The sequence below is a fragment of the Phascolarctobacterium faecium DSM 14760 genome (genome assembly GCF_003269275.1).
GTDB lineage: Bacteria > Bacillota > Negativicutes > Acidaminococcales > Acidaminococcaceae > Phascolarctobacterium > Phascolarctobacterium faecium.
Genome location: NZ_QLTS01000002.1, coordinates 147689 through 263031, shown reverse-complemented (window position 1 = coordinate 263031; position 115343 = coordinate 147689). Strand labels below are relative to the sequence as shown.

General features: G+C 47.6%; 104 protein-coding genes, 1 tRNA gene, 1 other RNA gene and 3 riboswitches (2 of these 109 running past the window's edge). Of the genes, 74 read left to right on the top strand and 32 right to left on the bottom strand.

Annotated features, from left to right (window positions below):
• From C8D73_RS05080 to C8D73_RS05045, 8 genes are all read right to left on the bottom strand, one after another.
• Window positions 1-648, bottom strand: partial view of an ABC transporter permease gene (locus tag C8D73_RS05080; protein WP_113077512.1) — the 5' portion only. It extends 177 nt beyond the left edge of the window; only the first 648 of its 825 coding nucleotides appear in the window; it begins with the start codon at window positions 646-648; its stop codon lies beyond the left edge, outside the window.
• Entirely contained in the window at window positions 645-1586 is a 942-nt protein-coding gene (locus C8D73_RS05075; RefSeq protein ID WP_113077511.1) for an ABC transporter permease, read from the bottom strand. The genes C8D73_RS05080 and C8D73_RS05075 overlap by 4 nt, the downstream gene beginning before the upstream one ends.
• Window positions 1586-3145 carry an ABC transporter substrate-binding protein gene (locus tag C8D73_RS05070; RefSeq protein ID WP_113077510.1) on the bottom strand — a complete coding sequence of 520 codons (1560 nt, stop codon included), beginning with the start codon at window positions 3143-3145 and terminating at the stop codon, window positions 1586-1588. The genes C8D73_RS05075 and C8D73_RS05070 overlap by 1 nt, the downstream gene beginning before the upstream one ends.
• Complete coding sequence (locus tag C8D73_RS05065; protein WP_113077509.1) at window positions 3142-3990, bottom strand: class I SAM-dependent methyltransferase; 849 nt, start codon at window positions 3988-3990, stop codon at window positions 3142-3144. Before C8D73_RS05065 ends, C8D73_RS05070 begins: the two co-directional genes overlap by 4 nt.
• A gap of 72 nt (window positions 3991-4062) precedes the next feature.
• A complete protein-coding gene (locus C8D73_RS05060; protein WP_170123170.1) occupies window positions 4063-6222 on the bottom strand; it encodes a TonB-dependent receptor in 2160 nt (719 codons plus the stop codon).
• 94 nt (window positions 6223-6316) lie between these two features.
• Window positions 6317-8233, bottom strand: a complete 1917-nt coding sequence (locus C8D73_RS05055; protein WP_113077507.1) for a TonB-dependent siderophore receptor — start codon at window positions 8231-8233, stop codon at window positions 6317-6319.
• Window positions 8230-8475 (bottom strand): hypothetical protein, encoded by a 246-nt coding sequence (locus C8D73_RS05050; protein ID WP_113077506.1) that lies wholly within the window; start codon window positions 8473-8475, stop codon window positions 8230-8232. The genes C8D73_RS05055 and C8D73_RS05050 overlap by 4 nt, the downstream gene beginning before the upstream one ends.
• Window positions 8476-8644: 169 nt before the next feature.
• A riboswitch (cobalamin riboswitch) is annotated at window positions 8645-8815 on the bottom strand.
• Window positions 8816-9063: 248 nt separating this feature from the next.
• A complete protein-coding gene (locus C8D73_RS05045; RefSeq protein WP_113077505.1) occupies window positions 9064-9714 on the bottom strand; it encodes an HAD hydrolase-like protein in 651 nt (216 codons plus the stop codon).
• 379 nt (window positions 9715-10093) lie between these two features.
• On the opposite strand from C8D73_RS05045, the gene C8D73_RS05040 reads away from it, so the two are divergent.
• Both C8D73_RS05040 and C8D73_RS05035 read left to right on the top strand, forming a co-directional pair.
• Window positions 10094-11290 (top strand): alanyl-tRNA editing protein, encoded by a 1197-nt coding sequence (locus tag C8D73_RS05040; RefSeq protein WP_113077504.1) that lies wholly within the window; start codon window positions 10094-10096, stop codon window positions 11288-11290.
• A 144-nt stretch (window positions 11291-11434) separates the two neighbouring features.
• Window positions 11435-13564: a diguanylate cyclase gene (locus tag C8D73_RS05035; protein WP_021719077.1), complete on the top strand. Its 2130-nt coding sequence runs from the start codon at window positions 11435-11437 to the stop codon at window positions 13562-13564.
• A 53-nt stretch (window positions 13565-13617) separates the two neighbouring features.
• Here the strand turns inward: C8D73_RS05035 and C8D73_RS05030 are convergent, their stop codons facing one another.
• Both C8D73_RS05030 and C8D73_RS05025 read right to left on the bottom strand, forming a co-directional pair.
• On the bottom strand, window positions 13618-14652 hold the full coding sequence (locus C8D73_RS05030; protein ID WP_113077502.1) for a threonine aldolase family protein: 1035 nt from the start codon (window positions 14650-14652) through the stop codon (window positions 13618-13620).
• 15 nt (window positions 14653-14667) lie between these two features.
• Window positions 14668-15324: a DedA family protein gene (locus C8D73_RS05025; RefSeq protein WP_021719075.1), complete on the bottom strand. Its 657-nt coding sequence runs from the start codon at window positions 15322-15324 to the stop codon at window positions 14668-14670.
• Window positions 15325-15583: 259 nt separating this feature from the next.
• Between C8D73_RS05025 and C8D73_RS05020 the strand changes: the two genes are divergently transcribed.
• Window positions 15584-16444 carry a methionyl aminopeptidase gene (locus C8D73_RS05020; protein WP_046430300.1) on the top strand — a complete coding sequence of 287 codons (861 nt, stop codon included), beginning with the start codon at window positions 15584-15586 and terminating at the stop codon, window positions 16442-16444.
• 56 nt (window positions 16445-16500) lie between these two features.
• Here C8D73_RS05020 and C8D73_RS05015 read toward each other — a convergent pair whose 3' ends face one another.
• Entirely contained in the window at window positions 16501-19326 is a 2826-nt protein-coding gene (locus C8D73_RS05015) for an ATP-binding protein (RefSeq protein ID WP_113077501.1), read from the bottom strand.
• Window positions 19327-19622: 296 nt separating this feature from the next.
• Between C8D73_RS05015 and C8D73_RS05010 the strand changes: the two genes are divergently transcribed.
• The 4 genes from C8D73_RS05010 to C8D73_RS04995 are packed head-to-tail and all read left to right on the top strand — an operon-like array spanning window position 19623 to window position 20899.
• A complete protein-coding gene (locus C8D73_RS05010) occupies window positions 19623-20252 on the top strand; it encodes a peptidoglycan recognition protein family protein (RefSeq protein WP_113077500.1) in 630 nt (209 codons plus the stop codon).
• A 5-nt stretch (window positions 20253-20257) separates the two neighbouring features.
• Window positions 20258-20479, top strand: a complete 222-nt coding sequence (locus tag C8D73_RS05005) for a DUF1659 domain-containing protein (RefSeq protein WP_113077499.1) — start codon at window positions 20258-20260, stop codon at window positions 20477-20479.
• Between the two features lie 50 nt (window positions 20480-20529).
• Window positions 20530-20742, top strand: a complete 213-nt coding sequence (locus tag C8D73_RS05000) for a DUF2922 domain-containing protein (RefSeq protein ID WP_021719070.1) — start codon at window positions 20530-20532, stop codon at window positions 20740-20742.
• Window position 20743: 1 nt separating this feature from the next.
• Window positions 20744-20899 carry a YvrJ family protein gene (locus tag C8D73_RS04995; RefSeq protein ID WP_197714962.1) on the top strand — a complete coding sequence of 52 codons (156 nt, stop codon included), beginning with the start codon at window positions 20744-20746 and terminating at the stop codon, window positions 20897-20899.
• 45 nt (window positions 20900-20944) lie between these two features.
• On the opposite strand, the gene C8D73_RS04990 is transcribed toward C8D73_RS04995, so the two are convergent.
• The 3 genes from C8D73_RS04990 to C8D73_RS04980 all read right to left on the bottom strand — a co-directional run bounded on the left by C8D73_RS04990 (window position 20945) and on the right by C8D73_RS04980 (window position 22611).
• Window positions 20945-21316: a DUF805 domain-containing protein gene (locus C8D73_RS04990; RefSeq protein WP_113077498.1), complete on the bottom strand. Its 372-nt coding sequence runs from the start codon at window positions 21314-21316 to the stop codon at window positions 20945-20947.
• Between the two features lie 93 nt (window positions 21317-21409).
• Window positions 21410-22201: a tRNA lysidine(34) synthetase gene (locus C8D73_RS04985; RefSeq protein WP_113077497.1), complete on the bottom strand. Its 792-nt coding sequence runs from the start codon at window positions 22199-22201 to the stop codon at window positions 21410-21412.
• Between the two features lie 197 nt (window positions 22202-22398).
• A complete protein-coding gene (locus C8D73_RS04980; RefSeq protein ID WP_021719065.1) occupies window positions 22399-22611 on the bottom strand; it encodes a cold-shock protein in 213 nt (70 codons plus the stop codon).
• A gap of 436 nt (window positions 22612-23047) precedes the next feature.
• Here C8D73_RS04980 and C8D73_RS04975 point away from each other — a divergent pair, with 436 nt between their 5' ends.
• From C8D73_RS04975 to ligA, 5 genes are all read left to right on the top strand, one after another.
• Window positions 23048-25537 carry a helix-turn-helix transcriptional regulator gene (locus C8D73_RS04975; protein ID WP_113077496.1) on the top strand — a complete coding sequence of 830 codons (2490 nt, stop codon included), beginning with the start codon at window positions 23048-23050 and terminating at the stop codon, window positions 25535-25537.
• Between the two features lie 147 nt (window positions 25538-25684).
• Window positions 25685-27640, top strand: a complete 1956-nt coding sequence (locus C8D73_RS04970; protein ID WP_113077495.1) for a DUF2075 domain-containing protein — start codon at window positions 25685-25687, stop codon at window positions 27638-27640.
• The gene (mutT, locus tag C8D73_RS04965) at window positions 27637-28023 is read left to right on the top strand and encodes an 8-oxo-dGTP diphosphatase MutT (protein ID WP_113077494.1); all 387 of its coding nucleotides are present in this window, start codon (window positions 27637-27639) and stop codon (window positions 28021-28023) included. The genes C8D73_RS04970 and mutT overlap by 4 nt, the downstream gene beginning before the upstream one ends.
• 154 nt (window positions 28024-28177) lie before the next feature.
• A complete protein-coding gene (pcrA, locus tag C8D73_RS04960; protein WP_113077493.1) occupies window positions 28178-30436 on the top strand; it encodes a DNA helicase PcrA in 2259 nt (752 codons plus the stop codon).
• 140 nt (window positions 30437-30576) lie between these two features.
• Complete coding sequence (gene ligA, locus C8D73_RS04955) at window positions 30577-32637, top strand: NAD-dependent DNA ligase LigA (RefSeq protein ID WP_113077492.1); 2061 nt, start codon at window positions 30577-30579, stop codon at window positions 32635-32637.
• Between the two features lie 73 nt (window positions 32638-32710).
• On the opposite strand, the gene C8D73_RS04950 is transcribed toward ligA, so the two are convergent.
• Window positions 32711-33214 (bottom strand): flavin reductase family protein, encoded by a 504-nt coding sequence (locus C8D73_RS04950; RefSeq protein WP_113077491.1) that lies wholly within the window; start codon window positions 33212-33214, stop codon window positions 32711-32713.
• Between the two features lie 174 nt (window positions 33215-33388).
• Between C8D73_RS04950 and C8D73_RS04945 the strand changes: the two genes are divergently transcribed.
• The 11 genes from C8D73_RS04945 (at window position 33389) to queC (ending at window position 47913) form a co-directional block, all read left to right on the top strand.
• Entirely contained in the window at window positions 33389-33964 is a 576-nt protein-coding gene (locus tag C8D73_RS04945; RefSeq protein WP_113077490.1) for a hypothetical protein, read from the top strand.
• Between the two features lie 164 nt (window positions 33965-34128).
• Window positions 34129-34416, top strand: a complete 288-nt coding sequence (gene gatC / locus C8D73_RS04940; RefSeq protein ID WP_021719058.1) for an Asp-tRNA(Asn)/Glu-tRNA(Gln) amidotransferase subunit GatC — start codon at window positions 34129-34131, stop codon at window positions 34414-34416.
• A 17-nt stretch (window positions 34417-34433) separates the two neighbouring features.
• On the top strand, window positions 34434-35900 hold the full coding sequence (gene gatA, locus C8D73_RS04935; RefSeq protein WP_113077489.1) for an Asp-tRNA(Asn)/Glu-tRNA(Gln) amidotransferase subunit GatA: 1467 nt from the start codon (window positions 34434-34436) through the stop codon (window positions 35898-35900).
• Window positions 35900-37342 carry an Asp-tRNA(Asn)/Glu-tRNA(Gln) amidotransferase subunit GatB gene (gene gatB / locus C8D73_RS04930; protein WP_021719056.1) on the top strand — a complete coding sequence of 481 codons (1443 nt, stop codon included), beginning with the start codon at window positions 35900-35902 and terminating at the stop codon, window positions 37340-37342. Before gatA ends, gatB begins: the two co-directional genes overlap by 1 nt.
• Before the next feature lie 40 nt (window positions 37343-37382).
• Entirely contained in the window at window positions 37383-37691 is a 309-nt protein-coding gene (locus tag C8D73_RS04925; protein WP_021719053.1) for a DUF898 family protein, read from the top strand.
• Between the two features lie 175 nt (window positions 37692-37866).
• Window positions 37867-37950: riboswitch (cyclic di-GMP riboswitch) on the top strand.
• Between the two features lie 425 nt (window positions 37951-38375).
• Window positions 38376-43733 carry an autotransporter domain-containing protein gene (locus tag C8D73_RS04920; protein WP_113077488.1) on the top strand — a complete coding sequence of 1786 codons (5358 nt, stop codon included), beginning with the start codon at window positions 38376-38378 and terminating at the stop codon, window positions 43731-43733.
• 256 nt (window positions 43734-43989) lie between these two features.
• On the top strand, window positions 43990-44646 hold the full coding sequence (locus tag C8D73_RS04915; protein WP_021719051.1) for a YczE/YyaS/YitT family protein: 657 nt from the start codon (window positions 43990-43992) through the stop codon (window positions 44644-44646).
• A 219-nt stretch (window positions 44647-44865) separates the two neighbouring features.
• Window positions 44866-45027, top strand: coding sequence for a FeoB-associated Cys-rich membrane protein (locus tag C8D73_RS04910; protein WP_113077487.1), 162 nt, complete (start codon window positions 44866-44868; stop codon window positions 45025-45027).
• A gap of 164 nt (window positions 45028-45191) precedes the next feature.
• Complete coding sequence (alr, locus tag C8D73_RS04905; RefSeq protein WP_021719049.1) at window positions 45192-46316, top strand: alanine racemase; 1125 nt, start codon at window positions 45192-45194, stop codon at window positions 46314-46316.
• A 174-nt stretch (window positions 46317-46490) separates the two neighbouring features.
• The gene (locus C8D73_RS04900; RefSeq protein ID WP_113077486.1) at window positions 46491-47222 is read left to right on the top strand and encodes a hypothetical protein; all 732 of its coding nucleotides are present in this window, start codon (window positions 46491-46493) and stop codon (window positions 47220-47222) included.
• 13 nt (window positions 47223-47235) lie between these two features.
• Window positions 47236-47913 (top strand): 7-cyano-7-deazaguanine synthase QueC, encoded by a 678-nt coding sequence (gene queC, locus C8D73_RS04895; RefSeq protein ID WP_021719047.1) that lies wholly within the window; start codon window positions 47236-47238, stop codon window positions 47911-47913.
• Window positions 47914-47950: 37 nt separating this feature from the next.
• On the opposite strand, the gene C8D73_RS04890 is transcribed toward queC, so the two are convergent.
• Together C8D73_RS04890 and C8D73_RS04885 are read right to left on the bottom strand one after the other, a co-directional pair.
• Window positions 47951-48406 (bottom strand): GNAT family N-acetyltransferase, encoded by a 456-nt coding sequence (locus C8D73_RS04890; RefSeq protein ID WP_211305781.1) that lies wholly within the window; start codon window positions 48404-48406, stop codon window positions 47951-47953.
• Entirely contained in the window at window positions 48330-48929 is a 600-nt protein-coding gene (locus tag C8D73_RS04885) for a MarR family winged helix-turn-helix transcriptional regulator (RefSeq protein ID WP_146739220.1), read from the bottom strand. Before C8D73_RS04885 ends, C8D73_RS04890 begins: the two co-directional genes overlap by 77 nt.
• A gap of 189 nt (window positions 48930-49118) precedes the next feature.
• Between C8D73_RS04885 and C8D73_RS04880 the strand changes: the two genes are divergently transcribed.
• From C8D73_RS04880 to C8D73_RS04860, 5 genes are all read left to right on the top strand, one after another.
• Window positions 49119-50351 (top strand): OmpP1/FadL family transporter, encoded by a 1233-nt coding sequence (locus tag C8D73_RS04880; protein WP_170123169.1) that lies wholly within the window; start codon window positions 49119-49121, stop codon window positions 50349-50351.
• 138 nt (window positions 50352-50489) lie between these two features.
• Window positions 50490-51008, top strand: coding sequence for a hypothetical protein (locus C8D73_RS04875; RefSeq protein ID WP_113077483.1), 519 nt, complete (start codon window positions 50490-50492; stop codon window positions 51006-51008).
• A 218-nt stretch (window positions 51009-51226) separates the two neighbouring features.
• Window positions 51227-52021 carry an EFR1 family ferrodoxin gene (locus C8D73_RS04870; protein WP_113077482.1) on the top strand — a complete coding sequence of 265 codons (795 nt, stop codon included), beginning with the start codon at window positions 51227-51229 and terminating at the stop codon, window positions 52019-52021.
• Window positions 52018-53418: an FAD-binding oxidoreductase gene (locus C8D73_RS04865; protein ID WP_113077481.1), complete on the top strand. Its 1401-nt coding sequence runs from the start codon at window positions 52018-52020 to the stop codon at window positions 53416-53418. The genes C8D73_RS04870 and C8D73_RS04865 overlap by 4 nt, the downstream gene beginning before the upstream one ends.
• 78 nt (window positions 53419-53496) lie before the next feature.
• Window positions 53497-54894 carry an FAD-binding oxidoreductase gene (locus tag C8D73_RS04860; RefSeq protein WP_113077480.1) on the top strand — a complete coding sequence of 466 codons (1398 nt, stop codon included), beginning with the start codon at window positions 53497-53499 and terminating at the stop codon, window positions 54892-54894.
• 74 nt (window positions 54895-54968) lie between these two features.
• Here C8D73_RS04860 and C8D73_RS04855 read toward each other — a convergent pair whose 3' ends face one another.
• Window positions 54969-55997, bottom strand: a complete 1029-nt coding sequence (locus tag C8D73_RS04855) for a magnesium transporter CorA family protein (RefSeq protein ID WP_021719038.1) — start codon at window positions 55995-55997, stop codon at window positions 54969-54971.
• A 190-nt stretch (window positions 55998-56187) separates the two neighbouring features.
• On the opposite strand from C8D73_RS04855, the gene C8D73_RS04850 reads away from it, so the two are divergent.
• The 15 genes from C8D73_RS04850 (at window position 56188) to C8D73_RS04775 (ending at window position 69225) form a co-directional block, all read left to right on the top strand.
• Complete coding sequence (locus C8D73_RS04850; protein ID WP_113077479.1) at window positions 56188-57048, top strand: universal stress protein; 861 nt, start codon at window positions 56188-56190, stop codon at window positions 57046-57048.
• Window positions 57049-57200: 152 nt separating this feature from the next.
• Window positions 57201-57290 (top strand) — tRNA-Ser (locus C8D73_RS04845).
• Between the two features lie 55 nt (window positions 57291-57345).
• Window positions 57346-57445: signal recognition particle sRNA small type (gene ffs, locus C8D73_RS04840), an RNA gene on the top strand.
• A gap of 355 nt (window positions 57446-57800) precedes the next feature.
• Window positions 57801-59534, top strand: a complete 1734-nt coding sequence (gene dnaX, locus C8D73_RS04835) for a DNA polymerase III subunit gamma/tau (protein WP_113077478.1) — start codon at window positions 57801-57803, stop codon at window positions 59532-59534.
• A 43-nt stretch (window positions 59535-59577) separates the two neighbouring features.
• Complete coding sequence (locus C8D73_RS04830) at window positions 59578-59904, top strand: YbaB/EbfC family nucleoid-associated protein (RefSeq protein WP_021719035.1); 327 nt, start codon at window positions 59578-59580, stop codon at window positions 59902-59904.
• A gap of 2 nt (window positions 59905-59906) precedes the next feature.
• Window positions 59907-60506, top strand: coding sequence for a recombination mediator RecR (recR, locus tag C8D73_RS04825; protein WP_021719034.1), 600 nt, complete (start codon window positions 59907-59909; stop codon window positions 60504-60506).
• 18 nt (window positions 60507-60524) lie between these two features.
• Window positions 60525-60860 carry a pro-sigmaK processing inhibitor BofA family protein gene (locus C8D73_RS04820; RefSeq protein ID WP_021719033.1) on the top strand — a complete coding sequence of 112 codons (336 nt, stop codon included), beginning with the start codon at window positions 60525-60527 and terminating at the stop codon, window positions 60858-60860.
• Window positions 60861-60882: 22 nt separating this feature from the next.
• The gene (thiD, locus tag C8D73_RS04815) at window positions 60883-61701 is read left to right on the top strand and encodes a bifunctional hydroxymethylpyrimidine kinase/phosphomethylpyrimidine kinase (protein WP_113077477.1); all 819 of its coding nucleotides are present in this window, start codon (window positions 60883-60885) and stop codon (window positions 61699-61701) included.
• 192 nt (window positions 61702-61893) lie between these two features.
• Window positions 61894-63105: a dicarboxylate/amino acid:cation symporter gene (locus C8D73_RS04810; protein WP_021719031.1), complete on the top strand. Its 1212-nt coding sequence runs from the start codon at window positions 61894-61896 to the stop codon at window positions 63103-63105.
• A gap of 129 nt (window positions 63106-63234) precedes the next feature.
• Window positions 63235-63888 (top strand): NUDIX hydrolase, encoded by a 654-nt coding sequence (locus C8D73_RS04805; RefSeq protein ID WP_113077476.1) that lies wholly within the window; start codon window positions 63235-63237, stop codon window positions 63886-63888.
• Window positions 63889-63914: 26 nt separating this feature from the next.
• On the top strand, window positions 63915-65363 hold the full coding sequence (locus C8D73_RS04800; RefSeq protein ID WP_021719029.1) for an LCP family protein: 1449 nt from the start codon (window positions 63915-63917) through the stop codon (window positions 65361-65363).
• Window positions 65364-65771: 408 nt separating this feature from the next.
• Window positions 65772-66629 carry a DegV family protein gene (locus C8D73_RS04790; RefSeq protein WP_170123168.1) on the top strand — a complete coding sequence of 286 codons (858 nt, stop codon included), beginning with the start codon at window positions 65772-65774 and terminating at the stop codon, window positions 66627-66629.
• Between the two features lie 19 nt (window positions 66630-66648).
• On the top strand, window positions 66649-68259 hold the full coding sequence (locus tag C8D73_RS04785) for a DAK2 domain-containing protein (RefSeq protein WP_113077473.1): 1611 nt from the start codon (window positions 66649-66651) through the stop codon (window positions 68257-68259).
• A gap of 67 nt (window positions 68260-68326) precedes the next feature.
• Window positions 68327-68623, top strand: coding sequence for a LysO family transporter (locus C8D73_RS04780; protein ID WP_021719026.1), 297 nt, complete (start codon window positions 68327-68329; stop codon window positions 68621-68623).
• Window positions 68623-69225 carry a LysO family transporter gene (locus C8D73_RS04775; protein ID WP_021719025.1) on the top strand — a complete coding sequence of 201 codons (603 nt, stop codon included), beginning with the start codon at window positions 68623-68625 and terminating at the stop codon, window positions 69223-69225. The genes C8D73_RS04780 and C8D73_RS04775 overlap by 1 nt, the downstream gene beginning before the upstream one ends.
• A gap of 46 nt (window positions 69226-69271) precedes the next feature.
• Here the strand turns inward: C8D73_RS04775 and C8D73_RS04770 are convergent, their stop codons facing one another.
• The 3 genes from C8D73_RS04770 to C8D73_RS04760 all read right to left on the bottom strand — a co-directional run bounded on the left by C8D73_RS04770 (window position 69272) and on the right by C8D73_RS04760 (window position 74582).
• On the bottom strand, window positions 69272-70057 hold the full coding sequence (locus C8D73_RS04770) for a 4Fe-4S binding protein (RefSeq protein ID WP_113077472.1): 786 nt from the start codon (window positions 70055-70057) through the stop codon (window positions 69272-69274).
• Between the two features lie 73 nt (window positions 70058-70130).
• Window positions 70131-72266 (bottom strand): sensor domain-containing phosphodiesterase, encoded by a 2136-nt coding sequence (locus C8D73_RS04765; protein WP_113077471.1) that lies wholly within the window; start codon window positions 72264-72266, stop codon window positions 70131-70133.
• A 153-nt stretch (window positions 72267-72419) separates the two neighbouring features.
• Complete coding sequence (locus tag C8D73_RS04760; RefSeq protein WP_113077470.1) at window positions 72420-74582, bottom strand: Tex family protein; 2163 nt, start codon at window positions 74580-74582, stop codon at window positions 72420-72422.
• Between the two features lie 227 nt (window positions 74583-74809).
• Between C8D73_RS04760 and perR the strand changes: the two genes are divergently transcribed.
• From perR to C8D73_RS04730, 6 genes are all read left to right on the top strand, one after another.
• Entirely contained in the window at window positions 74810-75235 is a 426-nt protein-coding gene (perR, locus tag C8D73_RS04755) for a transcriptional regulator PerR (protein WP_021719021.1), read from the top strand.
• A gap of 240 nt (window positions 75236-75475) precedes the next feature.
• Window positions 75476-76126, top strand: coding sequence for a deoxyribose-phosphate aldolase (gene deoC, locus C8D73_RS04750; RefSeq protein WP_113077469.1), 651 nt, complete (start codon window positions 75476-75478; stop codon window positions 76124-76126).
• Window positions 76123-76902: an MBL fold metallo-hydrolase gene (locus C8D73_RS04745; RefSeq protein ID WP_046431258.1), complete on the top strand. Its 780-nt coding sequence runs from the start codon at window positions 76123-76125 to the stop codon at window positions 76900-76902. Before deoC ends, C8D73_RS04745 begins: the two co-directional genes overlap by 4 nt.
• Window positions 76903-76928: 26 nt before the next feature.
• Complete coding sequence (locus tag C8D73_RS04740) at window positions 76929-78017, top strand: S1C family serine protease (protein WP_227202698.1); 1089 nt, start codon at window positions 76929-76931, stop codon at window positions 78015-78017.
• Entirely contained in the window at window positions 78018-78497 is a 480-nt protein-coding gene (gene rlmH / locus C8D73_RS04735; protein WP_021719017.1) for a 23S rRNA (pseudouridine(1915)-N(3))-methyltransferase RlmH, read from the top strand. It abuts the gene before it with no gap.
• Window positions 78498-78625: 128 nt separating this feature from the next.
• Window positions 78626-79276 (top strand): flavodoxin, encoded by a 651-nt coding sequence (locus C8D73_RS04730; protein WP_113077468.1) that lies wholly within the window; start codon window positions 78626-78628, stop codon window positions 79274-79276.
• A 71-nt stretch (window positions 79277-79347) separates the two neighbouring features.
• Here the strand turns inward: C8D73_RS04730 and C8D73_RS04725 are convergent, their stop codons facing one another.
• The gene (locus C8D73_RS04725) at window positions 79348-80202 is read right to left on the bottom strand and encodes a carboxymuconolactone decarboxylase family protein (RefSeq protein WP_113077467.1); all 855 of its coding nucleotides are present in this window, start codon (window positions 80200-80202) and stop codon (window positions 79348-79350) included.
• Window positions 80199-80600, bottom strand: a complete 402-nt coding sequence (locus tag C8D73_RS04720; RefSeq protein ID WP_021719014.1) for a MerR family transcriptional regulator — start codon at window positions 80598-80600, stop codon at window positions 80199-80201. The genes C8D73_RS04725 and C8D73_RS04720 overlap by 4 nt, the downstream gene beginning before the upstream one ends.
• Window positions 80601-80762: 162 nt before the next feature.
• Between C8D73_RS04720 and C8D73_RS04715 the strand changes: the two genes are divergently transcribed.
• From C8D73_RS04715 to C8D73_RS04705, 3 genes are all read left to right on the top strand, one after another.
• Window positions 80763-81692, top strand: a complete 930-nt coding sequence (locus tag C8D73_RS04715; RefSeq protein ID WP_113077466.1) for a DUF1848 domain-containing protein — start codon at window positions 80763-80765, stop codon at window positions 81690-81692.
• A 240-nt stretch (window positions 81693-81932) separates the two neighbouring features.
• Window positions 81933-82334: a cupin domain-containing protein gene (locus C8D73_RS04710; RefSeq protein ID WP_113077465.1), complete on the top strand. Its 402-nt coding sequence runs from the start codon at window positions 81933-81935 to the stop codon at window positions 82332-82334.
• Between the two features lie 13 nt (window positions 82335-82347).
• Window positions 82348-83520 (top strand): iron-containing alcohol dehydrogenase, encoded by a 1173-nt coding sequence (locus C8D73_RS04705; RefSeq protein WP_021719011.1) that lies wholly within the window; start codon window positions 82348-82350, stop codon window positions 83518-83520.
• A gap of 35 nt (window positions 83521-83555) precedes the next feature.
• Here the strand turns inward: C8D73_RS04705 and C8D73_RS04700 are convergent, their stop codons facing one another.
• Complete coding sequence (locus tag C8D73_RS04700; protein ID WP_170123167.1) at window positions 83556-84050, bottom strand: cyclophilin-like fold protein; 495 nt, start codon at window positions 84048-84050, stop codon at window positions 83556-83558.
• Between the two features lie 196 nt (window positions 84051-84246).
• Between C8D73_RS04700 and C8D73_RS04695 the strand changes: the two genes are divergently transcribed.
• Window positions 84247-84951 carry a 4Fe-4S binding protein gene (locus C8D73_RS04695; RefSeq protein WP_113077464.1) on the top strand — a complete coding sequence of 235 codons (705 nt, stop codon included), beginning with the start codon at window positions 84247-84249 and terminating at the stop codon, window positions 84949-84951.
• Between the two features lie 47 nt (window positions 84952-84998).
• Here the strand turns inward: C8D73_RS04695 and C8D73_RS04690 are convergent, their stop codons facing one another.
• The 3 genes from C8D73_RS04690 to C8D73_RS04680 form a co-directional block, all read right to left on the bottom strand.
• Window positions 84999-85577, bottom strand: coding sequence for a chromate transporter (locus tag C8D73_RS04690; RefSeq protein WP_113077463.1), 579 nt, complete (start codon window positions 85575-85577; stop codon window positions 84999-85001).
• Window positions 85574-86137 carry a chromate transporter gene (locus C8D73_RS04685; protein WP_046431248.1) on the bottom strand — a complete coding sequence of 188 codons (564 nt, stop codon included), beginning with the start codon at window positions 86135-86137 and terminating at the stop codon, window positions 85574-85576. The genes C8D73_RS04690 and C8D73_RS04685 overlap by 4 nt, the downstream gene beginning before the upstream one ends.
• Window positions 86138-86388: 251 nt before the next feature.
• A complete protein-coding gene (locus C8D73_RS04680; protein ID WP_113077462.1) occupies window positions 86389-87612 on the bottom strand; it encodes an L-lactate MFS transporter in 1224 nt (407 codons plus the stop codon).
• A 79-nt stretch (window positions 87613-87691) separates the two neighbouring features.
• Window positions 87692-87777: riboswitch (ZMP/ZTP riboswitch) on the bottom strand.
• A 177-nt stretch (window positions 87778-87954) separates the two neighbouring features.
• Between C8D73_RS04680 and C8D73_RS04675 the strand changes: the two genes are divergently transcribed.
• From C8D73_RS04675 to C8D73_RS04630, 10 genes are all read left to right on the top strand, one after another.
• Complete coding sequence (locus C8D73_RS04675) at window positions 87955-89439, top strand: helicase HerA-like domain-containing protein (RefSeq protein ID WP_113077461.1); 1485 nt, start codon at window positions 87955-87957, stop codon at window positions 89437-89439.
• Between the two features lie 11 nt (window positions 89440-89450).
• Window positions 89451-89966, top strand: coding sequence for a ribonuclease domain-containing protein (locus tag C8D73_RS04670; RefSeq protein ID WP_113077460.1), 516 nt, complete (start codon window positions 89451-89453; stop codon window positions 89964-89966).
• An 11-nt stretch (window positions 89967-89977) separates the two neighbouring features.
• Window positions 89978-90247 (top strand): barstar family protein, encoded by a 270-nt coding sequence (locus C8D73_RS04665; protein ID WP_021719003.1) that lies wholly within the window; start codon window positions 89978-89980, stop codon window positions 90245-90247.
• Between the two features lie 62 nt (window positions 90248-90309).
• Window positions 90310-92217 carry an ABC-F family ATP-binding cassette domain-containing protein gene (locus C8D73_RS04660; RefSeq protein WP_113077459.1) on the top strand — a complete coding sequence of 636 codons (1908 nt, stop codon included), beginning with the start codon at window positions 90310-90312 and terminating at the stop codon, window positions 92215-92217.
• 27 nt (window positions 92218-92244) lie between these two features.
• Window positions 92245-93600 (top strand): MATE family efflux transporter, encoded by a 1356-nt coding sequence (locus C8D73_RS04655; protein ID WP_113077458.1) that lies wholly within the window; start codon window positions 92245-92247, stop codon window positions 93598-93600.
• A gap of 145 nt (window positions 93601-93745) precedes the next feature.
• Entirely contained in the window at window positions 93746-95044 is a 1299-nt protein-coding gene (locus C8D73_RS04650; RefSeq protein ID WP_113077457.1) for an HD domain-containing protein, read from the top strand.
• A 35-nt stretch (window positions 95045-95079) separates the two neighbouring features.
• On the top strand, window positions 95080-95595 hold the full coding sequence (locus C8D73_RS04645) for a Panacea domain-containing protein (protein ID WP_113077456.1): 516 nt from the start codon (window positions 95080-95082) through the stop codon (window positions 95593-95595).
• 449 nt (window positions 95596-96044) lie between these two features.
• On the top strand, window positions 96045-97406 hold the full coding sequence (locus tag C8D73_RS04640) for an autotransporter strand-loop-strand O-heptosyltransferase (RefSeq protein ID WP_211305780.1): 1362 nt from the start codon (window positions 96045-96047) through the stop codon (window positions 97404-97406).
• The gene (locus C8D73_RS04635) at window positions 97403-98077 is read left to right on the top strand and encodes a class I SAM-dependent methyltransferase (RefSeq protein ID WP_113077455.1); all 675 of its coding nucleotides are present in this window, start codon (window positions 97403-97405) and stop codon (window positions 98075-98077) included. The genes C8D73_RS04640 and C8D73_RS04635 overlap by 4 nt, the downstream gene beginning before the upstream one ends.
• Entirely contained in the window at window positions 98074-100596 is a 2523-nt protein-coding gene (locus C8D73_RS04630; protein WP_113077454.1) for an autotransporter outer membrane beta-barrel domain-containing protein, read from the top strand. Before C8D73_RS04635 ends, C8D73_RS04630 begins: the two co-directional genes overlap by 4 nt.
• A gap of 111 nt (window positions 100597-100707) precedes the next feature.
• On the opposite strand, the gene C8D73_RS04625 is transcribed toward C8D73_RS04630, so the two are convergent.
• Window positions 100708-101052, bottom strand: coding sequence for a cupin domain-containing protein (locus C8D73_RS04625; RefSeq protein WP_113077453.1), 345 nt, complete (start codon window positions 101050-101052; stop codon window positions 100708-100710).
• 172 nt (window positions 101053-101224) lie between these two features.
• On the opposite strand from C8D73_RS04625, the gene C8D73_RS04620 reads away from it, so the two are divergent.
• From C8D73_RS04620 to C8D73_RS04590, 6 genes are all read left to right on the top strand, one after another.
• Window positions 101225-101992: an amino acid ABC transporter substrate-binding protein gene (locus C8D73_RS04620; protein ID WP_113077452.1), complete on the top strand. Its 768-nt coding sequence runs from the start codon at window positions 101225-101227 to the stop codon at window positions 101990-101992.
• A gap of 75 nt (window positions 101993-102067) precedes the next feature.
• Complete coding sequence (locus C8D73_RS04615) at window positions 102068-102718, top strand: amino acid ABC transporter permease (RefSeq protein WP_021717882.1); 651 nt, start codon at window positions 102068-102070, stop codon at window positions 102716-102718.
• A gap of 12 nt (window positions 102719-102730) precedes the next feature.
• Entirely contained in the window at window positions 102731-103492 is a 762-nt protein-coding gene (locus C8D73_RS04610; protein ID WP_113077451.1) for an amino acid ABC transporter ATP-binding protein, read from the top strand.
• A gap of 72 nt (window positions 103493-103564) precedes the next feature.
• Window positions 103565-104122 carry a hypothetical protein gene (locus C8D73_RS11205; protein WP_021717884.1) on the top strand — a complete coding sequence of 186 codons (558 nt, stop codon included), beginning with the start codon at window positions 103565-103567 and terminating at the stop codon, window positions 104120-104122.
• Between the two features lie 137 nt (window positions 104123-104259).
• Window positions 104260-105471, top strand: a complete 1212-nt coding sequence (locus tag C8D73_RS04595) for an MFS transporter (protein WP_021717885.1) — start codon at window positions 104260-104262, stop codon at window positions 105469-105471.
• 178 nt (window positions 105472-105649) lie between these two features.
• Window positions 105650-106285, top strand: coding sequence for a flavodoxin family protein (locus C8D73_RS04590; protein ID WP_113077449.1), 636 nt, complete (start codon window positions 105650-105652; stop codon window positions 106283-106285).
• 75 nt (window positions 106286-106360) lie between these two features.
• Here C8D73_RS04590 and C8D73_RS04585 read toward each other — a convergent pair whose 3' ends face one another.
• Window positions 106361-106753, bottom strand: a complete 393-nt coding sequence (locus C8D73_RS04585; protein WP_046431216.1) for a thioesterase family protein — start codon at window positions 106751-106753, stop codon at window positions 106361-106363.
• Between the two features lie 183 nt (window positions 106754-106936).
• Here C8D73_RS04585 and C8D73_RS04580 point away from each other — a divergent pair, with 183 nt between their 5' ends.
• Both C8D73_RS04580 and larE read left to right on the top strand, forming a co-directional pair.
• Window positions 106937-108418, top strand: a complete 1482-nt coding sequence (locus C8D73_RS04580; RefSeq protein WP_113077448.1) for a class I adenylate-forming enzyme family protein — start codon at window positions 106937-106939, stop codon at window positions 108416-108418.
• A gap of 15 nt (window positions 108419-108433) precedes the next feature.
• Window positions 108434-109252, top strand: coding sequence for an ATP-dependent sacrificial sulfur transferase LarE (gene larE / locus C8D73_RS04575; protein ID WP_113077447.1), 819 nt, complete (start codon window positions 108434-108436; stop codon window positions 109250-109252).
• A 96-nt stretch (window positions 109253-109348) separates the two neighbouring features.
• On the opposite strand, the gene C8D73_RS04570 is transcribed toward larE, so the two are convergent.
• Together C8D73_RS04570 and codA are read right to left on the bottom strand one after the other, a co-directional pair.
• The gene (locus C8D73_RS04570; RefSeq protein ID WP_021717890.1) at window positions 109349-109789 is read right to left on the bottom strand and encodes a universal stress protein; all 441 of its coding nucleotides are present in this window, start codon (window positions 109787-109789) and stop codon (window positions 109349-109351) included.
• 311 nt (window positions 109790-110100) lie between these two features.
• Window positions 110101-111363 carry a cytosine deaminase gene (gene codA / locus C8D73_RS04565; RefSeq protein ID WP_113077446.1) on the bottom strand — a complete coding sequence of 421 codons (1263 nt, stop codon included), beginning with the start codon at window positions 111361-111363 and terminating at the stop codon, window positions 110101-110103.
• Window positions 111364-111770: 407 nt separating this feature from the next.
• Here codA and C8D73_RS04560 point away from each other — a divergent pair, with 407 nt between their 5' ends.
• On the top strand, window positions 111771-112520 hold the full coding sequence (locus tag C8D73_RS04560; protein WP_021717892.1) for a creatininase: 750 nt from the start codon (window positions 111771-111773) through the stop codon (window positions 112518-112520).
• Between the two features lie 58 nt (window positions 112521-112578).
• Entirely contained in the window at window positions 112579-113511 is a 933-nt protein-coding gene (locus C8D73_RS04555) for a DMT family transporter (RefSeq protein ID WP_021717893.1), read from the top strand.
• A gap of 83 nt (window positions 113512-113594) precedes the next feature.
• Here C8D73_RS04555 and C8D73_RS04550 read toward each other — a convergent pair whose 3' ends face one another.
• A complete protein-coding gene (locus C8D73_RS04550; protein ID WP_113077445.1) occupies window positions 113595-114791 on the bottom strand; it encodes a PucR family transcriptional regulator in 1197 nt (398 codons plus the stop codon).
• 215 nt (window positions 114792-115006) lie between these two features.
• Here C8D73_RS04550 and C8D73_RS04545 point away from each other — a divergent pair, with 215 nt between their 5' ends.
• Window positions 115007-115343: the 5' portion of a DUF190 domain-containing protein gene (locus C8D73_RS04545; RefSeq protein ID WP_021718142.1), read on the top strand. Its footprint extends 50 nt past the window's final position; only the first 337 of its 387 coding nucleotides appear in the window; the start codon lies at window positions 115007-115009; the stop codon falls past the right edge of the window.

Genomic DNA, 115343 nt, shown 5'->3' with positions numbered 1-115343 from the left:
CGGCTGAACGCCAAGGCCGAGGAAGCTGAGTCCGGCAATGGACAGAATCCCGCGTCCCACACGGATAGTGAACAGAATAAGCAGCTTGTTGACAATATTGGGAATGATGTGATGCAGCAGCAGCCGACTGTCACTGCATCCCAGACAGCGCAGACCTTCGATGAAAGGTTCTTCTTTAAGCTGCATGACTTCAGCGCGCACGATACGGGAAAATCCGGCCCAGGAGGTAATGACCAGCGCCAGTACCAGACTTTTGATGCTGGGACCGAAAATGCCGGCAATGGCGATCATAAAGCAGCTGCCCGGAATGCCTTGGAAAATGTTGCTGGCGACAGTGCACAGCATATCCAATTTGCCGCCGTAAAAGCCGCAGAAGAGACCGATTACCAGGCCGACACCAAGCGACAGAATTGCCGAAGCCAGTGAAAGCAGGATCGAAGCACGGCCACCGTAAAGAATGCGGCTGAACATATCGCGTCCCAGAGCGTCAGTACCAAAAAAATGCTGCCAGGAGGGCGGCTGCAGACGGTTTGCCATATCGGGTTCAAAGGGATTGTGTGTAACCAGGAGCGGTGCCAGGATACTGGCGCCGATAATGAGCAGCAGCACACTGGCCGCACAGTAAAATTGCAGGTTTGATTTTTTCATGACCGCTCACCCAGCTTTACCTTGGGATTGAGATAAGCGATCAGCAGATCGACCGTTACCATCACCAGGATCAGCGTACAGCCGCTGACCAGAACATAAGCCTGCAGTACCGGATAGTCACGGTAGCGGATGGCTTCCAGTGCCATGCTGCTGATACCGGGGATAGCAAAAATGCTTTCGGCTATTACAGAACCGCCCAGAACGCTGGCAAAATAATTGCCCAGCAGAGCGATGACGGGGATAATGGCATTAGGCAGGGCATAGCGTGTGAGCAGGTTGAATTTATTGATTCCACGTACTTTGGCGACCAGAAAATACTGACGGCCAAATTCTGTCAGCAGTGCGCCGCGCATAAAGCGGCAGACAGTGGCCATGGTGGCAAAAGCCAGAACGAAAGCCGGCAGCAGGAAATATTTCAGGCTGCCCGTACCGCTGGTGGGAAGCCAGCGCAGCTGTTCGCTGAAAATAAGGATCAGGATCAAAGCCAGCCAGAAACCGGGAATCGAGAGCATGATATTAGTAAGGTTTTTGACGAAGTTATCAAAAAAGCTGCCGCGGTAAACTGCACAGATGCTGCCAAAAAAGATACCGCCCACACCTGCCATCAGCAGCGCGAGTACAGCCAGCTCCAGCGTCACAGGCAGGCGCTGCGCGATCTCGGCGGCAATGTCGCGGCCGGTGATATAGCTGCTGCCAAGATCGCCCTGCAGAACTCCCATCAGCCACAGACCGTAGCGCAGCCACAGTGGTTTATTCAAACCAAGTTCTTCGCGCATCGCTTCGAGCTGTTCTTCGCTGGGGGCATATAATCCGTCCTGATTCAGGACAAATTCAGCCGGATCGCCGGGCGATAAGACGCCCAGTATAAAAGCCAGCAGGCTGATGCCCAGCAATACGGGCACAGCAGTCAGGATTCTTTTACAGCAATAACTAATCATCAGTCTATCAACTCAATTTCTGCTAAATTAACGCCGTAAACCAGCGCATCATAATTTTTTAAACGTTTGCTGTAAGCAACGATGCTGCGGTCGTTGAATAACGGTACTACAGGCTGGTCTTCGATGGAAATAAGCTGCAACCGATCATAAATGGCACGGCGTTTATTTTCATCTGTGCAATGCTTGGCCTCCTGCAGTAAAGCTGCGACCTCATGATTTTGGTAAGCCAGGCAGCTGATCTTATTGCGGCTGCCGTCCGGCATCATAAAAGTATAAAAAATACTGTAGGGGTCGCCGTTAGGCAAGCCCTGCTGTACGCGGGCAATGTCATAGTCGCCTCGGCGCATCTGCCGGGCCATGGTGGCATATTCCAGCGATTGGATCGTCACATCGAGGCCAATGATTTGCAGCCAGTATGAGATCAGTTCTGCTTCGCCTTTCTGCAGCGGTTCGCCGCCATTGATGCAGTAGACCACTTCGCAGCGTTGTCCGCCTAACACTTCACGGGCCAGTTTTCGCGCCTTTTCGGGGTCATATTCTACCGGATAGTCTTTATAATAAGGGCTGGTGTAGTTCAAAAGATTGGCAGTTGGTTCGGCATAGTTTAAATATAATGCCTGGACCAGATCTTTTCTGTCGATCGCCAGGCTGACGGCCTGACGCATACGTACATCGTTAAAAGGAAATCTGCTGCCGTTCAGGGCCAAAAAGCGGATCATCGTCGATTTATTGGTCGATATTGCAAAACGGTCATCCTGTTTGATTTCCTCAGCCAAAAAGGGCGGAATGGCGTTGATGTCCAGAACTCCTAAAATTTCGCCGGCCTTTAAGGCCGCATAACGGACGTCGGGATTGGGAATATTCCTGACTACGATTTCGGGCACCTTTGCTTTAGTGCCGTAATAAGTATCGCTGCGGGTAAGGCGGACATATTTGTTCAGTACGTTTTCAGTGATCTTATAAGGCCCTGTACCTATAGCGAAGCCCTGAAAATTGCCGTCGGGAGCAAAGCATTCCGGGGCATAGACAGGGCTGCCGAAGTCGATCATTTTATACAGCTGGTTGACGTTGGGCTCGGCAAAAAGGAATTTTAAGGTGTAATCGTCGATTTTTTCGTAACGAATCAGCGACGGATAAAAGGTTTTGATATCCAGACCATAAAAAGAGGAACGTTTGACGCCTAATTTCATCCGCTCAAAGTTTTTGATAACGGCATCGGCATTAAAAGGGCTGCCGTTGTGGAACTGTACGCCCTGGCGCAGATGGAAGATCCATTCTTTGCCGCCGTCCTTCATCTCCCAGCCTGTGGCCAGGCAGGGTTTGGGCAGGCCGTTTTCATCTTTGGTGATCAGTGGTTCCCAAACGCCTAAAATCTTGCTGCAATAGTAACCGTCTTTTTCGCCTGGGGCCAAATTTCTGCCGGCAGCTAAAACAACGGCGTTGTTTTCAGCTGTGATATTTTTTTCCTGTTCTGAGGCAGTTTGCTGCACGCCGCAGCCGCCAAGCAAAAGCACGGCTGTCGTAAGCAGCAGTAACAGGGGCTTATAAAAATGTTTCATATTTTCATCCCAGATTTATTTTTTACAGAAATAATAACAGTAGTGCGCGGCTGGCTGATCGTATATCGTCCGTCTGTAAAAGCTGCCTGTCCGGTAAAAGCCTGCAAAAGCTTTGCCTGCTGCTCATGAAAGATTTGCGCAGTCAAATCAGCCTGCATTTCCTGACTTACATCAGCCAGGTCGAGGAAATACTTCTTTTTGGGGTAAGTTAGAAATTCTACGTTGGCCTGCAGACCAAGCCGCCATAAAAGCAGCGGCAGCAGCTGATAATCAAGACATTCAGGACAGGACACGCCGTTTTTCTGATAAAGGCTGTAAAAGAACGGCCGCTGGATAGTTCTGACGATGATAAAGCCCTGGGTACTGTAAGCGTGCATTTTCAATAAAGCGCTTTTTATGTCGCGGATACGGTAGAGTGAATTGACACTGACGATGTAGTCGAATACAGCGTCAGTTGTAAAATCTTCCCATTTGCCTGCCTGCGTGCGAATATTGCCGATACCTTCGGCAAGCCGCCTCTCTTCAAGCACAGCCAGCATGGCAGGTGAAAAATCAAGACCGAGGATCTGCTGAGAATATTGTGCCATCAGCAAAGTGAAATTACCGCTGCCGCAGCCTATTTCCAAGATGGTTTTATTCCTGCCCAGAAGGCCGGCCAGTTTATCGGCAATCAGGCCGGTATCGTGATTGAGATTATATTCCTGTGTATATCGCGGCGCCAGCCGGACCCAAAAATCATTTTCTGCCTGGTCATTGAATTTGCGGTTGTCGGTATCGCCGGCAGCGTTCCAGCCAAAGGTTTCCTGCCAGACTGCGTTGAAGTCGATATCGGTGAATTTAAGCATAGCGGTAACTGCCTCCTGCTATTACAAAATCAAAGAGGGCATACATACCCTCTTTGATAATGGAAGTGAAAATTAAATGTCGAAGGTTGCGGACAGCATCAGGGTACGCGGGCTGGATAAGATCAGATTATTACCATAGGCAGTCCAGTAGTTTTTATCAGTAAGGTTGTAGCACATTGCAGTCAAGGTAACAGGAGTTTTGTTGAAAGCAGTTTTATAATTGACACCCAAGTCGTAAGTCATATAAGAAGGGGTCTGCAGCTGTTCATTATAAATATCGGCTTTACCGGTGTACATTGCCCGTCCGACAATACTGAATTTTTCATCCGGATTATATTCCAGTACGGCCACAGCATTCCATTTGGCCGCACCATTGACAGTTTTACCGTCGTTAGTGCCGTTTTGGGTTTTGTTTTGAGTGGCATCCAAATACATCAGACCGCCCATGAAATTCCACTTATCGGCGAGTTTACCATTCACAGACAATTCTATCCCCTGGTATTCCTGTTCGCCGTCCTGCTGCAAATACGTGCTGCCTTTGTAGACTTCGATGTTGTTGGCTTGCTTGATGTTAAAAATACCTAAGCTGGTAAGGAAGCCGGCATTGGCATATTTAAAGCCGATTTCATTTTGTTTGGTTTTGGCAGGATTTAAGACTTCACCGGCATTAGCATATTTGCTGGCAACAATAGTGCCCTTATCAAAATTTTCAGAATGACTGGCATACAAAGAAGTATGCTCATCGGGCTGATAAACAAAACCATAAGTGGGGCATAAAGCATCGCTGCCAACGGTTTGAGTTACTCGTCCGGTAATTTTATTATAGCTGTCGACCGAAGCATTATGCTTGTGCACACCAAGTAAAAGCTGGGCTTTTTTATATTTTACAGTGTCAGCTAAAGAGATACCCCAATACTGATCTTTACTGCTCAAACCGGTTTCTATTGAGGGATACCAGACATTGTTGCCTTGCAGGCCGCTGTAAATATTGCCGCTGACACTGCCCATACTGCCATTGTTATACATGTTTTTGGCGCCTTCGATACTGTGCCAGGCTTTGTCCAGGGCTAAGGTTACATCGTGATTTACTGCGCCGGTTTTAATATTGCCGTTGATACCGAGCTGGGCATAATAATTTTTGGTAACAGTTTGTGTGGACATTAAATTATTACTGACATCGCCTTTGTCATTGATGATAACGAAATTACTGCTGGCGCCGATGATGTTTCTTTGCAGTTTGTTGCTGTTCATGCCGGCGTTCAGAAACCATTTCCAGTCGGCATTCATTTTTTGTTCATGATTTAAAGCAATGATGTATCCTTCTGATTCTTTGGCCAATCCATCAAAACCGTAATTTTTGCTTGCTTCAGGAGCGCTTGGCACTTTGGTGATCTCTTTGCCGATCGCTGCTGCTTTTAATGAGAACCAGCGTGCGCCGCCTTCGATATTTAAATGCCGGTAGCCAACAAGTAAATTGGTGTTGCTTTTTTTATCACGGTGGTCGATGTTGGCAAAAATACCCTGGGCTTCCATATCATTGCTGTTGATTGCCGTATTGCCATTCAGTAATTCTGTGTTGATACGTACGCCCCATTCTTTGTCTTTGCCGAAACGACGGCTGACATCCAGGTATTCACCAAAAGACCCTTTGCCTGAAAAAGTTTGGCGGTAACGTGTAAGCGGTGCCTCTGTTGCTTTTTTGGAAACAAAATTAACTATACCGCCGGCTGCCGTGGTTTCATAAGTGCTGGGAATACCGGTAATGCCGCTGTTAGGGCCGGAAATAAATTGAATGTCGCCGATCATAAAGGTAGGGGCGGCAAATTGAGTCATTAGACCGGGGATACCGTTTAGGTAGGAACTGGTACCGTTGCCTTTGATGCCGCGAATAGAGAAATCGTTGTGCAAAGTCGTGCCTTGAATCCGCACAGCCGGGTTATTTGCTAAAATACTTTGTAAAGGCTGATTGGGGCCGCCGAAAGTCTCAATGGTTTTTTGCGTGATGTTCATATTGCTGAAAGGCACGTCCAGGACGCTTTTTTCGCCTAAAATACCAATGCTGCCTTTGGTTTTTACATAGCCGCCGGGCAGGGCGTCTTTATCGGCTTCGACAACGACTTCGTCTAGGTCGTGTGTCATGGTTTCCTCAGCACTGGCCGTCAGAACAAAACCAGTGCTGGCAATGGCGCAGAAAACAGCCGCTGTTAAAAATTTCTTGTGCTTATTTATCATTGGTAAACACCTCATAATTTTATTAATAAATTTTCCAGGTATGCACGCTGATGGTATACCTGGACTTAATTCCTAAAAGCAGTGTGGCTGTCTGCTAAATATCGAACTGCGCTGACAGCATCATTGTACGCGGCGCGCCGAGAGCTACGGAGGTACCGCGGGAGATCCAGTAATCTTTGCCTAAAACGTTATAACACATAGCAGTCAAAGTAACAGGTGTGGAATTGATTTTGGTTTTATGTTTATAACCTAAATCAAAGGTCATATAATCGGGGGCCATAACACCATTATCGTTAACGTGGGACTTGCCGACGTAGTTCATACGGAAAATAGCGGAATTATTCTGGTCCGCTTCATATTCCGTTGCCAAAACGGCGTTCCATTTAGGAGTACCGGTAGCATAACGGCCTTCGAGATGCTCACTGCCTTTAGCAAGCTTTTCACGTTTACCGTCAAGGTACATCAGGCCTCCCATAACATTCCATTTAGGAGCAACTTTACCGGTCAGAGAGTATTCGACGCCTTTGAATTTATTTTCGCCGTTTTGCGTGTAGATTTCTCCTATTTTACCGCCGGGATTATCTTCTTTGATATAGCTGCCCTGATTTAATTCGAAGAAGGCCAAACTGTGTAAAATTTCGCCGCCGCGGTATTTGATGCCGACCTCAGTTTGTTTGTTTTTGATAGGTTTAAAAATTTCACCGGCATTATCGTAAGACTTACTTACCTCTACCGGTTTGGTATAGGATTGGGCGTAGCTGGCATATACTGATAAATTTTCGACAGGCTTATAAGCGATAGCAAAGGTAGGATTAAGGGAATCTTTGCTGACTTTGGCGCCGGAAGCACTTTCAGTTTCGGTATCGCGGTATTGCAGTGCTGCATATAACGAAGCTTTGCCAAATTCAAAACGGTCGGCCAGGGTTGCTGCATAAGCATATTCTTTGCTGTAGCCAACAGAATCGATGTCAGCAGCAGCGATTGGAGTGCCGATAATATGAACGCCATTCCACAGATCACCGCCGATAGTGGCCTGCCCTGCAGCACTGCCGGAATTGACGGCTTTACTTTTATACATGAAATAATCAACGGCAAAAGACAAGTCATTTTTTACATTACCGATGGCGGCCTTGTTAGAAACGCCGACCTGCCAGTAACTGCTTTTACTGTCGGAGACATAGTCGCGGAATTTACCGGAGAGCTTGCCGTTGTCACCGAGAGTCAGTGAACCACTGTTGGGATCGTTTTTATGCTCGGAATAATGCCCGTAGCCACCGTTGATGAAGCCGCTCCATTTATCGCTGAATTTTTGGATATGGTTTAAGGTAAACAGCATGCCGTGATTATATTTGGTCTGACCGTCAAAACTGAGGTCTGTTTTACCGTTCGGGGCTTCTGCCAGATTGCCTTTGGTAACACCGCTGGCGCTGAGCCAGCGCTGGCCTCCATTTACCTTCCAGTCATAATAACCGCCGAAAATATTAGTCATACTTTTAGCGTCCTGATGATCTAAGTTGATATAAATGCTTTTATCACGTACATCGGCACCTTTTATGGAAAGGCCGCCGTCTTCATTATGGGCGTTGACTCTGATGCCCCATTCATTGTTTTTACCAAAGCGGCGTCCTAGATCAAGGTCTTCGGTCCAGGTACTGCGTCCGGAAAAACGCTGTGTATAGCGGGTGACAGGGTCTGCAGCAGCGCGTTTAGTTGTACCGTTCAGCAGTCCTGCCGGCGCATCGGTGCCATTAGTGCCGTTGTTGGAAAAGGTAGCGCCGTTAAGCACGGTGTTAGGGCCGGAGACTATATCGACGCTGCTGAGGATATATGCCGGGATGCTGCGGGTCTGGTTGAACATATTGGGAATACCGTTGATGTAGTAATGAGAAGCATTCATATTGACGCCACGCATACTGAAATCTGTATACATGGGAGAAGTACTGCCGATACGAATAGAAGGGGTATTAGCCAAAGTACCGTTTAAAGGCTGATTGGGGTCATAAAAGGTCATAATAGTTTTTTCAGTATATTTTTTTGTGTAAAAGGAACATCGATTGCTTTGATATTGCCCAAAATGCCAACTCTGTCGTTGTTGGCTACAAATCCCCCCGGCAGAGTGTTTCTGTCGGCTTCGACGATGACTTCGTCCAAATCATGCGTCATGGTTTCTTCGGCGCCAGCGGGTACTACAAAACCAACGCTGGCAACAGCGCATAAGACGGCCGTTGCCCAGATTTTTTTCTTCCCATCCATCTTTTAAACACCTCGTCAAATAATTTTTATATCTTTAGTTTTTCTGACCGAGCTGACCGGGTTTCGCGTGTCAGAAAAATAAAAGCAAAATAAAAAACGCTTTTCTGCGCATAAAGACAGAAAAGCGTAAAAAGCTCTTGCAACGCTCCATCCTGTCTTTCGCAGGATCGTAATGGGCTATAATCAGGCAGTTCTTCTGGCTCTGCTTCATCGCGTACCTCGTCTTCCCAGTTTCCCAGTGACGTTTTGAGGTTTGCTCGGCATTACAGCGGCGGGACCGCATCGGCATTGCACCGATTTCTCTGTTAGGCAATAATGCACCTGATTATCATAAAGTATTCAATTTTGAAATCAGATAGAATTATAACATTTAACTTTTTATATTACAAGTAATAATTTGTGCTAAAATTAATTTGTTAAAAAACATAGCTGTTCTCAATAAGTTGATGATATATAATAGTCTGAAAAATCAATTTTATCTATGCAGTGTGAAGCGTTATATGTCAATGGTTCTGCGAAAAGTTCAAGGCGCAGAGGAAAATAAAAAAGCAGCCACATCATGATCGATGTAACTGCTTTAAAAATAAATCATAATAAAAAGTCTGCAAAATCCTGTGGAGCAGAAACGATTTGTCTGACACCGGCGGCACTCAGTTCGCCCGGGGAACTGTAACCGTAGCCTGCGCCGATGATGGCGATTTTATTTTGCTGTGCGCCGATAGCGTCGTGCTCGCGGTCGCCCAGCATAACGGCGGCGTTCTTATCAGCAGCGGTAAGGTGCAGCCGCTGCAGCACTTCGCTGATCACGTCGGCTTTGGTTGGCAGCTCGCCGTTGAACCCGGGGCCTGCTATTGTTGAGAAGTGAGCGGCGAGGCCAAAGTGTTCCAGGATTTTTTCTGCGTAAAGCTGCGGCTTGCTGGTGGCTACGGCAAGGGTCTTGCCTGCCTGCCGCAGGTTTTGCAGTAATTCGGGAATACCGTCGTAGACGGAGTTTTCGTACATACCTACGCGTGCGAAGCGCTCGCGGTAATATTCAAGGGCCGTATTTGCTTCTGCGGCAGTCATGCCGCAGACTTTCTGGAAGGATTCTGTCAGCGGCGGGCCGATAAATGGCAGCAGCTCGCGGTCGGGGCAGGTGCCTTTGCCGCATTTTTCCAGGGCATACTGCACGCAGCGGATGATGCCGGGTGCTGAGTCGGTAAGGGTGCCGTCAAGGTCGAAAAGGATATATTTATACATTGCCTGCTCCTTTGAGTGTATTATGATAGTTTGATTTTGTGTTCACATTATACCGCAAGGGCATGTATGATTGCTAAATTCGAAAAAACCTCATTAAGCAATCAAACGATACCGCAAGGGCATATGTTCTCACTAGGCTCGAAAATATATTTGCCGACTTCGTCGGAAAAGGAAACCCACGACGCTCATTATACAATCGCGTCTTTTGGCTAAGTTCGCAATTTCGTTTATTCATTTCGTGACTAAACGGTGCTCACTTAACTGTTCACATTATAACATAAATTAAATGATGAAGAAAACTGCGGCTGATATTGCTTAACCGTTGCCGGTGGCAGTGTTATAATAAAAATATAAATTTTATTGACGAGGGGTTTTTAAGATGACAGAAAAATTATATGAACAGGATTCGATGCTGAAAAGTTGCCTGGCAACGGTGCTGAGCTGTGCAGAAGATAAACGCGGGTATGCCGTGGTTCTGGACAGGACGGTATTTTTTCCGGAGGGCGGCGGTCAGCTGAGTGACCGCGGAACGCTGGGCGGAGTGAAGATGACTTATGCTGCGCAGCGCGGCAGCGAAGTAGTGCATTATTGTGAGCGGCCTTTGCCGGTTGGGGCGCAGGTCGAAGCGGTGCTGGACTGGCAGGCCCGGCTGGACCATATGCAGCAGCATGCCGGCGAGCATATTCTTTCGCATGCGGTCTGGAAGCTGTTCGGAGCTAATAATATTGGTTTTCATATGGGCGAACGTTTGGTGACTATTGACCTGGATAAAGAATTGACAGCGGCTGAGCTGGAGCAGGCCGAGGATTATGCCAACAGCCAGATCTGGGAGGATAAGCCGATCATTGTCAGTTATTTGCCGCATACGGAGCTGTCAGCGCTAGTGATGCGTAAGAAAAATGAAAAGCTGACAGGCACGCTGAGGATCGTGACGGTGGCAGACGGGGATATTTGTACCTGCTGCGGTACGCATCCGTTACGTACAGGTATGATCGGTCTGATCCGGATCAATCGTTTTGATAAACATAAGGATGGGATTAGAGTAGAGTTTTTATGCGGGCGCTGGGCACTGGAAGACGCACGCCGCAAAAATGAATACGTCTGGCAGGCCGGGCGCCTGCTTTCCATGAAGCCGGAGGGCGTGCCGCAGGGACTGAGGAAGCTGCAGGAAGAAGTAACGGAACTGAATGAACGGTTAAAAGCACAGACCGCTAAATTATATGAATTTTTAGCGCCGCAGCTTTTAGCGCAGGCTGCTGTCGATGAGGGCGGCATTAAATATGTCGCGACGGCACAGGAGGATTGCAGCGCCGCCGATGCCAGACTGCTGCTGAATAAACTGCTGGCAGACGGGCGTACTGTAGCTGCGGTCGTGTACAGATCCGGGGAGCGGATCAATTTCGTTTTGGGAAGCGGGGAACAGACGCAGGCTGATTGCCGCAGTCTTTGCAGAAAGGCAGGCGAGCTGTTTGGCGGCAGGGGCGGCGGGTCGCAGCATTTTGCTCAGGGCGGCGGAGCGTACAGCGATGACTGGCGGCAGAAGGTACTGCAGCTGCAGCAATTATTGAAGGAATAGTGATCTTTTATTTATAAAAAGAAGTTTTTATTGTGTAAAATACAAAAAAATAATATAATAGAACATATAGAATTGTGATGATTATGAATTTTACAGTTGCTTGCAATCTGTGATATAAGTAACCGCAAAAGGAGGCAGACAGGCTTGGAGAGGCAGAAAGATAAAATCCTGATAGTCGATGACGTTGAGCTTAACCGGGCGATCCTGTGTGAGCTTTTTGCCGGTGACTATGAAATACTGGAAGCAGATAACGGTAAAACGGCTGTAGATCTGATGGAGCAGTATCACGAGGAAATAGCGATCGTGCTGATGGATATCGTGATGCCGATCATGGACGGGTTGGAAGCTCTGGAAATTATGAACGGCAAAGGCCTGACTGAGAAAACGCCTATTTTTCTGATTACGGCCGAATCGTCCAACGATGCTATTTCCAAAGGCTTTCGTCTGGGTGTGGTTGATGTCGTTTTAAAACCGTTCAACCCAGATAATATTTGCCAGCGCGTTAATAATATCATCGAATTGTACCGTTATCGTTATAAACTGGAAAAGCTGGTCCAGGAACAGATGACGAAAATCGAAAAGCAGAATGAACAGCTGCGTAATTTCAACGTGGCTATGATCGATACCCTGAGTACGATCGTTGAATTCCGCGACTGCGAATCAGGACAGCATGTCCAGCGTATCCGTCAGCTGACCAAGATCATGCTGAAGGAGCTGGGACGGCAGAATGCCGAATATAAAATGAGCGATAAGACCATCGAGGATATTTCGATGGCGGCGGCACTGCATGACATAGGCAAGATCGCAATCCCGGACTATATCCTGAATAAACCCGGTCGGCTGACGGCAGAAGAATTTGCAATTATGAAGGAGCATACGCTGTACGGCTGTGAGATTCTGGAAAGTATCGACAGTCTGAAGCAGAATAAAGAGCAGTACCGCTATCATTACAATATTTGCCGCTGGCACCATGAGAAATGGGACGGCAGCGGTTATCCTGACGGACTGATCGGCAAAGAGATACCTATTTATGCGCAGATCGTGTCGCTGGCCGACTGTTATGACGCTTTGACCAGTGTCCGCTGTTATAAAGGTGCTTTTACCCATGAAGAATCGGTGCAAATGATTGAAAAAGGCGAATGCGGCGCATTCAGCCCCGATCTTCTGCAGTGTTTTCTGAAAATCGCTCCGGGACTGCCGGAAATTTTACAGTCAGACGACGGGCTGCCGGCGGTAGTGTATCACTATCAGCATCCCAATACCGAGAAATTCAGCGGTAAAAAATGCTATAGCTGTGATATGGATAAAAACAGCCGCGTTGCGCGTTTGCTGGAAATAGAACGCGAAAAACAGAAGGCGCTGTTCGCCATGAGCGGCGATATAATTTTTGACTATGATCTTGAAAAAGACCTGATCATTTTCTCGGATGAATATAAAAATATTTTTGGCGGTGAATGTGTTGTCACAAACGCAAAAGAGGCCATTTACAGCAGTATGCCTATTTTACAGGAGGATCTGCAGCAGCTGGCGGAGCTGACCAAGGCATTGACAGAAGAGAACAGCGGTTATGTTAAAGATGTCCGGCTGATCAATAAGTTCGGCGAAGAAAAATGGTACAGGATCCATATAAATTCGATCTGGGATAAAGAAAATTATGGCGTCATGCTCAGTATCGTGGGCAGGATGGTCAGTATCGATAAAATGAAACGTGAGATCGGACTTTGGAAAAGGCAGGCTGAGAGTGATGCTTTGACCAAGCTTGGCAACAGGGCTTATGGCGAGCGCCTGCTGCAGCAGATGCTCTGCGAACCGCAGAAGGAAAAGGCTGCGGTCATGTTCCTGGATGTTGATAATTTTAAGATGGTCAACGACAGGCATGGACATTTGTTCGGTGACGAGGTTCTCTGCCGGATCGCCAATGAGATCAGCAAGCAGTTCCGGATCGACGACATCGTCTGCCGCATCGGCGGCGATGAGTTTCTGATCATTATGCGTAACATTAAGGATAGCCGTCTGCCGCTGATGAAAGCGGATGAGCTGAGAGCAGGCATCGAAAAACTGGGACTTGAAGCTGATGTCCGGGTGCCGCTGTCGATATCCGTAGGCGTATCGTTTTATCCCGTAGATGGCACAGATGATGCAGTGCTTTTATATAAAGCAGATAAGGCTTTGTATGAGGCGAAAAAGCGTGGCAAAAATAATTGTGTCATTTACAGTAAAGAGCTGGAAAATGAACCGTTCATGTCGCAGATAACCGCTGCGGAAAGCGAATAAAAAATGACCCGTACGATAAAATCCGTACGGGTCATTTTGTTTATAAGCTTGTCTTAAAGTGCTTTGATCATGTTGCAGAGTCTGTCGACCTGAGGTGGGTCTGTGGCCCAGCTGGTGCAGATACGGGCGGCGATCCTGCCGTCGTCCATGTATTCCCAGGGTGCAAGGGCAAACTGTTTACTCAGTTCGTCGTACATTGCCTGCGGGAAAATGATGAACTGCTGGTTTGTTGTGGAATCGGTCACAAAGCCCAGGCCGCGTTCCTGGACAGCTGCTTTGATCTGCAGAGCCAGTTCAACGCCATGACGGCAGATCTTATAATAAAGTCCGTCTGTAAAAAGAGTTTCAAATTGCAGGCCCAGCAGGCGTCCTTTGGCCAGTACAGCGCCGCCCTGCTTCATGATCGTGCGGAAATCGTCTTTTAGAGCCGGATTGATGATAACTGCCGCTTCGCCGAAAAGCGCGCCGCATTTGGTGCCGCCGATGCAGAAGACATCGCAGTTGTTTGTGATATCCGCCAGTGTCAGGTCATTGTCAGGAGCTGTCAGGCCGTAGCCCAGACGGGCCCCGTCGATAAAAAGATAAAGTCCGTAATGCCGGCAGACGGCATACAGCGCTTCCAGCTCTTCTTTGTGGTACAGGGAACCGATCTCTGTCGGCTGTGAGATATAGACCATTTTGGGCTGGACCAGATGTTCGCGGCTGGGGTCGCCTAAATACAGCTCGTGCTGCTGTCTGATCATGGCAGCTGTGATTTTGCCGTCAGATGTCGGCAGGTCGATTACCTTATGGCCGGTTCGTTCGATCGCGCCGGCTTCGTGCGTGTTGATATGGCTCTGTACAGTACCGTAAACGCCGTGGAAGGGGCGCAGTGCTGCGCAGATGATCGTCAGGTTGGTTTGCGTGCCGCCTGTCATAAAATGTACGTCGATATCGCTGCGGCCGCATTCTTTTTTGATCAGCAGGGCTGCTGTTTCACAGTATGGGTCGATCCCGTAACCGCCGGTCTGTTCAAAATTAGTTGCTGCCAGTGCTTCCAGTATTTCAGGAGTGCAGCCTTCTGTGTAGTCGCTGGTAAAATAATACATAACGCGCCACTTCCTTTACTTGTTTTTCCGTTTGGCCAGCCAGCCTTTAAGGTGTGTTTCGTAAAAAATCGGCAGCAGGGAGAAAATAATGATGCCCAGCGTAACATGGGAAAAATTGTTTTTGACCCAGGGCATATTGCCGAACAGATAACCGCCGCCGACGAATAAAAAGACCCAGGTCACAGCACCGGTCACATTATAGATAGCAAAAGTACGGTAATGCATACTGCCGATGCCGGCTACGAAAGGCGCCAGCGTACGGACGATAGGGGCAAAGCGGGCCAGGAAGATCGCTTTATGGCCATGTTTGGCATAAAAGGCTTCAGCCTTCTGGATATGCTGTGGTTTGATGAGTTTCGGATAATTCCGCAGGATCCGGTGCCCGAATTCTTCGCCGATCATGTAATTGCAGGCGTCACCTAAAATTGCGGAAACCAGAAAGATGATCACGAGCGTCGTCAGGTCAAGGCCGCCTGCTGTAGCTGCCAGGGCGCCGCAGGCAAAAAGCAGTGAATCGCCGGGCAGAAAGGGAGTCACAACAAGTCCGGTCTCGCAGAAAACGATCGTAAAGAGGATCGCGTAGATCCAGTGACCGTATTGCTCCATGACGAGAGGCAGGTAGCGGTCAAAGTGCAGGATGTAATCGAAAAAATTAGAATAAAGTGCTTCCATTGTCAGAGGTTACTTCCTTTCGCAAAAAACTAAGTTTATTTTATCATAAAATACCTGAATTTGATATGAGAAAATTAGATGGATATGGTATAATGACAATATCGTAAAGCGACGGGAATTTAAGCTGCAGGTGCGGCAATGATCTCGCCTGATGCTGACCTGCAGTCACAAACAGCCTGCTCTTACAGTTTACAGCAGGCAGGAAGCAGGGCACGTCTGTGATAATGGTTATAGTTCTTTATGGAAGAGGAGTGAAGTTATGACAACTGATTTATGCTGGTGCGGCAGCGGCAAAGCTTATGCCGACTGTCACAGCGAAATAGACGCTAAAATCGAATTGTACCGCAAGGCCGGTCACGAAGTGCCTGACCGGGAGATGATCAAAACGCCGGAACAGATCGCAGGTATTCGAGAGGCCTGTAAGATCAATACGGCAGTTTTGGACGAAGTAGAAAAAAATATCAAAACAGGCATGACAACGGAAGAGATCAATACTATCGTACACGAATATACCGTTAGTCATGGTGCAATCCCGGCACCGCTCAATTTCTGCGGATTTCCTAAAAGTGTCTGTACCTCGATCAACGATCAGGTTTGCCACGGAATACCGTCGGCACAGGACGTTTTGAAAAGCGGCGATATCGTTAATGTCGATGTTTCAACTATTTATAACGGCTACTATGCCGATGCTTCCAGAATGTTTATGATCGGCAAAGTCGATAAAAAGAAACAGGATCTGGTAGCGATCACTAAAGAGTGCCTGCGCCGCGGGCTTGAGGCAGCACAGCCGTGGAGCTTTGTCGGCGATATCGGCGCAGCCGTGTCCGGTTTTGCTCATAAGCATGGTTATTCTGTCGTCACTGAATTCGGCGGTCATGGTGTGGGTATCGATTTCCATGAGGAACCTTTCATCTGCCATGTGGGCAAACGCAAGACAGGAATGCTGCTGGTACCGGGCATGATCTTTACGATCGAGCCGATGATCAATACCGGGAAGCGCGAGGTTTATGTTGATGCCGGCAATGACTGGACTGTTTATACTCAGGACGGCGGCATGAGTGCTCAGTGGGAATATACGGTGCTGATTACGGAAACCGGCAACGAAGTGCTGACTTATTGAGGTAGTGCTGTTTAAAAATAAAAACGCTCAGGGCTTAGGCTCTGAGCGTTTTCTTTTTAGTTAAGTGTTTTAAGGACGCGGGTGATCGCAGCAAATAACTCTTCAGGAACGATGGGTTTACTGACATGGTCGTTCATGCTGCTGGCGTAAGCGCGTCTGATATCTTCTGTAAAAGCATCTGCCGAAAGCGAGATGATCGGGATCGTCTGTGCCTGCGGGTGCGTACTGCTGCGGATCGCCTGCGTCGTCTGATAACCGTCCAGGACCGGCATCTGAATATCCATCAGGATCAGAGCATAGGTGCCGGGGGCGCTGTTTGTAAACAGTTCCAGTGCTTCTTTGCCGTTGACGGCGCAGTCGCTGCTGATGCCGCGGCTTTTTAAAAGCTCCAGACACAGCTCCTGATTGAGAGGATTATCTTCAGCCAGCAGCAGATGCAGACCATGCAGGTTTTGTTCAGCCGTTGTGCTGTCTTTTTCAGCAAGTTCTTCGGCGTAAGGCAGTGTCAGCTGTACGGTGAACGTACTGCCTTTCCCTTTGGCACTGTTGACGCTGATGCTGCCGCCCATCAATTCAACTAAATATTTGACGATAGAAAGTCCAAGGCCGCTGCCGCCGTATTTTCTGGCGGTGCTGCCGTCTTCCTGCTCAAAGGGCTGGAAGACCTGAGCGAGCATTTGTTCCGACATACCGCAGCCGGTATCTGTAACGACCATTGTCAGGACAGTCTGATCAGCGCTGTCGGCCTGATGCTGAGTGATGTCAAGCGTGATCTGTCCGCCTGCGGCAGTGAATTTGACGGCGTTTGACAGCAGATTGCTTAAAATCTGCTGCAGACGCAGGCTGTCGCCGAGCAGGATATCGTGTTTGAAGGCTTCGCTGTTCAGGTTGAAACTGATATTTTTTTCGCGGCATTGGATGCTGTAAAGGCCCTGGAGTTCACGCAGTACTTGAGAAAGTTTAAAGGGAGAATTGTCCAGCTTGAGTTTTTGGTTTTCGATCGCGGACATATCGAGAACATCGTTGACGATACCTAAAAGCAGCTCGGACGAATAGCTGATTTTCTGCAGATATTCATTGCGGCGGCTTTGTTTTTCCGGCTGCAGGGCCAGTCTGGTAAAGCCCAGGATGGCGTTGAGCGGCGTACGGATTTCGTGGCTCATTCGCGACAGAAAGCTGCTTTTAGCTTCACTGGCGGCCAGCGCCTGTTTGGCAGCAGTTTCCAGCTCCAGATTTTTAGCTTCCAGCAGTTCCAGATATTTTTGCCGCTGCAAAGTGAAATAAAGCCAGGCGGTAAAAAGAATGATCAGCACGGCCAGCAAAGCAGCGATCAGATAGTTGTATTTATAGGCCAGATCAGACAGTAAAGGCTGGTAAGGCGATTGTACGGTCTCGTACATCACTATGTTATCCAGCGTTTTTGGATTCAGCGTGTCGATACATTTGTTGAAAATAGTCAGCAGCTGGTTGCCGTCGGCATTATTAGCTGCTGCCAGACAGAGATTATCGGGGAAATTAAATAAAGATAAAATCTTTAAATCGGTAAAGCGGGGATTTTGCAGATGATAGCTGATGATATGGCTGTTCTGCAGAGCAATGTCGGCCTCTCCGTCCGCTACTGCCATCAGGCAGTCTCTGGTATTGGCTTTATTGATAATGGAAAAATGGGGATAGGTATTTAAAATGAGATTTTTATAGGCAATATAATTAAATGGCAAAGCTACCTTCTGGGGTTTGGTGATGTCGATAAAATTATTTTTATTGGCGACAGCCATAACGCGCCCCTGAAAGAAGGGCTTGGAAAGCCGGATAGAAATGTTGTTTCGGTAAGGCTCGTAATCCGTGATCCCGGCGATCAGGTCAAAACCTTCTTTCTGCAGGCTCTGGTCCAGGCGGGCACCGGCCGGCAGCAGCTTTAAAATGACCTGGGCACCGGATAAGCGTCCCAGCTCTTTGGCTATTCCGGGCAGGATACCTGCCGGCAGATTAGTTTCGGAACTGAATGCTGAAAGCGGTTCGTCGTTAGGGAGAAAACCGATGGTGATCGGCCCGCGGTGCGCCAGGAAGTCTCGTTCTTTTTTGGTAAGCAGCGGCTGCGTCAGCAGGGAGCTTTGTTCGTAATAGGTGGCATAAGTTGTATTTTCAAATTCAGGCGTATTGGCGTGAATGTTCATTAAAGCATCGTTTAGACGCTGCAGGACGGCTTTATTGCCTTTTGTCGTAATAAAATAGATCGGGTCGGCCTGAAAGCGGGCCACTAACCGCAGATCTTTATATAAAGGCATGCTGCCGGTAACTACGGCATCGATCTGTTTATTTTGCAGCGCTTCGACCATAGCTTTGCTGGAATCAAAAAGTACAGGCTGATAGGTAAATGTATTTTTACGGGCAACATCGCTTAAAATTTCTGTCTGGAAGTTACCCTTGAGAACGCCGATCCGCAGACCGTTGAAGCTCTGGTAATCGTTATAGTAAACTTCGTTATCGTCATTGCGCACGTACATGACCATGTATTCGACGCCGCTGGGCAGCGAGGCAAATTCGTAGCTGGCGGCACGCTCAGGCGTGTACTGGGCCATGCCTAAAAGATCAAGCTCGCCTTTGGCTAAACGCTCCAGACATTCCTGCCAGGTGGCATAAACATATTCATAACGCCAGCCGGTATAGTGCGAGATTTCGTTGAGATATGCAACGCCGTATCCGTCGACGGTTCCGGCTGCGGTTTTTTCGATAAAACCGGGGCTGTCGGTGTAGCCGACCCTGATGGGATGAGGGCGCATGCCAGTGGCAGCGGCGCTGAAAGGGTAAAGCAGCAAGAACAGGCAGCAGCAGAAAACGAGCAGATTTTTGTTCTTTTGGAAAATTGAGCGCAGGTGATCCATTAAGAAACCAGCTTTCCCAGGTTATGGTTTGTTGATACCTGTTGTTTTAAAGAGTAAAACATTATATATATTTATTATATAATATTAATTTTAATAAAACAAATACCAACAAAGTCAAATGATAAAAGCGGTATAAATAAGGTGTTGTATAAAAGGATAAAACCCAAATCAAAGGAGGTTTTTAAGAGCGCCAGAAAAGAAGGAGAGAGAAAAACAAGAAAAAGAGAGAGCAAGAAAAGAATCGTCACACCTTTAGTCAGCGACGGCACTTGAAAGCGGAACTGAGGCCGGGTTCTTTGGCACGGTTCCGTTTTTTTGCAGCGGCTGCGACTACAGGGCTGAAAGGTCGTGAAAAAATGATCGTTGTCAATCCGCAAACTGTTACAAACCGTGAGCTGGCTGCTTTGGCCATGCAGGCTAAGGGCAGGATCAGCAGGCTTTATCTGCACTGGACGGCAGGTCACTACGAAGATGTTTATGATGATTATCACCTGAACATCGGCCCCGGCGGTGAGATGTATCTGACTTGCAAAACATTTACAGAAGTGAAGGAGCATACCTGGCACCGTAATACGGGCAGTATCGGCATCGCGCTGTGCTGCGCTTCCGAGGCGCAGGCCTGCAGCGGCTGGGATACTGATTTTGGCGGCGAGCCGCCGACAGTAGTGCAGATAGAAACACTGGCTAAAGCCGTTGCGGTATTGACGGCCTGTTTGGAGTTGGAGATCAATGTCCTGACAGTGACGACTCATTGCGAAGCGGCCTTGTTTGACGGTTACGGACCGCACAGCGGCGATCCGCAGCTGCGCTGGGATCTGTGGTATCTGCCTGACCTGCCGCTGGACAGCGTTCTGAAACCGGGCGGGTATGTTATCCGTGGTAAAGCCTTGTGGTATCTCAGCGAAATTTTAAGACAAAGGAGGTGAAAGAAATGGCGATCACTAAAACTGTTACCAAACAGACCCTGACGCTGAATGTCGAAGACGGCGTTAACAGTCAGGGGGCTGCAAAAACTAAAGGTCATAATTATGCCGGCGTACGTCCGGAAGCAGAACCTGCTGCTATCATGCAGGCTGCTGCTGCTCTTGGCACTCTTATCAGTCATGAACTGATGGGCGTTGTTGTGACTGAAAAAGCCGAGCTTGCTCAATAAAAGCGGGCACAGGTACAGAACGTATATTTATTAGAAAGGAGCTGGAATGAATGGAAAAAGTTTTACAATTGGTATTTAAAAAAGCCGATGGCAGCAAAAAAGTCTTCAGCGTGACCGATCCCCGCGATGATGTTACTGCTGACGAAGCAAAAACAGCGATGGAGACAGTCATTGCTGCCGATATTTTTGCAGCGGACGGTATCGGTCTGACTGAAGCTGTTGAAGCCCGTGTGCGCACTACGGAAGTCAATGTTTTAGCATAAGATGGATATGGAAACGCTGCTGCCACAGGTCGCCAATTATGGTTTTCCAATGGTCCTGTCGTGGTATCTGCTGGTGCGCATGGAAGGCAGACTGGACAGACTGACGGACAGTATCAACAGCCTGGCCCGCACTATTGCGGCCGGAAAAACAGCATAAAAAAAGACGCAGCTCAGGCTGCGTCTTTTTATTTTATATCATTGTTTACCAAGCGTCGATACCACGCCCGTCAGCCAGCGGATCGGGTCCGTAGCTGTTAGGACCGATCGTGCCGCGAAAGAACATCAGGTAGACAGCAAAGAAAAAGCTGATCAGCGGAATGAAGGCCAGCAATACCATGAGCGAGCCGTGGTCAAGGTCATGCAGACGTCTGACGTAAAGCGACAGGCAGCTGAGCGCGGCGATAAAGGTCAAAGCAAAGGCCAGTATCTGGAACATCGTTCCGTCTGGCGCAAACAGACTGCCGATCAGATAGCCCAGACACCAGATGATGGCATTACGCAGTAAAAAGCGCAGGATATAGGGCTTACGGTTCAGGCGGCCGTCAAAACTGAAAAACATTTCCTGGAAATCCATAAAGATTCCTCCTTTTATATAACGTCAGATAAATACAAATATCACTGTTGCTGTCTTAATGATAACACAGACAGCAGCTTAAGTCGGATTATTTTAATTACTTTTCTGACGCCAAAAGTTATGGAATTTATCGGCCAGCTGTTTTTGACTCAGCTGTTCCGGCCACAGCTCCTGATTGGGAGCATTGCGCATAGCGGCGGCCAGATGGTCGTAGACTTCAGGGCTGAGCTTTTCCAGTTCGCGTATATGCTCTTTGATATCCTGGCGTTTGGTATGACCGTCGTAAGGGCAGGGATTACGCAGAGGCTGCAGGTCAAGCTGCCTGACCATGTCGATGATTTCTGCTTCGCGGTAATACAGCAGCGGCCTCAGTACGGTCAGACCTGTTCTGGACAGTGGTGTGATCGGTAAAAAGGTACGCAGCTGACCGGAGGTGAGCACGTTCATCAAAAAGGTCTCTACGGCATCATCGTGGTGGTGGGCCAGGGCCACTTTGTTAAAACCAAGCTCCAGTGCCATACGGTTGGTAGCGGCACGGCGGAAATAAGCACAGGTGAAGCAGGGCGTATTGCCTTTATTCTGCCAGGCAGAGTTGACATCGACCTTTTCGCTGTAATGTTTCAGACCATAGTATCCGCAGAAAGCTTCCAGATCTGCTTTGGGAAAAGCAGGTGAGAACATTGCGTCAACAGTATAACAGGCCAATTCAAACGGCACAGGGGCATACTTTTGGATCTCGGCCAGTGCGGCAGTCAGAAACATACTGTCCTTCCCGCCGGAAAGTCCGATCAGGATCCTGTCACCTGCCTGCAGCATATCAAATTCGATTACAGCCCGCCAGAGCTTGCTTAAAAGCTCAGCAGGAACGAAGGGTGTACGGCTCATGGAGATTCTCCTTCAGTGCTGGTATATGATGTTGTTATTATACCACAAGGGTATGTATGAGTGCTAAATTCGTAAAAACTTCATTAAGCATTCAAACGATACCACAATGGTATGTGCCCTCACCAGGTTCGATAAGGGTGTTTAGTAGTGCAAATAAAAAAAGCCTGCTCAAAAAGAGCAGGCTTTTATGGTTTAGATTAAGCTACGCGAACGTTAGCAGCGCGCATTCTGCGGCTGTTTTTCGGATCAGCTTCTGTATCAAATGTTACAGGTTGACCTTCTTCAAGAGTTTTGAAGCCGTCGCTTACGATAGCGGAAAAATGTACAAATACATCTTCGCTGCCGTCAGCAGGAGTAATGAAACCAAAGCCTTTATCAGAGTTAAACCATTTTACAGTACCGTTCATCATAACGAGTACCTCCTAAATTTTATTATATTCACAGACCACACGCAAAAAACTCACATATTTTTGTAACTCATTCAATAGCAAATGACTTACAAAAATATGTGAGCACAATTTGTATATTCGGAATACTTCTATATATTATCATGGCAGAAACAGGAAGTCAAGCTTTTGTTAAAATATATTTTTGAAAATTTACAGTGCTGTTTTCAGGCAGCGCTGATGTGTCTGAATGTCTGAAACATAAGGAAGCAGAAACTCTGCCCTGATTTTGTAAAAAAAGAAAAAATTAATGTAATTATTCAAAAAAGAGGATAAATTATTTAAAAATATGTTTTTGAATATTGAAAACCCTGTATTTAAATTGGCATTTACGGTACAATATAACTATAATAAATAATTGTGCTGACGAATAATCGTAATCTTTAAAGGGGTAGAAGCGATGCAGAAAAAATCCGAAGCTTTTCCTAAAAAAATATATTTGAAGCCGGCTTTGGAAGAACGTCTGGCTCAGATTTTGGCAGTGCCGCTGACAGTTGCGGCTGCCCCTTTCGGTTATGGTAAAACGACTGCTGTGAAAAAAGTGCTGCTTTCTCTTTCTGTAGATATGCTGTGGGATACCTGTTATACAGGAGCGGAAGCGGCTTTTTGGCGTTGCTTTGTCAAATCGCTGCAGACTGCTGGTGTAGATACTGCTTCGCTGACCTGGCAGGAACTGCCGCGTAATGCGGCGACCCGTCAGCGGGTTATCGAAGTGCTGCAGGCATCGAATTTGAAAAAAACGGTTGTTTTCGTCTGGAACAATTATCATCTGCTGGGCAGCGAGGACTGTGATAAGCTGCTGCTGGCGCTGGCGAAAGCTGATCTGCCCAACTGGCATTTTGTGCTGCTGACACAGCGGCCGCCGGATTTCACTTTGGATGAGCTGGTCCTGAAAGGTGAGTGTCTGTATCTGCAGCCGAAGGATTTTGCTTTTGAAGTGAGTGATATTATTGTTTATTATCGTAAAAACGGGATAGTTTTAGAACGTCGTGCCGCCGAAAATCTGCTGGCTGCTACAGAAGGCTGGGTCAGCGCCCTATATCTGTATCTGCGGCAGTACCACAACGGGCAGAGCCCTCAAACAGGCGAGGAATTGCTGCGGCTGGTACAGGCCGTGGCTTATAATTCCTGCAGCGAAGCGGAAAAAACACTTTTAACAGAGCTGTCTATTTTAAATGAGGATTTTAGTGGACGCCAGGCTGCTTATGTAACGGAAAATGATGCGGCGCCAGCTCTGCTGGAAAATCTGGCGCTCAGACATGGCTTTATCAGTTATGAGCTGCTGAGAGGACAATACCATATCCATAATGCATTCAAAGTCTATCTGCAGCGTCTGGGAGCAGAACTGCCGGATACAGAACGGCGTCGTTTGTGCCGGCGCAGTGGTCAGTGGTATGAGCTGCAGAACGATTTTCTGACAGCCTTTTGCTACTATCATACAGCCGGCGATTATGACAAGATGCTGACCGTTTTTGAAAAAGACCGCGGCTGCAGCTTTGAGAACAATTATAAAAATAAAATTATGGCTTATTTTGGCGAAGCGCCTGAAACGATCAGGCAAAAGCATATCAAAGCGGGATTGATTTATGCGCTGTGGCTGTTTTTGAGCGGGGAAAACGAACGGCTGCAGCAGGAAATCAGGAAGCTGCGGAAATATATTGGGCAGCTGGAGGACAGACAGGAACGGGAGCAGTGTCTGGGCGAGCTGGAGTTTTTGCTGGGTGAGACCCAGTATAATGATGTGGAAGCCATGGCGGCTTATTTTAAAAAGTCGCTGCAGCTGCTGCGGCAGCCGGTACGCTTTTTCTCGCCGCAGACTATCTGGGGCGGCGGTGCCAATTCTATTTTGTTTATGTTTTACCGTCAGGCCGGTACGCTGCAGAAAACCCTGGATGTTTTTCCGCAGGCTATGGCATATTATTACCGTCTGGTGCAGAATCACGGCGCCGGTTCTGAATATGTACTGGCATCGGAAGCGTATTTTCAGCGCGGTTATTGGGAAAAAGCGTTTATTTTGGCAACGGAAGCACTGAATGTTTCACGGCGCAACGAACAGGTCAGCGTAGAGCTGTGTGCTGAATTTATTGCTCTGCGTATCAGTATAGCTTTAGGTAATAAAAAACGTGTCCGTGAGATCAGCAGACGGCTGGATACTCTGCAGACGGCAGTGCAGGAGCATTTATACCGCAAAACTATCGAAGCCAGCCGCGCCTGGATCGATCTGCAGCTGGGGGATAAGGGCAAACTGCTCGTTAGCTGGCTGCAGAAGGGTGATTTTCAGAAATCGGGTCTGCTTTATTCAGCCTGGGGCTGTTTATATATCGTTTATGGACGCTATTTACTGCTGCAGAAGGACTATCTGCCGCTTTTGGGGCAGCTGCGTGAATTTGAAGCAGCGGCGCGGAGTTTTAATAATTTTTTACTGAGTATTTATGCTGCGGTCTACAGTGCTACGGCACAGGACGGTCTGCAGCATGAAAACGAAGCTTTGAGCGAATTGAACCGGGCACTGGTGCTGGCGGCTGCAGACGGGATCGTGATGCCTTTTGTGGAAAATTTTGACGTGCTGGAACCGCTGCTCAAAAAAGCAGCACAGCAAAACAGCGGTGAACCGGAGCTGCTGGCAAAGATATTGGAGCTGGGTGCAGTATATCAGGAAAATTTAAAAAATATCAAGCACAAAGCTTCGTATATCATGGGCGGCAAAACTTTGACTGCCAGGGAGGCCGAGATCGCAAACTTTGTTGTGCAGGGCAGGACTAATGCGGAAATTGCCGCGGAAATGTTTATTGCCGAGATAACAGTGAAAAAGGCTTTGCAGGGGATCTACCGCAAATTAGGCGTCGATACGCGTCTGGAGCTGGTAATGGCCCTGAATGCCGATAGCTGAGGATTTTATTTCGTGATGTAAGACGTTTATTTGACCATTAAGATCGGCAGTAAAAAAATACTCCGCTGCGGCGGAGTATTTTTTGTGAAAGCAGAACCTGTTTTGTGATAAAATGCTGTTATAACAATAAGGATCGGGGTAAAGGTTATGCAACGTGCTTATTATGAAAGTTCTTTACAAGATTTTTTACAACAAGATGAAAATTTGATATTAGGGATTCTAGCTCGTAATAATGAATACACACTAGAAGATTTACAACGTAATGCTTGGTTAGCAGAAATCAGAATTCTGAAAAGTCAATTAGCAGTTTTGAAAACAGGCCATATAATTTTTGAATATACAATACCAAGAATTGGTGAAAGAATAGATGTAGTATATTTAAAAGATGGATTGGTATTTTCATTAGAATTTAAGGTGGGAGAGAAAAATTATTCTCGATATGCTATTGATCAAGTGACAGATTATGTTTTAGATTTAAAAAATTTTCATAAAGCAAGTCACAATAGGATTCTCGTACCAATTTTAGTTTCTACCGAAGCAATGGAAAGAACTAATAACTTTCGGGAGCTAAGGTTGGGGATTCTTAATGTGTTATTTTGCAATAAAAGCAATATAGCAGCAGTAATTACAGCTGTTTTGCAACAGTACAACGACATAGAATTAAATTCTAATGAGTGGATAGAATCTGCATATATGCCAACACCAACTATTATAGAAGCGGCACAGGCGCTATATCGTAACCACAGCGTTGAGGATATTGCGCGAAATGATGCAAAGGCGGTTAACCTCCAGCAGACAGCTGAAGCCGTTAATGAAATTATTGAAGTGAGTAAGCAGAAACATACTAAAGCTATTTGTTTTATAACTGGAGTTCCAGGAGCCGGTAAAACTTTAGCTGGGCTTAATATTGCCAATGAACGTCATAATTTTGCTGAAGAAGAACATGCGGTATTTCTTTCAGGAAATAAACCATTAGTGGATGTTTTGCGTGAAGCTTTAATACGTGATGAAAGTTCTAGAAAAAATATTTCTAAGCAAGAGGCGACAAAAAAGGTGTTACCTTTTATTCAAATGATTCATCATTTTCGTGATGCTGAGATAATGACTCAAGATCCACCAAATGAAAAAGTTGTTATTTTTGACGAAGCGCAGCGAGCTTGGACTCAAGAAAAGTTAGCTGAGTTTATGAAGCGAAAAAAAGGTGTAGCTGACTTTACAATGTCTGAGCCAGAATTTTTAGTTGGTGTTATGGATAGACATGAGGATTGGGCTGTTATTGTTTGCCTTGTTGGTGGAGGGCAAGAAATTAATACTGGTGAAGCTGGTTTGTCTGCGTGGTTTGATGCATTATCAACAAAGTTTCCTGAATGGGAAGTTTATGTGTCTGATAAAATTACTGATAGCGAGTATGTGCAAAATAAACCATTGGTAGAGAGATTGGCAACACTAAATTATCATATTGTTACAGCTTTACATTTGGCAGTTCCACTACGCTCGTTTCGATCAGAGAATGTTGCAGGTTTTGTAAAAGCATTATTGGATATTGATGTTAAATGTGCTCAAATGCTTTATGCAGAAATAAGCGAAAAATATCCTATATTTTTAACAAGAAATTTGCAAAAAGCTAAAGAATGGGTGCGAAGTAGGTCAGAAGGCACAGAACGCTATGGTTTAATAGCTAGTTCAGGGGCTAAAAGATTACGTAGCTGTGGAATTTGGGTACAGAGTAAAATAGATGCTAAGCATTGGTTTTTAGATGATAAGTATGACGTTCGGTCGTCGTATGCCTTAGAAGAAGTAGCGACAGAATTTGATATTCAAGGGCTAGAAGTAGATTGGAGTATTGTTGCTTGGGATGCTGATTTGAGGTTTGTCAAAGACCATTTTGAATATTTTAAGTTCATTGGTGCTGGTTGGCAAAGAATAAATAAAATAGAGAATCAGCAATATTTAAAAAATACTTATCGTGTTCTACTAACACGTGCGCGTCAGGGTTTTATTATTTTTATTCCTGAGGGTGATGCGTATGATGAAACTAGGAAGAATGACTATTATGATGAAACATACAAATATTTACAAAAGATAGGATTGAATGAGTTATGATTTTGGTATCGGCGGCGATTATTCGCAATACAGCAGGAGAAATACTGATTTGCCAGCGCGGTGCAGGCGGCAGCTGCGCCTTTTTATGGGAGTTTCCGGGCGGTAAGCAGGAAGCGGGTGAAACAGCTGCAGACTGCTTAGTACGTGAATGCCGGGAAGAGCTGGGGATAGAGATAGATATTGTGGCTCTGCTTGAGCAAACCAGTTACACTTATCCGGATAATAAAATAGGGCTTTCCTTTTTTGCCGCCAAAATAACCGGCGGTGTGCCGCAAAAAAGCGTACATCAGAAAATTTTATGGGTGCGGCCGGCAGAACTGCTGCAGTATCAGTTTTGTCCTGCCGATACAGAAATAGTCAGCAGGCTGGCACAAGGAGAATAAAGTAAAAGCACTGGATTTATTTTCAGTGCTTATTTATTTTCTTGGCTGCGGCGAATAAAATAGCAGGAAAAAGTGAATCAGAAGCGAATAATATTAAAGTTACGATAAAATAAAAAGATGCGGCACAGGCAGTGCCGAATAGACGGAGGAACCAATGACAGAGACCTTAGCAGGCCTTAATCCAGAACAGGCCGAAGCAGTACAGACAACCAACGGACCCATGCTGATCATGGCAGGTGCCGGCAGCGGCAAGACCAAGGTGCTTACTTGCCGGATCGCACATTTGCTGCAGCAGGGCGTACGTCCTTACCGTATTTTAGCAATTACGTTTACCAATAAAGCGGCCGCCGAAATGCGCGAGCGCGTCGATAAAATGGCGGGAGCTGCGGCTAAAGATGTCTGGCTGTTTACCTTCCATGCTTTCTGTGCCCGTTTTTTGCGGATGGAAATAACTAAATTAGGCGGTTATGGCAGTAATTTTGCTATCTATGACAGCAGCGACAGCCAGAACCTGATTAAACAGATTTTAAAAGAACTGAATCTGGATGAAAAGCGTTTTCAGCCGGCCGGTATCGCGTCGCGTATTTCCAATGCCAAAAACCAGCTGCAGAGCGTCAGTGATTTCAGTAAAGCTGCTTCGGATTTTTACAATCAGAAAGTGGCGGAGATATATGAACGTTATCAGAATAAACTGCTGGTCAATAACGCGGTGGATTTTGACGATCTGCTGGTACTGTCGATACGGCTGCTGCAGGAAAGCGAAGAAGTGCGCGCCAAGTATCAGGAGCGTTTTGATTATCTGCTGGTAGACGAATATCAGGATACCAACCATGCCCAATATCTTTTAACCAAGCTTCTGGCGGCCAGACATCGTAATATCTGTGTCGTGGGCGATGCCGACCAGAGCATTTACGGCTGGCGCGGTGCTGATATCCAGAACATTCTGGATTTTGAAAAGGATTATCCCGAAGCCAAAATCATCAAGCTGGAACAGAATTACCGCAGTACGCAGGTTATTTTGGATGCTGCGAATGCTGTTATTGAAAATAATACAGGCCGCAAACCTAAAAATTTGTGGACGGATAATGATAATGGTGTGGCGATCACTTATTTTCAGGCTATCGACGAACGCGACGAGGCCCGTTTTGTGATCGAAAAACTGCAGGAGCTGCAGGGCCAGCAGAATATGAAGCTGGGCGAGATGGCAGTCTTGTACCGCACGAATACGCAGTCGCGTATTTTTGAGGAAATGCTTATCAAAAGCGGGATCACCTATAATATGGTCGGAGGACTTAAATTCTACGACCGTAAGGAGATCAAGGATATCATCGCTTATCTGCGCGTGATTTTTAACCCGGCAGATTCGCTGAGTCTGCTGCGGATCATCAATGTGCCGCGCCGCGGTATCGGCGATGCAACGCTGGCCAAGCTGCAGGCCCATGCCGCTGAAAATGGGATGTCGTTGTTTGACGTGGTATCGAATGCCGCGCAGGTCGAAGGACTGAGCATCCGTTTCGTCAGCAAGCTGGATGAACTGGCGGCTATCATTTTTGATTTGATGAATCAGGCTGATAACCTGCCGGTAGAGGAACTGATCGAACAGGTGCTGAATAAGACCGGTTATATGGAAGAACTGCGGAATGAGCATACAGCGCAGGCGCAGAGCCGCATTGACAACCTGATGGAATTGATGTCCGTCGGGCAGGAATTTGCCAAGACGGAAGAAGAGAATAATCTGGAAAATTTCCTGGGGCATGTGGCGCTGGTGTCGGATATCGACGATGCCGAGCTGGGTGAGGACGCTATTACGCTGATGACACTGCATTCTTCGAAGGGTCTGGAATTCCCGATCGTCTTTTTGGCCGGCATGGAGGAAGGTATTTTCCCATTGGCCGGCATGGAGGAAGGTATTTTCCCACATGCGCGGACGCTGATGAACGAGGAAGAAGTGGAAGAAGAACGCCGCTTGTGTTATGTTGGCATTACCCGTGCAGAGAAACAGCTCTTTTTGAGCAATGCAAAGATGCGGACTATTTATGGGCATACGGTGTCCTACCCGCCGTCACGGTTTTTACAGGAAGTGCCGCGTAATCTGGTTACGGTCTTCAAACGTCCGGCATTAGAACGCAGGACGATCAATATGGTGGAAGCAAAACCGCAGAAACGCAGCCGTGATACGAACTGGTTCCTGGGCGGGCAGGAAAGCTTTATTCCCAAGCAGGCAATGAGCACTGCGGGAGCTGCTGCCGGCGGCAGTTTTAAGGCCGGCGATAAGGTGAGCCATGCTAAATGGGGCGTGGGGACAGTCGTCAGTGTTACATCGTCGCAGGATGGGCAGGAAGTGAAAATCGCGTTTGCCGGTGCCGGTATCCGCAGCCTGCTGACCAAGTATGCAGTATTGAAGAAGCTGTAATTAAATAGTGTTTTGGTGGCAAAGTGCCGTACCATATATAGAATAGTAAAATTAAATTTGACACTCTGATTTTTGAAACAATGAGACTAAAGCCTGAAAAACAGAAGCCGCCGAAGGGCAGCACAATAAAGGAGGCAGTCATGGAACTGGAACGCGCACAGGCTAAAAACGAGGCCGAACATTTGCGGGCAGAGATCCGCCATCACGAATTTTTATATTATGTGCTGGATGCACCTGAGATCACCGACGCAGAATATGACCGGATGCTGGTGCGCCTGCGTGAGCTTGAAGCGGCCTGGCCTGACGATGTGCCTGCCGATTCGCCGACGCGCCGTGTAGGCGGGAAGGTGAATCCCGAATTTACTGAGGTCAGACATCTGACGCCGCTTTTGAGTCTGGGCAATGCTTTTTCGGATGCAGAGCTGGTAGCTTTTGATCAGCGTGTGCGCAGCGGTCTGCCGGAAGGCAGTGCTGTAGAATATGTTATGGAGCCGAAAATCGACGGACTGGCCTGCAGCCTGATTTATGAAAATGGACGTTTGGTAAGGGCGGCAACGCGCGGTGACGGTGTGATCGGCGAAAATGTAACAGCCAATGTACGCACGATCCGGTCGATCCCTTTGGTGCTGAATATGAAAAACGGCGCCGCGCCGCCGGAGCTTTTAGATGTGCGCGGTGAAATCTATATGCCAAGGCATGCTTTTATGCAGCTGAACGAACAGCGCCTGGAGGCCGGCGAGAGCGAATTTGCCAATCCGCGTAATGCGGCTGCCGGCAGTCTGCGTCAGTTGGACCCTAACGTAACGGCGCAGCGGTCGTTAAGCTTTTTTGCTTATGCCGTAGGCGAAGGAGCCAGGGACAAGCATGCCGATTCTTTGGCGATGCTGGCTGATTATGGCTTTAAGGTCAGTGAAAATTACCGTATCGTAAAAAGTATCGATGCGGCGATAGAATATATCAGGGAATTTGACTCCCGGCGTAAAAGTCTGGCTTATGATACTGACGGCGCAGTACTTAAAGTCAACGCTGTTTATCAGCAGGATATTTTAGGTGCGACAGGCAAGGACCCACGCTGGGCGATCGCTTTTAAATTTCCGCCTGAGCAGGCTGAAACCAGGCTGGAGGATATCGTGATCCAGGTTGGGCGCACAGGCGTGCTGACGCCGACGGCGGTACTGACGCCGGTAAGGCTGTCGGGCAGTACGGTAAGCAGGGCCACGCTGCACAATGAAGATTTTATTAAAGCGAAGGATATCAGGATCGGCGATACGGTGGTCATCAATAAAGCCGGTGAAATCATCCCGGAGGTTCTGTATGTCGTGCTGGGCAAACGGCCGGAAGATACGAAGCCTTATGCGATGCCGCAGGAATGTCCGGAGTGCGGCTGGGCTGTTGAACGTAAAGACGGTGAGGCAGCTTTGCGCTGCACTAATCCGCATTGCCCGGCTTTGGGACGCGAAGGGCTGATCCATTTTGCTTCTAAAGGAGCAATGGATATCGAAGGCTGTGGACCGGCGGTTATCAATCAGCTGCTGGAGGCGGAACTGATCCGCGACGTCAGCGACCTGTATCTGCTGACTAAAGAACAGCTGGTAGTGCTGGATAGAATGGGTGAAAAATCGGCGGAAAATTTAGTGAAAGCTATTGCCGCCAGCAAGGAGCAGAGCTTCGACCGGTTGCTTTTCGGCCTGGGCATCCGTCACGTCGGGGCCAAGGTGGCTAGGCTGCTGGCAGTGCATTTTGGTACGGTCGAGAATTTGCTGGCTGCCGATGCAGAGCAGATCGCCGCTATCGACGATATTGGACCGAAGATAGCTGAAAGCGTCGTTACTTATTTGGCGTCGCCGTCGAACCGCGACTTGCTCACCCGTCTGAAAGAGCTGGGTCTGAATATGGAAATGCAGGTTCAGGCTGTCAGCGAAGAGCATCCCTTTTATGGCAAAACTATGGTCTTTACAGGTACGATGCCGACTTTGGGACGTGCTGAAGCGCAGACTATGGCGCAGGACGTGGGCGCTAAGGTCAGCGGCAGCGTCAGTAAAAAAACGGACTATGTCGTCGCCGGTGCCGAAGCAGGCAGTAAGCTGACGAAGGCGGAACAGCTGGGTGTGACTGTTATCGACGAAGCCGAATTTTTGCGCTTGCTAAGCGGTGCAGCTGAAGTATCGGGGACAGAGACAAAGGAACAGAAGCTTTTTTAAAAATATAATAGAAAAACAAACGACTGCATAATAAAAATTATGCAGTCGTTTGGCGTTTATGAAGCTAAAATTTTTATTTGTCCAGATAAGCGGCTGTGATCTCGCCGGTGTAGTAGGTGTGCCAATCCTTATCGGCATACCATCTGTCGGCCAGAGCCTTATCAAAATTTTCCGGTGCCATTTCGCGTTTTTCCACGATGCGGCATTCCAGATGCAGCCCGGCGCCTTTGATGACGGGCACTTTAACGGTCTGCCCTTCAGCAGGGGTGATTTCTGCCGCGGCGAATTTATCCATGTCACGTCCTGATTTGCTGCCGCATAGCCCCAGTGCTTTACTGAAAGCGGCTGTCAGCGGAAAACTGACGGTAAATTCGTTATGGGCTTCGATCAGCTCGTGCGTATAGCGTGAGTGACGTACCATTACGGTAAAAACAGGTTTGCCCCAAATATTGCCCAGCGCTCCCCAGCCAATCGTCATCGTATTGTGTCTGCCGCCTGCGGCAGTAGTAAGAAAAGCACCCTTCGCCAAAACCTTTAAAATAGTTTCCGCATGGTCGAAAGCGTTGATATTTTGCATAGCTGTCACACTCCTTCTACTATTATTATAATCGCTTTTGTGTGACAATGCTGTAAATTTGGCGAAAACAGGCATTGAAGCCAGGTGAAAATATTCAAATAGAGATCGATTGACAGTGCAAAAGAAATAAATTAAACTAGGTGCAAGTAAAAATATATCTTTAGGAGGCATTTTATGTTGAAGAAAAGTATGGCGGCAGTAGTTATGGTCATGGTGTTTGCCCTGGCACTGGCAGGCTGCGGCGGTAGTGACGGTGTCATGAGCAAGGGGTATGGGGATCTTTTCCGCGACAAAGCAGCTATTAATAAGGCGGTTACTGAAATAAAAGCCAAAGGCGGCGGTACGCCGCTGATGATTTTTCAAAGTATGCATTTCGGACCGGAATTTATTAATTTTTCCCGACAGGACCCTAAGAATAAAGAAAACGTCGATAATTTTGTCTGGACGCCTAATACAGGCTGGCAGGGACCTAAAATCGTAAAATTGAGCGGCGGCGGTAAACTTGAAGATAATTTATTCAATATTGACGACGTCAACTGGGATGCGATACCTGTTTTTATTGCTGAAACAGAGAAACTGGCAAAAGAAAACGGTATCGAAAAGGCTTCACTGGGCAGCAGCATTATGATCAATTTCAATGTCAGGAAGCAGACTCTCAGTTTTTCTGCTACTGTAAAAGGTGAACGTAAAGATGCTTATTCTACCGGCGATGTCCAGACAGGTAAAGTTACTAATTTCAGAGTGAAATAATAAAAAATAAACCTGCCGTTAAAGGCGGGTTTATTTTTTGCCGCGGCAGTTGCTGAAGCAAAGCGGTATATGATGGATATTATAGAAGTATAGGACAATTTGTGATATAATATATCCGATTTATTGCATATAATGAAGAACATTTATCATAGGAAGGTGAAAAAATGAAGGTCACGACCAAAGATGTAGAATACATCGCCCAGCTTTCCCGTTTGACTATTCCTGAGGGTGAAATGGAAAAATTCACGGAACAGTTCAATCAGATCCTCAATTATGCCGATATTTTGCAGAAGCTTGATACCGCAGGCATCGAGCCGACTCCGTACGTGCTGCCGATCAGCAACGCGTTCCGTGAGGACGTAGCTCTGCCCGGCGTTACTCAGGAAGAAGCGCTGAAAAATGCTCCGGCAGTCCATAACGGCGGCTTTAAAGTGCCCCGCGTTATCGAATAAGAGAGGGAGGAACTACTGTGGATCTTTACAAGAGCACTGCTCATGAATTGCATGATAAACTCGTTAATAAAGAAATCAGCTCCGTGGAACTGACTAAAGCTCTGTATGAGCGCATCGACGCTGTCGAGGATCAGGTCAAAGCCTATGTGACGCTGGATAAAGAAAATGCTTTGGCACAGGCGGCCAAGGTTGACGCCATGATCGCCGCCGGTGAAAAAATCGCTCCGCTGGCCGGCATCCCCGGCGCGATCAAAGATAATATCTGCACTAAAGGTCTTTTGACGACCTGTTCGTCCAAAATGCTGGCTAATGTTGTGCCGATTTATGATGCGCATGTTATTAAAAAACTTCGCGCCGAAGAAACTATTTTCCTCGGCAAAACAAATATGGACGAATTTGCGATGGGTTCTACTACTGAATCGTCTTATTTCCAGGCTACTCATAATCCATGGAACCTGGACCGCGTACCCGGCGGCTCCTCCGGCGGCAGTGCCGCTGCTATCGCGGCTGGCGAAGCTATCTGGACTCTGGGTTCAGATACCGGCGGTTCTATTCGTCAGCCTGCTTCTTTTAACGGCTGTGTCGGTATCAAACCGACCTATGGCCGTGTTTCCCGTTACGGCTGCGTGGCTTTTGCGTCTTCGCTCGACCAGATCGGGCCGATCACCCGCGACGTTACCGATGCCGCTACAGTGCTCAATACTATCTGCGGCAAGGACGAGCATGATTCTACTTCGCTGCCGGTGGAAGTGCCTGACTTTACCAAAGCTCTGCGTCAGGACGTTAAAGGCCTGCGTATCGGTCTGCCGAAAGAATATTACGGCGAAGGCCTGGACCCCAAAGTCCATGCCGAACTGAAAAAAGCAATCGCTCAATACGAAGCCATGGGCGCTGAGATCGTTGAGATTTCCCTGCCTCATACCGAATATGCGGTCATTACCTATTACATCATTGCTCCGGCAGAGGCTTCCGCCAATCTGGCCCGTTATGACGGCGTCCGGTACGGTTTCCGTGCGGCTAATGCCACCAGCGCGCCCGAAATGACTACGCTCAGCCGTACAGAAGGCTTCGGCGCGGAAGTAAAACGCCGTATCATGCTGGGAACTTATGTTTTGAGCAGCGGCTATTACGATGCTTACTATAAAAAAGCCATGCAGGTGCGCACGCTTATCCGCCGCGACTTTGACAGCGCTTTTGAAAAATGTGACGTTATCCTGGCGCCGACCTCCCCGGTCGTTGCTTATCCTATCGACGGCAAAATGGATCCTTTGTCCATCTATATGCTCGACGTTTACACCATTCCGGTCAATATGGCGGGCCTGCCGGGTATTTCCGTACCCTGCGGCTTCGCGGACGGTATGCCTGTGGGCATGCAGCTGATCGGCAAACCGCTGGACGAAGAAACCGTGCTGCGTGCAGCCTATACCTTTGAACAAGCCAACGAATACCACAAGGTACTGGCACCGTTAGGAGGTAACAAATAATGAAAAAATATACTACTGTTATCGGCCTGGAAGTCCATGCCGAGCTCAAAACAAATTCTAAAGCGTTCTGCTCCTGCTCGACTGAGTTCGGCGGCGAGCCTAACACCCATGTCTGCCCGGTCTGCCTGGGGATGCCCGGCGCTTTGCCTGTGCTCAACAAACAGGTGGTGGAATTTGCTATCCGTGCGGGACTGGCTCTGAACTGCGATATCCAGAAATTCAATAAATTCGACCGTAAAAACTATTTTTATCCCGATCTGTCAAAAAACTATCAGATCTCTCAATTCGATCAGCCTATTTGCCTGGGCGGGCATATCGACATTGAAGTGGAAGGCGGGAAAAAACGTATCGGCGTGACCCGTATCCATATGGAAGAAGATGCCGGGAAGCTGAACCACAGCGGCGCTACGATCAGTACCTCCGACTCGTCGGCAGTAGACTACAACCGTGCCGGCGTACCTCTGATCGAGATTGTCTCCGAGCCTGATATGCGCAGCTCCGAAGAAGCCCGCGCCTACCTGGAACAATTAAAAGCTATTTTGGAATATACTGATGTCTGCGACTGCAAAATGCAGGAAGGCAGTCTGCGCTGTGATGCCAATATCTCTGTCATGCCGGAAGGCGCTGCCGAGTTCGGTACCCGCGCCGAGATCAAAAACCTTAACTCCTTCCGCGCTCTGGTGCGCGCGATCGAGTACGAAGTCGAGCGGCAGATCGACCTTGTTGAAAGCGGCGGCCATGTTGTGCAGGAGACCCGTACTTGGGATGACGCGCAGGGCATGACCTTGTCCATGCGCAGCAAAGAAGAAGCGCATGACTACCGTTATTTCCCGGAACCTGATCTGGTGCCGGTAGAATTAGACGACGCCTGGATCGAACGCGTTAAAAATGAACTGCCAGAGCTTCCTGCTCAGCGTCAGCAGCGGTTGATGACAGAAAATGGCCTGCCTGCTTATGATGCAGGATTGATCGTTGCCACCAAAGCTATGGCCGACTACTTTGATGCTGCCTGCAAAAATGCCGGTGATGACAAAGCTGTAGCCAACTGGCTTTTGGGCGATGTTTCCGCCTATCTCAACAACGAAGGCATCGAAATCGATGCTTTCCCGATCAAACCGGAAAACCTGGGCGAAATGGTTGCCCTGATCAAAGGCGGCGTGTTGTCCAGCAAGCTTGCTAAAAAAGTATTTGCCGAAATGCTCAAAGCCGACAAATCTCCGAAAGTCCTCGTTAAAGAGCTGGGCTTGGAGCAGGTCAGCGACGAAGGCGCTATTGCCGCTATCGTTGATGAAGTGCTGGCCGAAAATCCGCAGTCTATTGCCGACTTTAAAGCCGGTAAAGACCGTGCAATCGGCTTCCTGGTCGGTCAGGTCATGAAAAAATCCCGCGGCAAAGCTAACCCGGGTATGGTCAATAAATTATTAGTAGAAAAAATGCAGTAAACGACTGCTGATTTTAAATCCTGTAAATGGGGGTGTCGCAATGAATAAACCGTTTGTTTTTGTTGGTTCAGGTTTGGGCTATTTGTGGTTGCTCATTTGGACGACTGTCGTTTCTATTATTACTGTGGGCTTGTTTTTCCCATGGGCTTATTCAGCGCAGCAGCGCTGGATCTGTGCTAATACCTACGTTGAAGGCAGGCGGCTGCGTTTCGACGGCACCGGGCTGGGGTTCTTTTTTCAATGGCTGGTCATTATGCTTCTGACTGCTGTTACTTTTGGCATTTATGCTCCCTGGGGCTATTGCCAGTTTAAACGCTGGGAGACCCGTAATACAGTTTTTGATGATTGAAAGCAACTGCCTGCTGTAATAAAACAATAAACAAAAGCTCCGTCTTTTTGACGGAGCTTTTTTGTCGTTCTGATTTATTTATATTTGCTAGAAAAATATTTAAAAATACAAATAAATATGCTTGTAGATATATAAAAAGTATGATATTCTTTTAATAAGTAAAAGAATATTAAATAATATAAAACGGCAAAACTGTCGAAAGGCAGTGACGCAAAGCTATAGGGTCTAAACCTTTACGGAATGACAGCCAGCTGCACTTAGCAGAGACGTGATCCGGAAGGGGTCAGCTGTCTCTGTTTTTATTTTGTCGAAAAGAGAAGCAGAAAGGGCCGTGCAGCATTGGCAGCAGCTTGGGCGCCTGGCAAAACGTCAGGGCAAAGCGCAGAAGGACAACGGCTATTAAAAATCTTTATGTCTTGTGGGGGGGTACTAAAGTGCTATAATATATTTGAAGCACTTTTACAATAATTAAAAAAGTTGTTTAAAAATGGTGCAGGATTTTGAATATAGTGGTTAAAGTGGTCAAAATTTGGAAAGGGGATTTGATGATGAGATCAAAAAGCTTGGCAAAAAACAAGGATTTACAAAGGAAAGTACTGTGCTCGCTGCTTGCAGCAGGCGTAATGTCCGTTTGTATATCTGGGGGGGGACGTTTGGGCGTCTGGTACGATTAAGGATCAAGATATGATCATTACCAGTAATATGGATATTGTTGCCGATGATGGCGAATTTGAAGGTGTTACGAATAGATATGCGGCTATAGGACATACACAAGATTCAACTATGACAGTTACTGCAAAACCGGGCGTTATGGTGGATAGTGTAGTAACAGCTACAAATGGTAGAGCTATGGGGATAGTTAATGTAGGTAATGGCGTTTTAAATGTTAACGGTAATTATAGTTTTGCGTTAAATGCTGATACTGTGAGAGGTATTAGAAATAATGGATATAATGACCTTAATTTGAACGGTGATTTTATAATTAAAGCAGTAAGTAAAGGCAAAAACTCTAATAATGATGTAGTAGTTGGGGTAGAGGCATTCAATGGAACGAATATTACTGTTAACGGTGATAAATTAAATATTGATATCACTACTGATAATGCCAGAATAATTGGCGTACAAAATTTTAATAATAATGGTGAAACTATTACTTTTAACAGTAATGATACGTCAATAAAAGCAGTGCAAATAGGAACTGGCAGTGTTTGTCAAGGTGTGTTGGCTTATCAAAGCACGACTAATTTTAATGGCAACGTCGTTATTGATCTTAAGGCTGATCAAGTGACGGATCAAGTACACGGCATAGATATTCAATGTGACCCTGGTAATAGTTATGAAACTGTTGTCAATTTTAATAATCAAAAAACTGACATAAAGGTTGAAGGGGGAGCAGGTTCGACTGTAGCTGCTATTAGAGCATCAGGTGTTCCTGGAACAGTAAATTTGAACGGTAAAGTAACCAATCTTACTGCTACGAATATTGCTGATGGATTTTCTGCAGCAGTTATCAGCCAATATGGAGCGCATGTAAAATCAGGCGCCGATTCGGATGTCAATGCTAGTGTAAATTCCAAGAATGGCGATGCAGTTGCAGTTTATATAAGTGAGTATGCCGGTTATAATGGAAATGTTGAATTAAAAGGAAGTCTTACAGCAAATGTCGTCAGTGAAAATGGTGCTGCGTGTGGCATTTTAGGAGAATTGTCAGACGAGGTAAAAGCGGAGACTGATGGAAATATTTACATCGGTAAAAATTTGAATTTAGGTGTTAATTCTAGTAATAGTGAAGCAATAGGTATTGGTGCTTCTGGTAAATATAATAAAACTAGTATCTTAGGGGATACCGCCATCACCGCCACAGGCAAAACTGGTGCGCACGCTCTTTATGCTGAGAAAGGCAGCGAGATCACTATCGGCAGTAAGGGCAAAATTGTAGACTTGACAGTTTCTAGCACCAATGGCGGCAAGGTTTATGGACTCGATGCGACAGGTGGATCTGATATTACTGTAAATGGCAGTAATTTGACCATAGACGTAAGTTCCTCTGTGGAAAATGGAACTATTAATGATAGGATTTTTGCTATTGATGCTTCGGACAATAAAGGCGGAAAAATAATTTTAAATAGTGATGGAATCACTCTTGTTGGCGAGCAAAAAGGGCATACTGTATATTGTGATGGTGTGCGTGCCAATGTGAGTACGATTGAGTTTAACGGCAATACTACAATTGATTTAAAGGCTGACTTAAAAGATGATTGGAGTGCTACCGAGAGTAAAAATAAACAGAGCCAGTTTGCCGGTATTAATGTGCAGTGTGATCCAGATGATAATAATGCTACAATTGTTGTTTTTAATGGAGGCAAGACGGATATTAAAGTTGAAGGTAAAGCTACATGGTTTGCTGCTGTACAGGGTTCTGGCGTTCCTGGGTCAATAAATTTTACAGGTAAAAAAGTAAATATTACGGCAGTCAACAATAAAGCTGTGAGGGAAGGGGATTCAACAACAGTCGGTATCTATGCCCAGTATGGGGCGACTATAAATTCTGTTGCAGCTACTGATATTGTTACTACGGTAGAGGCTAATGGTTATGCAAATGGCATTTATAATACAAACAATTTTAGCTATAATGGCAATGTAAAATTAAAAGGCAATTTTATGGGAACAGTTATCAGTAATGAAAGCAGTGCCTATGGCATTTATAATGATCCTCTTGCTGCTGATAACACAGGTGGCGAAGTTTACATAGGTAAAGGTTTAAAACTTGATGTTACTGCTCTAAAGGGTGAAGCGGTAGGAATTTATGGAGAAGGTGAACATAGTAAAACTACAGTTTTAGGTGACGTTATTATTACTACAAACGGTCAAAATGATTCTTACTCTCTTTATGCTGCTGCCAAAGCCAATATTACTCTTGGCAGTGCCGGCAAAACGGTTGCGCTGACAGGCGACGTTACGGCTAAAGATGCAGACAGTATCATTACGCTGGCAGGCGATAGCAATGTTGTTAAAGGCACGGTTACGGCTGATGCCGGCGGCATAGTTTTGGGAGGCGGTGACAAGGCAACCTATACAGTCGACAAATTTGTAACCAAAGGTGCTGGAGAAAGAGCTTCTGCTGCTGTGAGCGGTACGATCACCGTCAGCGGCGGTACTTTGAATATTGATAATCTAAGCGATATTAATAAATTTGATTTAGCTGATAATTCACTGATTGTCACTGGTAAAGGCGTGTTGAAAGCTGCGTCGGATAAGGTTTTTGAAGCTGATACTAGTGGTAAAAAAGTTATTGCGGGTGTTGACCAAAAAGTATTGTTCAATGGCGGTAAACTGGCTATTAGTGATACCAGTTATACTCTGGCAGACAGCAAGGTATACAGTGAGGCTTTGGGAAAGGTTGATGACAGCGGTGTAGGTGCTAATACCAAAACCACGATCGTTATGACCGGTACACTGCAAGATCAGCCTGTAGACAACAAGGCCACTGTAGACGACCTGGCGCCGACAGGTGCCGTCCATACCAATGTCACCGGTACGGTAAGCACTGGCACCTTGAACGTAGGTGACGACATTTACTCTGAAGGCGCGACGGGTGTCAATAATGACCTGGGCGTCAAAGACCTGGATTTCAGCAGTAACAGCGGCACTGTTGATGCCAGCGTCACTATCAGCAACGATACCGGGCTGACACTGGTTGGCGACGGCAGCAGTGAACTGCTGAAAGGCACCGGTTCCAATAATACTGTAACGGTAGGCAGTAACAGCGACAGTGCCGGTACCCTGACCCTTGGCAATGCGGCTGCAGAAAGCAGCGGCGGCACCTTGAACGCAAATGTAACCCTGCAGTCCGACAGCCAGATGACTGTAGAAGCAGGCAGCTTTACAGTTGATAAGATCACAGCCACAGAAGGAACGGTAGCTGTCAACGCAGGTGCGGATCTGACAACGATGCAAGACTTTACAGTTGGCGATGCCATTAATAATAAAACGGGTACGATAGACGCTGCCGGATCTATAACAGCCGGCAAAGTGGATTTGCAGCAGGGGACCGTAGCCGTTACCGGCTCTTTAACGGCAAATGAGCTTAGCGTCGGCACGTCCAAAAAAGAAGGCACTGTCACCGCAGCCGGCACAGTAGACGTCGGCACCTTGAACCTGAACAGAGGCAAAGTTGAAGTTACAGGTGCGTTGGCAGCAGAAACGTTGACAGTTGCGGATAATAGCGGTGCTTCTATAGCAGTCGGCGCTGCTGACAGCGCCGGCACGCTGACTGCTAAAAATGTACAGCTTGGCGGTACCAGCCTCATGCTGGACCCTGCCTGGAAAGATGGTAGTATGATTCAGACAGCATCTAAAGCAGGGCTGAAATTTAACGGCAACCAGGTAGACGGAAAACTGACCGTAGGACAAAATTCAGTCTTGAGTCTGGGCACTGCGGATACGGCGAAAGCGGAAGCCGCCTTTGCCGATACCGGATTGACCTGGGGGCAAAATGACATCACCGCTGCTTTGTATATCGATTACGAGCAGACCATGGACAGCACGAAAGGCGGCATCAAAGTCGACGGCAGCCTGACTCATGTAAGCGACAGCAAAGATCTTGCTGCGGCCAACACCGCAACTTTCGCAGCCGGCTCGCTGCTGATGGTCGCCGGTGACGCCGCACTGACGATGGACGGAGCGTTAAAAGCAGGCGGCACGGCTACGATTACTATCAGTAATGGCAGCGCTGCGACTTTAAAAGTTGATTCCGGCGCCAAACTTTATATCGCCGATGCACAGGCCGATAAACAATATACCATCGTCAGCGGCTTTACGAACAGCGGTAGCGATGTTACAGACGGCGGCTGGAACGGTACGAACCTGCTGTTGAACAAACTGGTCAAGGGCAGCGGCAGCTATAGTAGCGGCAGCTTTACCGTCAGCACGCAGAAAGTTAAAGCCAGCGAAGCTCTGCCGGGCGTAGCTTTGCCGAATATTCTTGATGCAATGAGCTCTCAAACTGATTCGCCTTATGCGGGTATCAAATATCTGAGCAATGCGATCAGCGGCCTTAATAGTAATGCGCAGACGCTTGTGGCAGTCAACTCCTTCGCCCAGGGAGCGGAAAACAGCGGCGCTACCCGCACGGGTGCTTTAGCAGCCCTGGATCTGGGGACGGCGGCGCAGGAACATCTGTCCCTGGCCAAGGCGGCTGCAGAACAGAGCGGCGGCTTCGGCAAAGCTGCTGTTGATACTGCTGACAACGGCGGCATCTGGGCACAATATATCCACAACAAAGATAAAGTCGATAACATGGGCGGCGTCAGCTATGACGGACAATACAACGGTGTTATCATCGGCGGCGACTTTGCAGACCGTGGCAAATACAGCAGCGGCATAGCTTTCAGTTATGGCAGCGGCGACAGCACCGGCAGCGCCTCTAAAAATGAATTTGACTTCTGGGGCCTCAGCTACTATGGCGGTATCCAAAACGGCGATACCAATCTGATTTTCGATGTCGGTTACAGCAAAACCAGCAGTGACGTCAAAGGCGTAATCAAGGCCGAACCTGACACGCAGGTCATCAGTATGGGAGTCAAAGGTGAAAAACTTATCAGCAATGGGCATGGAACGAGCTATGTACCGTATGCGGGCCTGCGTTATATGAATATTGATACGGACAGCTATAACGGCAGTATCGACGGGAAGACGGCCGCTCATTACAGTACCGATAAAGCTGATTTGTGGTTGTTGCCGGTAGGCATCAGCATCAGCCATGAAAGCGTTACTGCCGGAGGCTGGAAAGTGCGTCCGACAGCCGATATCGCTTATGTTTGGACTTTAGGTGATAAAAATACTGCGATGGATATTACCGTTCCGGGTGTAAATGCGACCGACAGACTTGGCTATGATATCATGGACAGCGGTTTCTTTGTCGGCAAACTGGGCCTGGAGGCTGAAAAAGGTGATTGGACTTATGGCTTAGGCTATGCCTGCCAGAAAGGCAGTCATGCTCAAAACAGTAAATTTATGCTCAATGTAACTTACAGCTTCTAAAAAACAACTTTTTCAAAATCTCTTTTTCCTGTTCACCCTTTTGTGTACCTGTGTGGAAAGCCTGCCTTTTATCGGCAGGCTTTCTGCTTTTGATGCGGACGTTTATTTGTAGATGTCGGGTCATATTTTATATTCGCATGATTTATGGTAAAATAAAGATACAATCCAATGGCTTGAGCGTACGGTTTCTTGCATGCTGAGAACCGTTTTTTTATTTGGAGCTTGCCTGTTATGTTTTGAAAGAAGGAAAAGTAAATTGGGATCAGTCCATAATCAACATTTTAAGCCGCGGCTGGCGATGTTTGCCGTGGGGATATTTTTAATGACTTTTGGTATCGCTCTGTCCTGTAAGGCCGACTTGGGCACATCGCCGATTTCCAGTGTACCGTGGGTTATGAGTATGTTTTTACCTTTTAGTTTGGGTGATATTACGATCATGATGAACATTGTTATGATCCTGGCGCAGCCGCTTATTCTGAGGGCGCTTTATGTAAGGGAGCTGGTGGGCCAGCTGCTGACGACGCTGGCTTTTGGCTGCAGCATTGATTTTTCAATGGGTCTGTTGGACTGGTTTATACCGGGCAGTGCGCTGGAGCAATGGCTTGCTTGCCTTTTAAGCATTGTTGTCTTGGCTTTGGGTGTTTTTCTGGAGGTGCGCGCTAAAATCTTTTTAGTTGCGGGCGAAGGTGTGGTCAGTGTACTGGCTTTTGTTACTCAAAAAAAGTTCAGCCTGATCAAAAATTGTTTCGATATATCGCTGGTCACTTTAGCGATTATTATTTCCTGGGTGGAATTCGGTACATTACAAGGAGTTGGAGCCGGTACAGTAGTGGCCGCAGTTTTAGTAGGGCGGTTTGTACATTTGTATGAAAGCAGGCTGAGTTTTTTCGATCGCTGGAAAGTAGAAGCTTAAGTGGCTGCAGCTTGATTTTCCTGTAAAATATTTTAAATTTTTTGGTTTCAAAATATTTGTCTTATCTGTAAAAAATATTTTAAGTGCTTGCCAAAAAAGCAGGAACGTAGTACAATGTGGTTAGCGAAAGCTAACCTGAGTGAATTTAAATTTATGGTACAATAAAGCGTCTGCGGCAGAAGCCGTAATGGCGCAGCGTGAACGAAAGCAGGTGTAAAAATGGCTGATTATATTATTGGCGGTATTTTAGTGGCTCTGGCAATTTTGGCACTGCGTAGCGTCTTCAAAAAAACATCTTCCGGCGGTTGTACCGGCTGCAGCGGCTGTAATGGCTGCGGACCCAGCTGTCACGGACAGGATCAGGAAACTGCCTCCAAATAAGCGGTGGAATGGCAGACGCCTGCGGCGTCGAAGCCTTGCAGATTATTGACAAATCATTTTAAAAAGCATATAATTTGACCATAAGGTCATTGGATTTTGTATCAGCCGCAGGCGCACGCAGACGTACGTGTCCTGCGTTTTTTTGTGAAGGTGGGTTTAGTTTTATGTATCATATCGACCGGGGCGCGTGGGCCGAGATCAATCTTGATGCCGTGGCGCATAACGTGCAGATCGCCAAAAGCAATCTTGATCCCCATACTAAGCTGTGTGCCGTTGTCAAGGCTGATGCTTACGGACATGGCGCGGTAGCGGTAGCCCGCGAAGCCGAAAAGAACGGCGCTGATTTTCTGGCCGTAGCGCTGCTGCAGGAAGGTCTTGAGCTGCGTGAAGCAGGTATCAGGCTGCCTATTTTAGTGCTGGGTTCGCTGCAGCCGGGAGCTGCCAATGTTGTAGTGCAGTTTGATATCAGTCACGCCGTTTTTGACGAAGAACGTTTATATGCCCTTAACGAAGCGGCTGTTAAATTGAATAAAAAAGCCAGGATCCATATCGCTATTGATACCGGTATGCATCGGATCGGCGTACATGTTCGCGATGCGGGTGAATTTGCGGCTAAGGCCGCGGCGCTGCCTGGCATTGAGATCGAAGGAGTGTTCTCGCATTTTGCAACGGCAGATGCTGATGACAAAGCCTATGCCGCGCATCAGTTTGAACGCTTCCAGGAAGCGCTGAAGCTGATCAGGGAGAAGGGTATCAGGGTACCGCTGGCACATATCGCCAACAGTGCCGCTTTGACAGAACTGCGTGAATATCAGATGGATATGGTGCGTCAGGGTATTACTTTGTATGGTTTGCATCCTGCGCATATGAGCGATTGTTATAAAGATTTTGAGCCTGTCATGACGGTCAAATCGACGGTAAGCTTTGTCAAAAGCCTGCCTGCCGGTGCGACTATCGGTTATGGGCGTACTTATACATTGAGCCGTCCCAGTGTTATTGCCACGGTGCCGGTCGGTTATGCCGACGGCGTCAACAGACGTCTTTCCAACGTGGGCTATATGCTGGTTGGCGGCGGCAGGGCTCCTATCGTGGGCCGCGTGTGTATGGATCAGGTGATGCTTGACGTTACCGACCTGCCTCCGGTCAAAGTGGGCGACGAAGTCACCGTTTTCGGCGGCAAAGATTTGCCGATGGAACTGGTTGCGCAGTGGGCAGGTACTATCTGCTACGAGCTGGTCTGCAGCGTCAGTCCGCGGATGCCGCGCCGTTATGTGCGCAACGAAAAGTGAGTCTGCTTTAAAAACGCTTTCCCTTATTTATGGCTGCTTTTGGCTTCGGCCGGGCAGCCGCTTTTTTATTTGCAAAGGCTGTAAAAGCAGGAGGGCGTTATTTTTATTTAGGCCGCTGCGGCGGCAATATGCTACAATAATAATATAAGAATCAGTAAGGAGTGTGACTTGACTATGAACGAACAGGAATGGCAGGCGTGTGTGAACCATGTGGCCGGCGGTGAATATCCGGTCCCCCGCGGTATGATCAGCAACTATAACGACTGGCGCTGCCGCTCGACGGTGGGGCGCGCTTTATATTGGATGGATGAGGTAGAAGCCGCGATGCATGTCCTGGCAACGATACTTGATGTGGAGCCTGATATGGAGGATGCACCGGAAATGGGCCTCAGCGAAGCTGAACATAAAGTGCTGTGCCTGCGGGATATAGCTGAAATCGTTTGGAAGTTGGCCCATAATGAGGATGCCGCTTTGAATTATCTGGATCAGGCCTATGCATTGAGCCGGGCTTATAAACATCCCTTCCGCAGCGCTTCCCGCGGCGATATGTTTTATCGCCGGCTGGCGATTCTGCGTGAGGTAGGCAAAGAAGAGCAGGCTGTACAGGAAGCGGAAAAGATGCTGGAGCTGGAAGCTGAAAACGACGGTATCAATCCTTACCGTTATTTTGCCTATAAATTTTTAGCTGAGCATGAACATAATAATGGTGATGACGAAAAAGCGGCACAGCTGTTTGCGGAGGCTTTCAGGTATTATCCGGTCAGTGAAGCCGGTGAGCGTGATCTGGCCAAAGCGGCAACGGCTGAAACAGCTGCCGACCGTTATAAGGCTTATGTATTTTGCAGCACGATTCAATACAAGCCCTGGGAAGAATTACCGCCTGCCATCATCAGGCGCGATCTGTGACGGAGGTTGCAGTATGAAAAAAGTAGTGTTATTAAGCGGCGGTATCGACAGCACCACCTGTCTGGCGCAGGCTGTGCAGGTCTGCGGTGCGGAAAATGTCACGGCGCTGTGTGTTTTTTACGGGCAGAAGCACAGCAGGGAAATGGCAGCAGCCCGTAAGGTTGCGGCTTATTATGGTGTACGTTTACTGGAGCAGGATATTGCCGGCATCATGTCCTATAGTAATTGCTCACTGCTGGCTGCCAGCAGTGAAGCCATCGAACATAAAAGCTACGCGCAGCAGCTGGCTGAGCATGGCGAAGGTACGGTAGCGACTTATGTACCGTTTCGCAATGGCCTTTTGATCAGCGCTGCTGCCGCTATTGCCATTTCATTGGGAGCTGATGCGATCTGTTATGGCGCTCATGCTGACGATGCGGCTGGACGGGCTTATCCGGATTGTACGCCGGAGTTTTATGCGGCTATGGATACTGCCATTTATGAAGGCAGCGGTAAATTGTGTCATCTGGAAGCACCGCTGCTGAATAAAAATAAAGCGCAAATAGTGGAGCTGGGACTGAATTTGGGTGCTCCTTATCAATATACTTGGTCGTGCTATGAAGGAGGCGACAGGCCGTGCGGCGAATGCGGCACCTGCATCGACAGGGCCAATGCCTTTAAGGCCAACGGCGTGGACGACCCTGCTTTATAAGTAAAAACACACCCTTTTTAAAGGGTGTGTTTTTATTTTACAGTACTTTTTCATAACAGTAAAACTGGTGCTCCATTTTACGGAACTGGATTTCACCGCAGAAATGATAGCCGTGCTTTAGAAACAGCTGCTGAGCTTTTTCGTTCAGGGCGTAGGTATCTGTTTTTAAATAACGCAGTCCCAGACTGAGAGCGAGCGTTTCAGCCTGCTGCAGCAATTCAGAGCCGGTACCGCGGCCGCGCAGGTCCGGGTCAACTGCCATGCGATGCAGGACCAGGGCTTTTTCCGCCAAAGTCCAGCCGGCATCAGCATAAACAGCTGGTTCGGTCTGATTGATGCAGATCAGGCCGCAGATCTGTCCTTCAGCTTCTGATACAAAAAGATCGCCTTGGGTGATGTCTGCGGCAAAATCCTGTTCAGTTGGATAAACCTCGTCCCACTGGTAGTTGCCGTAAGCGTGCATTTCCCTGACCGTATCCTGCACGATAGCCATGATCCGTGTTAAATCCTGCATAGTTGCCAAACGCAGCATCATTGCACCTCGATTCTTTGTTTTTGACCCTTTGTTTTTGACCCTTTGTTTTTTGCCAGTGTGTTTCCAGATTGGCACACATTTTTTTGAACAGCCTGTTCAGTTCTTTGCGTTCTGACGCTGTAAAATTTTGCAGACACAACTGCAGGCTGGTGTTTTCTTCAGTGATGATTTGATCGTAGAGCAGGAGAGCTTTTTCTGTTGGGAAAAGCTGCCAGTGCCGCTGGTCTTCGCTGCTGCGCTGCCTGTTTATATAACCGGCAGCGGTCAATTTTTGGACAGCTTTGGCAGTCGTAGATTTATCGACTTTTAATAAGAGCGATAAATCGTTTTGATTGATACCCGTATTTTCGCAGATCCGGGTCAGAAAAATAAACTGTCCCCGTTGCAGCGCCAGTTCCTTAAAATGCAGATCATGAAGATAGTGGATCGTGCGCGCCAGCGTGCCGATGTCACGCAGTAGGTCATTATGCAGTTTTGTCATAATATTCACCGCCATATTAGTTGAACTTTCAACTAATATTATGACGTAAAAGGTTGAAAAATGCAAGCTAAATATATTATAAAAAATAATTTAATTGTTGGATTAAAACTTTCTCCACAATAAAAAGCAAAAGCTGTTAAAATATTGTTATTAATATTGGAAAATTTTGTTAATTGTGAGGTGTCTGTTTTGTTTTTAAAGAAACATTTTACGATAATAGGGTTGGCCTGTGTTTTGTCTGTGCCGGCTGTCGATGCTGGGGCCGAAGGCTTTGCGATCAACGAGTGGTCAGCTGAAGGTGTGGCTATGGGCGGAGCGCGAATGTTTGCTGAGAATGACGCCGCCAATATTGCCTACAATCCGGCGTCAATCACCAAAGTGCGGGGCGAAGCTTTTAAACAGAGTGCGGTTTATATCAGCCCGCATGGCAAATATACGGCTTATGACGCTACAGGAAAGTCTATTGACGAAGGTAAAAACGTCGTACATGCCGGTTGGGCTCCCGGCAATTACTATGTCAAACAGCTCAACGACAAAGACTGGATTGGTGTAGGGTTGTTCAGCCGTTTCGGCATGATCTCAGAATTTGAACGGGATTCTAAAGTTGCATCTAATGCCTTTTTCTCTCGCTTGAACGGCGCCAGCCTGACGCCGACCTATGCCCGCAAGTTTGACAACAAGTGGAGTGCGGCCGTGGGGGCGGAAGTCAATTATGTGGGTCTGGAACTGCAGAAAAATTCTCAAATTCCATTTATGGGGGGTGCAGCTACGCAAACAAAGGGCGAAAGCTGGGCTTTAGGCTGGAATGCGGCTGCCAATTATGCTTTTGATTCTAAAAATGAGATCGGCCTGGTTTACCGCAGCAAGGTGACTCACAGTATGGAAGCAGATTTTAAAGCTTATATGGTAAATGGTATGAGTATAAAAAGAGATGCCTATGGCAAAGTAACTTTGCCCGACAGCTGGGCTATTGGTTACAATCATAAATTTGATGACCGTACTCGGGTAGAATTGAACGGTACCTATACCAAATGGAGTACTTATGATGCTTTGAATATCGACATTGAAGGTTTAGGAACTATTGCTTCTCCAAAAAACTGGAGCAACGGCTGGCGTTATGCTTTGGGCGTAGAACATAAACTGAGTGACAAATATACCATCATGGGCGGTTATGCTTATGATGAATCGGTAATACCTTTTGACGGCGCCGATTTTATCGTGCCGACCGGTGCCCGCCGCACCTACAGTCTGGGCTTCCAGTACCACGATAAAAAACAGACGCTTGCCATGACCTTGGGCTTTATCGATATCGATGGGTTGAGCATCAAAGGACATGTAGCAGCTGGTGATACTTATGATACCGCCCGCAGCCATGATAACTATGCTAAAGTTGTCGGTATCAGCTATCAGCGTAATTTCTGATATAAATAGCTAAGCAAAAAACTCTGCGTTGACAGAGCTTTTTGTAACAGCAGTTCAGAAAATAAAAGAAGTTGCATTGTAAATTTGATTTAATGTAAAATTTCAGCATTGTATAATCAAGCTGAAAGGGTGAGAGAAATGACAAAACGTTTGCTGATTTTAATTATGGCATTGCTTTTGGTCTGCGCTTCTTGTTTAGCTGATGAGCAGGTTGTAGTGGATTCTTTTAAAGTGCATGTGCAGGATATTATGCAGCCTGTTCTCGCTACCTATAAAAAAGATGCTGTCCACATACGTTATTTTGATCCCTCTAAACATGGACTGCAGGGTTCAGGACATTGGTTCAAGGTGCGGAATCTGGAACCTGTTTATTCTTTGGATGTTAAAAAAAATGATTCTGTCATGTACCCTTATATAGGCATACTTGATGTTGAGCGATACACTGAAATATTTACAGGCAGTTATCCTACCAAAGAAGAAGCCTCCAAAGCAGAGAAATCATATCTTTCTAATGCTATGCAGCACTGGCGCTTTTACTATGGCTATCAGAAGGGTAAATGGGAGAAAACAAAAGTTGAATTTTACAGAGATACTGAAAAAAGATTTATGAGTGATAAAATAACGATAACAGAATATGATGTTTTTGCAAATCGTTAGAATAAAGGTGTGTATTTGCTCTTTATAGCTAATGGAGCTGGTACGGATAGTTGATGATAATAGCAGGAATGAAAAGACGCTCTTACGGGTGTCTTTTTTTATTAGCAGATAAATTTGGATCATATGTCGTTTTTGACTATCCAACTTCATTTGGTATATAATGGAAGCGGTTATTTATCTGCCGTTTGACGGATTATCAAAGAAGCGAGGCGAACCTCATGGCAGTGATTTTTTATTTGAGTGGCACAGGTAACAGCCTGTATGCCGCTAAAAGTATCGCGCAGGAACTGGAGCAGTGCCGGCTGGAAGGCATTACCGGTTATTTAAAAGCGCCTTACGAGGTGCAGGACGAAGTTGTCGGTATCGTCTGCCCTGTTTATTGTATGGCGCTGCCGCCTGTAGTGGAGGCTTTTCTGCAGCAGGTGAAAATGGTGCCTCAGTATATCTTTTTAGTAGTGACTATGGGCGCGATGTCTGGACAGGCGCTGGGTCAGGGGAAAGAGCTTTTAAAGCAGCGTGAGCTGCGGTTATCATATGGCGCTCAGGTGGCGCTGCCTGATAACAGTATCGTCTTTCCTTCGCCGCAGGCACGTCAGGAGAAGCTGCTGCGCAACGCTCCGGCTGAATTGGGACTGATCGCCCGTAATATCAAAAATAAGTATGATAATTATCAGCATCTGGATCGTGGTTTTTTGTGGAAGTATGGCGGTACAGCTGCCGGTATGTGGGTGCTGGATAAGATCAAGCAGTTCGGTAAGCTGAGCTGCGCTGATGATAAATGTGTCGGCTGCGGCATTTGTGCCGAGGTCTGCCCCGCGGGCAATATAACTATGGCAGCTGGTAAGCCTGCTTTTGGCAGCGAGTGTGTGCATTGCTTCGGTTGTGCGCACTGGTGTCCGCAGAATGCTATCAGCCTGGGACGTTTAAAACCCGATCAGAAAACTCGGTATAAGCACCCGGAGATTACGCCTGCCGAGCTGGCAGTACAGAAGGAAAGGAAAGATGAAATATGAAAACTTACGCTCCCGTAACGGAAGCAGTGCTGGAGGATTTAAAGACTATCGTCGGTGCTGAATACGTTTTGACCGAGCCTGAAAAATTAGAGCAATATCAGACTGACGAAGAAACTGATCCGCGCAAGTTCCATCTGCCGGAGGCGGTTGTTCTGCCGAAGGACGCGCAGGAGATCGCGGCTGTTATCAAGCTGGCCAATACATATGATGTGCCGGTCACTGTCCGCAGCGGCGGCACCAGTCTGGCTGGCGGCGCTATTCCTGTATGCGGCGGTATTGTCCTTTTAATGGAACGGTTGAACAAGATCATCGAGCTGAATGCCGAAGGCATGTATATGGAGGTTGAAGCCGGTGTGCGTACTGTCGATATTCAAAAATATGCCAATGAGGCTGGTTTTCTGTATGCAGGCGACCCCTGCAGCGCTGAAAGCTGTCTGATCGGCGGTAACATCGCCACTAATGCCGGCGGCAATAAAGCGGTGCGTTACGGTGTGACCCGTGACCAGGTTTACGCTGTCGAGGTCGTAACACCGACTGGTGAGATCGTAGAGCTGGGAGCACGTTTAAAGAAAAAATCGACCGGGTACTGCCTGGAACAGCTGATTATGGGCAGTGAGGGCACGCTGGGCATTATCACTAAGGCGACGCTTAAGCTGCAGCCGATCCCGCCTTACAGATTTGATCTGCTGGCTGTGTTCAGCGATCCGGAGCAGGCCTTGGACGTAGTGCCGAAAATCATGCAGGCCGGCATTAATCCGACCAGTGTGGAGTATATGGATAATTCCTATGTGCGCGGTACGGCCGACTATCTGGAGTTTAAGGGAGCCCCTCATTATGAGAACGGCATTTATGTTATCATCACAGTGGAGACTTTCAGCGAGGACGAGCTGGATCTGAAAATGGAGCAGCTGGATGAGTTGTGCAGTGCTGCCGGCGCTGTCGATGTGCTGGAAGCCGATGAACGTATTTGGGATATGCGCCGCAACTGTCAGGAGTCTGTACGTCTGATCAGTCTGGTTTCCCTGACGGACGACGTGGTAGTTCCTGTTAATGAGATCGCCGGTACGATCAAGTTTATTATGAAAATAGGCGAAAAATATCCTTTCCCGGTCAAAATCAACGCGCATATCGGCGACGGGAATCTGCATATCGTTTTATGCAAATGCGAATTGAGCGACGAAGAATGGGAAAACAAAGTGGAAGCTTTCCATAAAGAGGTTTATACTTATGCTTACAGCATCGGCGGGCGTCTGGCCGGCGAGCATGGTATCGGCGCAAAAAAACTCAGAGAAATGGAAACATATACCCCGGCCGGCGAGCTGGTGATCATGCGCACGATCAAGGCGGCAATGGACCCGCAGCTGATTTTGAACCCGGGCAAGATCTTTGATCTGTAAGTTATTGAACTGCAGCGGCAGTATGCTGCGGAAAAGATAAAATCTTATTTTGTAGGACAGTAGAAAGGAATGGAAGTTATGAGTAAATACGAACCGGTCAGCGCAGAAGTGGTAGCAGCTCTGCAAACGGCTTTGGGCGCGGAGTATGTAAGGACCGATGCCGAAACCCTTGAAAAGTACAAAACTGACGAGGAAACTGATCCCCGTTATCATCATCTGCCGGAGGTCGTAATTTGGCCTGGCAGCACAGAAGAAGTTGCGGCGGTCATGAAAATCGCCAATCAATATAATGTGCCGGTAACACCCCGCAGTGCAGGGACCAGTGTTTCCTGCGGTGCGATCCCTGTTTATGGCGGTATCGTTCTGCTGTTGGAACGGATGGACAAAATCGAAGAGCTGAATACTGAAGGTATGTATATGGTTGTCGAGGCTGGCGCGCGTACAGTAGAAATTCAGGAAAAAGCCAATGCGGCCGGCTTCCTCTATGCAGGCGACCCCTGCAGCGCCGACAGCTGTCTGATCGGCGGTAATATTGCCACTAATGCAGGCGGTAATAAGGCTGTACGTTACGGCACTACCCGCGATCAGGTCTATGCGATTGAAGCAGTTACGCCTACCGGCGATATCGTTAACGTGGGCGCACGGCTGAAGAAAAAATCGACGGGCTATTGCCTGGAACAGCTGATCATGGGCAGTGAAGGTACTTTGGGCATTATTACTAAAGCCACTTTAAAGCTGCTGCCTCTGTGTCCGTATAAACTGGATCTGCTGGCGATCTTTACCGATTTGGATAAAGCTGTCGGTTTGGTGCCGAACCTGATCAAAGCGGGGTTGAATCCGACGAGCGTGGAGTTTATGGATAATGCGTTTGTACGCAGCTCCAGCGATTACTGTGAATTGAAGCTGCCTCATTATGAAGACGGTTTTTATGTTATTGTGACGGTAGAGACCTTTAATGAAGATGAGCTGGAAAGCAAAATGGAACAGCTGGACGAGATTTGCAGTGCCAGTGGCGCTACTGATGTTTTAGAGGCTGATGACCGTGTGTGGAAGCTCCGTCGCAACTGTCTGGAATCTACGCGCGTTTTGAGTCTGGTCAGCACTTCTGATGATCTTGTTGTACCAGTCGATCAAATCGCTAACTGTATCCGCCATCTGACCAAGGTTGCGGAAAATTACAGCTTTAAACTCTTTACGCTGGCTCATGCCGGCGACGGTAATCTGCATTTCCAGATTTTGAAAGGCGAGATGAGCGACGAGCAGTGGGAAGATGAAGTAAGCCGTTTCCATGCTGAAGCTTATCCTTATGTTTACAGTCTGGGCGGTCGTCTTTCCGGCGAGCATGGCATCGGAGCTAAGAAGGTCGAAGCCATGGAAAAATATACGGAGCCGGTAGAAATGAAAATGATGAAAGAAATCAAGCGTGCGCTTGATCCTAAAAATATTCTTAACCCGGGTAAGGTATTCAACGCCTGAAAACTGATAAAACCATCTGTACTTTAAGTACAGATGGTTTTTGCGTATTTGAGGTTCAATATAATTTTGAAATATTAATACCATTTTTTACGTTGTAATTTTTTAAGCGTAAAGATAGCAATCAATGCCATAACGCCAAGGCAGAGCGGATAGCCCCATTGGGATTTCAGTTCCGGCATATACTGGAAATTCATGGCAAAAATACTGCTGATACAAATCAGCGGCAGGAAAATGACTGCCACTGTAGTCAGCGTAGCCTGAATATCAGCGCTGCGTTCAGCAGCGGCATTGACGCAAAGCCGCTCCAGAGAAGTCAGTAATTCTTCGGCGACCGATAAGGTAAGTACGGCGCCTTCCAGTTTGATCGTCAAAAGTTCGGGGGCATTATCGCTGCCGATAACTAAAGGCGGGTCCTGACGCAAGGCGCGGCTGACGATGCGGCGCATCGGATAGACCGCCTGTTTGGCAGTGACCAGGCTGCGGCGCAGACGCAGCAGTTCTTTGGGATCCGGATGTTCATCCTGTTCGCTGTAAGCTGCAGACAGAAGCTGCAGCCGTTCTTCCAGATAATTGATGACCTCGCAGTTGTCGTCAAGGATCTTGCCTAAAATCAGGGTCAAAGCCTGCGGGATCGTATTATTCGGCTTCTGCAGGGTTGTTACCAGCGTACGCGCATTTTTTAAACGGTCACAGCGGCCATGCTGCAGAGAAAGTAGCCTGTTGGCGCTGGCGGCGAAACAAATATTATTATAAACGGCATTGCCGCTTTCGTTTAGCTGCAGGTGGCGGCAGACGAGGATTCTGTTGTTGCCGTCGCGGAATAAACGCGGCTGCTGTTTTTTATTTTCTAAAATGTTTTGAGTAGCGGGACTCAGTTTGAAGGAGCGGGCGACGGTCATTACCTGATCGTGCGAGCCGAATAATGACATATCAAGCCAGATAGCACCTTCTTCCGGAATTGCTAAAAGCTCTTCTGTAAGTTCATCGGCAGAAATATAGGCGTTTTCCTGGCCGTCAAGTATCAGCAAAGTGCGCGCGCTGCTTTGAACTTCTGTTTTTTTCTGAGCAAAGAGTGCGGCTGTGTCGATTTTTTGCTTTAACATCGCATTAGCTCCTTTTGTATAAATTCAAATTTCTGTATATATTTTAACCTGTTCAAAGTCAACTTACAATAATAAGGCAGGATTTTTTTTATAAATGGCGAAATATAACTATTTAAATAGGATGAAAAAAGATTGTCGGCAGGAACTGCCGGCGTTGTCGACGCAAGCTATTTTTAGATAAAGAGGAGCAATGAACGACATGTTTACAAGAGTTTTGTTAGCAATGGATCTTACGCCTAAGTCAGAAATACTGCTGCCGTGCCTGTACAGTCTGTGCCCCGATACAAATACAGAAATTATTCTAGCTTATGTATTCGATGAAGAAGAGGACGCAGATCCTTACAGTAGCAGTTATAAAAAGGTTTACAGCAAGCTGCAGGGGCATGCCAACGAGCTGATGCGCAACGGTTATGAAGCAGTAAGTATCGAAATGCCCTGGGGCGAGGTATTTGAAGAAATAACCCGCGTCGGCGACGATAAAGAAGTAGATCTGACTTTAGTGGCTTCGCATGGAAAGGGTTTTTTTAGAAGTGCCTTGCTGGGCAGTACGACCTTTGATCTTGCCAGATCTTCGAAGCGGCCATTGTTTGTTGCCAAAACCGACGGTGACAGCGACAATATTGCCGATGATGATATGTTGCGTAAATTGATGATACCGACCGATTTTTCTAAGAAATCTTTAGTGGCGCTCAATTTGATCCGCAGCCTGCGTGAGCATGTAGCGGAAGTGGTGTTCGTACATGTAGTGGAACGCAGCCGCAATCAGAGCGATCTTGAGAGCAAGCTGCTGAATGCCGAATCGCGGATGGAAGAACTGGTGGCCGAGATGAAACTTTTTGGGATCAAAGCTTCTTATCTGGTCGATAAAGGGGCGGCGTCTAAAAAAATCTGCCGCTGGGCGGAAGAAGAAAATGTGTCGATGATCGCGATGACCAAAACCGGTGCCGGCCTGGTCAAAGGTCTGGTAATGGGGGCAACAGCTCAGAACGTTACGCTTAATTCCGAGCGCTCACTGCTGCTGCTGCCTGCTGATGAAGTAAGTAATGATTAATAGAGAAGTGAAAAAAAATTTACATAATCTTGATGGAAACTCTTGACATATCTTCCGGAAATCAGTATACTGTTACTTGCGGCTGGATTAAGCCAGCCGCAAGTTTATTTTTAAGCGGTAAACAATAGCATAATCCCTGATTTTTTCAACCTGGAGAGATGACCGAGCGGTTGAAGGTGCACGCCTGGAAAGCGTGTGTACGGGAAACCGTACCGAGGGTTCGAATCCCTCTCTCTCCGCCACTTAAAAAAAGTTTGCCGCGGTCAGCGGCTTTTTGTTTTTCTGTAGGACCGCAGGCGGCGGGTCCTGCGCAATAGGAGTCTGTGAACCGTGTCAGGTCCGGAAGGAAGCAGCACTAAGCGGATACTCTTATGTGCCGCAGGGGTGCCTGCGTCTGTGGCCCTACAGGGAAACAACTGAGATTAAACCGGCTGTTTATGACAGCCGGTTTTTTGTATTTTTATATTATTGATGCAAAAGTGTCCCTTAAATTTTTCACAAAATTGGATATAAGTGAAGCCATTGCCCAAAGAAGCGAAGCGCCGCATGGGAAATAAAGGGCGAACTTACCCAGAAGCAGCGACGGAAAAAGGAGCTGCGCGGGTTACCGCTACCGGCGAAGCCGGCAGGCAGTAACTGCAAAAGTGTCCCTTAATTTTTTCACAAAATTGGATATGTACTTATATCCGTAAATTTTATATAATAAATAGATAAGAAACTCAGAGGCTTAATGATGGGAAAGGAGGCAGAAAATGGCTTATGTAGCACTATACCGGCGCTGGCGGCCGCAGGGCTTCGATGCCCTTGTAGGTCAGGACGCAGTGAGGATCGCATTGAGCAATGCTTTGACGACAGGACGGATTGCGCATGCGTATTTATTTGCCGGTCCAAGAGGTACAGGCAAGACCAGTACGGCGAAGATTCTGGCGAAAGCTCTGAATTGCGAGCAGGGGCCTACTGCTAATCCCTGTAACGAGTGCGCCAACTGCCAGCGGATCAATGACGGCAGCAGTATGGATGTGTTTGAGATCGACGCTGCCTCTAACCGCGGTATCGATGAGATCCGTGACCTGCGTGAAAAAGTCATGTTTGCGCCTGTCAACGGGCGTTATAAAGTATATATTATCGATGAAGTGCATATGCTGACGACAGAAGCTTTTAACGCGCTGCTGAAAACGTTGGAAGAGCCGCCGGCGCATATCGTGTTTATTTTGGCGACGACAGAGCCGCATAAGATACCGGCAACGATCCATTCCCGCTGTCAGCGTTTTGATTTTAAACGTGTGACTAATGAGGATATTGCCAAACGTCTGCGCGAGGTTGCTGACGGCAGCGAAATCAGAGCGGATGACGAAGCCTTGAAACTGATTGCGATTCAGTCGGACGGAGGTATGCGTGATGCGCTGAGCCTGTTGGATCAGTGCGGCGTGATGGCCGATACTGTAACTGCCGAAACGGTACGGAACGTTTTAGGTATCGTGGGGCGTGAAGCGCTGCGTGAGCTGGTGCGTGCGATCGGCAGGCAGGACTTGTCAGCTGCTTTGCAGCTGCTGAACCGTTTGGCTGAGCAGGGCAAGGATGTGCGTCAGATCCTGACAGAGCTGGCCGAGTATCTGCGGGCGGTGCTGCTCTATAAAGCATCGCCCGGATACCACGAAATTTATTTGACGGATACGGAAGAAGCTATTTCTGAGCTGGCTCCGTTATTTGGCAGTGATCGCCTGATGGCGGCTGAAGAACGTCTGCATCAGGCCATGGGTGAATTGCGGTTCAGTGCGCGGGGCAGGATTACTGCGGAATTATGTCTGTTTGATCTGTGCCGTATTGAGGGCAGTACTATTGCCGCACTGATGGCCCGCGTAGAGCAGCTGGAGCATCAGGTACGCAGCGGTGTGCCTTTGGGTGCTGCAAACAGCAGGACTCAGATTAAGCCTGAACCCGAAGAAAAACAGGCAGCGGCGGTTGCTGCTCCTGCAGCGTCCCGGGTAAAAAAAGCGCCGGCAGTAAGTGCCGTTCAGGCACCAGCGGCGGAACCCGAGCCTGCTGCTGCGGTAAAAGCTGAAACAGAGCCGAAACCTGTTTCTGAGGAAGCAGCTGCTGCGACGACACTGGAATACAGCGGTGACTGGACCGAAGGCGAAGATCTGTGGAACCAGGCTTTGGAGATCCTTAAGAATGAGAAAAAACAGTCTATGGTGGCCTGTGCCGCCGGCGGTTATGTTACAGGGTATGAAAACGGCGTTTTGACCGTTGGTTTCAAAAATAAATTCATGTGCGTCAGGATGAACGATCCTGATTATAAGAAAGCTTTTGAAGAAGTGCTGCTGAGGCTGGCACGGCAAAGTGTACGGTTGGAATGCATCACTGCCGCCAAGCCTGCCGCTGCCAAACCTAAAGCTGCTCCAAAACAGCCTCCGGCGGAAGATGTTGAACCTGCTGTGAAGGCTGCGCTGGACGCTTTTGGCGGCACACTGCAAAAATTATAAATCAAATTTCTGCCGCAAGGCATCATTACGAGGAGGAACAATAATGTTTAACGGTGGTATGGGAAATATGCAGGGCATGATGAAAAAAGTACAGAAATTACAGGCTGATATGGCAAAAATGCAGGAAGAATTAAAGCTGCGTACAATCGAAACTACAGTAGGCGGCGGTGCTGTCACCGTAGTTGTCAGCGGTAAAAAAGAAGTTGTCAGCGTTAAGATCGATCCCAGCGCAGTAGATCCGGAAGATGTAGAAATGCTGGAAGACCTTTTGGTAGCGGCAGTTAACGAAGGTATGCGCAAGATCGACGAAATGACTGAAGCTGAAATGGGCAAACTGACCGGCGGGATGAAAATGCCGGGCATGTTCTGAAAATGGCCAGAATGATCCGGCCGCTGGCCAATGTGCATGAACAGCTGCGGCGCCTGCCCGGTATTGGTTCCAAAACCGCTCTGCGCCTGGCGTATCATATTATCGATATGCCGGAAGAAGAGGTGCGCCGTCTGGCAGAAACACTGCTGGAGGCCAAGCGGCAGATCCGTTTGTGTGATATTTGTTATAATCTTACTGATGCCGAGACCTGTGAGGTTTGCGGCAATGCAGGACGCGACCACAGTGTAGTCTGCGTTGTGGAACAGCCGCAGGATGTAATGGCGATGGAACGCAGCCGCGGTTATAACGGTGTTTACCATGTGCTGCATGGCGTTTTGTCACCGCTTGACGGTATCGGTCCTGATAATCTGCGTGTAAAAGAGCTGCTGCGGCGTCTGCAGGGTGATACGGTCAGGGAAGTTATCATCGCTACCAATTCTGACGTGGAAGGCGAGGCTACTGCTGCCTATCTGGCGCAGCTGCTGAAGCCTGTCGGTATCGTTATCAGCCGTATTGCCCATGGACTGCCTGTTGGCGGCGATTTGGAATATGCTGACGAGCTGACTTTATCACGTGCTTTGGAAAACAGGCATAGAATGTAAGAAAGAAGGAGCTATAGCATGCAGGAAATAGAAAGTGCTGTCCGCGATCTGGGCGGTTCGGCCATGCAGGGCATTGACCATGCTGTAAAAGGGCTCAACTCGGGTACTCTGGAAGGAACGCTGCCGTTTATTATCGGCGTACTGATTTTAGTCGTCGTCGTAAAATGTTTTTCACTGCCGTTTCGTCTCATCTGGAATGGTATCTGCGGTGCGGTAGCTTTGTGGTTTATTAATCTTATAGGTGGATTTTTGGGTTTCGGACTCAAAATCACCGTTATCAAAGCGCTGATTGCGGGGTTCTTTGGAATACCTGGCTGTTTGGCGGTTATTTTATGGGAGCTTTACGCCAGGTAAAGCTTCAGGCAGGAGGTAAGTTATGAATATGCTGCATAAAGCCATGACCATTGCCGGCAGCGACGCCAGCGGCGGTGCAGGTATGGAGGCTGATTTAAAAACATTCCAGGAGCTGGATGTTTATGGTATGACGGCTCTGACCGTTATCGTAGCCCAGAATCCTCATAAAGATTGGGATCACGAAATTTTCCCGATCGGTTTGGACGTTGTGGAAAAACAGATCGAAACGATTGTCGCCGGTATCGGTATCGATGCTATGAAAACGGGGATGCTGGGCAGTGCCGAGCTGGTTGAGCTGGTGGCCCGTACTATAGACCGTTTCAAGCTGCGCAATGTCGTTATTGATCCGGTCATGGTCTGCAAGGGTGTGGATGTGATCATGGTACCGGAAGCCGCCGCCGCTATCAAAACTGTTTTGATGCAGCGGGCTGACGTAGTAACGCCTAATACGATCGAAGCAGCCTATCTTGCCGATATGGAAAAGGTGGAAACACTGGACGAGATCAAGGAAGCTGCCGGACGGATCAAGGAGCTGGGAGCAGGCTATGTCGTAATCAAAAGCGGTTCCCGCAATGACAGCAGGGAAGCTGTTGACGTGCTTTATGACGGCAGGGAATTTACAATTGCCAGTGCTCCTAAAATCGAGCCCTGCTATAATCATGGAGCTGGCTGTACTTATTCGGCAGCGATTACAGCGGGACTGGCCAATGGACTGAGCGTGCGCGAAGCTGTGGAACTGGCGAAAAAATTTGTAGCGGCCGCACTGCGCGGTTCTTTCAAGCTGAATGAATATTCAGGTGCGACAAACCATTGTGCATACCGTTTGGAGAATAATAAATAATTTCAGGATATGCTAAAGTTTTTGGATAAAACTAAAAACTTTAGCATATTTTTTTTGAAAAAACTGCGGTTTGGGCAACGATTTTGCAGAAATACTGTATACATGAAGAAAGAAGGCAGGATTTTTATTATTTTTGCCTAATTATTGTAGACGTAATTTTAATATTTTATTATGCGCAAGGGGGATATTTTGATGAATTTGTCAACAAAAATTCTGATCGGTCTTGGTCTTGGTATCATTGCCGGTCTGGAACTGGGTGCGGAAGGTGTAGATTTCGCCAAAACATGGATCGGACCTTTTGGTACTATCTTTATGAATATGATCAAAATGATCATCGTTCCTTTGGTCTTCTCGTCTCTCGTCATTGGTGTCTGCAGTTTGGGGGATATCAAAAAGATCGGCCGTATCGGCGGCAAAACTATGGCTTATTATTTGGGAACTACGGCATTTGCGATTGTACTTGGTATATTTTTAGGTACGGTTTTAGAACCGGGCGCCGGCGTGAATATGCCTGGTGAAGGCGTTAAAGCTGCGGCTAAAGCCGCGCCGCCTATCATGCAGGTAATTATTGACATTTTCCCGACTAATGCGATGGAAGCGATGCTTAAAGCCAACATGCTGCAGATCATCGTTTTCAGTCTGTTCATGGGTATCGGCATCACTGCAGTCGGTGATCGGGCCAAGACTCTGTACAATGTTTTTGACGGTCTGGCAGAGGTCAGCTATAAAATCGTCGGTTTTATCATGAATGTGGCGCCGATCGGTGTTTTCGGTTTGATCACTCCGGTCGTTGCAGCTAACGGCCCGGCTGTACTGCTGCCGCTTTTGAAGGTTGTTATCGCTGTTTATCTCGGCTGCTTCCTGCATGCGGTCATCGTTTATGGCGGTCTGCTTAAATTCGTCGGCAAGATCAGCCCGGTCAAGTTCTTCAAAGCAATTTTACCGGCACAGGTGCTTTCGTTTACCAGCTGTTCCTCCGGCGGCACATTGCCTGTCAGCATGCAATGCATCCAAAAGCTGGGTGTTTCGAAAGACATTTCCAGTTTTGTACTGCCTTTGGGCGCTACGATCAATATGGATGGCACTGCTGTTTATCAGGGAGTCTGCGCACTCTTCATTGCGCAGATCTATGGGGTCGATCTTACGACCGGGCAGTATCTGACTATTGTTCTTACTGGTACGCTGGCTTCGATCGGCACTGCCGGTGTTCCGGGGGCAGGTTTTATCATGCTGACGATGATATTGACGGCGATCGGCTTGCCGCTTGAGGGTTCCGCTCTGATCGCAGGTATCGACCGTATCCTTGATATGCCGCGGACCTGCGTTAATGTTACTGGTGACGCTACCGTTGCTTATCTGGTTGATAAAAGCGAAAAGTCGAACATCGAAGAACCGCTTTATTAAAATAAGACAAGACTCCTTGACGGATGGGTTTAGACCCGTCCGTCTTTTATATTTCAAGAATAATTCACAACAGGCGGCAGGAAATTTGCTGTGGACGCAGAAGGGATATAGGAGAAATGGGGTTATTGTATGGAAAAAACAGCTGAACTTATAAAACAGATCACAGAACGACTCAACCGCCGTCCTGCCCGGATCGATAAAGCTGACCGTTTGTGGGATGCTGCCGTTTTAGTGCCGTTGATAGACACCAAGCAGGGTCCGGCAGTTCTTTTTGAAGTACGGGCCGCCGGTTTGGGCTGGCAGCCGGGCGATGTATGTTTTCCGGGCGGACGCTATGAGTGCGGCGATGATAGCTTTGCCAAAACTGCTGTGCGCGAAACCTGTGAAGAGCTGGGTATTACTGAAGACAAAATAGAATTGTGCGGTGAACTGGATTACTTGGTGACACATATGGGACCTATTATTCATCCTTTTGTTGGCAGGCTGGCCAACGAAGTAAAGCTGGACTGCAACAGCGATGAGGTAGCTGAGATTTTTACGGTGCCGCTGAATTTTTTATTGCTTTCTGAGCCGCGCGTTGCTCATATGGAACTGGCAAACCGCGCAACTGCAGATTTTCCTTTTGATCTGCTGCCGCGCCATCCGCACGACTGGTATAAGCGGAAGGGGTATAATATCTATTTTTACGAATATCAGGGGCATGTTATCTGGGGGCTTACAGCTCGGATACTGCATGGATTTATTAAACGGTTTCATAAAGAACTGCAGGCTAATATTTTGTAATTGGGTGTGGGAAAGGAAGAAAAGGATTGAAAAAATTAATTTTGCTGATCGTAGCGGCAATCGCTGCCGCCAGTTATTTGGTATATGCTTATATGAACGGCGATCCGATGTTTGGGACGCTGGCTAAAACTATGGATGACCTGCCGCGCAATGAACGGCTGGGCTCTAAACGCAATATCGTAGTATTAGGCGTAGACGGCAGGGAAAAGGACGATGATCCTGGTCGCAGCGACACGTTATTTGTCGTAATGTTCGACCCTAAAAGTAAAAATGTTTCGCTGCTGTCGATTCCGCGTGATACCAGGGTGCGGATCCCCGGGCATGGCTGGGATAAAATCAACCATGCTTATGCGTTCGGCGGACACAAGCTGACGCAGCAGACAACGGAAGAGCTTTTGGGCATTCAGGTCAATAATTATGTAATGGTCGATTTCAGTGGTTTTGAAAGTTTGGTCGATGCGATCGGTGGCATTGATATTGATGTGGAAAAGGATATGTATTATTATGATGACTGGGATGATTTTCTGATCGATCTTCCGGCAGGGCAACAGCATCTGGATGGCAAAAAAGCGATCCAGTATGTGCGCTATCGTGATGAGGAAGGCGATATTGGCCGTATTAAGCGTCAGCAGAAGTTTATGATGGCGGTTTACGAAAAGATTGCTTCGGCACAGATTTTAACTAAGATGCCGGGGCTGGTTTCGGAAATTATGAAAATGGTCAAAACTGACCTGCCCGTTTCAGATATGCTGGCGATGGGCGGCGCTTTACACGGAATGATGAAAGAACAGGGCGGTCTGCAGATGGCTACAGTTCCAGGTACGCCTGAATATATTGATGAGATCAGCTACTGGATTCCCGATATTACTGACCTGCGCGAGCAGATGGTAGATATGCAGGGCGCGCAGATGACGGAACGTTATCGTCAGGGTGCTGAAAAAATGGAAGCAGAGTATAAACGCAACCTGATTACAGCGCAGGAAAAAGAAAAACAGAAAGCTGCAGAAGAGAAAATCAAAGCAGATGAACAAACAGAAAAGAAAATAAAAGAGGATACGAAAGAGAAGAATAAAGAAAAAGCTGATGCCGAAAAGAAAGCTAAGGCTAAAAAATCTAAGTCAGGCGAAGAACTGGGACCGGCAGAGAAAGACGGGCAGCAGTTAACAGAGCCGCCTAAGGCTGTGAAACCGCCTGCTAAGGAAAGCAGCCGCAATACGGTATCTGTCAAGGTCGTTGACTGCAGCGGCAAAGGAGCAGGCAGTGATGCCGCAGCAAGACTGGCAGCAATGGGCTTTGAGGTTATCGACGGCGGCAGTGATCCTGAACGTGATCAGACTACGGTAGTATCTACGACCAGCAACGGACGTGTGGTCAGCAGGCTGTCGGCTGTACCGTTCCCGTACACTCTGAGGATTCTGCGGGCTGATGATGCGTCTTATGACGCGGTGATTTTTATCGGTAAAGATTATCAATAAACCTTTGTCCAATGCAGGTAAATTCTCTTTGCACAAATTTTCTGAAAAAGGCAGAAAACTGCTATTGCATATTGTATACAAAAATGCTATACTAGGAGTATCAAAACAGCCCCTCATTTGGCCCTTCTCGTAAGGGCTTTTTTTTTACCCTTTTTTAAGTCTGCTAAAAAATTGAAGTCGTTTACAGTATTTGCAATGCTGTTTTGAAGTTGAGCTTCAACAAAAGTGCAGACAGTGGTGGAAAAAGCAGGATTATACTTTATTTTTTTACAAAAATGGCTAAAAAGGCCTGCTAATTGTGCTATAAGTGGAAATAGAGCTGGAAATATGATAAAATATATACATATTGTAAAGGCGTCTGCCTGAAATAAGAGCATGTACGTTAATTTGATTAAGGGAGGATGCGCAGTGAGAAATGATATCCATATCGTTTTGGACAGTATTGCTGTTGCAGAAGAAACACCCTTGCGGGACGATCCCCGTTGCCATGTGGTCCCCCTGCTGGTAAGACATGGAGATACCGAATGGGTGGACGGAGAAAAAAGCTTGCAGGAAATGTTTGCCATGGTGGAAGCAAGCGGGCAGCTGCCTAAAACTTCGCAGCCGGCCATCGGCAGATTTCTTGATGTATTTACAGAATTAGCTGCAGACGGTAAAAAAGTGATTGCGATCATGTTAGACGGTGTTTTGAGCGGTACTGTTCAGACAGCACGCTTAGCAGCCCGGCAGGTCATGAGTGAAATTCCCGGGTCTGATATCCGTGTCTTTGACAGTCTTACAGCAGCCTGTCCAATCAGCGGAATGGCAATGGAAGTACTCGCTTATGCTGAAACCGGCGCAACGATGGACGAGCTGGAGGAGTATCTGAAGGGCCTGATCGAGCGGACGGAAACGTATTTTTCCGTCAATACTTTAGATTATCTGCAGAAAGGCGGCCGCATAGGCGCCGTAGGCGCTTTAGTAGGTAATATTCTGGGCATACGTCCGATCGTGCACATCGATACCGCCGGCGAACTGGTCGTTGTCGATAAATGCCGTACCCGTAAGAAAGTATTGCAGCGCATGGTCGAGCTTGCCGCTGCGAATGCTCCTATAGAAGCTGTGTATGTGGCGAATGCTGAAGCTGAGGAAGACGCTGAAACTTTGCGCAGGGCAATGCTTGAATTGTTTCCCGGACTGCCTGTTCTGGTAACCGGGATCGGAACTGTTCTGGCAGCACATTTAGGACCCGGTGTTATTGGCCTTTTTGTGCGGCGGCAGCGCTGAAGAAAGGTGCAGACTTGATATGACAAGTAAACAAGAGGCGATTATCAGCGGCGAACAAATAAAAAATATGCTGTTGGGCGCTTATAAAAGTTTTGAAAAAAACTATCAATATATTAATGATTTGAATGTTTTCCCGGTGCCGGACGGCGATACCGGCACTAATATGATGCATACGATGGCAGCAGTGGCCCGTGAGATCAGTCAGCTGCAGAATGTGACTGTTTCCGAAGTAGGGACTATGGCAGCCCGCAGTGCGATCATGGGGGCGCGCGGTAATTCCGGCGTGATCCTGTCGCAGTTGCTGCGTGGCCTGGGAAAAGGCCTGGCCGGCAAAAAACGAGCTACCAGCAACGAGGTGGGCAAAGCTTTTCAGTTTGGTATTTTGTATGCTTATCGGGCGGTATCAAAGCCTGTTGAAGGAACGATCCTTACTGTGGCGCGTGCTATTGCCAAAGGTGCGTATCATGCTGTGCGTCAGGGTGAAGATTTTGAAGATGTTTTATGCGAGGCGTTGGAGAGCGGAAAAAAAGAACTGGCTCGTACGCCGGAACTGCTGCCGGCGCTGAAAGCGGCTGGAGTAGTTGATGCCGGCGGTCAGGGTTTGATCGTTTTCCTGGAAGGCTGTCTGGCGGGTTTCCGAGGCGAAGACGCAGGTGAGCTGCATCTGCCGCCGTCAAAGCCATCCTTCGCCAATTTTATCGAGATGGAAGTAGATTTGGAAAATCCTTATTGTACAGAATTTATCGTTAAGGAAGCTGAAGTCAAAGAGGACGTTGTACGCAGTACTCTCCAGCCTTTGGGTAATTCGTTGATTGTAGCTGTTGTCGGCGATATCGTCAAAGTGCATATCCATACCAAAGCTCCCGGGCTGGTTCTGCAGCACGGCTTGAGCTGGGGCTCTCTGCACGATATCAAGATCGACAATATGGCCGAGCAGCATCAGCATCGCGTTGTCGGTGCGCAGACGGAGAAGCACGGTCTGGCTGTACTGTCGGTGGCGGCCGGGAACGGTATTGCCAGCATCATGCATCAGCTCGGTGCAGCTGAGATCATCAGCGGGGGGCAGAGCATGAATCCGCCGGTAGAGGCGTTTATTAAAGTTATTGAAAAGGGATCGGCGGAGCAGTACATTATTTTACCGAACAATAAAAATATTATTCTGGCGGCGGAGCAGGTCAAAAAATTATTGGGAGCAGCGCAGGTAGATTATGTGCCGACAACAAATCTGGCGCAGGGTCTGGCGGCACTGCTGCATTTTGACGCAGCTAAAACACTGCAGGAAAACAGCGCTGTGATGCGACGTGAGGCTAAGGAAGCCCACAGTGCTGCTGTCAGTATTGCTGTGCGTGACAGCGTTGTTAACGGGATAACTGTAAAAAAAGGGCAGTACATTGGTTTGCTGGAAGATAAGATCGTTTATGCCGGAGCAACTCTGGAAGAAGTCACGGCGGAAACTGTCAAGCTGGCCGGCAGCGACTGGGAATTGATCAGTCTTTATTATGGCAGTGATCTGACACAGTCTGAAGCTGATAAAATCGCCGCAGAGCTTGAAGCTCTGGACGGCGGTTGGGAAGTTACAGTTTTTGACGGAGGTCAGCCGCTTTATCCGCTGCTGCTGTCGTTAGAATAAAAAATAGTGATCAGCAGGCCCTGCCGTGCGCGGGGCTTGTTTTATATTATGGGAATGAGGGGAAGCAATGCAGGAGATCATGATCGCGATCGTTTTGGGGATCGCCGTAGGTTGCAGTGACCTTTTAAATTATAATGTGAAAAAATGGCTCAGCCGGTTTTCTACAGTCAGTCTGTTTATCATGCTGTTGTGTCTGGGTGCTAAGATCGGCTGTGATGCAGAGCTTTTGGGCAAACTGGACCAGTTGGGCGGCAAATCTCTGGTCATGGCAGTTTTTATCATTGGCGGCAGCGTGCTGATGCTTTGGCTGGTGCTGAAGCTTTTTGCAAAAACGGCAGCCCGGGCGGAAGGGAGCGATGAATAATGGTTTATGCTATTTTTACATTTATCGCTTTAGGAATCGCCGGCGGATATTTCTTTTTGGGATTGGAACATAAAGACCTGCTGGACGAGATTTTGATGTCGGCTTTGTATTTTATGGTTTTTGTTGCCGGTATCGAAATCGGCGGAAACAGGCATATTATAAAAAAAATCTGCAATCCGCAGAGTATTCTGCTGGCAGTTGCCATTCCAACGGCTGTAACTATCGGCAGTTTAGGCGGTGCGGCTCTTTCAGCCTTCGTGACCGGGATGGAAATGCGGGACGCGCTGCTTGTCGGCAGTGCTTTAGGCTGGTACAGCCTTTCCTCTGTAGTTATCAGTACGCTGTATAGTGTTGAGATCGGGACGATCGCTTTTTTAGCTAATATGCTGCGTGAAGTCCTGGCATTTTTAGCCATACCGCTGTTGGTAAAAATCAATAAATTCCTGGCTTTGGCGCCATCAGGAGCTGCGACTATGGATTCCGGTCTGCCGGTGGTTATCAAATATACCAATATCCATGTCGGGCTATTCGCCTTTATCAACGGCCTGCTGCTGACGCTGCTGGTACCGGTGCTGCTTTCAGTACTCATGCCTGGTCAGTAAAAAAGAAATCCCGCGCTTGTTTAAAACAAGCGCGGGATTATTGTTTTTAGCAGAAAAATTCGTTGTTTTTGTAAATGTCTTTTATCGGCGCCAGCTTCTGGGTGATCAGGGCCTGAGCCTGCTGAGGCAGTGAGCGGGCCTGCTGAGGGCAGATAGTAGTGCAGCGCAGGCACAGGATACATTTTTGGGGGTCAGTTGTGTGCGGCTGCCCGCTGGGGATAGCCTGAGTTGGGCAGGTGGCCGAGCAAATACCACAGCGGATACATGAATCGCTGACCTGAGGTACGACGGGCATAGGCTGCCAGTCTTTATAAGGACGATTACCGGGGATATTTGTCAGCGCTGGCGCCTCTGTTAACGGCTTAGCGGAGATTTTTTTGGCAAAGTCAGTTAATTGTGCCAGATCGTCAGCATCAGGCCGGCCGGCGGCGACACTGCGCAGCATCGAATGTTCGGACAGTACGGCTGCTGCGGCGATCACACGGAAGGATTGACTGGTCAGACTATCGCTCAGCTCCAGCAAGGCATCTTCGTAGGCGCGGTTGCCATAAGCTGCTACAGCAATGGCGCTGGTATTCTGACCGTGCAGAGCGGTCAGCTGCTGCAGTGCAAAAGCTGGAACTCTGCCGCCGAAAACCGGTACGGCAACAACGATGATATCATCAGCAGCGAAAGTATACTGTGCCAAAGCAGGTAAAGACAAATCTATTTCTGTAAATCCGTCTGTATCAGCCAGAGCACTGGTAAGTGCCAGGGCTGCTTTTTTGGTACCGCCTGTAGGACTGAAATAAGCTGTATATATTTTTGCTGGTTTGCCGGTTATTGCTGTCATAAGACCGCCTCCTTCAGGGTTATGCTTCTGATTTTATTATGAGGCTTACAGTCTGGGCTGTCAACAAGCCGTCTTACCGCAGGATCTGGAGATATTTGTTTTCAAAGTCATTTAAAGGCAGAGGTTTACTGAATAAATAACCCTGCACCTCATTGCAGCGCAATTCCTTTAAAATATCCAACTGTTCCAGTGTTTCCACGCCTTCGGCAATCAATTTGATACCGAGATCAGAACAAATGACAGCCAGAGAACGGATAAGGATACGTGCCTTTTGGTTTTGTGCCAGTGTTTTTACCAAACTGCGGTCTAATTTTAAAATATCGAAATTGATAGTAGTGAACAGCGAAAGACTGGCGTTGCGAACGCCGAAGTCATCAATGGAAATAGAGAAACCATATTCCTTCAGTTTTTCCAAAGCCTGGCTGAAAACAAGCTGATTATCGACTTCGGCAGTTTCGGTGACTTCCAGTTCCAGCAGGCTGATGTCGATATTATGCTTGGTGATAAGAGCTAATAGCTGATCGGCCAGGAAATGGTAAGACAGAGTGCTGCGTGAAAGATTGATAGAAACGGGTTTGACCCGCATTTTTCTTTCTTTCCAGATATTGATCTGCTTACAGACTTCTTCAAAAACATAAAGATCCAGCATTTTTATCAGTCTCGCTTCTTCCAGGATCGGAATAAAATTATTGGGGGCAATGATTTCTCCGGCCTGATTTATATAACGGATCAAAGCTTCAGAACCGATAAATTCCTCGGTATCCAAAGAAATTTTAGGCTGGAAATAAATGCAGAACTGTCCGGCTGTCAGTGCTTCCTGCAGAGCGCTGTAATTGGCCAGATTGAGGATATCATCTAAATTATGCCGATAGCGGCTTGTTTTTTCTTTGCCATAATAAAATTTTTTCTTATCCGTATACATAGCGCTGTCAGCCTGCTGCAGCAGGCTGTTTAAATCGCTGGGGGATTTGACCCAGCAGCTGCCTGTAGCGATGGAGAAGGGCAAGTTAGTTTTTTCACAGAAAATATTACGCAAAAGGTTAAATTTTTCATAAAAATCGGTTTCTGTCAGATCATAGGTGATGATAACAAACTCATCACCGCCGATGCGGAAAAGTTCGTCGGGTTTAAAAAGGTTGAAGACTTTGGCTACAGTTGTTATAAGGATTTTATCACCCTGGTGATGGCCGTAAAAATCATTGATTTCCTTCATACCGTTGATATCGATATAAATAATGCCGGCAGAAGCATATTGTCCCGGCCTGAACTGACTGAGCACGTCCATAAAAGCGTTTCTGTTCAGTGCGTTCGTCAGCAGATCGTGGTAGCTGAGGCGATGCAGCATATCGACATGATTCCGATGTCTGATCGCATAGGAAAGAAAAATGGACATGGAAAGCAGCAAATAAGAAGAATTTTTGATTTTTTCACTGTCGTAATTATCGATGCCGATATAGCCTGCCAGCTTGTTATCCAAAAAAATAGGCGCAGCGATCAAAGAGGTGATTTCCTGGGCGTGCAGCGTAGCATAAGCCGCCGGATTAGTCTTTTGCAGCTGTTCGACATCGTCGATGATGATACAGTCGTTTTTTTCAAAAAACGGCAGCCAGTCGGAAATCAATGACAGATCGAGCTGCTGCAGCTTCTCCAGCTGCGGCGAGATCCCGGGAGCTGTCCATTCATGTGTGTTGTTCATCAACTCGTCTTTGATTTCAAAAACATAAGCACGGTCAGAAACTAGAAATTCGCCGATCTGGGTCAAGACAGCATTGATCGTCTGATCGAGGTCATCGACGGCGTAAAGCATTCTGACACAGTTGGTAATTAAGGTCTGGACATCAAGCATATTTTTCAGTTCCTGCTTTTGCAGTTCGCGTTCTGTTATATCAAAAGCTATTTCCATGCGTGCAGTTTTGCCGCGCCATTGGATTATTTTATCCTTGAGTAAAAAGTGTCTGCCGATAGAGGGATTTGTGAATTCCCAGGTATAAAAATTATCATCGCACAGTCTGTCGTTGGTACAGAATTCGCAGGGTGAAGTTTTACCCTGTAAAATTTCATAGCATTTTTTGTGTTTGTAGTTTTCCAGATGCAGTGTCTGGCAGCCTGTCTGATTGACAAACAGCAGCTCGTAGGTTTCTGGATCGGAAACATAAACAAGTTCCGATATTTCATTTAACAGACTGAGGGTATTGATATCTCTTTTCATGTTTATCACCTAAATATTATTGATTATTATTTAAAAATATTATATCATAAAAATAAAAGTATACATATCTTTATATTTATTAATATTGTGATGAAAATATAATTTGTAACAATAAAAAACAGACGTCTTAAAAGACGTCTGTTTAAATTATATTTAGACGGTAGTTTTTTTTGCCTGTTTTAAGCTCAGGCCGATACGGTTACGTTGTTCGTCGATGCTGATGATGACCGGCTCGATCACATCGCCGACGCTGATAACGTCCAGAGGGTGGTGAAACCGACTGTTGGATAATTCGCTGCGGTGAATCAGACCGCTGGTTTTTAGGCCGATATCTACGAAAACTCCGAAATCAACAACATTTTGGACTGTTCCTTTGACAACGCTGCCGATCTCCAAATCGCTCAGTTTTGCTACCTTTTTGCGTGTCAGCGGTGCCGGAGCATCTTCGCGCGGATCGCGCCCCGGCCGGGCCAGGGCTTCCAGGATATCAGTTACAGTCGGCAGGCCGGCGTTCAGTTTGACGGCAATGGCAGAGGCGTCGGCTTTAGCTGCCGCTTCCTGAACAGCGATGTCATTACAGTGTTTCAGGTCAAAGCCAAGCTCTGCCAGGATCTGCTCTGCTAAGGTATAGCTTTCAGGGTGGACGGAGGTATTGTCTAAAGGATTTTTTGCCTGGGCGATACGCAGAAAGCCTGCGCATTGAGTAAAGGCTGCCGGACCCAGACGGGCAACTTTTAAAAGTTCCTTACGGCTGGTAAAGGCACCGTTATCGTCACGGTAGGCAATAATATTTTTGGCGACGGTGCCGGAAATGCCTGCTACGTATGAAAGCAGAGCGGGAGAAGCTGTATTCAGCTCGACTCCGACGTGGTTGACGCAGGACTCGACAACAGTACCTAAGGTCGCAGTGAGTTCCTTTTGATTGACATCATGCTGATATTGACCAACACCAATAGCCTTGGGCTCTATTTTGACAAGTTCTGCCAGAGGGTCCTGTACACGGCGGGCAATGGATACCGCTCCGCGCAGGGAAACGTCCAGATCGGGCAGCTCTTCGCGGGCCAGCTTGGAGGCAGAATAAACAGAAGCGCCTGCTTCGCTGACGATCAGGTAAGCAATATCAAGATGGTATTTTTCGATCATCTGGGCCGTAAACTCCTCTGTTTCAAAAGAAGCAGTTCCGTTGCCGATAGCTACCAGGGTCACTTTATGCCTGGTCACCAGATCCATAAAGCCGGCTTCCGCTTGTTCACGCTGATGCTGGCTGCCGGTGATATACAGCGTATTGATCGCCAGTGTACGTCCGTTGGGATCAATAACGGCTGCTTTACAGCCGGTGCGGTAACCGGGATCGAGACCTAAAACAGTATGCCCGGCAATAGGCTGCTGCAGCAGCAGCTGCCGCAGGTTGGCGGCAAAGACAGAAATAGCCTGTTTTTCTGCTTTTTCCGTCAGTTCGTTACGCAGTTCCCGCTCCAGCGAGGGAAACAGCAGCCTTTTGTAGCTGTCGGCAACAGCATTTGTATAAAGCTCGTTCCAAACTGTGTGCGGCTGGATTTTTAGTTTTTGAGCCAGTTTAGTCAGCATGGAATCCGCAGGATAATTTAGGGTGAGCTTCAGACAATTTTTGCTTTCACCGCGGTTCAAGGCTAAAATGCGGTGCGGCGGCAGCTGACGTATCGGTTCGGAATATTCTTTATACATCAGGTAATCCTGCCCTTCGGTTTCGTCAACTGTCAGCGTTGAAGCAAGTTCGGCACCTTTCCAAAGTTCTTTGCGGATCAGTTCGCGGATATCGGCGCGGTCGGAAATATTTTCGGCAACTATGTCGGAGGCCCCGGCCCAGGCTTCGGAAACAGAGTTGACACCTTTTTCAGGATCTACATGCAGGCTGGCCAGCTTGTCTAAGGTCATTAGCGGCTGGGATTGAGCCATGATCAGTTCTGCCAGCGGCTCCAGTCCGCGTTCACGGGCTATCTGTGCCCGGGTACGTTTTTTAGGACGGTAAGGCAGATAAAGATCTTCCAGCTCCTGCATTTTGACAGCAGCTTTGATCTGGCTTTCAAGTTCAGGGGTCAGTTTTTCCTGTGAAGTTATTGATTCCAGTATTTCCTGACGGCGTTCTTCCAGATTACGCAGATATTGAGCACGTTCGCTGATCATACGGATTTGTTCTTCGTCCAGCGATCCGGTCACTTCCTTGCGGTAGCGGGCGATAAAAGGGATAGTATTACCGCTGTCCAGCAGTTCTAGAGTTGCGGCTGCCTGCTGCGGTCTGACCGACAGTTCGCCGGCAATTATTTGTTCAATGGTCATGGGTCTACCTCTTTCTTGTGTATAATAATTATAAAATTCGCTTTTAATTGCCAAAATCCTTGTGGAAGGTTTGTGAAATATGTTTAAACAGCTACAATTAAAGGATATTAAATATTGACAGGAAAGTTTTTCTTTATTATAATTTAGTAAATAATAGATAAAGATTATCTAAAACTAAACAGGCAATAAATGCCGGACAAAAAACATTTCAACCAAGGAGGTAAATCATGTTAAACAACCAAGAACTGACCGCCCTGCTGCGTCAAAACGGTTATAAAGTCACTCCGCAAAGATTGGCAGTTTATGAAGCGCTGGCTAATACCAAGCAGCATCCCAGTGCTGAAATGCTGTTCGGTACCCTGCAGCCTAAATATCCTTCCATGAGTTTTGCTACGGTTTATAAGACCGTCGAGATTCTCAATAAACTGGGCCTGATCCAGATCATCAATACCGGCGAGGACAGTTTCCGCTATGATGCTGATATCAGCGAGCACAGCCATGTGCAGTGTACTGTCTGCGGCCGTGTCGATGATGTACCGGCTCTCAATGACCGGTCTCTGGTCGTAAAGGTGGAAGAAGCAAGCGGTTACAGTATCGACAAACACCAATTTTATTTCTTTGGCGTTTGTGAGAAGTGCCGTAAAAAACACTGAAATTAGAGAAATGTTTATGTTGCCCCGACTGTACAGTCGGGGCTTTTTTATTAAGAACACAGAGTTTTTATTGTATGATAATATAGAATATTGTTAGTGTATAATTACAATGAACAGCTATAATTAAAATTATGGCTCTGTTTTTATAAAAATTTACTTTTTTGTCAAAGCAGAAAGTATAAAGTTTTGATATAATATATAGAAGCAAAAATCATTATAGAAGATGAGGAGGAGTCGGGGATGACGATTGCGAAGCATCTTGAACATACTTTATTAAAACCTGAGGCAACTGTCGAGGATATTATGCAGCTTTGCAGCGAAGCCCGGAAATACGGGCTCTTTGGCGTTTGTGTGAATCTGTGTTATGTGGGGCTGGCCAGACATCTGCTGAGCGATACGAACGTCAAGGTTGTGACAGTAGTAGGGTTCCCGCTGGGAGCTACATTTTCTGAGGTCAAGGCTCTGGAGACAAAAATGGCGGTCGAAGCGCACGCTGATGAAATAGATATGGTCATGAACGTATCGGCATTTAAGACCGGTGATTATGCTGCTGTAGTCAGTGATATCCGCAGCGTAGTCGAGGCGGCCAGTCCGTTTCCGGTCAAGGTGATCATTGAAGCCTGCCTGCTGACAGACGCTGAAAAGTGCACGGCCTGTCGTTTAGTAGCCGAAGGCGGTGCGGCGTTTGTCAAGACCAGTACGGGTTTTAACAAGGGCGGAGCTACTGTCGATGACGTAAAGCTGCTGGCAGCCGAAGCAGAAAAGTATGGTCTCAAAGTCAAAGCCGCCGGAGGTATCCGTGACGCGGAAGCTGCGCAGGCTATGCTGGCTGCAGGAGCTGAACGTATTGGAACCAGTGCCGGGCACAAAATCGCGGCAGGCGAAGCATGAGCAGTGAGTTTGAAATCACGATCCTGGCCAGCGGCAGTAAAGGCAATGCCGCGGTGATACGTGCCGGAGAGCAGGCTTTTCTGGTAGATGTCGGCATCAGCTGCCGCCAGCTGACGGAACGTCTGCATCAGGCAGGCATGAAGCCTGAAGATTTGACGGGCGTACTGTTGACACATGAGCATAACGACCATGTAAAGGGACTGCCTGTTTTTTGCCGTAAATACCGTCTGCCGGTGTTTGCCAATGAAAGTACCTGGCAGTATATGCCGAAAAAAAGTGAAATGGAACGCAGCTGTTGCCGCTTACTGCCCAAAAAACTGAGCAGCGGCAGTTTGGAAATAATCCCTTTTGCCGTCCCGCATGATGCAGCCTCTACAGTAGGCTATGTTTTTAAAAGCGGCGGCAGTAAATGTACATATCTCACCGACGTAGGCTTTGTGACAGACGAGGTGCGTCAGAATATAGCTGATGCTGACGTAGTGGTGCTGGAAGCCAACCACGATGAAGATATGCTGAAAAATGGCAGTTATCCGCAGATACTCAAGCAGAGGATTCTGGGAACACGCGGGCATTTATCCAATGTTTCGGCAGCCTGGCTGCTGGCGCATATGGAGCGCCTGCCGGAAGAGGTTTTTCTGGCGCATCTGAGCCAGGAAAACAATTTGCCTTCCCTGGCCCTGCAAACGGTGCGGGGTATCCTGGACGCTAACGAAGTTGGTGCGGATACAAAAATTTATATCACATCGCAGGAAAACATAGTAAAAAATTATGATTGAGGAGTGTTGAGATGGAGAGAAGCTTTATGAAAAAAACCATGAATATCTTTTTCTGTGCTCTGCTGGGAGCTGCTGTACTTATAGGCGGCTGCAGTGATAACAATAAGGCTGAGGCAGTAAAGGAACAGAAAACTGCTGCTGCGGCACAGAAAGATGCCAGCCTTTCCGGTGCCCGTAACACGCCGATCGTAGCGGCGGCTAAAAAAGTAGGTCCGGCAGTAGTGGGCATCACTAATAAAGCCTATGTGCGCGATATTTTTAATCGAGTGCAGCTGACGGAACGCGGCACAGGTTCCGGCGTTATTTATGACAAGTCCGGTCTGATCGCGACTAATAACCATGTTGTAGAAGGCGCTTCAGAAATCATCGTCAGCCTGACGGACGGGCGCAGTGTCAAAGGCAAGGTATTGGGGGCCGATGCGGCAACTGATCTTGCCGTAGTAAAGATCGACGAAAACAATCTTCCTGTTGCCGATTTCGGTGATTCCTCAACTTTACAGGTCGGTGAACCCGCTATTGCTATTGGTAATCCGCTGGGGCTGGAGTTCCGCGGCAGTGTCACAGCCGGTGTAATCAGCGCTTTGAACCGTTCCATCCAGTTAGGGGAACGTAAATTTGACCTGATCCAGACTGATGCGGCGATCAATCCCGGCAATTCCGGCGGTGCGCTGGTCAATGCGGAAGGGGAGGTCGTAGGTATCAATTCTGCGAAGATCGCTGTTTCCGGTGTCGAAGGCATCGGGTTTGCTATCCCCATTAATTCGGCCAAACCGATTTTGGATGAACTGGCAAAAAAAGGTCGTGTAGTGCGTCCGTATATTGGCGCCAGCCTGGTCGATAAGGATATTGCCAACCGGTACGGTTTTGATATCGACCTGCATGACGGTATTTTTGTTATGAAGGTTTGGGAAGGCAGTCCTTCGGCTAAAGCCGGCCTGCGTCCCGGCGATATCATTCTCAAGTTCAACGGTGAAAAGATCGATAAAGTAGTAGAGCTGCGCGGCAAGCTGGCTGAGCTGAAAGTCGGCGACAGTGTGGATGTTGTTGTTCTGCGCGGCGGCGCTGAAGAAACGATCCACATGACACTGGAAGAGATTCCTGAGGAAAACCGTTAAATGAAGATCACCATTGCCTGTGTGGGAAAGATCAAGGAAAAGTATCTGACGGCGGGGATCGAAGAATTTACAAAACGGCTGCAGCCGTTTTGTAAATTGGAAACGATCGCTATTGGAGAAGAGAGAATGCCGGAAGATCCATCGCCGGCCTTAAAAGAACAGGTGCTGGGCAGAGAAACAGAACGTTTGCTGGCAGTGCTCCCGGAAAATTCGTATGTGATTTTACTGGATGTTAGTGGCAAGGCCGTAAGTTCACCGGAGCTGGCCGCCAAAATAGAGAAGCTGGCCTTAGCGGGCAGCAGCCATATCACCTTTGTGATCGGCGGTGCTTTTGGTTATACGGATGCATTGCGGCATCGGGCTGATGAGCGTATTTCTTTTTCCAAAATGACTTTTACCCATCAAATGATTCGTCTGCTGCTGGTAGAGCAGATTTACCGTGCGTTTAAAATCAGCCGCGGCGAAAAATATCACTGGTAAGTAAACAGCCCTGATAATTTATCAGGGCTGTTTTTTGATAAAAAATAAAAAGTTTTATTTGACATAGAGCAAACTCTAAGGTTTATGATACAATTAAGAAAGAATGATTTGATGCTTGGAGGGATACTATGCGAAGCTGCAAGAAATATCTGCTGCTGCTGGGCCTGCTGTTGATGGCTGCGGTCGGAGGCTGTGGCGGGATCGGGTATGAAGAAACGGATGAAAATAAGCCGGTTACGATTAAAGGACCGGAAGGCTTGCCTACTAATCCTAAAATACTGATTGCTTATTTTTCACATACCGGGAATACAGAACTGGCCGCCTGGCAGATACAGGCTGCGGTCGGGGGACAGCTGTTTGCAATTCAGACTGAGGTGCCTTATCCGCAGGATAAAAGTGAATGCGGTAAAATAGCTAAACAGGAACTTGCAGGTAATGAACGGCCTCCTCTGGCGGTGGATTTAGCCGATATTTCCCAGTATGATACGATTTTCATCGGTTATCCTGTCTGGTATGGAACAACGCCTATGGCCGTGCGTACTTTTTTAGAAGCGCATGATTTTTCAGGTAAAGTGCTCGTACCGTTTTGTACCAGTAAAAAAAGCGGTATCGAAAAGAGCCTGGATGCTATAGCCGCAAGCTGCCCGCAGGCGTATATAACAAAAGGACTGGCTTTGCAGGATATCGGGACCGGGAAGATGCAGCGACTGATCAGCAGCTGGCTGGAAGGTGTACGCGGCGAAATAGATACGTTTGGTAAAAAGCGGACGGCACAATGATTTGCAGATAAATAAAATACCTGTGCTGACTTTTAAAGTCAGCACAGGTATTCTTTTACATATAATGCTTATCAGGCATTGGCGGGGATGATCTGATTGATGCAGGCGATGGCGTTCAGCGTACGTGGAAAACCAATATATGGCAGGCACTGGGTAACTGCGTCCAGCATCAGTTCTTTATCGTTGCCGACATTGAGATTGGCCTGTACATGGGCTTTGACCTGAGGTTCCGCACCGCCGATAGTGCTGATAGCGCATAAGGTGATCAATTCCCGCATTTGCAGATCAAGGCCGTTTCTGGTGTAGGTATCGCCAAAGCAGAACTCTGAAAGATAATTGGCTATATGTTTTTGATTAGCCGGCGAGTTTTTGTGCATGGCGGCAATGTGTTCTGTTCCGAAAATCTCACCCTGTACTTTAAAGCCGTCGTCAAAACGGGTGGCTTCGGTAACAGTACTCTGGTTTGCCAGCGGCATTTTAATGCCCTGTTTTTTAAAAACTTTATTGGTGATTTCCAAAGCGCCGACCGTTTTGGGAAAGCCCACATAGGGAGCGCACTGATAAAGTGTTTCTTTTATTTCTACCGGGGTAGCGCCGGCTTTCAGTGCGGCCTGCACTTGTGCAGGCAGGCTGTCTAAAGTCTGGCTGGCGGTAAGTGCGGTGATCGTCAGCAGTTCACGTTGTTTGTCGGTCAGCTTACCACGGGAATAAACGTCGCCGTAAATGAAATTGTCCATGGTCTGAGCAAAATCCGGGTCGGTGGCGGCAAGTTTGTTTTTGGCGCTGCCGAAAAGATGCGCCTGTTTTTGCTGTGCTGTTTCAATCCTGTTTTTTGAAGCGGCACACACGCTCATTTTGCCAATTGTAAAGGTCATCCCCCCCAGCAGCAGGGATGTCATCAGGAACATGGAAATAAAGTTTTTCATAGGTCTGCCTCCTCTTGTTTTTGATTTTGTGACGGATGGTTTTTCTGATAAATGTCAGTACGGTAGTTTTCTATTTTGATATCTATTCTGGCTAAGGTTTGCTGGATAAATTCCAATTTTTCCTGCAGCACTTCCCGCTGCAGTTCTAAAATATCCTTACGGGCTTCCAGCGTGGTGTCGCCGAGCTGTGACAAGGCGACATATTCTATCAAAGTTTCCGGGGAGAGACCGGCTGACCGCATGGTTTTTATAAATTCTATCCAGCAGAGGTCTTTGGAAGTGTATTCCCGGGTCCCGCCTTTATTGCGGGCGACAGGTGGGATAAGCCCGATCCGTTCGTAATAACGCAGAGTATTGGGTGTCAGCGAAGTCTGTTTGCCTGCTTCGGTAATATTCATAAAAATCACCTCCTGTAACTTTTAAATTCATTCTAGCGTTTGGAGTTAACTTCAAGTCAAGCGTTTTCTGAAAAAAATTAGCCGGCCTGTTCGATATAGATCAGTGTATAATAGAAACAAGTGAAGCTCTAAGCAGTTTATCAAAAAGAGGAGGGATGACGAATGATTATCAGTGCCAGCCGGCGAACTGATATTCCTGCTTTTTATTGGGAATGGTTCCAAAAGCGGCTGCAGGAACAGTATGTACTGGTACGCAATCCTCTGAACCTTCATCAGGTAAGCAGGATCAGCCTGCGGCCGGAGGTCGTGGATGGGTTGGTTTTCTGGACAAAAAATCCAGAACCGATGCTTAAGCAGCTGTCAGTTCTGGATGCGTATGCTTATTATTTTCAATTTACGCTCAATGCGTATGCTGCTGACGTAGAAGCAGCTTTACCGCCATTGGCGGTGAGGATAGAGATATTTCGGCAGCTGGCGCAGAAGATAGGTGCGGAAAGAATGATCTGGCGCTATGACCCGATCCTGTTAAGTGCACGCTATGACCTGCAGTATCACGCAGCGGTTTTTGAGGAACTGGCAGCGCAGCTGGCCGACAGTACGAAAAAATGTATTATCAGTTTCCTTGATTATTATCCTAAGATCAAGGCAGGTCTGCATCAGGCAGGGCTGAGAGGCCTGAGTGAGGACGAGCAGCGGCGGCTTGCGGCCGTATTGTCCCAAACAGCCCGGCAATATGGTCTGCAGCTGGAAACCTGTGCGGAAGCTATAGAATTAGCTGATCTGGGGATTGGGCATGCCAGTTGCATCGACGCAGAGCTGCTTGGCCGTGTGGGCGGGTGCCGTCTTGATACAGTCAAAGATAAAAATCAGCGCGGTGAATGCGGCTGTGCCGCCAGTATCGATATCGGCGCCTATAACACCTGTCTGCATGGCTGCATTTATTGTTATGCTAATGACAGCCGCAGACAGCTGCAGCAGATCACGGCTGGAAATAGCAGTTCGCCGCTGCTGTGCAGTGAGCTGGAGCCTGCGGATAAGGTTACGGAAAGAAACTTGCGGGCGCTGCGGTCACTGCAGGCAGAGCTTTTTTAAATATCGGTTTTGTTGTCAGACAGCCGGTATTAATTTTTTGAAAAAGCTGCTTGACTTGGAGTTAACTCCATTGGATATGATACAGATAAGGAACGGAAGTTCCGGCATTTTAGTTATGAGCGGGTGCAATAAAAAGCAGGTGATTTGGCGGTTCTGCATCAGTGCGGACTGCGTTTTCAGCTACAACAGATTTGAGCGCAGAACGATGTGAGAATGTGATAGAAAAGGAGTGTGGTGAGAATGTTGGAAGAAAAATTAAGCGTGTTTCCCATGGGTGAAAAAAATGATGCCTATGCCCGGTATTTTGTGGGGCAGAGCTATTTGAAGATGCTGACAACAGAAGGAGTAGTTATTGGCAATGTTACTTTTGAGCCCGGCTGTCGCAATAATTGGCATATCCATCATCAAGGCGGGCAGATACTGCTTGTCACAGGCGGACGAGGTTATTATCAGGAGTGGGGGAAACCGGCCCGGGAGCTGAACGCGGGTGATGTGGTGAATATCCCGCCTGAAGTGAAACACTGGCATGGAGCGGCTCCTGACAGCTGGTTTGCACACCTTGCAGTCGAAGTGCCCGCCGCGGGGGTGTCCAATGAATGGCTGGAACCGGTAACAGATGCAGAATATGGAAATTTGAAATAAAGGAGCAAAAATAATGCTGGGTAAATTTGTTTATTCCAATCCTACCAAATTGTATTTTGGAGAAAATTCATTAGAAAATCTGCCGCAGGAATTGGCATGCTATGGTAAAAATGTCATGCTGGTATATGGCGGCGGTTCGATTAAGAAAAACGGTATTTATGAAAACGTGGTCAAGCTTTTGAGGGACGGGGGCAAAACAGTTTTTGAGGATGCAGGTGTAATGCCTAATCCCACACTGGAAAAATTATATGAAGGCTGCAGGATAGCCAAAGAAAACAAGGTCGATTTGATCCTGGCAGTCGGCGGCGGTTCTGTCTGTGATTATGCCAAGGCTGTTTCAGTTTCCGCTTACTGCGAAACTGATCCATGGGAAAAATATTATCTGCGGATGGAAGCGGTGGATAATAAGATTATCCCGGTTGGCTGTGTTCTGACTATGGTTGGTACAGGTTCGGAGATGAACGGCGGTTCAGTTATTACCAATCATGCGGCTAAAGCTAAAATCGGGCGGGTGTTTGGTGATAATGTGTTCCCCAGATTTTCGATACTTGATCCGACTTATACTTTTACGCTCCCGCGTTATCAAATGGTTGCCGGATTTTTTGATATCATGTCGCATATTTTGGAACAGTATTTTTCCGGAACTGACGACAATACTTCCGACTATCTTATGGAAGGCTTGCTGCGTTCGCTGATCCACAGTTCCAGGATCGCGGTGCAAAGCCCTGAAGATTATGAAGCGAGAAGCAATATTATGTGGATCGCTACATGGGCCTTGAATACCCTGGTAGCTAAAGGAAAGTCGACAGACTGGATGGTGCATATGATCGGTCAGTCGATCGGCGCTTACACTGACGCTACGCACGGAATGACTCTGGCCGCTGTGTCGCTGCCATATTACAGGCACATCATGCCGTACGGACTGGCGAAATTCAAACGCTTTGCCATCAATGTATGGGATGTGCGTCCTGAGGGGAAAACTGATGAACAGATAGCTCAGGCAGGCCTTGCGGCGATGGAAAGCTATATGAGGGAGCTGGGACTTGTACTTAACGGCAGGGAACTTGGCGTCGATGAAACGATGCTTGACGGGATCGCTCAGGGTTCGTTCATTCTTGAGGGCGGTTATAAAGTACTGACTAAAGAAGAGATCGTTGAGATATTGAAGGAAACGCTGAAAGCCTAAAAAACAGAGCTTGCATTTATGCAAGCTCTGTTTTTTTAGGGCAGGCGTTCCAGTTTGATAGTGAAATCATTATCGAAAGCGGCCAGTTTTTCAATACCGCTTTCAACAGTACCAAGTTCAATGAGGCTGTTGGCATAACCGTAATCACGGTAAAAAAATGCCAGATTACCCCAAGGTGCATAATAAGCAAAACTGCCTGTTTGAGGATCAAAACCGGCAGGAGCGCCCTGTGTGTCCAGGCGCCGCGGCAGATAAGCTACCTTTTCGGTATTATTAAAATCTTTGCAGGTCAGTTCCAGCGGCAGCAGGCTCAAAAAATCCTCTGCAGCTCTGGTGCCATTGAGTTTGACGATAAGCTCGTCTTGGTTGGCGAGTGTCAGCCTGATGCGTTGGACTGCGTCTGTTGTAGCGGTCTGAGCTGCGTTAGCTGTTGTCTGGTCGATTTTGGCATTGGTACCGGACGTGCTGCTGCAGGCAGCCACAGTAAAGCTCAGTAATAAAGTAAGCGTCAGGGCCAGAGTTTTCAGCATGGTATTTCCTCCGTTTCTCTGTTTGTAAGTTGCAAATAGATAGGGTCTGCCGTTGCTTATACGGCTTCTATATGTGAGTTTATATGCTGGAGTCTGCTCCAGGTCAAGCGTTGTTTGTAGATTTTTTGCAAACTGCTTGACTGTGAGTCAACTCCAGCCCTTACAATGAAAGCAATACAGGAAAGGAGCGGTAAAAATGGTTAAGGATTTTAAACGCTGGACGACGCAGCTTACGGCGACGGTTTTGTATAATGGGCGTGGTGCCGCCAATCTGCTGGGGGCCGATATGACCTGGAAAAATGTTTGTCTGCCCGGAGTTAATTGCGGCTATTGCCGCTATGCAGAAGCCGGATGTCCCTGGGGGCTGACGCAGCATACCCTGACCGGTTTTACTTTACCTTTGGGCTGGCGGGTTTGGGGGCTGCTCATTTTGTGTGCTCTGTTTTTTGGCCGGATGATCTGTGGCTGGCTGTGTCCGTTTGGCTGGGCGCAGGAGCTTTTAGATAAGCTGCCGATGTTGAAGCTGTCTAAAAATAAAATTACGTACTATTTAAGTTATTTTAAATATGTGGTTCTGCTGCTGTTTGCCTGCAATCTGTATTTCTTTGATCTGCATGGTCTGGACTGGCGTTGGATCATTGGACTTTTGGCTGCTGCGGCGCTGTTTATCTATCGGCCTTTTTGTCGTTTTTTCTGTCCGTTGGGAGCTTTTTACAGCCTGTTTAACAGGATCGCCGTTTTTGGCATGCAGGTAGATTCGCGTAAATGTACCGCCTGCCAGCGCTGCGTACGCAGTTGCTTGATGGATTGTAAACGGGTAGGCGACAGGGAATGTATTGTCTGCGGTAAATGCAGACAGTCCTGCCCGACCGAAGCCATTTCTCTGGGCTGCAAATATTAAAGAAGAAATAAAATAACCTGCCGTATGCAGGTTATTTTGTGTTTTTTCTACATCAACAGTCCGGCACAGCCGGCTAAAAGCATCAAGGGAATAGCGCTCAGGTTACGGTAGTAATGCAGATAAAAAAGCAAAGCCGTCAGCAATGTCGGCCAGAATTTGAAATAGGTCAGCAGATTTTCCATTGCGACGGTTCCGGTTGCGGGGAAAAATGTTATCCGCATAAAAAAGAAAACTGCGGTCAGCATCAAGGCGATAACCGAAGGCCGCAATCCATTGAGGATACCTTGTACAGCCAGCGAAGAGTTGAACTTTTGGAGAGAACGGGCAACGATGGCGACAAGAATGAAAGATGGCAGGCTGACGCTGAAAGTAGCTACAAAAGAACCAAGCAGGGCTTGCCAGAATTCAGGGCCGCAGACCCTGGCTCCTACATATGTAGCCGTATTGACAGCGATAGGGCCGGGGGTGATCTGAGAAATAGTGATGATCCGTGCATATTCAGCTGCGGGGATCCAGCCGCGTCCGACGACTTCCTGCTGAATGATACTGATCATTGCCAGACCGCCGCCGAAAGAAAAAAGCCCGATTTTGAAAAAGACAGTGAATAATTCCCAATAAAGCATCATTTTGTATCACTTCCCAGATATTTAGTGGCGCAGTAACCAAGCGCTGAGGCCAGCAGAACGATTATGGCAATGTCGAGACTGAAAAAATAGATCCCAAGCAGTGAAAAGGCCAGAATGAACCAGCCAAAATTGTTTTTGATGGAATAGGGAATCAGTTTCAGAGTTGCTGCGATCAATAAAGCTGTGATAGCAGAATTGATACCGTCAAAAAATTTCAATATATTGGGGTACTGGTCAAAACCACTGGAGGTGAAAGCCGTGACGATGACGAAAATAATGACGAAAGAAGGCAGGACGACGCCGATAGTTGCTACCAGTGATCCTTTAAGTCCCCCCAGCCTGTAGCCAAGAAAGGTAGAAGCATTGACGGCAATAACGCCGGGCAAAGACTGCGAGAGCGCAAGAACGTCAGTAATGTCTTCATCCCTGATCCATTTTTGTTTTTCAACAAATTCGTCACGTATCAGCGGTATCATTGCCGGCCCGCCGCCGATCGTGAACAGGCCGATCTTAACAAAAACAAGAAACATATGAAGATAACGCGGGCGCGAAGTATCCATAATAACCGCCTCTTTTCAGTCTGATAAATGGTGTTATTTTTATTATCGGTTATCTGCTCCAGTATTACAAGTCTGGTTGGAACAGGCAGCGGTATCGGCTGTGGCAAATAAAACCAGATATAGTATGGAAAGTAAAATGAATACCAGATGTAGATAAAATGTACTGATAGTTATGACGTTAACGAATAGGCAGAGTCTAAAACGGCATAAAATAACCCCTCTGCAGCTTCAGCAGAGGGGTTATAGTAAAATCAGATATGTTTCTTTTCGATCAGTACGCCTACGGAAGTACGCCATTTCAAAATACCGGCGATGATGAGGCTGACAACGAAGCAGGCAGAGAAGAAGTACAGGGTAATTGAATAGCTGTTGGTCGTTTCACGGATCCAGGACAGCAGCAGCGGACCGGCGATGCCGGCCATGCCCCAGGCAGTCAGGATCTTGCCGTGTATGGCGCTGAGCTCTTTCGTGCCGAACAGATCGCTGAGGAAGGCGGGCATACAGGAGAAGCCGCCGCCGTAGCAGGAAATGATGACAAAGACAATCAGCTGGAAGATGAAGGCACTGCTTGTTTCTGCAAGTGCGTAGAAGGCAAAGATCTGGATCAGGAAGAAGACTACATAAACTGTACTGCGCCCGAGATAGTCGGAAATAGTAGACCAGAAAATGCGTCCCAGACCGTTGATCAGACCGATGATACCGACCATGGAGGCGGCAGCCATCGGTGTCATTTTTACTACTTCCTGTGCCATCGGTGAAGCTACTGCTAAAAGTCCGATACCGCAGGTAATATTGGTGAAAAAAATCCACCACAGTGCGTAAAATTGCCAGGTTTTGCGTGCTTCTTTGGCTGTGAACTGAGTATCCGGGAGGATACTTTTGACGTTAATGCCGGACGGCCCGCCGTTGCTTGCTTTAGGTGGTTCAAGATATAAGGCGGAGGCGGCCATGATAACCATGTACACGCAGCCGAGAATGATAAAGTTCTGTACCAGTCCGTATTTGGCAACCAGGATCTGCATCAGCGGACCTGCGATCAGGCTGGCAAAACCGAAACCCATGATAGCAAGACCGGTGGCAAAGCCGCGGTTGTTGGGAAACCATTTGACCAGCGTCGAAACAGGGGTGATATAACCGGTCCCAAGACCGATACCGCCGATAACGCCGTAAAAAAGATATAAGAGCGGCAGACTGTTGAGATGCAGTGCCAGCGCTGTACCGAACATACCCAGACCAAAGAAGCAGGTCGAGGTGAGACCGCTTTTACGCGGGCCGTATTTTTCAACGTAATCGCCCAAAAATCCCGCTGACAGTCCGAGAAATAAAATTGCGATCGAAAAAGTCCAGGTCGTTTCTTTCAGGGTAAAACCCATAGCCTGCATAATAGGCTTTGTCAGTACGCTCCAGGCGTAAACACTGCCGATGCAGATATGGATGCCGATAGCCGACAGAGCAATGAGCCATCTGTTTTTCATAGGTAAACATCTCCTTTTCACACTAGAAAAAATCCGAGAGGGCCAAAGCCGGAAAATAAAAAAACCATCCGGGATCAGTTCTCTCTGCCCAGACGGTCGGCTGTTTCTATGGCATCGCAGTACACGTGGTTGATTCCACTTTATCCGTCAGTCCTGCGAGGTCTATTTGATTTATGTTCTCATTATAGCAAGAATTACGATAATGTCAAGCAAGGAAAAATAAAAAAACAGCAGTATAAAAACAGAACCTGCCCAGCTTGTTTACTCTTACCCTTAAATAACGTATAATAAAAATTAATATAAAGATGTAGTTTATTTTATAAAAATGCGGGAGGGAATACCATGTATTTAGCTGATGAACACAAGATTTGGGTCTGTAAAGGCGAGGATAAGATCTGCATGCTGCCGAAAATGGCAAACCGTCACGGTCTGATCGCCGGGGCAACGGGTACGGGCAAGACCGTTACTTTAAAGGTGCTGGCAGAATCCTTCAGCGAGATGGGCGTGCCGGTATTCCTGGCCGATATCAAAGGCGACGTTTCCGGTATGTGCAAGGCTGGTGAAAGCAGTGAAGGGTTTCAGAAACGTCTGCATAAATTAGGCATAGAAAATTTTGAGTTCAAAGGCTTTCCTGTACGTTTTTTTGATGTTTTCGGTAAAAAAGGGCATCCTGTCCGGACGACTATTTCCGAGATGGGGCCGGATCTGCTGAGTCGGCTTTTGGAATTGAATACCACGCAGAGCGGTATTATGACGATCATTTTCAAGATTGCCGATGATCAGGGACTGTTGCTGCTGGATCTTAAGGATCTGCGTTCGATGGTGCAGTACGTCGGTGATAATGCGGCTCAGTTCAAAACTGCCTATGGCAATGTGGCGGCTCAGAGTGTCGGCGCGATCCAGCGGGCTCTGCTGCGCCTGGAAGAACAGGGCGGAGATGTGTTTTTCGGCGAGCCGGCACTGGACATCAGGGACTGGCTGGCAGTGGCAGATGACGGACGCGGTTATATCAATCTTCTGCATTGCGTAGAGCTGTTTCAGACTCCGCTGTTATATTCTACATTTTTATTATGGATGCTGTCGGAGTTGTATGACCTGCTGCCGGAAGCAGGCGATCCGGAAAAACCTAAAATCGTCTTTTTCTTTGATGAAGCGCATCTGATTTTCAAAGACGCGCCGAAATCTCTGCTCGATAAAGTTGAACAGATCGTGCGTTTGATCCGTTCCAAAGGCGTCGGCATTTATTTTATCACCCAGCAGCCTTCTGATATTCCCGATACTGTTTTGTCACAGCTGGGAAACAAGCTGCAGCATGCGCTGCGAGCTTACACACCTAAAGACCAGAAGGGGCTGAAGGCTGCGGCGCAGGCCTTTAGAGCCAATCCTGGTTTTGACGCGGCAAAAGTGCTACCGGAGCTTGGCACCGGCGAAGTGCTGGTATCACTATTGGATGCTGACGGAGTGCCGACAATGGTGGAGCGTGCTTATGTCATGCCGCCGCGCAGCTATCTTGGCGTAGCTGACGATACGCTGCGCAACCAGCTGATAGCCTCCAGCCCGCTGTATAGTAAATATGCTGAAGCTGTAGACCGTGAGTCTGCTTATGAGATTTTGAGCGTCAAAGCCCAGCAGGATGCGGAAGCAGCAGCCAGGGCACAGGAAGAAGCGGCGCTGCAGAAAGAGCTGCGCAGCCGCAGCGCGGCTTCTAAAAAAGAACCGCCTACGGTCGCTGAAAAGCTGATCAGCAAAACGATGACGCGAATGGAAAATAAAGCTGTAGACACTATAGTACGCGGTATTTTTAATCAAATGAAAAAATGGTTTTAAAGGTGCTTGAAATGAAAAAGATTTTTGCAGCATTACTGGCTGTATTATTTATAACCGGTGCTGTGCTTGGCTGCGGCAAAACGCCTCAGACAGAGCTGAATCAGGCTAAACAGCAGGCTGCAGAGCAGGTGGCCAAAACCGCCAAAAGTGGACTGGCGCAGCTGCAGGGCAAGCAGGCGCAGTTCAAAGTCGAAGAAGGGCGTGCTTATACCGGTAAGGCTGAGGTAGCTTTGTATATCCATACCTTTCATAAATTGCCGGGAAATTTTATTACTAAACGTGAAGCCGAGCGCCTGGGCTGGAAGCATAAGGGAACGCTGAATGAAGTGGCGCCAGGTAAAAGTATAGGCGGCGACAGGTATGGCAACTACGAAGGATTACTGCCGCAGAAATCAGGACGCAGCTGGAAAGAATGCGATATTGATTACAAAACCGGTAACAGGAATGCTAAACGTCTGGTGTATTCTAATGACGGACTGATCTATTATACGGACGATCATTATAAAAGCTTTGAAAAATTGTATTAAGGAGGCGGCTGATGAAAACAGTAACTTTGGCACTGGCCAGGATGCAGTCGATCAGGCAGCTGCATAAATATCTGCGTGCGGAGCTTGAGCTGCCGGATTATTACGGTGAAAATCTGGACGCATTGTATGATTGTTTGACGGAAGTCTGCGAGCCTGTTATACTAAAAATACCGCAGGCGGTAGCCGCAGGTTCAGAATTAGGTTGGTATGGCGCAAGACTGCTTACAGTTGTACAGGATGCCGCCGCTGCAAATCCTAATCTTCAAGTAGAGCTTATTTAAAATATATGCAGTCTGCTCAAGCGGCAGGCTGCTTTTATTCTGTTTTACAGAGGGCGAAAAGAATGATTTTAAGTGTAGAGAAGCTGTCGCACAGCTATGGCGTCAGAACTTTGTTTAAAGATGTAACTTTTAATATTGAAATGGGCGATAAAATCGGTATTATCGGCGTCAACGGCACCGGTAAAAGCACGCTGCTGCGCGATATTGCACGCGGTGAAGCCGGTGACGGCGGCCGGATTACGGCAAATGGCAGCTGCGTGATCGAATATCTGCCGCAGAATCCTGATCATGATCCACAGGCAACGGTATTGGAACAGGTATTTCAGGGCGATTCGCCGCAGCTGGAATTACTGCGGCGTTATGAACGGGCGGCAGCGCTGGCGGCTGCTGATCCTGAGAACAGTGCGTTACAGAGCAGGCTGCTGGAACTGCAGCAGCAAATGGACAGCGCATATGCCTGGCAGCTGGAGAGCGAAGCTAAAGCGGTGCTTGATCAGCTGGGGATCAGTGATTTTAATCAGCCGATGGCGGAACTTTCCGGCGGGCAGCGCAAGCGTGTAGCACTGGCCGGAGTTTTGGTGCGTCCTTCCGATCTTCTGATTTTGGACGAACCTACTAATCATATGGATAATGAAACTGTGGCCTGGCTGGAACAGCTGCTTTTGAAGCGAAAAGGCGCTCTGCTGATGGTGACCCATGACCGGTATTTTTTTGACAGAGTGGTCAACCGGACATTGGAATTAGATGGCGGGCAATGCTATTTATATACAGGAAATTACAGCCTTTTTTTACGAAAGCGTGAAGAAAGACGCCAGTCGGAAGCTGCTGCTGCTCAGCGGCTGCGCAATGTTTACCGGCGTGAACTGGCCTGGATCAGCCGCGGTGCGGAAGCACGGCGGACAAAAAGCAGGGAACGCATCGAACGTTTTAACGAGCTGGAGCAGGAAATGAAAAATATTTCTGCACCGGGAGAACTGGAAATGTCATCTGCCGGCAGCAGATTGGGGAAAACTGTGGTCGAGTGCGAGCATCTGGGACTTGACTACAACGGTGTGACCTATATCAAAGATTTCAGCTATATCCTGCTGCGTAATGACCGCGTGGGCATTGTTGGCCCTAACGGCAGCGGCAAAACGACGCTGATGGATATTCTGGCGGGAAAATTAGTGCCTGACCGTGGCAGTGTTCAGATCGGACAGACGGTCAGGATCGGTTATTTTTCTCAGCACAGCGAATTTCCGGACAGCGAACAGCGCGTGCTGGAATATATCCGCGATGTGAGCGACCACATCGAAACAAACGATGGGACAAGGATTACTGCCGCACAGATGCTGGAAAGGTTTTTATTTCCTTCCGAGCTGCAGTGGGTGCCGGTCAATAAACTGTCCGGCGGAGAAAAACGGCGGCTGTATCTGCTGCGGGTTCTGATGGGTGCCCCCAACGTCTTGCTTCTGGATGAGCCGACCAACGATCTTGACATCCCGACGCTGTCGGTGCTGGAGGATTATCTGGACAGTTTTAATGGAGCTGTCATCGCAGTTTCGCATGACCGTTACTTTTTAGACCGGTTTGCCGGCAAAATTTTTGCGTTTATGGGTAATGGTGAGATCAGGCAGTTTATCGGCGATTACAGCAAATATGAAGCAGCGGCGGCCGAAAGCAAAGCAATGCTTGCAGGCGGTGCTAAAACCGGTACCGGCAAGGAGCGTATAGAAGCCGTTAAAAGCCAGTCTAAACAAATCAAGATGACTTATAAGGAAAAACTGGAATTTGAGCAGATAGAAACAATGATCGCCGGTGTGGAAGCCGAGCTGAAAATGCTGACGCTGGAAGTCAATAGCGCCGGCAGTGATTTTGTGAAGCTGGGCGAGCTTACCGCGCAGCAGCAGGATGCCGGGCAGCGTTTGGAACAGCTTGTGGAACGCTGGGCCTATCTTACGGAACTGGCGGAGGCGAGCGGTGTTTTCTGAGCTGCCTTAAAATAGAAAGGGATAAATATGTTAGTAGACGAAAATTTTAAACAACGCCTGCGGCGGCTTTTTTCAGTGATGATCCCGATTTTGATTACTCAGACGGCGATCATGGCTATGAATTTTTTTGATTCTTCAATGTCTGGTCATGCAGGTGCGGTCGATTTGGCGGGCACTTCGATCGGCGGTAATATCTGGATGCCGATTTTTGTTGGCACTAATGGAGTTTTATTAGGCGCGATGCCTATAGTTGCTCATCTGTTAGGCGCTGATAAGCGCGATAATATTGGTAAGGTCATTCGGCATACGATTTTTTTGGCGCTAGCTTTTTCGGCAGTTATCATTTTAATGGGCGTTTTATTTTTAGATACCCTGCTGACACATCTTCATTTGGAACCGCAGGTGCATTATATTGCCAAGATGTATATGGCGGCGGTGGCCGTAGGTGTGATACCGTTTTTTATGTCAACCTCGCTGCGTGCTCTGATAGATACTTTGGGACATACAGGTATCACAATGAAGATTTATTTGCTGGCGCTGCCGGTAAATGCCTTTTTAAACTACTGTTTTATTTTTGGAAAACTGGGAATGCCGCGTTTGGGCGGGGTTGGCGCCGGTGTGGCGACTGGTATTACCTACTGGCTGGAATTTGCTATTTTTGTCTGGATCGTGCATAAGCTGCCGGCTTTTGAGCATTTCCGGATTTTTAAAGACCGTTTCCATTTAGATATCAAACAGCTGCGTGAAAATCTCAGCATCGGTGTGCCGATTGGTCTGGCAATGTTTATGGAGGCCAGTATTTTTGGTGTAGTTGCACTGTTCATTGCCAAGTTCGGTACAGTCATCATTGCGGCGCATCAGGCAGCGTTGGGCTTTACTTCATTGCTTTATATGGTGCCGCTCAGTTTTTCAATGGCGCTGACGATTTTAGTTGGGGTCGAAGCAGGTGCCAAACGTTTTGAGGAAGCGCAGAAATTCAGTCGTATGGGCATTGCTCTCAATATGGCCATCGCGATTTTTCTGGCGGTGCTGGTTTACACTAACAGACCTTATATAGCCATGCTCTACACTACTGACCCTGTCATTATTGAAAAAGTAGTCGGCTTTTTGTTTTATGCAATCTTTTTTCAGTTGTTTGATGCGACGGCAGCGCCGATCCAGGGAATCCTGCGCGGGTATAAAGATGTTAAAGCAACCTTCTATTCCGGTTTTTTTGCCTATTGGGTGGTTTGTCTGCCCTTGGGCTGTTTCCTGGATTTTGTAATGGAGCATGGTCCTGCCGCATATTGGCAGAGCCTGGATATAGGCTTGTTTTTCTCGGCGGTTTTCTTAACGCTGCGGATGTTCTGGCTGCAGAAAAAGCTGGCACGTGAACAAATATAAAAACCGCAATAAATAAAAACTCCGGCTGTTTAGAAGCCGGAGTTTTTTTATACAAAATAATTTTATCACAGATAAGCAATAATAATGATAGTATGCTATAATACTAAAGCGAAATAGATTAAATTTTTATAAAGAAGGTTATATTTTGAGTGATAAATATCGAGATCCGATTCATGGATTTATTCGAGTAAGTAAGTCTGAGAATAAAATAATAAATTCGTTGCCATTTCAACGGCTAAGAAACATCAGGCAGCTGGCAATGACTTATTTAGTTTTTCATGGTGCTGAACACACAAGGTTCGGACATTCTCTTGGTGTGATGTTTTTAGTTACCAAAGCTTTTGAAAGTGCCGTTGATAATGCCAAAGCCAGTGGAAGTTATATTTTTGATGCTGAAAAATGTGCTTGGTATAAACAGATTTTAAGATTGATCGCGTTGACCCATGATTTGGGGCATGCCCCTTTTTCCCATGCTTCGGAAGCTGTGTTTCCGGAGGGTATGGAGCATGAAGATTTTACAGAAAAAATAGTTAAAGAAACAGAAATAGCTGATTATATAAGTGAGATCGGCCAGGGCTTTAAAGAAAAATATGGAAGTGAGTACGATATCACTCCTGATTTGATCTGTGATATTTACAGTGGTAAAAATCCTGGAGAAAATTATGAATTCACTTTTTTAAAAAGCTTTATGGACAGTGAACTTGACTGTGATAAAATGGATTATCTGCTGCGGGATTCCCTGTTTTGCGGTGTCAATTACGGAAGATATGATATAGAAAGGCTGCTCACCTGTCTTACTATCCATAAACAGGATGAATCTCCCCGATTGGCGATTACTGATGGCGGTATCCAGGCTTTAGAAGAATTTGTTCTGGCCCGCTACTTTATGTTTATTGAGGTCTATTTTCATAGGACGCGCAGGTATTTTGATTTGATGCTGGCAAGAGCTTTGAGTGAAGTTTTACCTGACGGAAAATATCCTGATTCTACAAGTGAATATTTAAAATGGAATGATAATAAAGTTCTCGAACTATTGGCGGAAAAGCGTGATATAATAGAAGCAGCGGGAAACATTATCAAAAGACGGGTGTATCCTTGTATATATTCCACCAAGACGCATACTGCAAAGGCAGATAGACAAAATTTCAGAATGCTAAAACGCAGTATTTTTGAGAAATTCGATGCTGAAGAATTTTTAGTGGATACTTCTGCAGCAAAAATGCCGCATAAGATTCCTGTTAAAACAGATCTTGATGACGAAAAAGCGATCATCATCGTACACCGGGATACGGGAATGTGCAGTACTATTTCCGAAGAATCGAACATTATCCAAAGCCTGGCCAGCAAGATCGATATTTATCGTCTTTATGTCAGCCCAGAGCGGCATGCTGAGGTTAGACCGGTAGTCCAGGAAATTATGCGTAATTGCAGTGAGGAAGATTGATTAGAGTCTCAGGCAGAATAGAGGGAGGTAATGTTATGGATTATATCAAAAAATGTGCTTCCATAATTCAAAAAATTTGTTCAGCGCATCCTGATCCGGGCAAAAAAATGGTGCAGAAGCTGATGTATTTGATAGAGCGTAAAGGCGTGGAGGTTGGCCTGAATTATAAAATCCACTTTTTTGGGCCTTATAGCGAAAAACTTGACAACGCTTTACATTTTTTAGAAAGCGAAGACATGATCGAGATCGATGCGGATCATGGCATGACGCATGTTATCAAATTTTGCGGTACGGATGAAGAGCTGGACAATGCCTTAACGGCTACGGAACAAGACATTGTCGATGATGTTTTATCAGTATTTGGCAAAAAAACAGCATTAGAACTGGAAGCACTGACAACATTGGATTACGCAGCAACAGCTTTGCTGCGATCTGCTGCCGATGATAAAAAAATTATTGAGCAAGTCAAACAGATAAAAGGCAGCAAGTTTTCCGAGAGTGAGCTGAACAAAGAACTGGGTATCTTAAAAAAATATCAATATCTTAACTGATAAACACAAAACTCCGGCTGTTGGAAAGCCGGAGTTTTGTGTTTAAGTGTACGTCTGTTTTAAAAAAAGTAAATAGCAAAACAACACTGCGGAATACTTAGCCCTTTGGGGGCTAAATTTTTTGTGTGGACTTGAATAGATCTCCGATCTCGGGTACTTGCCAAAGCATCCGGGGTTTTTCTTTTTTACGTTTCCTTGTCGCCAGCGGCGCAGGCGGGCAGCAGGAGGACAATGACCACGTGCGGAGCATTGCCCGCTGATGGTTGTTGTATAAGTGCCGGGGAGGGGCAAAACGGAAGTTTCTGATAAATATCCGTTTGCATGTCTTGTGGGGGGGACAAAGGTGCTACAATAATTATGATTATTGCTCTGGGGAATAAAAACACCGTTTTAACAAAAGAAAAACAAAAGAAAACAAAAGAATCTATCTGAAAAAGGGAGATGTGACTATGACAGAAATAAAATCAGCAGGCGAAGCAGAGCTTGCGGCCATAATGGGCAAAGGGCAGGGCAAGGCCCCGGCCGCCGGCATCGAAAAGCCTGCACCTGCAGCGCCCAGACCCTATATGATGTTCGACGCCGGCGAAGTGCAGCAGGAAAGCGGCAGCGCAGGCATCAGGTTCGACTTCAACTACGGCGTGCGCGTCACCGTGCCCCAGGGCGAATACCGGGTAAAATTCATCGACCGTAAAGCCTGCCTCACCGTCTACGACGCCCCTGCCAGCGGCGTTTTGGTCACCAGCAGCAAAAAGTATTTTGTTGATTTTCGCATCGAAGTATACGAAAAAGATCAACTGATCTTTGCCCACGACCTGGACCTGCGCGGCAAAAAAGTACTGCTCAAATTCCCCGTCGGGATACTGGGAGACATCCTGGCCTGGTTCCCCTACGCGGAAGCCTTCCGGCAAAAACACGGCTGCCAGCTTTACTGCGCCATGGCCGCAGAACTGGCCGAACTGTTCAAACCGTCCTACCCGGAAATAAACTTCGTCCAGCCGGAAGAACGGCCGGAAGGACTGTACGCCAGCTACTACATGGGCATCTTCTTCCCCTGCGACGACCGGGTACATCAGCCGTCAGACTTCCGCATCCGGGGCCTGCACCAGAACGCGGCCATGATCCTGGGACTGGACGAAGGCGGCGAACCGCCCCAGCTCAGCGTAAAGCTGCTGCCCCAGGACAAAAAGCGCAGGATCCAAGAACCCTACGTCTGCATCGCCGCCCAGTCCAGCAGCCAGGCCAAATACTGGAACAACGGCGGCGGCTGGCTGGGCGTCGTCAAATACCTGCAGGCCAAAGGCTACCGGGTACTGTGCATCGACCGCGAAAACGTCTACGGCATGAACAGCCGCTTCAACATCATCCCCTACGGGGCGGAAGACTTTACCGGCAAGCTGCCCCTGCAGGAACGTATCGACCTTTTGGCACAGGCCGACTTCTTTGTCGGCCTGTCCAGCGGCCTCAGCTGGCTGGCCAACGGCGTTGGCATACCTGTCGTGCTCATCAGCGGCTTCACCCTGCCGCTGAACGAATTTGCCACTCCCTATCGGGTCATCAACTACCACGTCTGCAACGGCTGCTGGAACGATACGCAGATAGTCTTCGACCATAAAGACTTTGAATGGTGCCCGCGGCTGAAAGGAACAGAACGTCAGTATGAATGCAGCCGTTACATCACGCCGGAAGCGGTAAACAAAGTCATCGACCGGCTGATGGCAGATCACAAACTGGACCCGCTGGCAGCAGAAGCAGGCAAAGGTAAAGCTAAAGCAGCGGCAACAAAAAAGAAACAGGAGCTGATAAAAAAATGAGCCTTTACTACTACAAAGACATGTTCAAAGTACAGGACCTGGAACAGGCAAAAAACATCATCCTGACAGAAGAACAGCAGGGCGGTGACTACCGCCAGCGTTGGGAGCGGGAAACAGAATACATGAAAACTCTGTTTGCCGGTGGACTGGGCGATTTAAACGGCAAAACAGTGTTGGACTTTGGCTGCGGCATAGGCAGGCTGTCCAAAGCCCTGCTTGAGCAGTACGACTGCCGGGTGCTGGGAGTCGATATCTCGCCCGACATGCGCCGTATGGCGGCAGAGTATGTAAACAGCGACCGCTTCAGCGTCATCTCCTACGAAATGTTCTGCGCCCTGGCAGAGCGTGGCGGACTAAAGGCAGACTGCGCCATAGCAGTCTATGTCCTGCAGCACGTCTTCGACCCGGCCCATGACATAAAGCTGCTGAGCCGGGCGGTAGCCGATAAACTGCTGGTGCTGAATTTAAAACACCGTGCAGTGCCGGTGATAGACAGCGAAAACGGCCGCAAAAAATTCTACATCGACGAACAGCCGGAAGCATCGGCAGACGTGGCTGCACTTTTGGAGCAGCAGTTCACAGCTCTTAGCGAACTGGAACTGGCTGCGGAGAAAATATCGGTAGTAACTAAACACTGGTGCCGAGTATATGGAAAGAAGACAGGCCAATGAAAAACAACGGAAAAAGCAGAGGTATGGACAAAAAGAAAGCGGAAAAGATCCTGGCGACAGTAGTCATGGGCATGAACCTTGTGAACACAGTAGCTCCGCTGGCAGCGCTGGCCGGGGCAGAACAGAAGCTGGTTGCTGCGCCGCAGCCGGCACGCAGCGAGGCCGAGCCTTTGGACTACGCCGTGCTGCCGCAGCTGGCAGACATGGTGGACCGGGCCATATTCGCCCGGGCCGAAGCAACTGAGTATGACGGCAATGCCAGCGTAGCTTCCATGGTTTCCGGCGATGGCCAGAATATAACTGCCGGGCAGAGCGGCACGGTCAGTACCATGAACGGCGGCACGCAGAATATCTCCATCGGCGGCAGCGGTACGGTCAGCACTATGAACGGCGCCCAGCAGAATATCGCCAGCGGCGGCGTGGGTACGGTAAGCGTCATGAACAGCGGCCTTCAGTATATCTTCAGCGGCGGTAAGGGTACAGTCAGCACGATGAAGATCGGCCTGCAGAATATCTTCAGCGGCGGCAGTGGTACGGTCAGCACTATAGACAACTGGTTTGGTTCGCAAAATATCTTCAGCGGCGGCAAGGGCACAGTCGGTACCATAAACAACGGCTTTCAGAGTATCTCCAATGGCGGCGTGGGCACGGTCAGCACCATTAATGGCGGCAATCAGACTATCTCCAGCGGCGGCAGCGGTACGGTCAGCACCATGAATGGCGGTGCGCAGCAAATAGGCAGCGGTGGCGTGGGTTCAGCCCTGGGGATTTTAGGCGGCCAGCAGCAAATAGCCAGCGGCGGCACTGGCTATGTCGAGCACGTTACAGCAAAGCAGATCATCTCGGGCGGCGGCACTGGCATTGTCGGGACGGTAACGGCAGGCGATAGCTGGAATTTGACAGCTGGGCAGACAGGTATCGCCAACAGCATGAATGGCGGTGCGCAGACAGTCTCTGCCGGCGGCGTGGGCACGGTCAGAGCCCTGAATAGCGGCACGCAGGCTGTTTTGACAGGCGGCACAGCAGCCAATACCACCATCAACGGCGGCACGCAGAATATCGCCAGCGGCGGCACAGCCCTGGCAACCGAAGTTAGCGGCGGCATGATGCAGCTCGCCAGCGGCGGCATCGTCAGCGGTCTCACGATGACAGGCGGCAGTCTGGAACTGTCAGCAGTCAGCGGCGGCAGTTTTGCCATCAACGGCACCCTGTCAGCCACTAACGCCAGTATTGATATGACGGACCACAGCTTCGGCAGGAACAGAGCCTTTATCCCTCCTGCCTACGAGACCCTGACCATCGACAAACTGAGCGGCAGCGGCAACACCTTTATCATGGATACCGACCTTGGCAGCGACAATGACAGCAACAGTGATAAATTGATCATCAAAGATGCCGACGTCGGCATCCACTACGTCCAGATCAGGGACCTGAGCAAGCTGAACGGCATCCAGGTCACAGGTGAACATAAACAGCTGTTGATCACCGATAACAGCGGCAAACTGACCTTTGAAGGCAAAGGATTCAATGCCGGCGGCCTGTGGGACATCGACCCGACCCTGGCCAAAGGCGACACGCTGGGGCAGTCGGCCAACAACTGGTATCTGACAAAAGTAGCCAAAACTGCCAATAACGACACCCGGGTACTTTTGGAGGCAGCCAACAACAGCTACGCCCTGTGGCGCAACACCAACGACAGCCTGCGCAGCCGTCTGGGAGCACTGGGCAACGGCAGTGAACACGCGGACGGCATCTGGGCCCGTACGCAGGCGGGCAGGTTCAGCGGCGATAACTACGAAGGCCGCTACAACCTGTACCAGTTTGGTTACGACAAAGCCGATAACGCCAAAAGCATCTACGGCCTGGCGGTAGACTACGGCGACGGCACAGGCAGCTACAGCCCGGGCAGCGGCAAAGACAAACTGAAAAGCTTCAGCCTGTACAGCGTGTGGACGGCAGATAACGGCAGTTATACCAATGTCACGGCCCGTTACGGCATCGTATCGACTGATTTGGAATCCTACGGCGACTACCCTGACAAAGCCGAATACAAGCAGCACGCCTGCAGCGTCAGCGTCGAATACGGCAAACGCTTTGATCTGGAGAGAGGGCTGTTCATCGAGCCTAATGCCCAATTCACACTTGGCAGGCTGGGCAGCATCGACTACACCACCGACCGTGGGGCCAATGGCCGTATCGAAGGCATGAACAGCGCCCTCGGGCGTATCGGCTTCGTCATGGGACAGAAGATAGAAAACGGCAGCGATATCTACCTGAAAGCCGACCTGCTGCACGAATTTGCCGGTGAGCGCGACCTGGTTTTGACCTCGGACGCAGGGGGCACGAACGATATATTAACGAAGCACAATGACTACGGTGATACATGGTTTGAGCTGGGTCTGGGCGGCAACGTCAGGATCAGCAAAACGGGCAACTTCTACGGTGAAGTGACACGCGGCTTCAGCGGCGACATCAACAAAAAGTGGAGCGTCAACGCCGGGCTAAGGTTCACGTTCTAAGTGAGCTCCGCGTTGCTGCGAGCAGTAAAATAAATCCGAATAAATGGAAAAACACTGCTGTGAACTAAAGTTCACAGCAGTGTTTTAATATGTTTTGTAATTGTTTGAAATTTATTTTTCGTTGACGATCAGCGCCATAGCCAACAGGTCATCCTGACCAATATTTTCGATGCTGTGGCTTTCGCCTTCGGGGCAGAAAACAACTGCGCCTGCAGTCAGCGTGCTTTCAGTGCCATTGTCATTATATAAGGCCGTACCCTGCAGGATATAAATAGTTTCGCTGGTGCCTTCATGTTTGTGGTAACCGAGTGAACAGCCGGGTTTAAGAATTACGCGCGCATAAGCGGCTATTTTGCCGCCGTAAACATTTTCATCGACGATGTGCTCCATAATAGTATTGCCTTTACCGCCGGCCCGGCGTTCAAAAATATCGGTTTTTCTTTCAGTGACGATCATCACAAGCCCCTCTTTCGTTATAAAATACTGCTGTTGAAATAAGATTCGCAGCTGTAAGGAAAATTCCTGCAAAAAATTTCAAAAAAAATCAATTTACCTCTTTACAAATTTAGCATACTAAAGTATAATCAAAAGCGTAGTAAGAAAACAACACCTTAGAGGGGGATGGATGATGAAGAAATTTTTACTTTTGGCTATGACGCTGCTGATGGCTTTGTCTTTGGTTGCAGGCTGCGGCAGTGACAGTCCTAAAAAAATGGTGATAGGTCTTGATGACAATTTTGCGCCGATGGGCTTCCGTAATGAAAAGAACGAGATCGTCGGTTATGATATCGACCTCGCTAAAGAAGCCTGCAAGCGTGCTGGTATGGAAGTAGAATTTAAACCGATCGACTGGGCTTCCAAGGAAGCAGAGATCAAGGGTAAGCGTATCGATGCGATCTGGAACTGCTTTACAGTCAACCCGGAGCGTCAGGAAGCTTATACGCTCTCCAAGCCCTATATGGTAAATGCTCAGCTGGTAGTTGTTCCTAAAGGGTCTGAGATTACTAAAATTGCTGATTTGAAGGGTAAAGTTCTGGCAGTACAGGATGACAGTACCGGTTCTTATATTCTTGACAGAAATAATGAACTGAGGGCTTCCCTGAAAGATTACAGAAAATATCCTGACTTTGCTGCTGTTTATATGGATATGGACGCCGGCCGTATCGATGCCATGGTAGTTGACGCTGTTCTGGCTCGTTATTATATGGTCAAACATCCTGATAAATATGTAGCTTTGGAAGAAAATCTGGGCGACGAAGTCGTAGCGGTTGCTTTCCGCAAAGATGATAAAGAATACAGTGAGAAAATCAACAAGGCACTGGATGAAATGAAAAAAGACGGCACCATGAAAAAGATTTCTGAACAATGGATGGGTGTTGACATCACTAAATATTAATAAGCTCCGGGCCGATGGCATGAGCTGTCGGCCCTTTTACTCTACTTATTTTTAATGCAGATACGGAGACTCATAATGGATTATATTATTTCCATCCTGCCGCAGATGTGGCTGGGAACGATCGAAACTTTAAAATTGTTTTTTATTACTATTGTTTTGTCAATACCTTTAGGTATACTGCTTGCTCTGGCGAGGGTTTCGTCACTTGGCAGTCTGCGCAGTGCCGTTGGTGTCTATGTCTGGCTTCTGCGCGGAACGCCGCTGATGCTGCAGCTTTTATTCGTTTATTACGGATTGCCCTTTATTCCCGGTATCGGGATCAGGATGGATGATTTTCAGGCGGCTATTTTTGCGTTTGTACTTAATTATGCCGCTTATTTCTGCGAAATTTTCCGCGCCGGTATCCAGGCTATTCCTAAAGGCCAGTATGAAGCGGCCCGTACTTTGGGCATGAATTATGTACAGACCATGCGCCGTATTATTCTGCCGCAGGTTTTTCGCATTATCCTGCCGCCTGTCAGCAATGAGACGATAACTCTGGTTAAAGATACTTCTTTGATTTATGTTTTGGCAATGAATGATCTGCTGCGGACGACACGTAATCTGGTGCAGCGTGATTTCAGTATTACTCCGTTTCTTGTAGCCGGTGTTTTTTATCTGCTGATGACGCTGGTTTTGACCTACGGATTTGACAAACTGGAAAAAAGATTTTCGAAGTATGATTGATGGGAGTAAGCCATGAAAAAAATCGAAGCACGTAATATTCATAAAAGTTTTCAGGAACTGAACGTTTTGCAGGGTATAGATCTTGATGTCGAAGAAGGCGAAGTCATTGCCGTCATCGGTCCCAGCGGCAGCGGTAAAAGTACTTTGCTGCGCTGTTTGAACAAGCTGGAAACTATCAACAGGGGCACGATCATTATTGACGGTGAGCTGCTTGCTGATACCAACAGCACAGGTGAGGTGGTATATGCACCCGGTGACGAAAGCCGCCGAATTGCCTGTAAAATGGGAATGGTGTTTCAGCAGTTTAACTTGTTTCCGCATATGACAGTGCTGCAGAATTTGATTGAAGCACCGGTGCAGGTGCAGAAGCGCGACCGTGCCGAAGTAATCGAAGAAGCAAAAATACTTTTAGGCAAGGTTGGCTTGTCCGAAAAAGCGGATGTTTATCCGCGGAAGCTCTCCGGCGGTCAGCAGCAGCGTGTAGCTATCGCCCGCGCTTTAGCGATGAAGCCGTCGATCATGCTTTTCGATGAGCCGACATCTTCGCTGGATCCTGAATTGACAGGGGAGGTTCTGCGTACCATGCGTGAACTGGCTGAAGAAAAAATGACGATGGTGGTAGTGACTCATGAAATGGGTTTTGCCCGCGAAGTAGCGACCAAAGTTATTTTTATGGCTGATGGCAGAGTACAGGAACAGGGCAGGCCTGAGGATATTTTTACTAATCCGAAAAATGAACGTCTGCAGGCTTTTTTGCAAACTGTGTTAAAATAAAAACAGCGCCCTGAGGCGCTGTTTTCGTTATCAATGAGTCAGAAGGATGAATGATGAGGGGAGAGCTGCGAAATGAAAAGCAAGAATATCAATCAGCTTGTATTGGCCGGGGTACTGTGTGGTATCGGTATCGTTGTGCCGATGTTGATGCCTAAAATAGTGATCGGGCCGATGTCGTTTACGCTGGCCAGCCATGTGGCTATTTTTATTGCGATGTTCATATCGCCGAAGCTGGCCGCAGTAGTTTGCTTGGGAACGACGCTGGGATTTTTTATGACGACGCCTGTAATTATTGCTCTGAGGGCTGCCAGCCATATCTGTTTTGCCCTGCTTGGGGCTGTGCTGATCAGAAAAATACCGGAAATCATTGAAAAGCCATTGCCAAGCACTGTGTTTAATGGTGGGCTGGCCTTTGTACATGCTCTGGCTGAGGTTGCCGTCGTTTCACCTTTCTTTCTGGCCGGCAGCATTTTCAAACCGGAACAGCTTGCCGACGGTTATGTTATGAGCGTACTTGTTCTGGTAGGGGTTGGTACATTTTTACATTCGCTGATCGATTATACTGTTTCGATCATGCTGTGGAAGCCTGTACGTGCTGCATTGCCTTCGCTGGCCGAGCTGCGTGAATAACGGCAGTAAAGGTGAATGAGATGAAAAAATAAATAAAAGCACCGGCCGCCATCGGTGCTTTTATTTATTTTAGGAATTGACTAATACTGCAGAAGGTATACAATTAAAAGCAGGTTATAGAGAAAAGGGGCTTTTAAGTGGAAAATCGCGAGTATATAAAAACAGGTTCGCAGGTTTACTGGCGAACGCTGTTTATTATTTTTTTAGGAAGTATGGCGGCTTTTGGTGCCGAGTACTGTGTGCAGCCGATTATACCGGTTATTGCTTCCAGCTTTGGGCTCAATGCAGTACAGGGGAGTCTGGCAGTATCTTTAGGATTGGTGGGGATGTCAGCAGCAATGCTGCTGATTGCCGGTTTGGCACCGCGTTTTGACCGTAAACTGGCAACTGCTGTCGGCTTGATAGGAGCTGCAATACTGACTATTATGATAGGCTTCAGCGGCAGTTTTGAAGCTATTCTGGGGATGCGTCTGATACAGGGATTGCTTTTAGCTGCATTTCCTTCGTTGATAATTGCTTACATCAATGAGGAATTTGAGCCGTTTAACGTCGGTACTGTAATTGGGATCTATATCAGCGGAACAACAGTGGGAGGCCTGTTTGGACGGCTTGTGGTCAGCGCGATTACTGATTTTGTTTCCTGGCGCATGGGGCTGATTGTGATCGGCATTTTATATCTTGCTGTCGGTATTGCTTTTTTTATGCTGCTGCCTAAACCGAAATATCAGCGGCAGCGCCAGTCAGGCGGACTGCAGCTGATAAAAACCTTTCATACCGCTCTGGCAAATAAGAAATTATTATGGATTTACCTGGTTGCATTTTTGATTATGGGTTCTTTTGTTGCTGTTTTTAACTTTATTTCCTATGTCTTACTGGCACCGCCTTATTCATTAAGCCAGACTGTAGTAGGGCTGCTGTTTGTAGTCTATTTGTTTGGAACCTTCAGCTCTACCTATATGGGCAGATTATCAGATCAGCATGGTAACGGGCGCGTACTTATTCTGGGCCTTTTGATAATGCTAACCGGCGGGCTGCTGACTTTACTGCAGCCGCTTGTATTTAAATTTATAGGCCTGGCTATATTTACTTTTGGGATGCTGGGTTCACATTCCGTAGCCTGCGGCTGGGTAGGAAAACTTAATCATGGCGATAAAGCGCAGTCATCGTCGATGTATATGTTTTTCTATTATGCCGGTGCAAGCTCACTGGGGACTTTAGGCGGCGTATTTTTGGAAAGCTATGGCTGGAGCGGTGTTATCGGCATGGTTGCTGCTGCGGTTATTATTTGCCTCCTTGTAGTAGTCAGGCTGGAACTGGCGGTAAGCCAGCATTTATTGTGGCATCACTAATAAAATAGAGAAAGTCAAAAACAGCAGGTGGTAAAGGTTTGCCGCCTATTGTTTTTTTATGTACAGACAGAAAAGCAGTAAAATTTGAAAATAATTCACTTGACCTGGAGTGCGCTCAAGGTTGTATAGTTATGTCAGGAGCATTGGAAAGACAACAAAGTAAAGGAGCGGAGTAAAGATGAAAGTAATATTGGTTAACGGCAGCCCCCATGAAAAAGGCTGCACATATACGGCGCTGAAAGAAGTTGCGTCTGCATTGGAACAGGAGGGCATCGAAACAGATATTTTCTGGATCGGTACGAAAGCTATTGCGGGCTGTATTGCCTGTCACGGCTGTGCCAAAACTGGCCGCTGCGTTTTTCATGACAAGGTCAATGAATTTTTGGAGCTGGCACCTGTTTATGACGGCTATATTTTTGGTTCGCCTGTGCATTGGGCTGCAGCCGGAGGAGCGATAACTTCTTTTATGGACAGAGTTTTTTATACTGCCGTTTGTTCAGGTCAGAAAACTTTTTATCTGAAGCCGGCGGCCGCGGTGGTATCTGCCCGCCGTGCGGGAACGACAGCAGCCTTTGAACAGCTGAATAAATATTTTATGCTGATGCAGATGCCTGTCGTAGCTTCGCAATATTGGAATATGGTACATGGCGTCAATGCTGAAGAAGTAAAACAGGATTTGGAAGGCTTACAGACGATGCGTACGCTGGGCAGAAATATGGCTTTTTTACTGCGGTGCAAAGAAGCCGGTTTGCAGGCTGGTGTAGCATTACCACAGCAGGAAACGCCAGTTTTTACTAATTTTATTCGCAGCTGAAGCGTTTGTTTAAAGCTTTTGCTGCAGGTAAACAAAAAACTCCCGCATTGCGGGAGTTTTTTGTTAAAAAATAATTCAGCGCTTAGACTGTAATTTAGCAATAAATTTAGCTTTGTCAATAATGAAGCGCTCGTGGGTACCGTTGCCGATCGGTCCATGATCATCGCAGGCGCCTACCTTAAAGGTAAGCTTGCGTCCTTCAACGGCTATCAGTTTAGCTGTAGCAATAATTTTTTTTCCAAGCAGCGTGGCGGCTTCATGAGTGGTATCCATTTTGATGCCGACGCTGCTGGTAGAGGAGTCAAGGCATGGAAGGATCGCGTTGCAGGCGGCCTGCTCCATCAGGGCTATCATGGCCGGAGTAGCAAAAACATCAAGATCGCCGCTGCCCATAACTGCTGCAACATTGGTGGTGTCAACGATTGCTTCGGCTCGTCCTTGAAGACCGGGTCGTAGTTCAACTTTCATTTATTAAACCTGCCTTTCTGGGAATTAATATTTTATATACTGCTTACATATTAACCTGATTTTTAGCATTGTGCAAGTGGGTTTTTATTTAGTATAATAAAGAATATACTGCTGCTGGAAAAGTGGATCGTATCAGGCAACGGTAATTTTAGCGGCTTGAAGCCGCGGCGGGGAGCGAAAGCTATGCTTTTTTATGAAATAATCAACGATCATCCGGCAGAAGACCCGGCTCTGATCTGTCAAGATAAAATGCTGACTTATGGTGAAGTGCGTGAGGAAGTTACTTTATGGGCTGCGCATCTGCAGAGCAGCGGCGTATGTAAAGGCGATAAAGTCGGCCTGTTCAGCAAAAACTGCAATGAATTTGTGATCGCTTATTTGGCGATCATTAAAGCCGGCGGCGTTGTTGTTCCATTTAATTTTCAACTGGCGGCGCCGGAGGTGGCCTATATCGTTCAGGATGCAGGTATGAGCGTAATGGTGACGCGGCAAAAGCTGGAATTAGATGCCGCATTGCAGGAATGTGGCTGTGGCCCGCTCAAGCAGCTGGATTTCGAGGATCTGCGTCAGCCTGTTGACAGGAGTTATGAAGATATAGCTATGGACGATAATGATAATTGTGCGATCATTTATACCAGCGGTACGACAGGGCATCCTAAAGGAGCAATGCTGTCACATCGTAATTTGGTTGCCAACGCGAAAGATTTTACGCAGAGGGTGTTGATGTATTCTTCTGATAAGACCTTGTGTGTGCTGCCGATGTATCATTGTTTTGCCTGGACTGTTTCCGTAGCATGTCCTTTATTGCATGGCTGCTGCATAGTTGTACAGGAAAATTATACTTTAGCTGAAGCACTGCGGTTGATCCAAAGGTATGAAATAACACAGTTTGCCGGCGTACCGACGATGATCCAGATGTTTGAAAAGGGTGCCGACAGCGGGCAGCTGGCATCAGTACGCTTTTTTATCAGTGGTGGTGCTTCCTTACCGCAAAAGCTGGCAAAAGATTTTAAGAAAAAATTTGGAAAGCCCGTACAGGAGGGCTATGGCCTGTCAGAGGCTTCGCCGGTCTGTACTGTTAATCCGGCTGAAAAAATCAAGGTCGGATCAATTGGACCGCAGCTGCCGAATGTAAGAGTTGAGATCCGTGATGAGGATGACAGACGGGTTGCCAGCGGCACGGTAGGCGAGCTGTGCGTCCGGGGGGACAATGTGATGTTGGGATATCTGAATCGCCCGGAAGAAACGGCTGCAGCTTTACGCGGCGGCTGGCTGCATACAGGTGATTTGGCATATCAGGATGAAGAAGGTTATATTTTTATCGTTGACAGGCTCAAGGATATGATTATTACAGGCGGGGAAAATGTTTATCCGCGTGAGGTCGAGGAAGCGTTGTATCATCATCCGGCAGTGCAGGAAAACGCTGTAGTAGGTGTGCCGGATAAGCTGCGCGGTCAGGCGGTCTGTGCTTATCTGGTGTTGAAGGAGGGCGCGGCGGCGACAAAACCGCAGCTGCGGCGCTTTTTAATGGAGCGTCTTGCCAGTTACAAGGTACCAAAATATTTTTTCTTCTGCGAGCAGCTGCCTAAAAATGGTACAGGTAAGGTTATGAAGACAGCTTTGCGTGAAAATGCTATTGAAGATTTAGTTAATCGTCAGAATTAAGACAGGCGGTGTAAAATGCAAGTAGAATTGCGAAAGAAATATTTAGATTTACTGGATACGCTGCGCAGTTACGGCAGCGTTGCCGTGGCTTTTTCAGGAGGCGTCGACTCTTCGCTGTTATTGTATGCCGCACGCGAGGCTTTGGGTGATAACGTACTGGCGGTGACGGTAAGGACGCCAAGTTATCCGGGACACGAAGCGAGGGACGCGGCACAGCTGCTGCGCGAACTGAAAATACCGCATTTTGAAATCGGTGTCGATCAGCTTGCTGTTCCGGGATTTGCAGAGAATGGTCCGGAACGTTGTTATTATTGTAAACGTGCCTTATTTGAAACCGTTGTGGAGATGGCTGGGATGTATCATTGCAGCTGCGTCGCAGATGGTTCCAATATAGATGACGAAGGTGATTACCGCCCCGGGATGAAAGCGATAGCAGAGCTGGGGATCAAAAGTCCTTTTCGGGAAGTGGGACTTACTAAAGAAGAAGTACGGCTGCTGTCAAGGGAGTTTGAGCTTTTTACCTGGAATAAGCCTTCCTATGCCTGCCTGGCCTCACGTATACCTTATGGTGAAGTTATTACTGCAGAAAAACTGCAGATGATAGAAGCAGCAGAGCAGATTTTGCTGGATCTTGGTTTTGCCGAAATGCGTGTACGCTGTCACGGCAAATTGGCGCGCATTGAAGTTGCTGAGTCCGTTATTGAAAAAATTGCGCAGCCGCAGCTGCGCCGGAAGATCGTGGAAGCTTTAAGGAAGGCGGGGTTCCTGTATGTAAGTTTAGATCTGGAAGGGTTTCGCAGCGGCAGTATGAATGATACATTGACAGATAAGTGATTCTGAAAAACACTTCGGCCCCTTACCTCCAGCGGGTAAGGGGCCGTTTCCAAGGGATTACCGCCTTCACAAGACGGGAATATGTATATTAACTGATCATTTTACGATCACTACGGGGCATTCTGCATATTGCGAAATCTTCATGCTCACGCTGCCCATCAGCAGTTCGGCCAGCATGCCCATACCTCTGTTGCCGAGCACGATCATATCAGCTTCGGCAGTTTTGGCATATTCCAAAATCCTCTCAGCCGGGTCGATATCAACGATCAGACGATAGGATGCGGTAGTGCAGCCCAGCTTATCCAAAATACCTTTAGCGATATCAAGCGGAGTCGGATCCGGTTCTTTGGCTGCCATTTCAGCTTCTTCAATAGCATTTTTAGGTTTTCTTGGCGGAACTTTAGTGTAGTCGTAAGGTACAATAACATTGACTACCATAATTTCGCTGCCAAACGGTTTGCCGATGCCGGCTGCAAACTCCAGTGCACGCAGCGCAGTTTCGGAACCATCGAACGGTACAAGAATCTTTTTCATCATGGTAAATCCCTCCTTAAAACATCCGCGCCTATAGATCAGATCGGAAATGTTACAGGCGGTAGTGGTAACACTCCGCAAAAGTCAGGTTAAAATTTAGATGATTTTCAGATGACATCTTGTTTTCTTTTTGTATATACTTACTTCTACAAACGGATCAAAAATCCTGCTGCGTGAGCTGTTGAAACCAGTAAAATTTTTGCGAAAAATATTACAGAAAATGCTGGTTTTCAGGTTTCTTTCTGCAGATAAAAAAGCACTGACGTATTTAATAACGGCAGTGCTTTTTGTTATTTGTTAAGGGGCCGGGAATATTATTTTAAGAGCCCGTTGGTTGTAGTAATAACTTCGGGGGCACGTTCAAAAAGAAATTCGCCGTCGCGGACGGAACAGGCAACGGAAACGCGATTGCAGACTGCTTCAAATTCGCCTTTGGCATTGAGAACGATAAAGTTGGCCGGTTTGCCGGCTTCGATACCGTATTGATCGAGAATATTCAGGGTGCGGGCGCCGTTGACTGTAATCAGGTCGAGGGAGTTGCTGATTTCTTCGATACTCATCATTTGCGCGATGTGTATACCTGCGTCAAGAATATTCATCAGATTACCGTTGCCGACAGGATACCAGGGATCGCTCATGGAATCCTGGGCAAAGCAGACGTTGATGCCGGCTTCGTTCAATTCCTTGACACGCGTCAGGCCGCGGCGTTTGGGGTAGTTGTCAAAACGTCCCTGCAGATGGATGTTTTCGGTAGGGCAGGAAATAAAATTGACTTTGGAAAGCCCCAGTAATTTGAACAGCTTATAAGTATAGGCATTGTTGTAAGAATGCATGGCACAGGTATGGCTGGCAGTGGCTTTTTCGGCGATGCCGCTGCGCAGTGCTTCGGCGGCCAGGACTTCGATAAAGCGGGACTGGTCGTCGTCAGTTTCATCGCAGTGGATATCGACCATTTTGTCGTATTTTACTGCCAGTTCGAAAGCTTTCTGGACGCTTTTAACGCCGTCTTCACGTGTATATTCAAAATGAGGGATGGCTCCGACCAGGTCAGCGCCCATAGTGAGAGCTTCTTCAACTAATTTATCACCGCCCTGATAAGCATACATCCCTTCCTGCGGGAAGGCGATGATCTGCAGGGTGCAGGTATCTTTGACTTCTTCGCGCAGCTCCAGCATGGCCCGCAGGGCTGTAAGCTTGGGATCAGTCACGTCGACATGGGTGCGGATATATTGCACGCCGGTAAGGATCTCCTGTTTCATGGCCTGACGGGCGCGTTCTTTGATTTCTTCTTTGGTCAGCCTGCCTTTTGTTTCAGACCAGCGCTGGATGCCTTCAAATAAAGAACCGGTTTTGTTGGCTGCCGCCGGATTAAGTGCAGTGAAAACGTAATCAAGATGAATGTGGGGATCGACATAAGGCGGTACGGCGAGTTTGCCTTCAAGATCTACGACCTTCTCAGCTGTTACTTTTGCGGCAAGACCGGGGCCTATCTCTTTAAATTTACCATCAGTTATATAAATGTCCTGCAGGCCGTTCTGACCTTTTAATTTGGCGTTGGTGAATAATATGCTTTTCATTATAAAGTCTCCTTTACAAACTTAATGTTGTGGCGGAGGAGCTTCGTAACGAAAACTCTTGTCGCAATCAGTATAGCAAGTCGAAATATAAAAAGCACTGTATGAATGATACAAAAAGAGCAGTACTGACTTGTGCAAAAAATGCACTTGCAGGCTGGAATGTTTTTGGCCTTTTTGTACGTTGTGTACAAGGCTGAAGCGGGGGTATACTGAAAGCACAGTAAAGCTAGCTGCTGCACAAAAATAAACGGCCCGGGGACAGGACGAAAACTCTTAGTCAAGTAAGTTCCTAATTAAATGCGGCACTGCCGCAGGTCCTCACAACTTTCTTTCTTAAAAGAACAAAGCAACAAGGAAAAATGCAGGTAAACGACATTAAAATATGGATATTAAAGGAGCGATAAATCATGATCAGAATGAACGAAATGACCTGGATGGAATTTAAAGCGAAAATCGACGAAGGAGCGATCACTATTCTGCCTATCGGCGCCTGCGAACAGCATGGCCCCCATCTGCCGCTGTGTGTAGATACGGTTCTGGCTAACGGCTTTGCCGAAAGACTGGCGCAGCGTGTTGGCGGTATGGTAGCGCCGGCAATCAACTATGGTTATAAATCTAAACCTCTTTCCGGCGGCGGCCCCCTGTTCCCGGGAACTGTTGATTTGAACGGTGATACTCTTGTCCGTTTGACCTATGATGTTCTGGAAGAGCTTATTAAAGACGGCGTGAAAAAAATCATGGTGCTTAGCTGTCACTTTGAAAATGAAGCTTTTGTCTGCGAAGCAGTCGACCTGATAGCTCAAAAATATGGAGAACAGGCCAAGATTTTGATCGCTAACTGGTGGGACCCGATGCCGGCAGAGATCATCGATAAAGTGTTTGACGAAGTACCGTTCCCGGGCTGGGCTTTTGAGCACGCAGCTGTTACGGAAACCTCTCTGATGATGGCTTTCGCCCCTGAATTGGTGCATGAAGAAAGAATGGTAGATACCCAGGGAGCGACTCCCTGTCCGTATCATATCTATCCTGTGCCTAAAGATGCGGTTCCGCCTACCGGCGTACTTGCTCCGGCGCGTTCTTCTTCAGCTGCCCGCGGACAGCTGATCATTGACAGTGTTTTAGATGAATTGGTCAAAATCTGCGATAAAGAATTTTAATTCCGGTTTAGACAAAGCGGCGGATCTGCCGCTTTGTCTTCCATAAAGGAGAATTATCATGGCTAATACAAGTACCAGGGGTATTTTACTGACGATGCTGTCGGCTGTTACCTTCGGGTTTGCCTTTACTCTAGGGCCGATGACCTATGGCGAGGCTGGCAGCAATCCGGTGACCCTGACCTTTTTGCGTAATTTTTTGAGCTTACCGGTGCTTTTGGCGATTCTTTGGTATCAGGGCATATCTTTACAGGTCAGCGCCAAAGAATTGTGGAGCCTGACTATTTTAGGCGGTATCGGTAATGCTGTGACTACGCTGATGTTGTTTATTGCCTTTTCATTGATCGACGTAGGCGTAGCAACAACGATCCACTTTATTTATCCTGTTTTTGTGACTATCGGCTGCGTACTTTTTTATAAAGAACGGCTGGGACTGCAGAAATTTATTGCTCTGCTGATCGCTACTGCCGGGATTGCCTGCTTTTTTTTGGGTGTGGATATGAGCGCTGGTTTCAGCGGCGGGACTTTTCTGGGGCTGTTTTTAGCGGTCGCTTCCGGCGTTACGTATGCTTTTTATATCATTTATATGGATAAAAGCGGTTTGAAAAATCAGCCTGTTTTTAAAATTTCTTTTTATGTAGCACTGATGTCTTCGATCGCTATGGGGATCTTTGGCATAGGAACAGGTGAATTGACTTTGACGACTCTGACGCCGCAGGCCTGGTTTATTTCCACTGTGTTTGCATTGCTGTGTACGGTGGTAGCCCTCTCGCTTCTGCAGATAGGCATCAAGCATGTCGGTGCTTCTACTGCCGCTATTTTGACTACCTTCGAGCCTATTACCAGCATTATCTGCGGCGTACTGCTTTTGGGAGAAACAGTGACTACGATCAAGATCGTTGCCTGTGCCCTGATTATGACGGGCGTAGTTACACTGTCACTGGCAAAACAAAAAAAGCCTCCGGAAGAGGCAGTTACCGTTCCGGAAGGCTGATAAATTTGAGTAAACCTACAAATCCTCCTGTAAATAAAACAACAGTAAAGGACCGGACCGCTGCTTGAGGGTCTGGTCTTTTGCTATTCTTCCAGGTAGTCTTTGGCGACGATGCTGCTCAGCAGCTCAAGTCGTACCAGGGCATCGTCGATATCGCGCCCCAGCAGATCACGGATCTGGTTAAGACGGTATAAAAGTGTATTACGGTGAATAAACAGTGCCTGTGATGTTTTAACAAGATTGCCGTTGCAGTATAAGTACTGACGCAGCGTTTCCAGAAGCTCCGAATTATTTTTGCTGTCATGCTGCAGGAGCACACCGAGATTATAGTGATAGTATTCGCGGATTTCTTCTTTATCATCGATTTTAAACAGCAGTCGGTATAAACCAAGCTGGGAATAGTAGACAATGTGATTGCTGCGTCCCATCTTTTTCCAGAGCAGCAGCGCTTTCTGCGCTTCCTGATAACTGATTTTGATCTGTTCGACATCGGCGTAAGGACGGCCAAAGCTGAGGTAAAGGTTGTTGCCGCTGTAGAGCTGGCTTAAAAGACCGCAGACAGTTTCCAGATAAGCTGCCGCCTCAGCTGCTTTTTCCTGTGTAGGCGCGCTGGCAAGGCAGATCACATTATTGCCGTAGACCAATGTGGTGACCGGCAGCTGTTTCTCTTTACAAAGACTATCGACAGAATGCTGCAGTTTATCTTCAAGACTGTCATGGCCTGCATCTGTCATGATTTCATCAGCGGGGTGACTGACGTTAAAAACAGCAATAAATTTATATTCCAGTAAGTGGATATCGTTGATGATCGCCGTATCAAGCATTTGCCGGTAATCAACATCGGAAGCAAAAAGCAGGCGGCCCAGAAAGTTTTTTGACTTTTTGATTTCAAATTTATCACGCATTATCAGGTCGGTTATTTCGCGCGTTACATCAATCAGCTTTACGTCCCAGGGCATTTCAAAAAGCGGGAAATCGGCTGCGTCGGCCTGGGCCAGCAGTTCTTCTGGAATAGAGTTGATATATTCATTGCCGACCAAGATTACAAGACCGGCTAATTTTTTCTGGATACATTCTAAAATGAGATCCTTAAGTTTATCGGCGCTGTGCACAATGCCGGTAATAAACAGCAGCTCGCCGCCGTGTACCCATTGCGAGACAGTTGAAGTCTGTCCTACGTAGGGCCAGGTGACCGTACGGTCCAGGCCGTTTGGCCCGGCAACCAGCTTGATACGTTCAAAATATTTTAAAGTCAATAGATCCTGACAGGTAACAGACATGGTAGGCCTCCTTGTGGTCGAATAGTCAAATGCTTATTTTATTATATCAAATTCCAATACTAGGCAGCAGGAATTTTAAGCGGCCGAATAAAGTGTAGCTAGTGTTACAAAAATTATTTATCATTATTTATACTCTAAAACATGAATTTTCAGAAACTGCGTGCTATAATTAAAGTAACAAGAAAAATAATAATTTATGGGAAGGTGTGAGTTATATGACGGCAGAATTCAAAAAATGCTGGATGCTTAAAATTTATACGGGCGAGGACGTTATAGTAGGCAACGATCCCCTGTACAGAACGATTCTTGAAGAAGCCCGCCGTTTAAAGATCGCCGGCGCTACCGTCATTAAAGGTATCGAAGGTTATGCGACCGAAGTGCGTGGGATCGACCGTCGTCCGGTATCACTTTTTACCGGTGTTTCCAACCTGCCTGTTTTGGTGACGATCGTCGATCAGAAAGAAAATTTGGAAAAGCTGATCCCGTTTTTAGAGAAAAAGGCTACGCATGCGCTGGTGTTGTTTGAAGAAAGTACGGCTTTGGTTACTGACT

What these genes read in the sequence shown, in the direction of transcription:
- C8D73_RS04570 (WP_021717890.1), bottom strand. Translation starts at nt 109,789, where the DNA reads ATGATGAAAAAGATTCTTGTACCGTTCGATGGTTCCGAAACTGCGCTG.
- mutT (WP_113077494.1), top strand. Translation starts at nt 27,637, where the DNA reads ATGATTTTGGTATCGGCGGCGATTATTCGCAATACAGCAGGAGAAATA.
- C8D73_RS04685 (WP_046431248.1), bottom strand. Translation starts at nt 86,137, where the DNA reads ATGGATACTTCGCGCCCGCGTTATCTTCATATGTTTCTTGTTTTTGTT.
- codA (WP_113077446.1), bottom strand. Translation starts at nt 111,363, where the DNA reads ATGAAAAGCATATTATTCACCAACGCCAAATTAAAAGGTCAGAACGGC.
- C8D73_RS05055 (WP_113077507.1), bottom strand. Translation starts at nt 8,233, where the DNA reads ATGACCTTTTATGACCCCAATCAGCCTTTAAACGGTACTTTGGCTAAT.
- C8D73_RS05020 (WP_046430300.1), top strand. Translation starts at nt 15,584, where the DNA reads ATGACAACTGATTTATGCTGGTGCGGCAGCGGCAAAGCTTATGCCGAC.
- C8D73_RS04580 (WP_113077448.1), top strand. Translation starts at nt 106,937, where the DNA reads ATGCTTTTTTATGAAATAATCAACGATCATCCGGCAGAAGACCCGGCT.
- C8D73_RS04920 (WP_113077488.1), top strand. Translation starts at nt 38,376, where the DNA reads ATGATCATTACCAGTAATATGGATATTGTTGCCGATGATGGCGAATTT.
- C8D73_RS04875 (WP_113077483.1), top strand. Translation starts at nt 50,490, where the DNA reads ATGACAAAACGTTTGCTGATTTTAATTATGGCATTGCTTTTGGTCTGC.
- C8D73_RS04630 (WP_113077454.1), top strand. Translation starts at nt 98,074, where the DNA reads ATGAAAAACAACGGAAAAAGCAGAGGTATGGACAAAAAGAAAGCGGAA.
- C8D73_RS04585 (WP_046431216.1), bottom strand. Translation starts at nt 106,753, where the DNA reads ATGAAAGTTGAACTACGACCCGGTCTTCAAGGACGAGCCGAAGCAATC.
- recR (WP_021719034.1), top strand. Translation starts at nt 59,907, where the DNA reads ATGGCCAGAATGATCCGGCCGCTGGCCAATGTGCATGAACAGCTGCGG.
- C8D73_RS04705 (WP_021719011.1), top strand. Translation starts at nt 82,348, where the DNA reads ATGCTGGGTAAATTTGTTTATTCCAATCCTACCAAATTGTATTTTGGA.
- C8D73_RS04725 (WP_113077467.1), bottom strand. Translation starts at nt 80,202, where the DNA reads ATGAAAAACTTTATTTCCATGTTCCTGATGACATCCCTGCTGCTGGGG.
- C8D73_RS04550 (WP_113077445.1), bottom strand. Translation starts at nt 114,791, where the DNA reads ATGTCTGTTACCTGTCAGGATCTATTGACTTTAAAATATTTTGAACGT.
- C8D73_RS04660 (WP_113077459.1), top strand. Translation starts at nt 90,310, where the DNA reads ATGATTTTAAGTGTAGAGAAGCTGTCGCACAGCTATGGCGTCAGAACT.
- queC (WP_021719047.1), top strand. Translation starts at nt 47,236, where the DNA reads ATGAAAAAAGTAGTGTTATTAAGCGGCGGTATCGACAGCACCACCTGT.
- C8D73_RS04850 (WP_113077479.1), top strand. Translation starts at nt 56,188, where the DNA reads ATGAACGACATGTTTACAAGAGTTTTGTTAGCAATGGATCTTACGCCT.
- C8D73_RS04855 (WP_021719038.1), bottom strand. Translation starts at nt 55,997, where the DNA reads ATGTTAAAGCAAAAAATCGACACAGCCGCACTCTTTGCTCAGAAAAAA.
- C8D73_RS05000 (WP_021719070.1), top strand. Translation starts at nt 20,530, where the DNA reads ATGGAAAAAGTTTTACAATTGGTATTTAAAAAAGCCGATGGCAGCAAA.
- C8D73_RS05030 (WP_113077502.1), bottom strand. Translation starts at nt 14,652, where the DNA reads ATGTATTATTTTACCAGCGACTACACAGAAGGCTGCACTCCTGAAATA.
- C8D73_RS04870 (WP_113077482.1), top strand. Translation starts at nt 51,227, where the DNA reads ATGGCAGTGATTTTTTATTTGAGTGGCACAGGTAACAGCCTGTATGCC.
- C8D73_RS04980 (WP_021719065.1), bottom strand. Translation starts at nt 22,611, where the DNA reads ATGATGAACGGTACTGTAAAATGGTTTAACTCTGATAAAGGCTTTGGT.
- C8D73_RS04810 (WP_021719031.1), top strand. Translation starts at nt 61,894, where the DNA reads ATGAATTTGTCAACAAAAATTCTGATCGGTCTTGGTCTTGGTATCATT.
- C8D73_RS04555 (WP_021717893.1), top strand. Translation starts at nt 112,579, where the DNA reads ATGGCTAATACAAGTACCAGGGGTATTTTACTGACGATGCTGTCGGCT.
- C8D73_RS04560 (WP_021717892.1), top strand. Translation starts at nt 111,771, where the DNA reads ATGATCAGAATGAACGAAATGACCTGGATGGAATTTAAAGCGAAAATC.
- C8D73_RS05050 (WP_113077506.1), bottom strand. Translation starts at nt 8,475, where the DNA reads ATGGATGGGAAGAAAAAAATCTGGGCAACGGCCGTCTTATGCGCTGTT.
- dnaX (WP_113077478.1), top strand. Translation starts at nt 57,801, where the DNA reads ATGGCTTATGTAGCACTATACCGGCGCTGGCGGCCGCAGGGCTTCGAT.
- ligA (WP_113077492.1), top strand. Translation starts at nt 30,577, where the DNA reads ATGGAACTGGAACGCGCACAGGCTAAAAACGAGGCCGAACATTTGCGG.
- C8D73_RS04780 (WP_021719026.1), top strand. Translation starts at nt 68,327, where the DNA reads ATGCAGGAGATCATGATCGCGATCGTTTTGGGGATCGCCGTAGGTTGC.
- C8D73_RS04675 (WP_113077461.1), top strand. Translation starts at nt 87,955, where the DNA reads ATGTATTTAGCTGATGAACACAAGATTTGGGTCTGTAAAGGCGAGGAT.
- C8D73_RS04640 (WP_211305780.1), top strand. Translation starts at nt 96,045, where the DNA reads ATGACAGAAATAAAATCAGCAGGCGAAGCAGAGCTTGCGGCCATAATG.
- C8D73_RS04775 (WP_021719025.1), top strand. Translation starts at nt 68,623, where the DNA reads ATGGTTTATGCTATTTTTACATTTATCGCTTTAGGAATCGCCGGCGGA.
- C8D73_RS04715 (WP_113077466.1), top strand. Translation starts at nt 80,763, where the DNA reads ATGATTATCAGTGCCAGCCGGCGAACTGATATTCCTGCTTTTTATTGG.
- C8D73_RS04910 (WP_113077487.1), top strand. Translation starts at nt 44,866, where the DNA reads ATGGCTGATTATATTATTGGCGGTATTTTAGTGGCTCTGGCAATTTTG.
- pcrA (WP_113077493.1), top strand. Translation starts at nt 28,178, where the DNA reads ATGACAGAGACCTTAGCAGGCCTTAATCCAGAACAGGCCGAAGCAGTA.
- C8D73_RS04590 (WP_113077449.1), top strand. Translation starts at nt 105,650, where the DNA reads ATGAAAGTAATATTGGTTAACGGCAGCCCCCATGAAAAAGGCTGCACA.
- C8D73_RS04745 (WP_046431258.1), top strand. Translation starts at nt 76,123, where the DNA reads ATGAGCAGTGAGTTTGAAATCACGATCCTGGCCAGCGGCAGTAAAGGC.
- C8D73_RS05015 (WP_113077501.1), bottom strand. Translation starts at nt 19,326, where the DNA reads ATGGATCACCTGCGCTCAATTTTCCAAAAGAACAAAAATCTGCTCGTT.
- thiD (WP_113077477.1), top strand. Translation starts at nt 60,883, where the DNA reads ATGAATATGCTGCATAAAGCCATGACCATTGCCGGCAGCGACGCCAGC.
- C8D73_RS04885 (WP_146739220.1), bottom strand. Translation starts at nt 48,929, where the DNA reads ATGACAAAACTGCATAATGACCTACTGCGTGACATCGGCACGCTGGCG.
- C8D73_RS04820 (WP_021719033.1), top strand. Translation starts at nt 60,525, where the DNA reads ATGCAGGAAATAGAAAGTGCTGTCCGCGATCTGGGCGGTTCGGCCATG.
- C8D73_RS04620 (WP_113077452.1), top strand. Translation starts at nt 101,225, where the DNA reads ATGAAGAAATTTTTACTTTTGGCTATGACGCTGCTGATGGCTTTGTCT.
- C8D73_RS04625 (WP_113077453.1), bottom strand. Translation starts at nt 101,052, where the DNA reads ATGATCGTCACTGAAAGAAAAACCGATATTTTTGAACGCCGGGCCGGC.
- C8D73_RS04645 (WP_113077456.1), top strand. Translation starts at nt 95,080, where the DNA reads ATGGATTATATCAAAAAATGTGCTTCCATAATTCAAAAAATTTGTTCA.
- C8D73_RS04805 (WP_113077476.1), top strand. Translation starts at nt 63,235, where the DNA reads ATGGAAAAAACAGCTGAACTTATAAAACAGATCACAGAACGACTCAAC.
- C8D73_RS04670 (WP_113077460.1), top strand. Translation starts at nt 89,451, where the DNA reads ATGAAAAAGATTTTTGCAGCATTACTGGCTGTATTATTTATAACCGGT.
- C8D73_RS04830 (WP_021719035.1), top strand. Translation starts at nt 59,578, where the DNA reads ATGTTTAACGGTGGTATGGGAAATATGCAGGGCATGATGAAAAAAGTA.
- C8D73_RS04615 (WP_021717882.1), top strand. Translation starts at nt 102,068, where the DNA reads ATGGATTATATTATTTCCATCCTGCCGCAGATGTGGCTGGGAACGATC.
- gatB (WP_021719056.1), top strand. Translation starts at nt 35,900, where the DNA reads ATGAAAAAATATACTACTGTTATCGGCCTGGAAGTCCATGCCGAGCTC.
- C8D73_RS04730 (WP_113077468.1), top strand. Translation starts at nt 78,626, where the DNA reads ATGCGAAGCTGCAAGAAATATCTGCTGCTGCTGGGCCTGCTGTTGATG.
- C8D73_RS04970 (WP_113077495.1), top strand. Translation starts at nt 25,685, where the DNA reads ATGCAACGTGCTTATTATGAAAGTTCTTTACAAGATTTTTTACAACAA.
- C8D73_RS04900 (WP_113077486.1), top strand. Translation starts at nt 46,491, where the DNA reads ATGAACGAACAGGAATGGCAGGCGTGTGTGAACCATGTGGCCGGCGGT.
- C8D73_RS05005 (WP_113077499.1), top strand. Translation starts at nt 20,258, where the DNA reads ATGGCGATCACTAAAACTGTTACCAAACAGACCCTGACGCTGAATGTC.
- C8D73_RS04950 (WP_113077491.1), bottom strand. Translation starts at nt 33,214, where the DNA reads ATGCAAAATATCAACGCTTTCGACCATGCGGAAACTATTTTAAAGGTT.
- C8D73_RS04690 (WP_113077463.1), bottom strand. Translation starts at nt 85,577, where the DNA reads ATGATGCTTTATTGGGAATTATTCACTGTCTTTTTCAAAATCGGGCTT.
- C8D73_RS04985 (WP_113077497.1), bottom strand. Translation starts at nt 22,201, where the DNA reads ATGAGCCGTACACCCTTCGTTCCTGCTGAGCTTTTAAGCAAGCTCTGG.
- C8D73_RS05065 (WP_113077509.1), bottom strand. Translation starts at nt 3,990, where the DNA reads ATGCTTAAATTCACCGATATCGACTTCAACGCAGTCTGGCAGGAAACC.
- C8D73_RS04770 (WP_113077472.1), bottom strand. Translation starts at nt 70,057, where the DNA reads ATGACAGCAATAACCGGCAAACCAGCAAAAATATATACAGCTTATTTC.
- deoC (WP_113077469.1), top strand. Translation starts at nt 75,476, where the DNA reads ATGACGATTGCGAAGCATCTTGAACATACTTTATTAAAACCTGAGGCA.
- C8D73_RS04710 (WP_113077465.1), top strand. Translation starts at nt 81,933, where the DNA reads ATGTTGGAAGAAAAATTAAGCGTGTTTCCCATGGGTGAAAAAAATGAT.
- C8D73_RS05060 (WP_170123170.1), bottom strand. Translation starts at nt 6,222, where the DNA reads ATGATAAATAAGCACAAGAAATTTTTAACAGCGGCTGTTTTCTGCGCC.
- C8D73_RS05070 (WP_113077510.1), bottom strand. Translation starts at nt 3,145, where the DNA reads ATGAAACATTTTTATAAGCCCCTGTTACTGCTGCTTACGACAGCCGTG.
- C8D73_RS04700 (WP_170123167.1), bottom strand. Translation starts at nt 84,050, where the DNA reads ATGCTGAAAACTCTGGCCCTGACGCTTACTTTATTACTGAGCTTTACT.
- C8D73_RS04720 (WP_021719014.1), bottom strand. Translation starts at nt 80,600, where the DNA reads ATGAATATTACCGAAGCAGGCAAACAGACTTCGCTGACACCCAATACT.
- C8D73_RS04680 (WP_113077462.1), bottom strand. Translation starts at nt 87,612, where the DNA reads ATGAAAAACAGATGGCTCATTGCTCTGTCGGCTATCGGCATCCATATC.
- C8D73_RS04890 (WP_211305781.1), bottom strand. Translation starts at nt 48,406, where the DNA reads ATGGCTATCGTGCAGGATACGGTCAGGGAAATGCACGCTTACGGCAAC.
- C8D73_RS05040 (WP_113077504.1), top strand. Translation starts at nt 10,094, where the DNA reads ATGACAGAAAAATTATATGAACAGGATTCGATGCTGAAAAGTTGCCTG.
- C8D73_RS04860 (WP_113077480.1), top strand. Translation starts at nt 53,497, where the DNA reads ATGAGTAAATACGAACCGGTCAGCGCAGAAGTGGTAGCAGCTCTGCAA.
- C8D73_RS04665 (WP_021719003.1), top strand. Translation starts at nt 89,978, where the DNA reads ATGAAAACAGTAACTTTGGCACTGGCCAGGATGCAGTCGATCAGGCAG.
- C8D73_RS04990 (WP_113077498.1), bottom strand. Translation starts at nt 21,316, where the DNA reads ATGGATTTCCAGGAAATGTTTTTCAGTTTTGACGGCCGCCTGAACCGT.
- C8D73_RS04945 (WP_113077490.1), top strand. Translation starts at nt 33,389, where the DNA reads ATGTTGAAGAAAAGTATGGCGGCAGTAGTTATGGTCATGGTGTTTGCC.
- C8D73_RS04610 (WP_113077451.1), top strand. Translation starts at nt 102,731, where the DNA reads ATGAAAAAAATCGAAGCACGTAATATTCATAAAAGTTTTCAGGAACTG.
- C8D73_RS04865 (WP_113077481.1), top strand. Translation starts at nt 52,018, where the DNA reads ATGAAAACTTACGCTCCCGTAACGGAAGCAGTGCTGGAGGATTTAAAG.
- C8D73_RS04740 (WP_227202698.1), top strand. Translation starts at nt 76,929, where the DNA reads ATGAAAAAAACCATGAATATCTTTTTCTGTGCTCTGCTGGGAGCTGCT.
- C8D73_RS05025 (WP_021719075.1), bottom strand. Translation starts at nt 15,324, where the DNA reads ATGGAAGCACTTTATTCTAATTTTTTCGATTACATCCTGCACTTTGAC.
- C8D73_RS04655 (WP_113077458.1), top strand. Translation starts at nt 92,245, where the DNA reads ATGTTAGTAGACGAAAATTTTAAACAACGCCTGCGGCGGCTTTTTTCA.
- larE (WP_113077447.1), top strand. Translation starts at nt 108,434, where the DNA reads ATGCAAGTAGAATTGCGAAAGAAATATTTAGATTTACTGGATACGCTG.
- perR (WP_021719021.1), top strand. Translation starts at nt 74,810, where the DNA reads ATGTTAAACAACCAAGAACTGACCGCCCTGCTGCGTCAAAACGGTTAT.
- alr (WP_021719049.1), top strand. Translation starts at nt 45,192, where the DNA reads ATGTATCATATCGACCGGGGCGCGTGGGCCGAGATCAATCTTGATGCC.
- C8D73_RS04995 (WP_197714962.1), top strand. Translation starts at nt 20,744, where the DNA reads ATGGATATGGAAACGCTGCTGCCACAGGTCGCCAATTATGGTTTTCCA.
- gatC (WP_021719058.1), top strand. Translation starts at nt 34,129, where the DNA reads ATGAAGGTCACGACCAAAGATGTAGAATACATCGCCCAGCTTTCCCGT.
- C8D73_RS04925 (WP_021719053.1), top strand. Translation starts at nt 37,383, where the DNA reads ATGAATAAACCGTTTGTTTTTGTTGGTTCAGGTTTGGGCTATTTGTGG.
- C8D73_RS05045 (WP_113077505.1), bottom strand. Translation starts at nt 9,714, where the DNA reads ATGTATAAATATATCCTTTTCGACCTTGACGGCACCCTTACCGACTCA.
- C8D73_RS04760 (WP_113077470.1), bottom strand. Translation starts at nt 74,582, where the DNA reads ATGACCATTGAACAAATAATTGCCGGCGAACTGTCGGTCAGACCGCAG.
- C8D73_RS04765 (WP_113077471.1), bottom strand. Translation starts at nt 72,266, where the DNA reads ATGAAAAGAGATATCAATACCCTCAGTCTGTTAAATGAAATATCGGAA.
- C8D73_RS04785 (WP_113077473.1), top strand. Translation starts at nt 66,649, where the DNA reads ATGACAAGTAAACAAGAGGCGATTATCAGCGGCGAACAAATAAAAAAT.
- C8D73_RS04975 (WP_113077496.1), top strand. Translation starts at nt 23,048, where the DNA reads ATGCAGAAAAAATCCGAAGCTTTTCCTAAAAAAATATATTTGAAGCCG.
- C8D73_RS04635 (WP_113077455.1), top strand. Translation starts at nt 97,403, where the DNA reads ATGAGCCTTTACTACTACAAAGACATGTTCAAAGTACAGGACCTGGAA.
- C8D73_RS11205 (WP_021717884.1), top strand. Translation starts at nt 103,565, where the DNA reads ATGAAAAGCAAGAATATCAATCAGCTTGTATTGGCCGGGGTACTGTGT.
- C8D73_RS05075 (WP_113077511.1), bottom strand. Translation starts at nt 1,586, where the DNA reads ATGATTAGTTATTGCTGTAAAAGAATCCTGACTGCTGTGCCCGTATTG.
- rlmH (WP_021719017.1), top strand. Translation starts at nt 78,018, where the DNA reads ATGAAGATCACCATTGCCTGTGTGGGAAAGATCAAGGAAAAGTATCTG.
- C8D73_RS04695 (WP_113077464.1), top strand. Translation starts at nt 84,247, where the DNA reads ATGGTTAAGGATTTTAAACGCTGGACGACGCAGCTTACGGCGACGGTT.